Origin of the sequence: Iodobacter violaceini (assembly GCF_011601265.1) — a bacterium.
Taxonomy (GTDB): Bacteria; Pseudomonadota; Gammaproteobacteria; order Burkholderiales; family Chitinibacteraceae; genus Iodobacter; species Iodobacter violaceini.
The window spans coordinates 230686-346028 of the sequence record NZ_JAAOLX010000001.1 but is presented as its reverse complement, the minus strand read 5'-3'; the positions used below and the strand labels follow the sequence as shown (position 1 = coordinate 346028).

The following is a 115343-nucleotide window of genomic DNA, read 5'->3' as shown; positions in this document are numbered from 1 at the left end:
CATACCAGAACCATTGCCCGCACGATTTATTTCCGTGAAATCAGCAGCCAAAGAAAGAACGGCCCGCCGATCAGGCTGGTGACAATGCCAATCGGCAGCTCGGCTGGCTGGGCCACAAGGCGGGCTAGGCAGTCGGCGGCGACAAGGGCGATGGCACCAGCCAGCATCGATGCAGGTAATAAACGGCGGTGATCAGCGCCCAGTACCATTCTGACTAAATGCGGTACTACCAGCCCTACAAAGCCAATCCCGCCGGTTGCCGCCACCAGCGGGCCAATTAACAGCGCGGTGAGCAAGACTAATTTGCGGCGGATGGCCTTCATGGGAAAGCCTAAATGCTGCGCTTCGCGCTCACCCAAAAGCAAAGCATTCATGGCGCGCCAGTGGCGCAGAATCAGGGCCGAAATCACCAGCAGGGCAGGGCTAAGCACGCTAAGCAAAGACCATGTGCCCCCTGCCAGGCTGCCCATGCTCCAGAAGGTCAGGCTGCGCAGCTGATTATCATCTGCCATATAAGTCATTAGCCCGATCAGGCTGAAGCAGATGGCATTGATGGCAATCCCCGCCAGCAGCAGCCCGGCAATGCCCTGATAATTTTTGCCCAAGTGATAAGCCAGCGCTGTGGCAATCAGGCTGCCAAGAAAGGCCGCCGGAGCCAGCACCATCAGGCTGCCCCCGCCAAACAAAATGGCCGTAACTGCACCTAAGGATGCGCCTGAGGTAATGCCCAACAGGCCAGGCTCGGCCAGCGGGTTTCTGAATAAAGCCTGCATGGCTGCGCCAGTGAGCGCCAGCACCGCCCCGGCCAGTGCGCCAAATATAACGCGCGGCAGGCGCATATCCAGCAAAACGCTTTGCCAGAGCTGCTGCTCGCTGCCGGTTTCAAATCTTGGGCTGAAGATAAGCTGCGGTAACTCGCTAAGCGGAATGGCGACAGCGCCACTGCTGGCTGAAATCATCATCAGCAAAATAAGCAAGCCGCCTAAGGCCCACAGCAGCCAGTTAGAAAACTGCGGCAAGGTGGTGCGGGGCTGGCTTATTGCGGTCATGATAAATCCTGGTACAAGGGTTTAGGGGTGTTTTAAAAGCAGCGAACACAGGGTTTGTATCCGCTGATAATGGCTGTTTGCTCGAAATGCATTGCAGCTGCAGGGGGGGTGAAACCTGCATCTTTATCCAATATTGTTCGCGGGTTTCACGCCATGTGCGCTATCCAAAGTCAAAAGCTATTTTTTAGTGCCTCCGGCACGTTAATTTAGGTGCGGGCGTCCCGCTGGACCTTCCTTTCTTGTACGGCCAAGAAAGGAAGCGAAAGAAGGCCGCCCCAAACAGCACGAAGTCCCCTCACTGCCGACAATCGAGGTGGCGTCAATTCAACTCGCTTCGCTCAAACACGAATTGACGACTGCCCCACCCCGCTTGTTCCTCGCTTCGGCGTGCTTCAGGGGGGGCTTAAGTCCCATGCCGAGAGCGTGGATATGGTGTTTTTCGCTGTTTGCTAATGAAAAAAAATTTTGGTTAGCGCATGTGGGGTTTCACCCCCCCCATACAAAAGATGCAATATATATGGTCGGCTGATATCCATAGCGGGTACGAAAACGTGCCCGCTTTACCTGGACGCCTGCTTCAGCTGTTGCAACGCCTCTGGCAAACGGGGCCCAAAGCCCAGCAGCAGCAGGTCGTCCATCACCACAATTTTCTTGTTTTTGGCTGCAGGGGTCTGTGCCAGCCCTGGCATGGCGAGTACTTTTTCCATGCCCCCCAAGTTTTGTACCGACATACCGGACAGCACAATTACATCCGGCTGCAGCGCGGCGATGCTTTCCATGGATAGCGGTTTGTAGCCCTGTTGTTTGGCCAGTACATTGTTTAAACCGGCTAATTTCAAGATGGCGTCAGCAGTGGTGTCATTGCCAGCGCCTTCCGGGCTGCCGCTGCGGCTGATCAATAGCAGGGCGCGGGTCTTGCTGGCCGGGGCAGGAGTCACATCACGCTTCAGCTTTGCCACGATGCTCCTGCCTTTTTCTTCCTCATGCAAAGCACTGGCGATGCCGGTGATACGTTTTTCCAGTGCGGCCAAATCAGGCGCGCTTGGCAGCACAATCACAGGCACCCCGGTGCGTTGCAGCCTTGCCAGCGCTTCCGGCGGGCCTGCCTGATCAGAGGCCAGAATCAGATCAGGCTTTTGTGACAGCACGCCTTCCACCGAAAACGCTCGGTAGTAACCCACCTTGGGCAATTTATTCGCCGCAGGCGGGTAAACGCTGGACTGATCCACCGCGACCAGCCGCGCTTCAGCGTCCAGCGCGTAAACGATTTCGGTGAGCGGCCCGCCCAGGGTTACGATTTTCTTTGGGGCAGCGGCCAGTGCAGGTTGAAGCAGCGTCAGTAAAACAGACGTGATAAGCCATTTTTTCATGGGATCAGCCTGCCAGCGGGGTGCTGCAAAGATCGCACATCAGCTTGCGCCATTCTGGCAACTCAGGCACGCCTGGTTTTCTTACGCCAAAGAATTGCACAATCAGCTCGCCGCCATCGGTGTAAACCTCTAGCGAGGTCACCCAGCCGTCGCTGGTTGGCTTATTTACCACCCAGCATTCGCTGATGGCGGTGGTGTTGAGGTGCAGATTAAACATCGGGTCGAGAATATTGAACCATGGGCCGGTGCGTAATAGTTTTTCAACCGGGCCAGAGTGGATTTGCACCATGCCACGGTTGCTGACAAAACACATAATCGGCAGTTGTTCTGCTGCAGCACGGTGCAGCATGATTTCGGTGGCATCAATGGCCACGCGCTGTGCCAGATCATCCCCGGCGGCTTTTAAGGCGGCCAGGCGGGTAACTTTATGCTTGCCCAGCATAGGGAAAAAGCCATGGGTATCGGTCAGGCTAAGCCAGTGCTCACGCAAGGCGGCGTTATCCTGGCAATCACCACGGCTGGTGTCGGTGGGGTAAGCCTCGATATGCATTGCCGGGATTTCAGCTGCGGCAAGCTGCCTGACACAGGCATCGTAGCCAGCAGCATCGCTTTTTTCAGTTAAGTAAACTTTATGAACCGCTTCGCCAGCGCCATCAAAAAACTGCACGCTTCGGCGGCCGTTTTCATTCACGGCAAAAGCGTGTTTCCAGTAGCTAAAAAACATGCGCAGGTCGATATCTTTACCCAGCACCATGCCAACCGGGCCATTGGCGTGGATTTCCTCATAGCGGCCGTGGCGCTCATGCACACACCAGTCATTGCGGCTGAGCACCATCACTTCGCCAAAGTTTTGCAGCTGGATAAAAATCTCCTGCGGCGTGCCGGTGAGCGCTACCGCTTCTGCGCCGCATTGTGCCGCAATCAGCTCGGCTTCGGATACTTGCAGGCGGGCAGCGCGATCACGGGCGCGCAGTTTAGGCTCGGCAGCGGCCAGTGCTTCGTAGTTAGCTTTCAGCACAGCAGTGCGTTCCTGAGTAGAGAGTGCGTGCATGGTGTGTCCTTATTGATCGGTTGAGATTACCTGGGCGGGTGAAACCCGTGGTGTTGTGAGGCTGAATTGTTTAGTGCCTTCGGCACGTTGATTTAGGTGCGATAGCCACTGCTGTGGCATAAGTCTCTACATCCGTTTGATGTGTTCCCCCTTTGAAAAAGGGGGACGCCGCATCTCTTGAGTGCTGAGGGTTATGCAGAGAAAAAGTTAGATTTAACGTTTTTCTCCGTGTTCTCTGTGGCCTCCGTGTTTGAAGGATTGGGTTTTGTTACATCAAACTTTTAACCCTTAAAACCGCCAGTCTGCTGATACCCGTATATTGCGGCCGGGCTGGCTGTAGCGGTCCAGCGTGCTGCTGTTGGCGGCTAAGAAGCGCACATCGCTGTCTATCCAGTATTTTTGGTCTGCAATATTAAATACGCCGCCGGATAGTTTCAGATCCCTGACCGGGCTCCACCATAGGGCTAAATCGACGGTGCCGTAGCCGGGTGTTTTGAAGTAGCTCTCCTGGGATACGCGGGTTTTGGCGCTGGTGGCGGTGAGCAGCGCGTTGCCGCCCCATTGCTCCTTGCTGTATTCAAGGCCGAGCACGGCTTTTAATGGCGCAACGCTGTCGAGTGATTCGTCGGTGTCTTCATTGCGGCCAACTGTCCAGGCCATATTGCCCCATGTGCGCCAGTCTTTACTGATCTGCCAGTGGGCACGGCTTTCAGCGCCGTAGATACGTACACGGCTTTGGTTCTGGCTTTGGTAGGTGACATTGGTGCCGGGTACGCACAGTGGGTTGCCGGGGCAGGAAATGCTGACTTGTTCGATAAAGTCTTTGTAGCGGTTATCAAAGGCCGTGAAGCTGCCGCCCACTGTGCTGTTGCCTAAGCGTGCGCCCAGCTCTGCACCACGGCTGGTTTCTGGTTTTAAATCAGGATTAGCAATGGCGGCATAGCCCATGGGCGATACATAGCTGCTGTTCAGCTCCATTGCGCTTGGGGCGCGAAAACCTTCGCTGTATTGGCCAAACAGGGTGATTTGTTCGGCGATTTTCCAGCTGGCGGTCAGCTTAGGCGATACCTTGGCGTCATTCAGTGCAACCGCTTTTCCGCCCTGGCTGATAAATTCTGCGTCAAGCTCAGGGCGCAGCTTAAAGGCGTCATAGCGCAGTGCCGGGGTCAGCGTAAAACGGCCTTCATCCCAGCCCATCTCATTTTGGGCGTAAATACCCCACTGGGTGGTTTCGGTTTTAGGCACATCGCGTACGGGTTTGATGGTGCCGGTGCGAAGGGCGGCTAAATCATTCTGCAGCCACTCGCCGCCAAGGGTCCAGTGCTGGCTGATGGGGCCTGCGATGCGTTTTTCTATTAAGCCCGATATGCCCACCATATCCTGATCGTAAATAGATACGCGCTGCCAGCTGGCCACATTGCGCCGCTGTTGGGTGGAGGTTTGCTCATTATTCTGGGTTTGGTAATAAAGTTTGGCCTGCGCCGCATCAATCAGGCCTTGCGCCGGGGCTGTGTAGTTGTAATCCAGCGATACACGGCTGCGGGTCTGAATATCATTCGCCTGGCTGCCGGTAATTGACGGCGTCATGGGGGCGCCGATATCGGTGTAAACCGTGGTATCCACTTCGCTGCGATAGTTTTCTGCGGCCATGGCCAGCTTGTGGCCGTTTTCAAAGTAGTGCTCTGCTTTTGCCAGTACGCTGCGTTTATTGGTGTTTTGCGGATTGGCGGTGGTGCGGCGGTAATCCTTGCTGTCAACTGTGCCCTGGGTTTCAAACTCATGGCCCTTGCGCTGTGCCGCTTGCAGCAGCCAGAAAGTATCCTGATTAAATGCACCGGCCACGGCGGCTTGTACGCTCAGGCCCTGATCGCTGCTGTCGTAATCTGATTTAACCTGGCCCGCAAAATTGCCACGGCCACGCAGCATGTCGCTGGGGGACGTGGTACGCAGGCCAACCACGCCGCCCAAAGCATCTGAGCCATACAGCGTAGATGAAGGGCCGCGTGCCACTTCAATGGCGCTGAGCTGGCTGAAATCAACCTGATCGCGGCCACTGTTCAGATAGGCACCAAAAGAAAAAGCATCCGGCAGGCGAATGCCATCCACCAGCATCAGCACCCGGTTGCCCTCTAAGCCACGCACATTCACGCTGGATAAACCGTAGCGGCCATTGCGGCTGATATTAATGCCTGGCTCTTCGCTGGCTAAATCGCGGTAATTCTTGATAAAGCTGCGATCCAATTCGGAGCGATCGGTGCTGCTGACCGATGGCGGCAATTCATCAAGTTTTTTATCGGTACGCGTTGCAGTGACCACCACAGGCTCAAGCTGTGCGGCGGGGGCAGAAGCATTGCTGGCTGCGAATGCGCTTTGCAAGGTGGCGGCTAAGAGAGTGAGCGCGATGGCGTGAGTGCGGCGTTGCATACGGATTCCTGATAAATGCCAGCAATAGAGGTAATGGCTGGCGGCGTAGACCATGGGCGCGAAGTGCTGCTGAATGCTGCGGTTTGAAATTGCGATGGTGGCTGAAGTGCCCATGCAATGACCGAACACATCGTAACAATAGTCATTCTCATTATCAATGGATTTTTACCAAAAGAAGCCAGCATTAAGTGCGTTTGTTTTTTGTAATGCTTGGACTGGCGTTTTTTAAGCGGCAAGAAGGGTTTGCAGTATGGCCATGTAAGCAGGTGCAGTCTGGTCTCAGCCATGCTTTATTTGAGGTTAATTTAGTATCTGTCAAAGGCTTAGCATGCTTCTTGCCTTTGGATCAGCGTTTTTAAATGAATCCGGGCCGCAGCCAGGTGTTTTGTTTTTATGGCAGTCAGAATATTTAAATGGTCTTAACCTTGATGTAAATCATCAACTTTGTAAGTTGGGCTGGCCTTCCTTTTTTATGTTAACGATAATCATTATCGATAAAACACAAGGCAAACCCATTGCAAACCCTTATTTCAGAACCCAATAACTCTCAAGCTATTGCCACTGCCTTCAGCGAGCGCCGGGCCTTAATGCCTTTCTGGGGGCAGCAAGCACTGGGTGCCGAAGCCTGGCCTTCAGCCTGGCAAGAGATAAATCAAACCCCTTTGCCTGCGAATTCTTTGGCCTATGTGCATATTCCTTTTTGCGCTAATCGCTGCGTATTTTGTGGCTTTTATAAAAATGCATGGAAAGAAGAGCACGGCACGCCCTATGTAAACCGGGTGATTGCAGATTTGCAGCATGCCGCGGCCAGCCGGGTGGCTGGTGGCTCGATTGCCGCCGTGTATTTAGGCGGTGGCACACCCACGGCGCTATCCGGCCCGGATCTGGCGCGCTTGCTGCGTGCCTTGCAGCAGTATTTGCCGCTGACTGATGATTGCGAAATCACCGTAGAAGGGCGGATATCACATTTTGATCGCGCCAAAATCGACGCTTGCCTTGAGGCAGGGGCGAATCGTTTCTCGATAGGCGTGCAAACTTTTCATACGCCGCTGCGCCGCCGTTTAGGCCGCAAACATGGTGGAGAAGAGGCGGCCGCCTATCTGGCTGCACTGGCTGCCGGGCAAGAAGCCGTGGTGGTGGCCGATCTGATGTTTGGCCTGCCGGGGCAGGATGAAGCCATCTGGGCGAATGATCTGGATGTAGCGCTGGGCCTGGGTTTGGATGGCATCGATGTCTACGCCTTTAATCTGTTTCCCGGCCTGCCTATCCAGCGCATGCTGGAAAAAGGCGTGTTCCCGCCTGTGAGCGGCCTGCCTGCGCAGCTTGGTTTTTACCAAATGGCACTGGATCGCTTTGCCGCAGCAGGCTGGCAGCAGCTATCGAACAGCCACTTTGGCTCTGCCCAGGGCAGGGAGCGTAATCGCTATAACTTAGCGATTAAATCAGGCCATAGCTGCCTCGCTTTTGGCTCGGGTGCTGGTGGCAGCCATGCGGGCTATGCCTATTCAATTGAATCAGATTTAGCGCGCTATCTGGATGCACCATCACCTGCAATTGCCCGTGTCTCCCGTTCTGACCCAAGTCAGCACTGGGTTGCGGCGTTGCAAGGCAGTATCGAAACAGGCCGGATTGACGCATCAATCCTGCCTGCTGCATGTCTGCCTTTGCTGCAAAGCTGGCAGCAGCAGGGCTTGATTACTCTGCTGCAAAATTCGCTGTGGAGCATCGCCTCACTGGCCCGCTTCTGGGGGCCAAGCATGGCGCGTGCTTTGGTCGATTGCTCTGTTGTAAAACCCACCCCTGAATCATAGAGGGCACAGAGAACACGCAGGAAAGCATCTTTTTAGTGCTTTCGGCACGGTGGTTTTGATGCGGGAATCCCCCGCTGGGGACTCACTTTCTTGAACGGCCAAGAAAGTAAGCAAAGAAGGCCGCCCCGGCCAGCATGAACCCCTCACTGCGAACAGCGGCGGCTGCGGGATTCGCTTCGCTCAAACAGGATCAAAGAAACCCCGCCCCGCTTGTTTCTCGTTTCGGCGTGCTGCAAGGGGACTTTAAAAAGCCCCCTGCCAAGAGCAGGGATAGGTACCCAGATTATTGGAATTGAAACTACTCAAAAGCTTATTGGGAACACTTCATTTATGCGCTGTTTTTCTCCTTGAAACTCTGTGTTTCAAGGGTGGGTTTTTCGGCATAACAATTTGTTAACTATTTTGGAAAAAATTATGAACAACACTCAATCTTTACGTGAACGTCTTAGCAAAAACCCTGGCGTGGTGCTGGAAGGCTTAGCCACCGCCGCAGCAATACCAATGAATGAGGTGATTGAATGCCTGCCCGCTGCAATGTGGCAGCGCCTTGCTGGTGAAAAAATGGCTGAGTTATTGCTGGAAATGGCCAGCTGGGGCGATGTGACGGTGATTATGCACAGCAGCGATGTCATTATGGAATTCACAGGGCCGGTTCCTTTGGGAGAGTTCAGCCACGGTTTTTTTAATTTACCCGGGCCAACAGGCTTGCACGGGCATTTAAGAGTGGGTAATTGCGGTGCAATTTATGCGGTAGAGCGCCCCTTTATGGGCCGCGATACGGCCTCTGTGCTGTTTATCAATCACGAGGGCGGTGTGATGTTTAAGGTGTTTTTAGGCAGAGATAGCCGTGGTGAAATCTCCGCCAGCCAGCTTGAAGCACTGCACCGATTCTTTGCAAAGGGCGAAGATGTTGCTGGCTCAAAAGTAGGATGAGCATTATTTGGGCTACAAGGTATCGAGGGAATGCTGTAATGTTTAAATGATGATGATTGTTATTTACAATTTTAAAAGGCCATTCAAGTGATACACGATGTATTGATTTTTGGCGCCAGCAGAGGGTTGGGGCTTTGTCTTGCAAAGGCCTGCATTTTGCGTGGTAAGAAGGTGGCCGCCATGGTAAGGGCCGGGAGTGATACTGCGGCTTTAAACGTGCTTGGTGTTTCTTTGATCACGGGGGATGCTTTCAGCCTGGATGACTGCATTGCCGCCATTAAACAGGCTGGCGCAAAACGGGTGATCAGTGTTTTGGGCGGTAAAAATGCCGCAGGCCAGCGGATTGATGCCACAGGCAATTTGAATGTGATTAAGGCCTTAGAAGCTGCGGCCCCCCAAACAAGGTTTTTGCTTGGCACGTCTTTAGGCTGCGGTGATCAATGGGATTCTTTGGCAGAAGGGGCTAAGCGGATGTTGGGCGAGGCGATTAAAGCTAAAAACCAGGCCGAGCAGTGCTTAGAGCAAAGCGCTTTAGCATGGGTGATTGCAAGGCCGGCAGGCCTGAGCTATCAGCCTGCCACTGGCCAATATCGGGTGCTGGCAGGGCGTGATGATGCGGGCAATTATCTGCCCAGAGCAGACGTTGCCAGTGCCATGCTGGAAATTTTTGCTGAGGATGAGCGCCTTCATAAAGCCTGGACCATTCTGGGGCCGGCAGATCCTGTCTGATTCTACTTAACACTTGTTGGCTGGGCACAGCCCAGCTGCCGCTCATTTATAAGCATGGATCTTAGGGCGGGTGTAACCCGATGTGTGCAAATCAAAATAAAAAAGACCTTGTTAGTGCCTTCGGTACGTTGATTTTGGAGCGGTTGGCCACCGCGGGGGCCTTCCTTTTTTGAACGGCCAGGAAACGAAGCCAAGCGACAAACTCAAAAACACGAGGGCCCCTTCGCTGCGGACAGTCGGCGGCAGGCGGGATTGGCTCGCTGCCTCGCTCCCTGGCCGAAACCCCGCCCCGCTTGTTTCTTGCTACGGCGTGTTTCAAGGGGACTTTAAAGCACCGTGCCGAGAGCATAGTCATCATCTTTTTTCTTTGTTTGCTACTAAAAACCAAATTGGTTAGCGCACATGGGGTTTCACCCGCCCAGAGAGATTCACCGATTTGTCACCACCATTCATTTGCTAAGGCACACATGTATAAAAAAATCCTCCCCGCCCTCTGTGCGGCGCTTGTTTTAGGCGCATGTGCCAACAGCCCGGCCAGCACGCCATTTGCCGGGAAATCTTATGTGCTGATGGGCGAAGTGCACGATAACGCCCTGGGGCATCAGGCGCGTTTTCAGGCTTTAGAAAAAGCCGTGCAAGCAGGCTGGCGCCCGGCAATTGCCATGGAGCAGTTTGATGTGGAACGCCAGGCCGAATTAGATCAGGCGCGTTTGGAGCAGCCGGATAATCCTGATTATTTAATTCAAAAAATCGGTGGCAAGCGCTGGGATTGGCCGCTTTACCGGCCGGTGATCGCACTGGCCATGCGCTACGATTTGCCGGTTATTGCGGCTAATTTATCGCGCCAGGATGCATCTGAAGTGGTGAAGTCCGGCCTTTCTTCGCTGCCTGATGCCAAAGAGCTGGGGCTGACTCAGCTACCTGCGGGTTTATTGGCTGCTCAGCGTGAAGAAGTACGCGTGGGGCATTGCAATAAGCTACCGGAAAACTTACTGGATGGCATGGCGCTGGCACAAATCGCCCGCGATGCGATGATGGCTAAAGTCATGAAGCCTTACCAGTCGCGGGGTGTGGTACTGCTGGCGGGCAATGGCCATGTGCGCCGCGATATGGGCGTGCCGGTTTGGCTGCCTGGAACACTGTCTGTGGGCTTTGTTGAAGGCAGTAAGCAGGGGGCATTTGATCAGGAGCAGCTGATTGCTCCGGCAAACAGGGCGGATCCCTGCGCGGGTTTCTAAGCCTGCCATGCCGCGGCTTTGTTTGAAACCAGCACGGCCCTTCAATTTCTTCTTTTCAATTAAACATTGCAGCAGAGGATTTAAATGATAAATAGATTTTTTGGCTGATTGTATTAATCCCTAAGCAAATGTTAAAAAAAATCGTACTGAAGCCTTAACTTCATTACGATTTTTTTTATGCTTGTAACAATAAGAGTCTTGTTGTAGAAGCAAAATTTTAGATCTAGGATTTAGTATGGGATAAGAATGTCTCTTAATGTAATGGCTATGCATCAGTTGCCGATTTGAAGCGGCTGATAGCATATCGCTTGCTGTTTTTGCATAGGGTTTGTAGTCATATACATTAGAATTTAGTAATATACGGCGCTGAATCCGGTATTCTCCAATTTAAATCGGTTTATTGCACTGAACAAGCCGCAACAAATATCGGCTTAAATTGAAATAAACACTTGTTTTTTTTAAGCCATCTAAAACAAATTGAATGATCAGCTGCACCTTTGTGCATGATCTTTAGATGGCATAAAGGCCTCGTTCTTACTGGGCGCAGCGCATGGCAGATGATGTTTTGCTGCGCAGTGAAATTCTTAAAAAGTTGAGGCATGCTTTGGGACTAGAAAATTTGAAACTGCGCGGAAGGGTGTCACTCCAGTTTGCCGTTACTGCTACTTTTATCATTATGCTGGCATTAACGCTGGGTTCGATTATTAGTTTGCAAATGCGCAATCAATCCAAAATGCTTAAAGATTTAAGCAGCAAAGTGATTTCGGCTGAAGTAGCGGCTGTGCGCAGCGATTTAAATGTTTTTTTGCGTGCCCCGGCGCTGGCCAACCGAATGGTGGCCGTGCTGATGAGAGAGCAGTATTCGCCTTTAGATAAGGATTTATCACAATTTGAAGTGCCGTTTGCCCATATTTTGGGCGAGATTTTCCCCGATCAGAAACAACTGAGCCTGATTTCATTTGGCTCTGTGCATGGTGAATATATTGCAATCAGCCGGGAGATTTTAACCAATCAATTTTCTCTGCTGCTTAAAGACAGCAGAACGAATGGTTATTTAAATTTTTATAAAGGTTTGCAATCGTCTGATCCCATTTTAAATCAATTTGAACATTATGATCCAAGGCCAAGGCCATGGTATGCCCCGGTTGGAAAAAGTAAAAAACCATCCTGGACAGCGGCTTATCAGGATTACGATGCAGTACAGGGGATTACCGTTTCTTTCAGCAGCCCGCTATATGATGGGGCTGCTAATTTTATTGGCGTTGTGGCCAGCGATATTAAGCTGGATAATTTTGATGGCTATCTGCGGGCCAGCCCTAATCTGGGCCATGGTGCAATTTATATTGTTGGGGAAAATAACGAGCTTATTTCGCACTCTACCCATGAAGACCCTTTGCCCCGCATGCCCTTATTAAAATTGCCAAATCAGGAAAGTGCCAAGCTGCTTAAACCTAAAGACAGCTCAAATCTGATGGTAAAAACCAGTGCGCCGCTTTTATTAAAAAAAGATGTGAAAGATTTCGAATTTAATCTGAATGGTGAAAAAATATATGGCCGTGTTTCTCCGGTAGTGGATGGTAATGGTTTAAATTGGCGTATTGTTGTTTTAATCCCGGAGCGTGATTTATTAGGCACGCTTAAAAAAGATATGCTGATTACCTTTATTATTGTATTAAGCATTGGTTTGTTTGCTGCTCTGGTGGCATGGAAAACCATTGCCAGCATTACAAAGCCTATTTTGCTTGCAGCACAAACCGCCCGGCTTTTGGCAAAACAAGAGTGGCAGCCTACGATTGCTGGCGGGCTGCAGCTTAAAGAAACCAAATTACTGGCCAATGCATTTGATGAAATGTCGAATGCTTTGTCCTGCTCTTTTGATCAGCTTAATTACCGTATCCGCCATGATCATATTACCGGGCTGCTGAGCAGGGAAGGCTTGCTTGAGGAAATGCTGGAGCTGGTTAAAAAAACGCCAGATATGAAATGGGATGCTTTGTTTTTGATTGGTCTGGATAATTACCGCAGTATTCACGACAGTATTGGTTATGAACAGGGCGAAGAATTGCTCTGTGCTATTGTCAATAATCTGAAGCCGCATTTGCCGGAAAAAGCCTTGTTTGCCCGTGTGGCAGAAACAGAATTTGTGGTGTGCCTGCCTGTCGATTTTAATCAAACCAGCCTCGATCATTTAATTAACAGTTTTCAGGGCAGTTTTTCGCAGTCTTTTAATTTGCAATATGATGAGGTTTTGATTACAGCCAGTTTGGGTGTAGTCTGCGCCCCTTTTAACCATGACGATTTGATTGAAAATATGCGCAATGCCAGCATGGCACTGAGTAAGGCTAAAGAAAAAGGCCCGATTTCTTATGAAGTATTTCAGGGCAGCATGGCTGAGCAATCAGCTAAAAAAATACATTTAATTGCTGAATTAAATGCAGCCATAGAAAAAAATGAATTCAGAATCTATTTTCAGCCTGTTGTCAGTTTAAATGACAGCCAGGTGATTGGGGCAGAGGCTTTAGTGCGCTGGCAAAGCGGCCAGCGTGGCTTGGTTGCACCCGGTGTGTTTATTCCCTTAGCTGAAGAATCAGGTTTGATTTTACAAATTGGTAATTGGGTGTTGCGTGAATCATGCCGCCAGATTGCCGGGCGTTTAAAAAATGGCTGGGCCAGTGATTTTGATGTGCATGTCAATGTTTCTGTGCGGCAGCTGATTCAGTCTGATTTTTATCAGAATCTGGAAAACATCCTGCTTGAGTATCATTTGCCCCCCCATAATTTAACGCTGGAAATTACTGAATCTATTTTGATTGAAGACAGTAATGTGATTGCCACTTTGATTGGGCGGATCAGAAATCTGGGAGTATCTATTGCGATTGATGATTTTGGTACGGGCTATTCATCGATGTCTTATTTGCATCAGTTTGCCTTTGACTGCCTGAAAATTGATCAGTCTTTTGTCAGCCGCTTTTTGGATAATCATAAGAGCGAAGCCATTATTTCCGCGATTATCCGCCTTGCTGCAGGGTTTGATGTGCCTCTGGTGGCTGAAGGGGTAGAAACCGCCGAGCAAGCCCAAAGATTATACGAGCTGGGCTGCCAGCGCGCGCAGGGCTACCACTTTGGCCGCCCCGCGCCTTTGGAAGAATGGCCGCAAGCGTGGTGTGGCACGGGTAAAGCAGGGCCGCTTGCCTGAACGCTGAGGGCCATGGCGTTTTCATCTTTATCCGGGTTTAACATGCTTAATTGACCGGTTGATGCCTGCACAAAGCCCAGCCTGTCGAGCAGTTTTTTAGAGCGAAAATTGCGCTGTTTCAAAATAGCAAAATACTGCCTGATCCCATAATGCCGGGCTAATTCTTGCAGTACGATACTGACTGCCGCCCGCGCAATGCCTTTGCCCCAATATTGGCTCGATAATTCATAAGCAATAAGGGCGTGCTGGCCGGTAATCGTAGCCTGCACATAGCCCGCTGATTGCTGTGACGTATTAAGCCTGATCACCCAGTTCAGCCATTGTTCATTGCCATCGGGGGATCTTCTGGTTTCCTGCCTGCTAAAGCGGGCACGCAGCCAGTCTGCAGAAGGCGGCGGTGCATTTTCAAACTCGTAAATGGCCGGATCGCTCAGCACGGCAAACATTTCATCTGCATGGGCTGCAGCTTGCGGTTCTAAAATCAGATCGGTGGTGCTCAGCGCTCTCATGCTTACCAATCCCTTTTGAGCAGCGCGTATTGCAATAAATCATGGTGCTGCCCATGCCAGAATCCTGCTTCCCTGAAGCAGCCTTCCTGCACAAAACCAAGCGACTCCAGTGATTTAATCGAAGCCCTGTTTTGCGGGTGTACCTGTGCCTGGATTCGATTAAGCGCCATATTTTCAAAGCCCCAGGTAAGGATAGCCAGCAAAGCTTCGCGCATCAGGCCCTGGCCCCAGTGGCTTTGTGCCAGCTCGTAGCCAAGATGGCAGTGCTTTGCATTTTTATCCCACTTAAACATCCCGCAGCTGCCAACAATTTGCCCCTGATATTCAATGCCCCAGCGCGTGCCAGGATTGGGCATGGTGCGCCAGCTTGCAAAAACCTTAATCAACTGGCTTGCTGCAGCAAGATCCGCCATGGTATCGCAGCCAAACCAGCGCATGGCGTCTGCATCACTATGAATGGCAAAGATCGCTGGCGCGTCGTCCTCCACCAGCTCGCGCAGGTTTAAGCGCGGGGTTTGAATGACAGGGAAGAGGGGCTGAGTATGATCAGGCAACAAGTAAGCCCGCCGCATTTAATCTTTGTGCAATCGAATCCAGATCGCCCTCATATTCCCAATACATCACCCGGCCATGCGATGAGCTGACCAGCAGATATTTTTCGGTAACAGATTGAATTCGCTCAATCGCGATCAGTTTTTCTAAGAAAGGTTCATCATGGAATTCTTCGACGATTTCCTTGTTCTCGGCGGTATAGCCGTGAACCAGCATGGCGGTACGAACTCTTAGTGCGATGTATTTCATGGGGTGTCCTTGGGTATGGGTTTGTTGCCCATTTTCAGGGCAATTTGCGCGACGCGCATACCTAAATAATGCGCAGTCATTAAATCAATGGCATTCACTTGTCCATCATTGCTTTGTGCTGCGACCCCTAGCTGAGTGCCCAGCCGGTTACGGCCTTGTTCGTCATAACCTCCAGGAATATCCACGCCACACCAGAGCATGCCGTGCTGAGCCGCCAGCACGCTCAATGAGAGCAGGGTATTAAATTGATCCCCGTTTAAGTTGCTGCCAATGGTGAAACCTGCTGCGATTTTATTTGCCCAGGCGCGCTGGCTCCAGCGCTCCCCCGAGGCATCGGCAAACGCTTTAAATTGTGCCGAAGGCCCGCCCATATAAGTGGGGCTGCCAAAGATAATCGCGTCAGCCTGATCGAGTTGCGCCCAGATTTCTTCATTTTTAAAGCGCCCGGCAATGATTTCTGTACCGCTGATGCGGTAAACCGATGGCGTGGCCAGCTCCTGAGCACCGGCAAAAATGGCATCAGCCAATTGTGCCGTCGTGCCGCTTGCTGAGTGGTAAATAATGACGATGGATGGCATGGGGTTGAACCTGGTGATTTTTCAGAGTTTAGGTTTGATGAAGTGGCAGTGCATGTCGGGTAACGCATAGCTAAACGACCTGCAAATACGATGTCCTGCAGATCCGCAGGCCGGCTTAGCGGCTTTATCGCGTAACCCGACATGGGCTGCTGGCTGGATTCAGCTTTCTGCCGGGCTCGCTCCTGCCTTGCCCTTCCTGTGCTTGCTAAGCCACTGCACAAAATCATCCACAAAGGTAAATACCACTGGCACCACCAGGAGGCTGAGCAGGGTGGAGGTGATCAGGCCGCCGATTACGGCAATGGCCATGGGCGATCTGAAGCTGGGGTCGATGCCGATGCCCAGTGCAATCGGCAACATACCTGCGCCCATGGCAATGGTGGTCATGACGATGGGGCGGGCGCGTTTTAAGCCTGCGTCCATCAGCGCGTCAAAGCGGCTCATGCCGTCCCGGCGGGCGACGATGGCGTATTCGACCAGCAAAATGGAGTTTTTGGTGGCGATGCCCATGAGCATAATCAAGCCAATCAGCGTGGGCATTGAGAATGAGCTTTGCGCGATTAAGAGCGCCAAAAATGCGCCGCCAATCGATAAAGGCAAAGCCGCCAGAATGGTGACGGGCTGCATAAAATCTTTAAACAGCAGCACCAGCACCATATAAATGCAGAGCACGCCAGTGAGCATGGCAATGCCAAAGCTGGCGAAGAGTTTTTTCATTTCTTCTGCATCACCAAAGGCGGCACGCTCTACCCCCTTGGGCAGTTGCAGCAGGCTGGGCAGCTTATCGACTTCTGCGCTCACATCCCCTAGCGAGCGTCCGCTCAGCTCGATATCAAAAATCACGTCTCTTGCCCGGTCGTAGCGGTCAATCTGGCTGGGGCCGGAAGACAGCTCAACGCTGGCTACTTCGCTCAGCATCACATCGCCATTTTTGCCCGGCACTTTCAGCAGTTTGATTTGTTCTAAATCTTTGCGCGTGCTGTCGGGCAGGCGCACAACGATGGGGATTTGCCGCTCGGGCAGATTAAGCTTGGCGACCTGGGTATCAAAATCGCCGACCGTAGAGATACGAATGGTGTCCGAAATACTGCTGATGCTGACGCCTAAATCGGCCGCCCGGGCCAGATCCGGCCGGATGCTGACTTCGGGGCGCACCAGGCTGGCGCTTGAGGTCACCGCACCCACGCCTTGAATGGTGCGCATATCGCGTTCTACATTTTGTGCGGTGGCAACGAGGGTTGCCGGATCATCACCCAGCAAAATCAGCTGAAATTTTTCACCTGATCCGCCCAGACCCACACTCAGGCGTACGCCTGGAATATCTTTAAGTAAATCGCGTAAGCGGGATTCAATGATGATTTTTTTATCCCGCTCTGTGCGCCCGCTCAGTGTTAAGGTGAGATTCGCTTTGTTGACTTCGGTAATGCCCGCAGCAAAAGGATCGGCACCTGCGCCGCCGCCGCCAATGGCGGTATAGATGCGGATCACTGATTTTTCGCTAGCCAGCAGCAGGCGGGCGCGCTCGGCTACGCTGCTGGTTTCTTCCAGCGTGGCACCGGGCGGTAATTCAATTTTAACCAGCGTTTGCGACCGGTCATCGGGAGGAATAAAGCCGGTGGGCAGCAGCGGCACCAGCATCAGCGAGCCTATAAAAAACAGCAAAGAGAAGACCGTTGTCAGCTTGCGATGCCTTAAACACCAGTGCGCCAGCTTTAAATAACCCTGCATCATGCGGCCATCTTTATGCTCATGGGTGATGGGTTTGAGCAGGTATGCCGCCATCATTGGCGTAAGTAATCGCGCCACAATCAGGGATGCCATGACCGCCAGCGCGGCTGTCCAGCCAAATTGCTTAAAGAATTTTCCGGGTACGCCCGCCATAAAGGCGGTGGGCAAAAACACGGCAACAAGGGCAAATGTCGTGGCAATAACGGCAAGACCAATCTCATCCGCCGCTTCCATGGCGGCCTGATACGGTGATTTGCCCATGCGTAAATGGCGGACAATGTTTTCGATTTCTACAATTGCGTCATCTACCAGAATCCCGACAACCAGCGCCAAAGACAGCAGCGTGACCGTGTTCAGGCTGAATCCCAGGTAAGCCATGCCAATAAAGGCCGGCAAGATAGAGAGCGGTAAGGCGGCGGCAGAAACCAAGGTGGCGCGCCAGTCGCGTAAAAACCACCATACCACCAGCACTGCGAGCAGGGCGCCTTCCCATAGCAGCTTCATCGATCCGTCAAAGGATTCCTGCACCGGCTCGGCCATATTGTAGGCTTCGGTAATGGTGAGGCCCGCATTGGCGGCTTTGATCTTTGCCAGCGCCGCGTGAATGCCTGCGGCGACTTCAATTTCGCTTGCTCCGCGTGAGCGGCTGATTTCAAAACCCACCACAGGCTTGCCATCGAGAAGAGCAATCGAGCGGCGCTCGGCTGTGGTGTCGGTAATGGTGGCAACCTGATCGAGGCGGATGCTGCGGCCATCGTTCAGAGGGAGGGTCATCTGGCCTAATTCGCCCGCGCTTTGCACGGTAGACAGCGTGCGGATTGCCTGCTCGCTGCCGATCAGATCGCTGCGCCCGCCGGATGAATCCCGCTGGGTTTGTGCCAGGCTGCGGGAAACCTCGGCGGCACTGACATTCAGTGCCGCCAGCCTTGCAGGATCGATTTCTACGCGAATTTCCCGGTTGATCCCCCCGACGCGGGAGAACTTGCCCACACCGGAAACAGAGCGGATTTCCTTGCTGATTTTGTTATCCACCAGCCAGGAAAGGGCTTCTTCGCCTAAGGTGCCGGATGCAACGGTGAAAACCAGAAACGGCACGCTGGAGAATTCTACCTTGCCGATAATGGGGTCTTTCAGATCGCTGGGCAGATCCCCGCGTACCCCGCTGATGGCATTTCGTACGTCTTCTACGGCTTCATTGGTGGGTTTTTCAAGTACAAATTCCACCGTGAGCATGACGGTGCCGTCTTGAATTTTGCTGTAAACGTGCTTTACCCCTTGTAAGGCAGAAACGGAGTTTTCCAGTTTTCTGGCCACTTCGCTTTCCAGCTGAGCTGGCGCAGCCCCGGGCTGGATGGCCGTTACGGTGACCATTGGCAGCTCAATATCCGGGAAGTCCTGCACCTTCATGCTTTGAAAAGACAGCACACCGGCTAAAGACAGTAAGACAAATAACATAATGGCCGGGATGGGGTTTCTGATCGACCAGGCAGAAAAATTCATTACTTATCCTTAAGGGCGTGGCTTAGGGGGCGTATACCCGTGTACTGTTAGCAAATCAAAAATAACAATGCAGTGCCTTCGGCACATTGATTTTGCTGCGGCATCCCCGCAGGGATTCCCTTTCTTGAACGGCCAAGAAAGGAAGCAAAGCCGCAACACCAAAAGCACGAAGGACCCTCGTTGTGGACCATCAAGGTGGCGGCAGGCAAGACTCGCTCGTGCCTCGCTGTCTCTGGCCGAAACCCCGCCCTGCTTGTTCCTTGCTACGGCGTGTTTTAAGGGGAGATGTAAGCCCTGTGCAACAAGCTGCGATATAAATCCAAATTGCTGGGCTTTAAAATACTGAAACCCTTCAACGTAACTTAATTCAAGCCTTGTTTTTCTCCGTGAAGCGCCGTGTTTCCTGTAGCTTCCGTGTTTCAAAATTTGGGTTTTGTAGTTTGGGTTTCGTTATTTAGCAGCCACTACTTTCACCACATCGCCGTCGGCTAAGAACCCTGCGCCGCTGGCGATGATTCTGGCGTCTTTGCTGATGCCGCTGACGGCCACGCTTTGGCTGTCTTGCCGGCCTAATGTGACGCGCTGCATTTTGACTTTGCTGGCTGCGCCCAGCACAAATACATGGGCGAAGCCGTCGCGCATGACGATGCTGTTGCCGGGCAGGGTGAGCACATCGCCCTGGCCGGTTTGTAATGCGCCTTTGGCAAACATGCCGGGTTTGGCGGTATCAAGTGAGGTATTTTGCAGATCCACATACACCAGCAAATTGCGCGTGCGGGCATCCACGGTGGGGGCGGCTTTGCGGACTTTGCCGTTTACTGACTGGCCATTGGGCAGGGTAAGGCTGACTTGCTGGCCGTTTTTGATCCGCGCTGCATCAATTGCACTGACTTCGGCCCGCCATTCCAGGCGGCTTTGCCGGATTAATCTGAACAGCTCTTGCCCGGGCTGCACAACCGCGCCCACAGTGGCGCTGCGGGCAGAGATCACGCCATCATCCGGGGCGCTTACCTGGCTTTGTTTGATGCGTAATTGCTGCGCGGCAAGGCGCGCTTTGGCGGCTTGCAGGCGGGCTGCTGCGGCTTGTTCTTGTAAGACAGATTGCTGGATTTGCTGGCTGCTGAGTGCGCCATTGCTGTCGAGCTTGCGAATGCGCCCGGCGTTATCTGTGGCTTCATTCCATGCCGATTCTGCTTCTGCCAGGGCGGCTTGCTGCTGAGCCAGCTCGATTTTGAGCGTGTCGCTGGAAAACTGCGCCAATACCTGGCCCCGCTTCACCACATCGCCGATTTGCGCCTGCACTTCGGCCAGTGCATAGCCGCCAATTTCTGCACCAATGACGGACTCTTGCCATGCCTCGATATTGCCATTGGCATTCACGACCACCGGCCATGTTTGCTTCGCTGGTGAAACCACCGTTACGGTCATCGCGGGCCGTGTGGCTTCGGTGGCCTTGGCAATGCTTTTAGGCATGGCAATCAGTGCGATCACCCCGCAAAGCACAAGGCCGGCGCAGATCGCAGTCAGCTTGGGGTGTTGCTTGAGGATACGCATGGGGTGCAGCTCCAATTTATCGGGGGCATTTTGGTGTATTTGTTATCCGGCGTACGGTGCTTCGGGTACGGCCAGATGTTTAATGTTGCTGGTGTAACAAACCGGGTGCTGTGCAGCGGCTTGCATGCCTTGTGAAGCCGGTTCACCTGTTGTTTTGTGTGCTTTTTGTTATTACTGCGCTCTGTGCCTGCTGATCTTTTTGTTCAGCATTATTCGGCGCTTTTCCGCCCAGCGCTTTGTAAAGTGCAATCCAGTTGGCGCTTTGTTCTCTTTGCAGAGTGAGCAGGCGGCTTTGGGCGGCCAGCTCATAGCGCTCTGTTTCTGCTGTTTGCAGCTGGCTGGCGCTGCCGGCTTTATAAAGTGCCTGGCTGGCTTTGAGCTGTACGCGGGCAAGGCTGAGCTGCTGTTGCAGTACTTGGGTGCGGCGCTGGCTGTCATCCAGACGCAGCATGTTTTCTTCTATTTCCCGCACCGCCTGCCTGGCCAGCTGCTGGTAGCTGTGAATCGCTTGCTGATAGCGGGCCATGGCCGCATCTTGTTTTGCGCTCAGCTCACCTGCATTAAACACGGGGATATTCAAGCTGATGCCAAACGACCAGTTTCGGCTGTCTAAATTAATGCCTTCGCTGAGCTGGCAGCCCACGCAAATCATGCCGAGTAAAGAGGCCGATGGATAACGGGCCACTTCTTTGACGGCCACTTCTGCTGCGGCTGTTTCCAGTAATAAGGCGGCGCTTTTAATATCTGGCCGGTCTGCAAGCACTTCGGCCGGGATGCTTTTAACTGCCAGCGCGGGGCGGCCGGGCATCATGCCTGCCTCTGGCGCAAGCATGGTTTTAAGGGCGTCTTCCTGCAAGCCGGTTATGGCGACCAGGGCTTTGAGCGTTACGCCGCATTGAGTCGCGATATCGCTGGCCTGAAAGCGGGCTTCGGCCTGCTCGTGATCACTTTTGGCCGCATCCACAAGGCTGGCCAGGCCCACATCCAGCTTGCTGTGCATCAGTCTGGCGCTGAGGATATGGGATTCTAAAATCTGTGCCGATATGGCCTCTTGCCCTTTGCACGCCCGGTAAGCGGTCAGAGTGTTAGCCAGCTCCGCTGCCAGGCTGGCCGCAGCCTGCTCGTAGGCGTTTTCATTGCTGCTCAGGTTGGCATAAACGCCTTGCCGGGCTGCGGCAATGCCGCCCCAAAGATCAAGCTCCCAGCGTGCATCCAACCCTGCATTGGCTAAGTTTTTAGCTGATTCCGCATTGGGCAGCGAGTTCATCCCGCGGCTATATCCAGCCGTGGCGCTGATATTCGGCCAAAGGTGTGCGCCGATGGCGGCCGCCTCTGCGCGTGCTTCGTTAATTTTGGCCTTGGCCTGCGCGATATTGGGGTGGGAGGCGAGTGTGTGTGCGAGTAAAGTATTCAGGCTTGCATCTTGCCAGCTCGCCCAGCTATTTTGTACAGAAGCACTACTCTGAAGAGGGCTATTCCATTCGGTTGCGGCCGGGGCTAATTCCTGAGGAGTGGGTTTGGGGATATTAACGGCGCAGCCAGCTAGCAGGCTGAGGCTGGCTACCCAGTGCAGTTGCTTGATGGTCAGGCTGTGTAATGCAGGCAACATACAAAACCCCAGGCGACATACGGTTGGAATGATACTATTTTTTTGGCACGATTTATGCCCAGCAGTATGCTAATTGAGTCGCCAGTGTCAGGCAACTAAGGTTTGATTTTTGTTAAGTATATTTTTATTCTTACATGTGAAGAAATATTGTTGCGTGTGCAGTGCATGCTTATGTTTTAATAATCAGGGCTAATCATTTATCTTGCCCCGTGCTGTAAATTTAAATGTGGCAAGCGCTCGCCTGATTTGGCGTCTAATGCTAATCTTCGTGTAGTTTTATTACAGGATTTGTTCGATGGCAAAAGGTAATCTTTTTGTGGTGACTGCGCCTTCAGGTGCTGGAAAAACCACACTGGTCGCAGCGCTTCTTGCCGCAGACCAAAATGTACAGCTTTCAGTATCTTTCACTACCCGTGCCGCGCGCCCAGGAGAAGTAGACGGAAAGGATTATCATTTTGTAAGCCGTGAAGTGTTTGAGCAAATGATCCATAACGGTGATTTTCTGGAGCACGCCGAGGTGTATGGTAATTATTACGGCACTTCGCAAACATGGATTAATACGGCCATTGCGACTGGCCGCGATATTCTTTTAGAAATCGACTGGCAGGGTGCTGCGCAAGTTCGCCGCCTGTTCCCGGAAGCGATTGGTCTGTTTATTTTGCCACCTTCGGTGGAGATTCTTGAGCAGCGTTTGAAAAACCGTGGCAAAGACAGCGATGAAGTGATTGAGCGCCGGATGCGTGTGGCAAAAGAAGAAATCAGCCACGTTGAAGAGTTCGATTATGTGATTGTGAACGAGCATATTGATGAAGCAGTGCGCGATATCGTGAGCGCAGTAAGGGCAGAGCGTCTGAAGCTGCATCGTCAGAGCACGCGTCATCAAATCCTGATCAGCAGCTTAAAAGCGTAATGATTCAGCCTGCTGCGGCAGGCATTGGCCATGCCCGCAGTGCTTGCCTGATGGCGTGATAAGCTGTTTTTTGCGGGGGCCGGGGCTAATCGCTGACGGATTGCATGGTTTTCTGATAGAATAAAGGGTTAGTCGCACGGTTGTGCGCATCATCCATATTATTTCCAGGGACAACGCCATGGCTCGAGTTACCGTAGACGACTGCCTCAACCGCATCGAAAATCGTTTTGATTTGACCTTAGCAGCAGCTTATCGCGCTCGCCAAATTGCAAATGGTTCTACTCCACAGATCGAGCACAATGGCCGTGAAAAGCCAACTGTACTTGCACTGCGTGAAGTGGCCGCAGGTTTGGTTAGCCGCGATATTCTGATTAAGCGCTCTTAAGCTTCTTCCGGCCCGGCTGTATGCCGGGCCTGTTTTATTTTGGGCCCGATTATGGAAATGCTGCTGGCAGATATTGATTTACCCGAGTTGGCGAGTACCGCCCCGGAAGTGTTCGCCGATGCAAATCGCTTTCTTTCCCTGAATACCTCCTATTTAAAGCTGGAAGACCGGCAGTTTCTGGCTGCGGCTTTTTGCTTTGCTGATGCCTCGCACCGGGGCCAGGTTCGCCGCTCTGGTGAGCCTTATATTTCTCATCCGCTTGCTGTCGCCACCATTCTTACCCAATGGAAGCTCGACGCTCAGGCGCTGGCTGGCGCTTTACTGCACGATGTGATGGAAGACAGCGGTGTTACCAAACTTGAACTGACTGAAAAGTTTGGTAAAACAGTTGCCGAGCTGGTCGATGGCATGAGCAAAATCGACAAGCTGGAGTTTCAAAGTAAAGAAGAAGCACAGGCCGAGAATTTCCGCAAAATGCTGCTGGCGATGGCGCGTGATTTGCGCGTGATGCTGATTAAGCTGGCTGACCGCTTGCATAATATGCGCACCATGGATGCTATGCGTCCGGATAAGCAAAAGCGGATTGCCCGTGAAACAATGGAAATCTACGCGCCCATTGCCAATCGTATTGGCCTGAATAGCGCGTATCAGGAATTAGACGATCTTGCTTTTAAATATCTGCACCCTAATCGCTATGGTGTTTTATCCAAGGCATTAAAAGCCGCCCGTGGTAATCGCCGCGAAGTGGTGGGCAAGATATTAGATTCAATTAAAGACAAACTGGCCGCAGCTAAAATTGAAGCCAGCGTAACGGGCCGCGAAAAAAACCTCTATAGCATTTATCGCAAAATGCAGGAAAAACAACTTAGTTTTTCTGAAGTGCTGGATATTTATGCGTTTAGAGTCATTGTCAAAGACGTGCCCACCAGCTATCTCACGCTGGGCGCATTGCATGCTTTGTTTAAGCCAATTCCAGGCAAATTTAAAGATTATATTGCGATTCCCAAAGCCAATGGCTATCAAAGCCTGCATACCACGCTCTTTGGTCCTTATGGCACGCCGATTGAAATTCAGATTCGCTCGGGCGATATGCACCGTATTGCCGATGCGGGCGTGGCCAGCCATTGGATGTATAAAAGCGGCGACGAAGGTTTTTCTGATGTACAGAAAAAAACCCATCAATGGCTGCAATCTTTATTAGAAATGCAAACCGAATCAGGAGATGCGGTTGAATTTTTAGAGCATATTAAAGTCGATTTATTTCCCGATCAGGTGTATGTATTTACGCCTAAGGGCAAGATTTTTAATATGCCAGCAGGGTCCTGTTGTGTTGATTTTGCCTATGCCGTGCATTCTGATATTGGCGACAGCTGTATTGCCGCAAAAATTAATCATGAATTAGTACCATTACGCACCCGCTTAAAAAATGGCGATCAGGTAGAAATCGTTTCTGCTGTGCATGCACGTCCAAATCCATCGTGGCTCACCTTTGTGACTACGGGCAAGGCACGCTCGCATATTCGTCATTTCCTGAAAAGCCTGCGCTTTGAAGAATCTGTATTACTGGGCGATCGTTTACTGGCTCAGGGTTTTGCCAGCCTGAATCAGCCTTTGCAGCAGGTGAGTGATGATGTGTGGGAGCGCTATTTAAAAGAAAATGGCGAGAAATCCCGTGAAGTTGTAAAGGCTGAACTAGGCCTTGGTAAACGGCTGGCGATGGTTGTGGCCAAGCGTTTATTGCAATTGGCCGGTAATTGGCAGGAAGAATTAGCTGGCGGGCGCAAAGTAGCTGCCGTGGCTGTGCGCGGCAGTGAAGGCATGGCGATTCAGTGTGCGCGATGTTGTAACCCGATTCCGGGCGATCCAATTTTAGGTTTTGTTAAAAAAGATCAGGGCCTCGTGATTCATACCCATGATTGCCCGCAAATTGCCCATGGCCGCATTGATAGCGAAAAGCTGATCGATGTGGAATGGGATGCCGATGTAAATCGCCTGTTTGATGTGCCTGTACGTATTCTGGCGCAAAACGACAGGGGTACCCTGGCGGCGATTGCTACGGCTATTGCAGAGGCCGATGCCAATATCACAGCAGTGGCTACGCAAGAGCCTGAGGGCTTTTCTGAGCGCTATATGCAGATTCAGTTTACCTTGCAGGTCAGCAATCGCACGCATCTGGCCAAGGTAATGAAAAACCTGCGCCAGTTGCCTTCGGCCTATCGCATTCAAAGAATGCGTTCATAAGAGCGCAGGGGCATATTTCTTTTTACTTTCTGAACTAAATCATGAAAATCTCAATTAATGGCGAAGCCCGCGAATTTGTGGCCCCTCTTTCCCTGCTTGATCTGATTGATTTGCTTGAACTCAAGGGCAAACGAATTGCGATCGAGCAAAATGGCGAAATCGTTCCTAAAAGCCAGCATGGCACTACTTTTCTAAGTGAAGGTGATGTTTTAGAAATGGTCGTGGCCGTAGGCGGGGGCTGATTATTACTTCGCAGCCCGGGTTAGCGTTGGCGCAGCCCGGTATTGTCTTCATTTATAAGAGGCGTCTATGTCGGATCAATTTCAAATTGCGGGTAAGGCTTACCAATCCAGATTGATTGTTGGCACCGGTAAATATAAAGATTTTCAAGAAACGCGTGCCGCGGTGGATGCTTCTGGTGCAGAAATTATTACGGTGGCTATTCGCCGCGTAAATATTGGCCAGGATGCCAGCCAGCCGTCTTTACTTGAGTATTTGCCGCCGTCGCAATTTACCTATTTGCCCAATACCGCAGGCTGTTATAACGCCACCGATGCTGTCCGCACCCTGCGCCTTGCGCGGGAATTGCTCGACGGGCATAAGCTGGTCAAGCTTGAAGTACTTGGGGACGCCAGCACGCTTTACCCCAATGTGCGCGAAACACTGATTGCTGCTGAAACGCTGGTCAAGGAAGGTTTCGATGTGATGGTTTATACATCGGATGACCCGATTGTGGCTAAAGAGCTGGAAGACATCGGCTGCTGCGCCATCATGCCTCTGGCGTCTTTGATTGGCTCGGGCATGGGCATCTTAAACCCGTGGAATCTGCGCCTGATTATTGAATCGGCCAAAGTGCCGGTGCTGGTTGATGCGGGCGTGGGCACGGCGTCCGACGCTGCCATTGCAATGGAATTAGGCTGCGACGGTATCTTGATGAATACCGCGATTGCCGGTGCAAAAGACCCCGTACTGATGGCCCGGGCGATGAAGCTGGCTGTGATGGCAGGCCGTGATGCATTCTTAGCAGGCCGTATCCCAAGAAAGCTCTACACTGCAGACCCAAGCTCACCGGTATCGGGCTTGATTGCAGCAAAGTAAATTAATAAACCCAAACCTTAAACCACGGGGTTAAGGAGAACACGGAGTCTCACGGAGGAAAACAGTTTTGAATTGAGTTCTTTGCTGGTAAAGCACCGTTGATTTTCTCCGTGTAACTCCGTGCCCTCGGGGGCGAAGTGGTTCAAGATTTGGGTTTTGTTATAAAATAGGTTTAACTGGAAAATACGCCGCGCGATGCGGCGTTTTTGTTTGCAAGGAACAGAGAAATGGAAAACCCAAATTACATGCGCCGTATTCGCAGCTTTGTGCTGCGCCAGGGGCATTTATCATCAGGCCAGGAGCGGGCAATCGCTGAGTTTGGCGAACAATTTTGCATTAAATATCAGCCAGAGCTGATTGATCTGAACGCTGCATTTGGCCGCACTGGCCCTAAAATTCTGGAAATTGGTTTCGGTATGGGCGGCCCGACGGCTGAGATTGCCACGAATAAGCCAGAAACCGATTACCTTGGCGTAGAAGTGCATACCCCGGGTGTGGGCAGCCTGCTTAAATTACTGGGCGAGCAGGGCCTGCAAAATGTACGTATCGTGCAGCATGATGCGGTTGAAGTGCTGGAGAAAATGCTTGTAGCAGATTCCCTTGATGGCGCGCATATTTTCTTCCCTGATCCCTGGCATAAAAAACGCCACAATAAACGCCGCCTGATCCAGCCTGATCTGGTGAAGCTGCTGTGCTCCCGTATTAAAAGCGGCGGTTATGTGCATCTGGCCACTGATTGGGAAGACTACGCCATCCAGATGCTGGAAGTCTTATCCAATGAACCAAGCTTAAAAAACACCGCTGAAACCTACGCCGAGCGCCCGGATTATCGCCCGCTCACCAAGTTTGAAAACCGCGGTATCAAACTGGGCCACGGCGTTTGGGACTTGGTGTTCCGTAAGATTTAATTATTTGCAGGACGGGTGAAGCCCAATCTTATCAACTTAAGCAGAATTCGTAGGTTGGGTTAGCGGGCTTTATCGCGTAACCCAACCTACAAAAGCCTCGCATAACGCTCTGGCTTTGCTTAAGTTGATAGGATTAGGGTGAAGTCCCATATGAGCTAACCAAATTGTTTTTTCATTAGCAAGCAGCGAAGAAGCATAGTAACCACGCTCTTTGCATAGGGCTTTTAAAGTTCCCTTGAAACACGCCGGAGCGAGGAACAAACGGGGCGGGGTTTCGGCCAGGGAAGGAGGATCCAGCTAATCCCGCCTGCCGCCGACTCGATTGTCCGCAGCGCATGGGTTTTCGTGGTTTTGAGTTTGTCGCTTGGCTTCGTTTCTTGGCGAAGCAAGAAAGGAAGGCCCCGCGGTGGCTAACCGCTCCAAAATCAACGTGCCGAAGGCACTAAAAATCCTTGTGTTTGATTTTGGTTAGCGCACTTGGTGTTACTCCCACCTCACATTTCCACTTTTCCTACGCTTAATGGTTTATTTCGCAGAAAACGGCTTTATTTTTCCTGATTCTTGCCGATAACGCAGTGATGGGCCTGCTCTTTAGTCAGATAATGCAGGGCGGCCGTTATGCTAAAGTTAATTCAGCTCTAAAGATAAGGCGGTATAAAAATGCGGATCAAACATATTCTGGTGTCGCTTGCGACTTTACTGGCGGTGAGCACTTCTTTTGCAGAAGAAGGGCTGGTAAGCGCTGCTGGTTATGGTGCCCCGCCTCAGATCGAGGGCTTGTCCGGCGCGCAGCGCCGCCTGATGTCGATGCGTGCCTCAAAGCTGGATGCTTATCGTGCCCTGGCCGAAACAGTGCAGGGGTTCAGATTGGCAGGTAACAGCACAGTGGCGGCTTTGTCGGTGCAAAATGATAGCTTCCGTATTTATGTTGATGCCTATCTGCGCGGTGCGCGGGTCGTTTCGATGAATGCCTTGCCAGAAGGCGCTTACGAGACCGTATTAGAGTTAGATATGTCTAAGCTGGTGACTGAATCTACCAACCAAAATTATTTTGCGATGCGGGGCCGCTAATTGCTTAAAGCCTGTGTGCTCTTGCTTCTGGCCTTTCATGCCTGTGCTGCAGAAATTGAAGGTTTATCTGCGATCGGCGTGGGAGGGATTCCTATGGCGAGGCAAGAGGCGATTCAGGATGCCCTGATGCAGGCTTCATTGTGGAATGGGGCTAAAGTTGAGGCAAGCAGCCACGTTGAAAATGGCCGGGTCAGCGAGCTGCAGCGCGTCTACCCCGTGCAGACGCTGGACCGGTATAAATTATTAAGGGAATGGCGTGAAGGCAGTTTTTATCATGTGATGATAGAAACGGATCCTAAGACAGAGCCTGTTCCTGCAGAAAAAACAGCGGCCTCTGCACCGGCCTCAGCTGCAAATGTAATAGCAGGCAGCGCACCGCAGGGAGCGTTGGCCAGGCAGCCTGCGCGTGAATGCGCAAAATCTGATTTTTCCTATCGGAAAAAACTGCTGCTCGCGCACTTTCAGCTGCAAAACCCCGTTGATGCCAACGATATATCTCATTTTCAGGATGGTTTGCAGCAAGAGCTGAGCCGTATGTTATCGGCTTCGGATCATTATTTGCCACAGCGCACGGTGAATGAGGCCGCTTTTAATTTGCAGCCCGGTTTTTATGATCCGGTTTTGCAGCCGGAGCGGGTCAGAGAACTGGCGCGCCGCTATGGCACTCAATTTGTAGTGGGTGGGGTGATTCGCGATCTGGGGGCTTATGGTGAGCAGATCGGGCTTGCATGGGGAAATGACGTTCGCACTGGCGAGCGTAAAATTAGCCCGAATATTCCTATGCTTAAATTTAATGGCTGGGTGCCGTCACTGGCCGAGCTGGGCGTAAAAATCAGCCCTTCTTCACGCCGTTTTGAGGCCGATGTCTATGTGTTTGATGGTGCCAGCGGGGCGTTATTAAAGCAGCAGCGCTTTGCTGATTCGGCGAGCGGGGATGTGATTCAAAGCAGGGATAATGTGTTTGGCTCACGCCGCTTTTACGAAACTGATTTTGGCAAAATGGTTGAGAAGCAGCTGGAGCAAATTGTGGCAGGTGTGGATGATGTTCTGGCCTGCCAGGCTTTTGCAGCAAGGATCAGCCGGGTAGAAAAAGACCGTATTTATATCGATGCCGGAAGCACAGCAAGAGTAAATAAAGGCGATAAATTGCAATTATTCAGGGTAAGCGGCCCTAATCAGTTAGTGGCCGCTGTGAATGGGGACAGCAGTATGTCTTTAGGCACGCCAGAGTCGCTGCTGAGCGCGGTAACTGTTACCCAGGTTCAGCCTTTATTTGCGATCGCAATTTTAGAAAATGGCAGTATCCGCCCGGAAGTGGGTGATTACGTGCGTTTTAGTATGAAGGAATCAAGATGAATGCCCTGCGAGTTGCAGTTGCGCTTAGTTTATTACTGATCATGAGCTGCGTTGAAGCGTCGTCTTCTTATAACTCGAGCCGCCACATAAGAAAACCCGGGCATTCACGGGCAAAAGCAAGCCATGCACCTGCAGCAGCGCATAGTGCCCCCAGAAACAATGGCCCCGTTGTGATGGCGAGGCCAGAGCCCCATGTACAAACCTTACCCGCCACAATGCTGACTCGTGCTGCTGTGATGCCAGGGGCTGCGCCCGCTGCTGCTGAGCCAAAATTAAGCACCAGCCAGGAAAACGAGCTTCGCTGGCGTTTATACAGCTACCCATAGCATGCTTGTGCCCGATAACTCCTTGCTCATCCTCTCAGAATAAGCGCATGACTCAGGAGCATTTGCTCTGCTGCAGCTGTGCTCCTTTTAGCTGATTGTTCAGTTTTTCCAGCTTTTGCTGCTGATCTGCAGAAACCTTACGTAAAGCAAAGGTGACATGGGTGGGGCTGTCGTCCCGCTCTCTGACGACGGCAGATTTTACGCCCTGCTCCTTAAGCTCATTTAAACGACGGTCTGCACCTTCACGACTGCTGAACACCCCAAGCGAGATGGCATTTTGCCAGCGGCCACCATTATTGATGACGTAATAATCCTGCACGCCCTGATCGTTAAGCTGCTGTGCTTTTTTCTTTGCAAGCTCAATATCTGTTTGTGGCGGGATATAAACCCATACTTTGCCGCTGACGACCGTTTCTGTGCTGCTGATGCCCAGTGCTTTTAATCGGGCCCGCATGGTATCGGTTTGCTCCTGGCCAATTCCGTTCCAGCGCATGCAGGCCGTTACGATCTCTGCTTTGGGTGCAGGCGTGGGCGTGGGCGTTGGGGCAGGCGTGGGTTTTGCAATGGCAGCACTGGCGGTTGCAATTTCGTGAGCCTCAACCGGTGAGGCTGGCCGGCTGACAACTTGTACAGGCAGGCTGGCAATCAGCTTTACTTTATCTGCATTGATCTCAGCGTTTAAGCGCGGTGCGGCAACGGGCCGTGAAGGATAGCCCCAAAGCATTAGATTGGCAGCCAGTAACAGAGCAAAAAACCATTTCATGAAGCGTTATTCCGGGCTAGGGCGGCAAGGCCGTGCAGCACCAGCTGCTCGGCAATGATGGGTTGATAAGCGCTTAAAAGCGGAGCAATTGCGGCGGCATCTCCGCCAGATAAAATGCAAAGCGGTGTGTCGCCCCGTAATGACAGGCGGGCATGCATGGCCATAATACTGCCAGCCAGGGCGCTTAAACAGCCGGTGTGAATCGCATCGGTTGTGCAGCGCGGAAAATCATGAAAAGCACCGTCACTAACCGTTAAACGCTCTGTTTGCTGTGCTAAAGCAGATTTCATCAGGCGCAAACCGGGCAGGATCATGCCGCCTAAAAATTCATTATCTTCGGTAAGCGCATCCACCGTAAGTGCCGTACCCGCGCTGGCGATCAGCAGGGCTTTATCAGGAAACAGGCTGCGTGCGCCTAAAACCGCGGCCCAGCGATCCGGCCCCTGCTGCTCTAAATAGCGATAGCCATTTTGGATGCCCAGTGCTTCACGGCTGACTTGCAACCATTCAATGCTGCGCTGCCACTTTGCCCCGCAAAACTCATCCAGCCCGGCAGCAAGTGCAGGAGAGCCTACCGTACAGCCATGAATAATATCGGGCTGGGGCAGGGCGCTTAATTGCTGCAGCAGCTGATTAAAATCGGTATTAAGAATGAAACCTTCTGTGGAAAGAATGTCGCCTTCACGATAGGCCCACTTAATACGCGAATTTCCCAAATCAATTAAGAGCATTTTCATGATGCGTTTTCTCTGCGTAAGCTTACATCGCCTGCATAGGCTATTTTTAAGCCATCTTCTCCTGCCATTCTTAATGCGCCATCTTCTGCCACACCAATAATACGGCCACGGTTTTCTTTGCCATCAGGAGAAATTAATCTTGCCAGCTCGCCTTGCCACAGATGGCGCGCCTCCCATTCGGCCCGAAGCGGTGCAAAACCATCCTGATCAAAGCGGGGCAGAATATCGGCCAGCTCGTTTAATATGGCAGCAAGCAGGGCATTTCTATCTGGTGCAGGGCCAGGGCAATCGCTGAGGTCGGCGGCATGATCGGCATTCAGGCGCTCTTCATCGGACAGGCGCAAATTTAAGCCAATCCCAATAACTGCATCGGCAGGGCCCAGGGCATCTCCTGACAGCTCAATTAATATCCCCGCCAGTTTGCCTTTTGCACAGAGTACATCGTTGGGCCATTTCAGCCCAATGCCCGCGTAGCCTTTTTTCTCAAGCGCTCTTGTGAGTGCAATGCCAACGGCAAGGCTTAAACCGGCCAGCCGGGTCATGCCGCCACTAAAGCGCCAGACAAGGGAAAATAAAAGGCTGCCGCCTAAGCTGCCAACCCATTGCCGGCCCAGACGTCCCCGCCCGGCGTTTTGCCATTCGGCTGCCAGCACGGTGCCCGGAGCGGCATTGTCCTGGCGCAGCGCCCGGTTGGTCGAATCAATTTCATCGGTTAATTGCAGCTTAAAAGGGCTGTGGGGATTGAGCTGGCGGCTGATTTGATCATGATCCAGCCACTCAAGGGCTTGAGTGAGTTTATAGCCCACGCCATGGCGGCGCTCCAGCTCAACGCCGTAATCGCCGCTGCGTGTCAGTGCGCCGGAAACCGCGGATCTGGAGATATTCAGCTGCCTGGCAATGGCTTCACCAGAGGTAAATTCATGGGCTTTAAGCTGACGAAGAAGTGTAAGTGTATGCAACATGGCGACATTCTAGCGGCAAGCAGAGCTAAGCTCCACCTGCTTGGCTGCATAAGGCGTAAAGGAGGCTTAAATGAGTCGGAAAAGGAGCGATAAATTGATCCGCTGCGGGGCATCAGATCGTTTCAGCGCCGCTTATGGCTGCTGATCACGCAGGATTTTTTCCAGCAGGCCACGTACAATCGAGGGCTCGAAGGGCTTGTCACAGATTCCGGAAACGCCTGCCTGGGTCACTGCGGCAAGCCGGCCTCCGTCGCTTTCAGATGAGACCATTAAAATGGGAATATTGCTTTGCCAGCTGTTTTTACGCACAAACTCGATCAGCTCTTTACCATCCATTTCGGGCATATTGTAATCGGTGATGAGTAAATCAAATACCGATTCTTCCAGCATTTGTACGCCTTCGTGCCCGTTGGCCGCTTCTTTGATATTACGAACGCCCAGGTTTTCCAATACTTTTTTCATATAATTACGGGCGGCTTTTGAATCATCCACCAGTAAAACTCTCAGCATATCTAAATCCAGATCATCCTGATCCAGTGTTAAATCTTCAGAAAGATAATCAAGGGAAACACAAAGCGCGTGATCAAGATTTTCAGAGGTAAAGGGTTTGGGAATAATTGCACAGGCCCCCAGCTGGCGCAGAGGCTCCAGCACTTTGGGCTGGGTTTCGCTCGAAATCAGTACAAAAGCAATATCCTGGGTATCCGGGTTATTACGCAGCTGGGTCAGTAAATCAATGCCCGTCATATCTTTTAAATAGAGGGCGCTCAGGATTAAATTGGGGCTGTTATCTATTTTGAGTGAAGCAAGGGCCTGTGAGGCCAGCTCAAAAGAAATGATATCGCCAATCCCGAGTAATTTAAGCTTGGCAGTAATCAGTTTATTCTGTGCTGGAGATGGTTCCAGCAAAATAACCCGTAACTCGCTGATAGAAAAGTGTTTAGCCATGATTTCTCATCCAAAAATTACTTTTCTTTATAGCTGGCTGTCGCCGTTTTGTTAGATAAAATAAATATGGATCAATTTTTACAAATGGCGTGGCGATAATTAGCAGGCCATCTTGCAAAATAAAAAATGCCCGCATAATGATTTACGCGGGCATTGCATGGCGGGAGCTTTGATTCGCGGCTGGCTGCCATTGCAGGCCCGCACAAAGCCAGTGAGTTACATCGTTTCAATCGTATGGTTTTGATTGGTATAGATGCAAATATCACCGGCGATTTCCAGTGCTTTTTTAACGACCACTTCAGGTGCAAGATCCGTGTTTTCCAGCAGGGCACGGGCGGCAGACTGGGCAAAAGCACCGCCGGAGCCAATGGCCGCAATACCGTGCTCGGGCTCTAAAACATCGCCATTGCCTGTAATGATCAGTGTGGCGGTTTTATCTGCAACGATCAGCATGGCTTCAAGACGGCGCAACATACGATCGGTACGCCAGTCTTTAGCCAGCTCTACTGCCGCGCGGGTTAAATGGCCCTGATGCTTTTCCAGCTTTGCCTCAAAGCGTTCAAACAAGGTAAATGCATCGGCGGTGCCACCGGCAAAGCCAACAATCACTTTGTCGTTGTAAAGCTTACGCACTTTACGCGCAGTGCCCTTGATGACCACATTGCCCAGTGTAACCTGGCCGTCGCCACCAACTGCAACCAGATCGCCCCGGCGAACCGAGACGATCGTTGTGCCATCAAATTGTTCCATATTCTTAATCCGCAAAAATCGTATAAGCCAGATGTGGCGGCAGGGGGGCTAAATTACAAGTGCTTCAGGATAAGGACAGTACGGCAAGCTCGGTAATCCCCATGATGCGGAACAAGGCCAGCACCAGGGCGTTGACATTGCAAAAGGTAATTTGCTGCGGATTATCCATGCAAAGGCCAAGAAGTTGCCCGGCGGAATCAAAATCAAGGCGGCGCACGGCGCTGAAATCAAGCACCGGAAATTCATGCAAACGCACAAAATCACGAATAACAGCCATTTTTTCTGGCTTGGTATTGAGTAAATCTCCCGGAATCAGCAGGCGGTCTGCTGGCTGGGCGGGTAAATTAGTTTCAGCTGGCAAAGGAAGATCGGGCAAGCGATCTGTAGCAATCCATGAAGGAGGGGACACTTCAAAGGTAATTGCATAATCAACAGCCAGATTTTCAAATTCGTCCTGCAGGCCCTGAATTTGCTGTAATTCGATCAGAAGCAGCCAAAGTGGCGCTTCTGCCGGAATAGCCCGGCCGGTTTGAATGCGCTTACGCAGCAGCAGCTCTATTTCTGTCCGGCCTGATAGTTGCAGGCGAATATTGTTTTTGGCGCAACGCTGCCACAGCGCGAGTAATTCTGCCGCAGCAATGGTATCAATCTGGGTGACCCTTGCTAAATCCATTCGCAAGTGATGGCAATTTTTGCAAGCGGCTTCAAATGAAGCGATTTCCTGATCAATTTGCAGGCTGCTTAAAACTGCCGGAAACAGATAGTAATTGGATTGTTCGCTGTCATGATGCGCATTGACTTCACGCCATGCGGGCGGCGTTTTTTCAAATTCCAAAACAAATTGCAAAGCAATTTCATCAAAGAGTGATTTATTGTTATGTTGTTGTAATAATTCAAATAGCATTAACCATGTTTCAGTCTGGCGCAATCCCGCTATTTTTTTTATTTCTGTCTGTAATAATTGTAAGGCTAATTCGCTTTGCCCGCCGCTATGCAGCATGGCCGCTTCTTCCTGAATCGGTGTGAGCTGAGATTCATTATCGATCACTTCAATGCTGAGCTGTGCAAGATTAAAATCCGGCTCTGCAGTTGGCGTGCGGGTGTTTTCATTAACTTCAACTGCGGATAAATGCGCGGGTACATTTGGGGTAAATTTCTTACGGATAAATGAAAATGCCACTTTGATAATCCAGTATGAATAGGCGTGCCGCCGGTTTAATTGCGCTTTAATTCTAAGCTTTTTAGCGTGTTTTTTGCGGATTATTTTTGTTTAAAGCAAAGTGAAGGCCTGCAGCAGAGAGGGGAAAGTGCTTATTTGCACTCTTGCTTTCATTGCTTGTCATGTTTGTTTTGAGTCCTGCTCCAGTTTTTTTTATAACGTGTAAGTTTTTGGCTTGTTGCGCTGTACTTCCGCACTTAAAGTGCCTGCTGCCGCTAGCTATTCAGGGGTTCTGTTTAATGTGTGAACAGGCAATGTTTTAGCATGGGTCTAAAATAGTAGTTAAGAGCACAGAGCATTCACTTACGGAGCGCAAAATCGCATGAAATTCCAACGCTGGATGTTGCTTTGGGGCGGTTTACTTACCGTGCTCGTTTTGATTTCGGGTTTGATCCTTCCTGAATGGGCAAGGCCCAGGATCGAAACTTTTGCATCTGCTGCTTTGCATCGTCATGTGCAGATTGAAAAAATAGACTTTAATCCCTTCACGCTCACTGCAACCTTGCAAAGGGTCAGTATCAAAGAAAATAATGAGCCATTTGTTGCTTTTAATTTTTTAGCGCTTGATTTTGAATGGGCGTCTTTATGGAAAAGAGCCCCTGTTATCAGAGAAATGACACTTCATTCACCTGTTATAAGAATAATCAGGACAAAAGAGCATGAGTATAATTTATCTGATTTAATTGATGATTTTACAAAAGATAAAAATACCAAGAGTGAACTGGCGAAATTTGCAATTAACAATATTAAAATTGAAAATGGATCCCTTGATTTTGATGATCAGTTTTTACATGCAAAGCAAAAAATAAGACACTTAGAGGTGGCACTGCCTTTTATATCTACGCTGGCCCACCGTGTAAATGAATATATTTTACCCCGTGTTTCTGGAGAACTGAATGGCACCCGGTTTCAGCTGGATGCAAAAAGCAAACCTTTTACCAGCAGTAAAGATACAGAGTTTACTTTTGATTTTAAAAACTTAAATTTGCAGCAATATGCTCAGTACGTCAGGCTTCCCAATGATATAAAATTATTGTCTGCCTCTTTATCCGGGCAGATCAGTCTGCATTTTGATATAGAAAAAGAAAAAACAAAACTGAGTATCAGTGGCCCTTTGCGGCTTGATCACTTCAGCGCTTCTCTGCAGGATCAGCCTTTAATTAATATAGACAGCTTATCTGTTGATTTAAAAAGTATAGAGCCATTGTCTGGCCGGTATCATATCGCTGATATCCGCCTGGATGGGCTGGATACGGCGATTGAAAAAAATAAACAAGGTCAGTTTAACTGGCAACAGGCATTAAAAAGTAAGGAAAGTACTGATCAGAGAAAGGCTGATTTAGAAATAGAAAAAATATCTCTGTTAAACAGCAAAATTCGCTATCAGAATTATCAGTTCAATGCCATCAAACTTAATTTAGCAGCATTTTCAAGTAAACCAGGAAAAACCAGCCCTGTGCAGTTTTCGGCTCAAACTGATGATGGCGAGCAATTTTCCGCAGATTTAAAAATATCAGCACAACCTTTAATAATTGATGGCAGGCTGAATATTCAGGCTGCTGCACTTGCAAAATGCAGCGCTTTGCTGGCACCCTATTTTAAAGGCGAAATCAGTGATGGCCGGCTTGATGTACACAGCTCCATGCATTTTTCTCAAGCGCCATTGGCCTGGTCTGTAAAAGAAACAGACATCAGGCTGAATCAGTTTGCTCTGCATTTGCCAGAGCAAAAAAAATCATTATTAAAAGTGAATCATTTTTCAGTGCAGGGGCTTAATTCAGATTCGGCAGAAAAGTCGGTAAAAGCGCTGGCAGTTGAAAGTGAAGGAGGATTCTTAGGCGCAGAATGGTTAGCCAATGGTCAGTTTAATTTTAATGCGCTGTTACCGGCTGAGCATGCTGCAGCCAAGCCTGCTGCTCCATGGCGTGTGCAAATCAGTCAAATTGCAATGAAAGATTGGGGGCTTGATTTTTCTGATCAGCGGATAGTAAAAGCCCCCCCTGTTCCTGTCCGGGATATTTCACTGGTATTTGATCATTTTGATACTGAGCCGGGCAGTAAAGGGCAATTAAAGCTCAGTGGCCATTGGGGTAATCGTGGTTTGATTGATCTGGATGCCGGGATTATTCCATTACCCTTTTCTGCACAAATTGCGCTTGATTTACGCAATGCAGATGCTGCATTTTTACAGCCCTATTTTACTCAATACCTCAATATTGCATTAGCCAGAGGCTTATTAAATGCTAAGGGTAATTTGCAATTAGCAACTAAGCCACAGTTCAATGGGGGCTATCGCGGCGCATTCAGTATTAATCATTTTTATGCTCTGGATAAAAAGACGTCTGCTGCATTTTTAAAATGGGATCGTTTGGACATTAAAGGAATTGACGCGTCGCTTGTGCCCCTGAAAGTTGATATTGCTGAAATTGCTTTGGATAAATATTTCTCACGGCTTATTTTATCTTCTTCCGGAAGATTAAATTTACAAGATATTGTGGTGCATGATGGTAAAGAAGTGTCTGTTGCTCAGGCAAATACGGCCAGCGTTGTTGTATCTGCACCAGTCTCAGAGCGGCTGGCTCCCGTTAATATAAAAAAAATAGTGTTCAGTAACGGAGATATCCGTTACAGCGATTTCTTTATCAAGCCTAACTTTACGGCTAATTTAAATAAGATGGGCGGAGTAATTTATAGCTTATCCAGTGCAGAAAGTGCCCGTGCTCAGCTGGATTTGCATGGCTTTGTAGATAAAACAGCGCCTGTGCAAGTAAGTGGCACGCTTAACCCCTTATCTGAGAAAATATTTTTAGATTTAAAAGGAGGGGTAAAAAACTACGATCTGACTTCCGCTTCTACTTACTCGGCCAAGTACGCAGGCTATGGCGTAGAGAAAGGGAAAATGTCGATGGATATTGCTTATAAAATTGAAGGCAGTAAATTATTAGCCTCAAATAAAATATTTTTAGATCAGCTTACTTTAAGCGAAGAAAAAATAGAGAGTGCTGATGCCACTCAATTGCCTGTTAAATTGGCTCTGTCTTTATTAACTGACCGGCGTGGACAGATTAATTTAAATTTGCCGATTGAGGGATCATTAGATGATCCACAATTCAGCGTATCAGGCATACTCTGGCAGGTGGTGGGTAATGTATTAGAAAAAATAGTTACGTCTCCTTTTGATGCGCTTGCAAATGCAATGGGGCATGAGGGAGCAACGCTTTCGCATATTGAATTTGCTGCAGGCAGCGAAAAAATTGATGATAAGGCGGATATCAGTATCAAACAACTTGCCGGTGTGCTGGCAGAGCGCCCCGGATTAAAATTAGATATTCAAAGTGTGCTGAATCCGGTGCTGGATAAAGAAGGGTTAAAGGCTAAAGATTTACAAAGAAAAATACGGCAGATTAAACTGGCTGGTCTTGGTAATAAGCTGAGTGAAGACGACAATGAATTCATCATTGGCAAGGATGAATATCCGGATTTACTGGAGAAAGTTTATAAGCGTGAAAAATTTGATAAGCCAGCTAATTTTATTGGTATGGATAAATCACTGTCAGTAGCTGAAATGGAAAAACTGATTTTTGAACATACAGATATTAAAAACGATGATTTAAATGCCCTGGGCCAGAGGCGTGCGCTGCAGGTTAAAGCTGGTTTGCTGGCTGCAGGCGTAGATGAAGCCCGTTTATTTATGGTGAAAGCGCTGATTGGACAGGGCTCAGAGCTAAAGCCACAAGTAAAGTTTGATTTAAAATAGATTTAAATCGCTGAGTCAGTTAATCGGCTGTGCGGCTATTTTAGCTTACAGCCGCTATTGGCAGATTTTTTGGATTAGTGTTTGGCATAAATAGAGCCTGCATTTAACGTTCAATAGATTTTTGCTTGTAATGTAACTTAAAAGCACCTTTACTGATGGGGTATTCTCCTTATTTTTGGGCTTGATACGGGTGTTTCTTTCCCTGAATTTGACGCGCATTGGGGCTTTTATGTTGTTGTATGGTGAATTGCCTTCACAAATCAGAATACTCTTGCTGCTGGGGCAGGATGCAGACAGTGCGCCTTTGATCCGGGGGATGCAGGATAGCGATCTGCCCTGCACAATTCATGAATGCCGGGATTTAATGCAGCTTGATCAGGTGCTCAGCTCGAAAGATTTTTCTATCGATGTGCTGGTGATTGATCTGGCTGAAAGCCATCTTAAATACGCCCGGCAGTTAATCCAGATCAGCCATAATTTGCCCATTGTGATGCTGGCGCCTGCAGGGCGTGAGGCATGGATTAAGCAGGCAGTGCAATTAAAAAATGAGCACTTTCTGATTAAAGATGCTGAGGGCGGTTTTTTGGCGCTGCTGCCAATTGTGTTATTGCGGGTCATTAATCAAAGCCGGGAGCAGCATGCGCGGACCAGTGCAGAGCTGAATATGATCGAGCACAGGCTGAGCTTAAGCCAGATTGTAGAAGGCAGCCCGGTGGCTTCATTTGTCATTGATTGCAATCATCAGGTCACGCACTGGAATCAGGCTTGTGAAGTGTTTACAGGTAAAAAAGCATTTGAAATGATTGGTACTTCTAATCAGTGGCAGGCTTTTTATTCTGAGCCACGGCCTGTGCTGGCCGATTTAATGCTTGAAGATGCTTTAGAGCAGAAGGTGAAGGCTTTTTATCCTGGCAAGGTCGCTGTCTCTTCCAATAATCAAGGCGTGTTTGAGGCTGAAGATTTTTTTGCGCATATGGGTGAAAACGGCAGGTGGATTTATTTCACGGCTACGCCGATCAGGGATGATTGCGGCAAGGTGGTTGGCGCCATGGAAACCTTGCAGGATGTTACCCGCAGGCATGCGGTTGAAGCGGCGCTTCAGGCGAGTGAAGCTTTTTTAGCGCAGATTGTAGATGGCAGCTCGGTGGCTACTTTTGTGATTGATCGTGATCACACCGTCACGCACTGGAACCGGGCATGCGAAGCCCTCACTGGGCTTGCTGCAAGTGATGTGATTGGTACGCATGAGCAGTGGCGGGCTTTTTACCCGAGCGAGCGCCCCGTGATGGCCGATTTAATTATGAATGGCGCAATGGCCGACGATGTTGAACAGTTTTATCACGGTAAATTTCGCCCTTCACGCCTGATAGAAGGTGTTTTTGAGGCAGAGGATTTTTTCGCCCATTTTGGCACCGAAGGCAAATGGGTTTTTTTTACGGCCGCACCTTTGCGTGATCTGGATGGCAAGGTGGTGGGGGCCATAGAAACATTACAAGATATGAACGAGCGCCGCCTCGCTGAAGAAGCTTTAAAAGCCAGTGAGGCCCGCTACCGGGATCTGAGTATTACTGATGGAATGACCGGCTTATTTAACAGCCGGCACTTTTATGAAAGCATTGAAAAAGAAATCGAAAGGGCAAGACGTTATGGCAGGCCGCTTACTTTGCTTTTAATGGATATTGATAATTTTAAAAAAGTGAATGATCAGTATGGGCATTTAGAAGGCGATAAAGTGTTGCAGTCTCTGGCCATGGTAATCAGGGGCTGCTTGCGGGAAATGGACAGCGCTTACCGCTATGGCGGTGAAGAATTTATTGTGGTGTTGCCGGAAACGCGCAGTGATGATGCGATTAATGTGGCAGAGCGTCTGAGGCAGCGTTTTGAAGATCAGATTCAAAGGCCAGCCCCGGGTTTGGTTTTACATTGTACGGTAAGCATTGGTGTGAGCCAGTTTGTGACAGGCGATGATGCTAAAAGCCTGGTAAAAAGGGCGGATGATGGCACTTATCAGGCCAAGCATCAGGGCAAGAATTGTGTTGTTTTGCTGGATACCCTTAAGGGCTGAATGGGGTTTGCTGATAGAGTCTGCAAGTATTCTGGCGGTTTATTTAAGTATCATCGCTTTTAAATAACTAAAAAGTCTTAGTGTTAAAAATATAATAACAATTAAACTCTATGCCTGTTTACTGGTAAAAGAGAGAAAACCCCATGTTGAAGATCCTCAGTGCGCTGTTGTGTGTCATCTCGATGATGGCATGGGCAGAGCCTGATACCGAATTTTTAGAGCCTGAGCAGGCCCTTAAAATGAGTGCCAGCGCACGCGATCACCAAACGGTGGAAGTGCGTTTTGCGATTGCTCAGGGCTATTATCTTTACAAAAATAAGCTGAAAATTTCTGCAGATCAGGGCGTGCAGCTGGGAGATATCGATTTTCCTGCCTCATTGCCACACGATGATCCCAATTTTGGCAAGGTAGAAACCTATCGCGGGCAATTAGTCCTGCCTGTACAGATTAAAAACCCGTCAGCTCAGCAATTTAAGTTAACCGTGATTGCACAGGGCTGTGCAGATGCGGGCCTCTGTTATCCGCCTATTACCCAGATTGCCGATATAAAGCTGGCTGCTCTGGCGCGCAGCAAAGCCCCGGCCGCAGCGGTGCTGGCTTCAGCCATTAAGCCCGCCGTCTCTGCTGAAACCCCTGTGACTAAAGAGCTTGCTAAAGAGACACTTGCCAGCGCCAGTGTGGCGTCAGCAGTGCTGGTCAGTGCGGTTGCCCCGGCCGTAGCAGCCCCTTTGGCGCAGGCAAGTGATGCCGGGCAAATCAATTCATTGCTGGGCAGTGGCAATCTCACGCTGATTTTGTTCAGCTTTTTTGGCTTTGGTCTTTTACTGGCTTTAACGCCCTGTGTGTTTCCAATGATGCCGATTTTATCGGGGATTATTATTGGCCATGGCGATCAGATCAGCAAAAAACGCGCCTTTGTTTTATCGCTTTTTTATGTGCTGGGCATGGCGGTCAGTTATGCCGCGGCAGGCGTGGCTGCGGGCTTATCTGGCTCTATGCTTTCTGCCGCTTTGCAAAATATCTGGGTATTAGGCGCGTTTGCACTGGTGTTTGTGCTGCTGTCATTATCGATGTTTGGGTTTTATGAGCTGCAATTGCCCGCTTCATTGCAAAGCAAAATCTCTGGCAGCGCCAATCGCCAGCAGGGTGGATCTTTGCTGGGCGTGCTGATTATGGGCGCCTTATCGGCACTGATTGTCGGGCCTTGTGTGGCTGCACCTTTGGCAGGCGCATTGCTCTATATAGCGCAAACGCATAACGCGGTGCTGGGTGGGGCGGCGCTGTTTGTGATGGCGCTGGGTATGGGTGTGCCGCTGATTATGGTGGCCTGCGCCGCATCGGCTCTGCCGCGTGCCGGGGCATGGATGGAAAACATTAAAAAAGTATTCGGCGTTTTATTACTGGCTGTAGCGATCTGGCTGGTTTCCCCTGTATTGCCCGCCGTATTTGCCATGCTGGCATGGGCTGCGCTCTTGATTATATCTGCCATCTTTTTGCGGGCGATTGATCCGCTTCCGGCAGACAGCAAAGGCTGGCCGCGCTTTTGCAAAGGCCTGGGGGTGATTGCACTTCTGGCAGGATCTGCTCTTTTGATTGGCGCACTCAGTGGCGGGCGTGATCCGCTGCAGCCTTTGCAAGGCCTGCAGGCACAGGCTAAAGCAGAGCCTTATCCAGAATTCAGCAAGGTTTCCACCCTCGCCCAATTAGAGCGTGAGCTGGCGCAAACCAATCAGCCGGTTATGCTCGATTTTTATGCTGATTGGTGTGTTTCTTGTAAAGAAATGGAAAAACTGACTTTTTCAAATTCGGAAGTCGCTGCCAGAATGGGGCAAATGAAACGATTACAGGTGGATGTCACCGCCAATACCGATGATGATAAAGCATTATTAAAGCGCTTTAAGTTATTTGGCCCGCCTGGAATTATTTTCTTTAATAAAGAAGGTAAAGAGCTGCAAAGCAGTATTGGCTTTAAATCTGCCGAACCATTTAAGCAATTGCTGGATCAGGTGCTGGCTAAATAACTAAAATATTCTATCTATAGTGTATTTTCTTTTATATAAAACCCCGCCATCGCAATTGCGAATTGGGCGGGGTTTTTATTTTTTACCGAATATTTTGCATTAAATAAACCATTGTTGCAGTAATGCAAATTTATAATAATTTTTTTTGTATATAAATCAAAGTGTTATTGCAAAGACCAGGGTTTTTGATTATTTGCTTGTCATTGTTCGTCACCTTTATGATAAATTTTGGTTATTGATATATAAATCATATTTTTCATAACTAATTGGAATAAAAAGCGAGCGCTTTTTATCAGTCAAAGGGGACGACATGCATTTCAAACCAAAACTACTGGCGATTGTGATTGCTCAGATCACGGCTTCTGCTCTGGCTTACGCTGCAGATCTTCCAACGAATAAGGTTGAACGCGTTGAGGTAGTGGGCTCCAATATCAAGCGGATTAATAAGGAAGGCCCGTCGCCGGTCACCATTATCAAGCGTGATGAAATTGAAAAATCCGGTGCCACCACCGTGGTAGAAGCGCTGGATAACCTGTTGCCTAAAGCTTCCTTAGAATTTGCCACCGATGGCGGCCGGTTTGCACCGGGCTCCAGTACCGTGGGTCTGCGTGGCATGGGGGCCAAAAATACGCTGATTTTATTGAATGGCCGTCGCTTAGCGCCCAATGGCTTTGCTGATGTGGATACCAGCCCGGTCAGCCTGAACAATATCCCGCTCTCTGCCATTGAGCAAATTGAAGTGCTTTATGATGGTGCAGCGGCTATTTATGGCTCTGATGCGGTAGCTGGGGTGATTAACTTTAAAACCAAGCGCAATTTTCAAGGCGTTTCAGTCACGGGTAAATACGGGCAAAACTTTGCGGGCGATGGCCAGGATTTAGTATTGGGTATTGCAGCCGGCTTTGGTAATTTAAATGAAGATAATCAGAATTTATTAGTGACGCTGGATGTAACGGATAAAAAACCGACTCTTGATAATAAGCATGATGCAACCAGAAATCTGGATAAACGTGGATTAGGCGGGGCAGATAATCGCTTTACCGGTTTGCATGGTGGCGCTTATAAAATTAAAGGGGGAACAACGACTCTGTTGCCTGGCTGCGAAGGCAATGGTGAAATTGTGACCGATCAATTTGGCAACCAGAAATGCTTTTCTAATGAAAATCTTTACCGCAGTGCACATATAAAGCGCTTAAATGCCAATGCGCTTTATAACTATCAGATCAGTGATGATGCCTTATTATTTGCCGAGCTGGGCATTGGGCAGGACAGACAAGCATTTGAAAGCTGGCCACTTTCTATTCCCGCGGCACAAGCAGTTATTAAAGCGGGTGATGCGGCGTATAAAGATGTGATTAACGGTGTAAAAACAAATGACAAGGATATCACGGTTACCCGGCGTATTTATGAAGCAGGATTAGCGCAAAATAATGTAGACAGCGATACGCTGCGCGCTGTTTTAGGGGCTAAAGCCTCGCTGGGGGGCTGGGATGGTGAAACTGCTTTAACCTACAGCAGCAATAAGAGCAGTCAGGCAAGAGATCGCGCTGACGCGGCAAAAATTACTGCTGCCTTTAAAAAGGGCGGATATGATCCGTTTGTGGCCAATAATCCGGTTGAATTAGCCAACGCCTTAATTACATCCCGTTATCGTGAAGGCACTGCATCTTTATTAATTGGTGATGCGCGTGTATCTCATTCTTCACTGTTTCAATTAGCGGGTGGTGATGTTGGTTTTGCTGCCGGTGTGAATATTTTAAAAGAAAAAGCGGTTGAAGACAGCACCGTAGAGAACAGCCGCTGGGTTAAATCAATCTATGGTGAATTAAATATCCCGGTATTAAAAAACCTGGAAATACAAGCTGCATTGCGTTATGACCATTACGACGATGTGGGCGGGGCAACATCGCCTAAAGTAGCTGTTGCTTATCGCCCTGTGGAATCTCTGTTATTACGCGGATCGGCCACAAGCACATTCCGAGCGCCCAGCTTGCAGCAATTAGGCATGTCGCCTACTCCAAGCTATTACTTTTATAATGACTGGGCCCGCTGCAAGCCAATGGGTGTTCCAAATGGCGAATGCATTGGCAGGGTTGATTTAAACAGCCGCAGCAATCCGGAATTAAAACCTGAAACATCCAATAACTTAACACTGGGTTTTGTATTCCAGCCACTAAAAGACCTGTCACTGAGCATTGATTGGTACAGTATTAAGCAAAATGATGCAATTGCACGCCTGGATCCGCAGTTTGTGATTGATCACGAAGACAGCAATCCTGCTATGGGCAAATTAATTAAACGCCTGGCGCTGGATCCGGATGAATTAAAGAATTATCCAGGTTTAACCAGGGGTAAAATCGAAGTCATTGATTTACCTTTGGCCAATATTGGGCAAATTGATACATCAGGTATCGATGTGGATTTCAATTTTGCTTATAAAACCAATGGCTGGGGCAAGTTTACATTCCGGGATCAATTCAGCTACCTGTTAAGTTATAAGAGCTCTGATCTGGAAGGAACAGATCCTGTAGAGCGTACGGGTGGATATAATAATCCTGACTGGTCTAACCGGATTTCGCTGGGCTATCAGTATGCAGAATACGATGCCACTTTAACCGCCAAAACGTATGCCCGTGTGCATGATGCAGCTGATTTACCGGAAAACAGCAGTAATCCGGATGGCTATTTGCCTTCATATACTGTGTTTAATTTATCTGCGGGTTATCAGCTCAACAAAAATACCTCTTTTGTATTGGGCGTGAATAATCTGTTTGATAAAGTTGCACCATACTCTGTTGATGGTGGCGGATATAACGGTACCACATCAGGCCGCTACGGATTTATTGGTTTTGATTACAAGCTTTAATGAGTCATTAAAATAAACAAGCAGGCCTTTGGGCCTGCTTGCGGGTCATCATTGAATCTGATTACGCTGCCAGCGCCACCCAAATCTCGGTACGTAAATCTTTAGGCGGGGTATTGTGCGGTAAATTCAGATATTGCTCGATAACGGGCACATTGGCGGGCTGCTCGCCGCTTTGTGGCAGCCATACCCCAAACAGCCAGTGATAAGCCTGTTGCAGCTCGCTATAGGGGCCCCGGTGCTCAATCACCCCGTAACGCCCGGCTGGGATTTGTGTGCGTGCCAGCTCATCAGGCAAATCGCCACCGGCTTTGATTTCTACGCAGGCATCAGAGCGTAAATCTGTCTCGGCCACACTCTGCGGATCATCATGGTATTGGGCAAACCAGCGTACTTGTTGTGGATCAACAGGCAGTGCAGTCTTTGATAATTGCAACCGTGCAAAGGCCTCACCAATCTTCAGATAAGAGCCATGATGGCGGCTGGCTGCCAAGTGAATCGGCGTATCAAGTTTACGAAATTCAACGTTATACATACCAAGCTCCTGATTAATTTGAGAATGGATTTGGCTGAGTCTTTGCCTGCGGTAAGCCCCGGGTGGCATGCCGTGCGCGGCAGCAAAAGAGCGCACAAATGCCGCACTGCTTTGATATCCCGCACGCTGGGCAATGCGGATTAAGGGAATATCGTTCGCTTGGGCTAATTGCCGCGATGCATACAGCAAACGCATACGCAGCTGAGTGGCGTTGACTGTTTCGCCCATCATTTCACGATAAATACGGTGAAAATGAAACGGCGAAAAATGCGCAATGTCCGCTAATTGCTCAATTGAATACGACGCTGTGGGATCTTGCCAGATGGTATTGACCACCCGCATCAGCCGCCGCCCATAATCCTCTACCGTTGGTTTTCTCATCCCTCTCTCCATGCCTTGCAGATTAAGCAGATACGATTGATATAGGTTGCGAAGTTTTGAGGAGATTTTGCCTGATACGCTTTGGCAAGTGATACAGATAAATTGCAGGCTTGCGTTTATGCGCGTGATCAGCTGGCGATGTGCCAGGTCATGCAGAGTAATAAATGCAGATTATCTGAATGAGGGAAAAAGCTTGGGGGGATGGAAGGAGCGCTGCTGCAGTTAACAGATCAGAAGCTTATTGCCGCTTGGATAGCAGAAGTTTTGTCTGGAACCGGTGTTTTTTTGGGGGGAAGGCGTTGCTGCCTGTGGAAAACGCATCAGCAAAAAGCGGGCAGTGCCCGCTTTTTGTCGCTATGGATTAAGCCTTAGGCTTGAGTAAGTCCTGGCAAATACCACGCTGCGGATCGCTGGCTGGCAGCTTGCTGCAGATACCATCAAGCTGAGTCAGCACACGGCCAACTGCTGCATCGTGCTGTTTGTCTTTATTCCAAGTGGCGAGCTTATTGACGATTTTTTCAATAGAGCGGCGGCTGCGTTCGTAAAAGGCATTGGGTGTAACGGCGACTTCTTTCAAAATGCCTTGCGCTGTTTGCTCGATGCGCTCTTCATTTTGCGGTGCCAGATCAACCAGTGCGCTTACATAGCTGCTGCCCCATTGCACGCGGGTGGCAGGGCCTTCGGATTTTTTATACGCTTCTTCGTACCAGCCTAAGGCACCCGTCTTATCGCCACGTTTTTTGGCATTAGAGCCTAAGGAAAGCATAAAGTAGTAAGGTGCGTGCGAGCGTTTTAGTTCGGCTTTAAGTAAGACATCCGATTCATCCAGCAAGCCTGCTTCGCTGAGTGTGTAAGCCGCAGTGCTGATCACCGATTGGCGCTCGTAGCCATTAGTGGTGGTTTTGTCTGCTTCTGCCACGCGTTCAAGCACTTCTTTAATCATAGGCGCAGCCAGTTTGCTGTCTTTGGCCGCATCCAGCCTGGCCAGCGCGACCTGGCTGGTCAGTGCGCTTAAGCGATCATTGGCCGATAGGGTTTTATCCAGCGCCAGTTGTTGCAGGGCTTTATTCCAAGCTTCGCTTAACTTGCTGCGCTCGCTGGTTTGCGCCTTACTTAAATAGCCAACAATTTCGGTGGCGCTATTGACGAGCACATCAAAGTTATCGCGCGCTTGCTGCTTATCAGCCAGCACTTTATGCACCAGCGCCAGCTCTTCTGCCGGGCCTGTTGTTTTCTCATCACCCGCTGCTTGCGCAATGGCTTTCAGCTGCAAATGCGTTGAAGCGTAGCTTTCAGTGGCCGGTACAGATTTGGCCAGGGTTTTAAGCGTTGCAGCCAGCTGATCTTCGGGCACCAGCTGAGCCTGATCAGAATCCCATGAGTAATCGGCCAGTAAGCGCCAGTCATCCGGGCTGAGCTTGCCACCGGCCAGCGCGCTGCTCAGCGTTTCTTTAACCGGGCGTGCATTAGAGAGGCCCAGCTCCAGCGTGCTCAGGTAGCGATCGGCATCCACTTCACCCGGCAGGCGGGTGATTTCGGAGCCATCAGGCTTAAACAAAATCATGCTTGGGTAGCCGCGTACTTTAAATTGGCTGGCCAGCTTTTGTGCGCCTGCACTATCACCATCGATATACACCGGAATAAATTGTTTGGTGCGATCAATAAAGCGCTGCTGATTAAACACTGTGGCTTTAATCTGATTGCAAGGCGGGCACCATGTGGCCCCCCAGTATAAAAACAGCGGCTTTTTCTCTGCTTTGGCCTTGGCAAAAGCCGCAGCCACATCACCTTGCTCCCATGCGATACCGGCAGGAGCAGAGGAAGAAGCGGCAAAAGTGCTGCCACTGATCAAGAGCAAAGCAAGTGAGTTGACGAGTTTCACGATGAGCATTCTTTATACGTATTTTGATGTATGTATCTTATCCGATATATTTATTGGGAATAAAAGATTGTGAGTATTTCAGGATGTTTGTTGCGATATGACGACAGCTTACTATTGCAAAAGGCACTAAATCGAAGCCCTTACGCACTTTTATAGCTTTCCATATTCTTTCGACAAGCAAAATAAATTAAGCAGCTGGCAGGGCAAAGTGCTTTGATCTGCATGGCTGAGCGTATCTGATAGCTGCGAAAGTAACTGTGCAGTCTGAAGCAAGCCTTGTGCAGTAAGCTGCATTTGTTGGCGCTTGAGTTGCTGAATGGCGGATTGCCTCTGATGTCTCAGCCCCTGACGCAGCCATCTTCCAAGCAGCTCATTAAGTTGATCGAGCTGCTGCTGAAGCGGGCTGGTTTGCCCTCCGGTTTTCCAGTGAGTAAGGGAGCATGGAGCCGCAGGCTCACCATGCAGAGAGGTAACGCAGGTCGAATTGGCGGCGCTGATGGGGTTTAATTGCAATATCCCATCGTGGCGGGAAAACTCGCCACAGATGGCGGTCAGGGGATTCTCTGAATCTGCAAGCAAAGCCGCGAGGGTATCCACCGCATGTGGCGCGCTGCGCTGGTGTTTTAATTGCAGGTGCACAAGGTCTGTTTTGTCTGGCCCGCATTGCAGATGGGCATGCACTGTTTGCTGTGCGCCATCCCAGCCCCAATCAAGCACCGAGCTGACCGGAAGCAGGTATAAGTGCTCGAGCAAGTGGCGGGGCCGGGCGAAATCCGGATCTGCAGCCTGCAGCCACTTATTCAGGCTTGTGGCATCGGGGTGGCGTAAAGGATAGGCGAGCTGCTGCCAGGCTTGCGGGGTAAGTGGCAGCACATTGCTGTGGCGGCGTGTATTTGCAATTTCAAGCGCACCATTGGCAAAGCGCCGGGCCGCTTGAGTGACAATCTGGCTTTGAGCCAGGCGTGCCAGTGATTGTCCCAGATAGCGTCGTTGCCACAGAGGGGTATTGTTCTCCGCTTCTTTAGCCCATTGACGTTCAATCACTAAGACGGCGAGCGTGTCCGGGTCGGCAAATATCAGGCGGGCCTGCTCTTGTTGCTCGTCATCACTGTATTGGGCTCCCAGTGCAATCAGCCGCAAATGATCTAAAGACACCTCGCCTTTCACTCCCGCGCCTAAGAGCTCGCTCGGGGGGCGAACGGCATTGTCCTGCTGATCGAGATATGACGCCGCTTGCCATCGGGCCATCAGCTCACAAAGGAGCTGCAATTCACGCTGAGGGCTGGCACGGCTGGAGCGGTTGGCCTGCTCGATCAGTGATTGTTTCAGCTCGGCCAGCGCTTCAATGATCCAGCGCCAGCCCAGGTTTTCAGCAAGCTGGCTGGTATGGGAAAAAAGTCCCTCTAAATGAGAGAGGGGTTGGCTGCTGCCATCCTGCCATAGCTGTAAAGCCAGTTTATCTAATTCCTGATCCAGTGCCTGAGCCGCCTGCTGATCCAGCAGCCTTGTCTTGCCTTCAGTTTTTTTGACGGCCAGATTCAGCTGTGTCCAGTCATTGTCCGGTGCCTGGGCAAAGGCCATTACCGCCAGCGCAATATGCTCGCACATCTGGCTTTCTATGCAATCGCAGCGGGCATGGCTGAGGTTATGGCGGGAGAAAAAACGTACGGTACACATGGGGAGTTGTGCGCTGGGATTAGGGTTTGTGGCCTGCCAGCTGTTGAGCCGCAGCACGGTGCCTGCATCCGCCAGCTTGCGGGCTTTTTGTAATGTGGCAGGCGGCAGTTCGGAAAGCGCCGGACTGAATTGAGCAGGGCTCCATGGCATTTCAGCTGCTGCATCTGCATTGCCCCGGGGGGACGCTGCAGCCCACTGCTGATAGGCCAGAACCAGAGTGACCCGGTGGCGGCACAAGCCGCTGGCAGGGCAGCTGCACTGGGCATCACGCAGGCTTTTTCCGGCAGGAAGTGTGGCGATGTGCTGATCGCTGTATCTGGCAATCAGCGCCCCGTCTTCACTGATTTCCAGCTTAGGGGCTTTGCCTTCGGCCAGCTCTTTATGGGCTTTTTTAACAAAGCCCGCGTTGGCCAGCGCAATCAGCGCATCGTCGTTCAGTTCAAGTAAATCCGGGCGAAGAATCTTCATTGTTGTACCTGTCCGGCCAGCCATGCGGCCAGCTCGCCAGGCGTCATTGCACCAATCTGAGCCCCTGCATTAACCAGCTTTTGCGCCAGCCCCCTGTCGTAATTCGGCTTGGCCGCAGAATCCAGCGCCGCCAGCCCCAGCACCTTTACCCCCGCTTCACACAGCTGACGCGTGCGGCGGATCAGCTCGTACTCGCTGCCACCTTCATAAAAATCGCTGATCAGAACCACCATGCTGTGGCGGGGATTGTGGATCAGGTTTTGTGCATAGCCGACTGCGCGGGCAATGTCTGTACCGCCGCCAAGCTGAACTTTCATCAGCAGCTCTGCAGGGTCACTGACATCATGACTGAGATCGACCACGCTGGTATCAAATGCCACCAGGTGAGTTTTCATGCCAGGCAGTTGCCACAGGCAGGCGGCCATCACGGCGGCGTGAATCACGGAATCGACCATCGAGCCACTCTGATCCACCAGCAATACAATATCCCAGCGTTCGGTATGCCTTTTACTGCGGCTGATAAACAGAGGGGTTTCAATAAATAGTTTTTGTTGCTGCGGATGCCAGCGGTGCAAATTGGTGCGTACGGTGCGTTTAAAGTCGAAATTGCTGGCGATACGCATCCTTGATGGCCGGCGCCGGTCGCGCGTGCCTGCAAAGCTTTGACGCACTTCTCTGGCTAGTTTTTCCATAATGCGCCGCACGACTTCGGCAACCAGCTTGCGGGCCGCGGCAAGAACCTGCGGATTCATCAGATGCTTAGTGTGCAGCACCGCCCGCAGTAAGCTTTCGGATGGCTCAATCCGTTCCAGTACTTCAATATTGGTGACGACTTCATCAATGCCAAAGCGCTCTACCGCATCGCGCTCCAAACGTTCAATGACTTCCTGCGGAAACAACTGGTGGATACTGTTGACCCAATCCGGCGTACTGAGCTGGCTGGCCTCCTGGCCACCCCGGCGTTCCGCTCTTTGGGCCAGCTCCGGATCACGTCCATAAAGCCACTCCAGCGCGGCGTCGGCTGATTGAGCATGTCCGCTCAGCCCGCCAAGGCTTTCCTGTGCGGCTTCGCCCAGCAATAAGCGCCAGCGTTGTATCGGTGAAGGTAAGTTAAGGCTGGTTTTAGTCATTGAGTGATCGCTGCCCATCAATCGGGTGCATGGAGATGCAGCCCCATTGTTGTAATTTGGATATGGCTTGTTTTTCTTTTTGCTGATTGGCAGCAAAAAGCTCAGGCGCAATATTGCAAGGTACTGCAGTCAGGCTGCTCTGGCTGAGCGGGCTGTGATGCAGCTGTAAAATTTGCCGGGCCAGATGCCCGCGCTCAAGGCTGGGCAGCCAGGCGAAGGCGGCCCGTAATGCGGGCAGTGCCTGCACAAAATCTTCATCATCAAACTGGCAGATCAGCTGATTAAGTGTGCTGATAAAGCCTTCTGCATCAATCAGCTCATGGCGTGCCAGTGCCAGCAAGCCCTGCAGCGCATCGCCCAGTGCATTGGCGGGCAAGCCGGCCAGCAGGGTGATGGCGGCGTGTATTTCGGAGGCGTTTTGCTCATGGCCAACGCTGAGCAGGCAGCCCAGCGCCGCACCACGGCTGACGGCAGCCGCCTGAGGATGACGGGCTTTACGCTCGCACACTGCCAGCGTGCGGGTGACGGGCAGCTCTCCCAGTGGCTGGCCAATACTGGCTTTGGCATCGCGCAGCAACAGCCGCAGCGCCTGCCAGGCGGCAAGATGCGCATTGAAATCCTGTGCCGTGACGCTGCCATGCGCCTCGGCCAGCCACAATAGCCGGTCGAGTGTGATGTGCAGCAGATCAAGCAGAGCAGGGGCATCGGCCATGTCCAGCTCGCTGCCATGACGATAAAGCCCGTGGCAAATGGCCAGTGGCTGGCCCAGAGCCTCGAAACGGCTTTCTGCACAGATCGCCGTTTGGAGCTGCCTGAGTAATCCCTGGCTGAAGTGAGCCAGCCCGGCCTGGGCTGCACGGTTGAGCAGCCGGGCTAAATCCTGTGTGCCCGTGCTGGTGGCTAGTTGTTCTTCCATGCGGCCAATAGCCGCATCCTGCAGGGTGGCCCCATAAATGGCGGCTTCGATTAAGGCCGCCTGTTGCTCAAGCGGAGCGCTGAGCTGCCATTGTTCGGTCCGCTCGCCTGACATTGCCCAGTTGGGGCCGCTGATGCGTTTAAAACCCGGAATCTGCAAAATGGCCAGGCGGTGCAAAACACGGCTTTTCTGGCGGTCAGGCGGATCAAGCAGGGCGAGGGTGATGACTGCGCTTGTTTGCAGCTGCATCTGATTCAGCTCGTTTTGCACTGCATGGTATAAGGCGGGTAAAGGTGTGTTTTTGGCCAACTGGCCCGTTTGATCTCCGGCCAGTACATCCATCATTTCAACCAGAACGGGATCGGTGCCTTTTCGCAGAGGCCCGCGGTAAGTCCATGGCAGAGGGGCATCCAGCGCATCGCGAACCAAAGAGCCTGCCAGGGCATCCAGATAGTCATGCCGCAGCGGGGTTTCATGCCCGCGCAGTCTGGCTAAAGCCTGTGTACGCAGATGCACTGCTTGCAGATCAGCCGTTGAAGCGGGCAGTTTTTTATGTCGCAAGCGTTGCATAATCGTTTGCAGCAGCGTATTTCCGGCCTGCAGCAGGCCCTGATCCCACACTGCTTGCTGAAATGCGGGCGAGGGCATACCGGAAGCATAGCCATGAAAAGCATCCAGGCGCTTGCTGGTATAGGGCAGCAGATACGAGCCAGTGGTGATGTCCTGCTCTGGCCGTTCTTCAATACATTCGGCCAGAGAGGGGATGCCGGGTGGCGGGCTTGCCGGGCTAAAACCCGTCAGCAGGGGCCAGCGTTTGGCCAGCGCGGGTGCATGGTAGCCACCACACACCACCAGCACGCTGCCATGTTGTGCCGCCCAGGCAATCCAGCGCGCCATCATTTCTTCGCGCGCCTGATTGCTGCCTGAACCCGGATCATCGCCACGTAAATGAATAAAATACTGGCTGAGGTGTGTGGCCAGATCCTCGCTCTCTGCAGCCTCAAATAAATGGTCCCACAGCGCATCGCGGCCTTCGATGCCCAATTGCTGGCTGAGTTTGGCTTCATAGGAGCAAGCCAGTTGTTCCTGCTCACTATCACTGATATCGGCGTAGCGGTTGCTGATGCCGGCAAATGCATCATGCCATGCCGGCAAGTCGATAAAGGCCAGCCGGGCACCACATGCCCGCCCTGTGTGTAATGCCTGCCACTCAGGCGAGTATTCTGCAAAGGGCGACCATGAGGCCCGGTGCAGCTGGCTGCTGGCAGAGCAAAAGCTATAAATGGCCAGGGGAAGGGTATGCGCTAAAAAAAGCTCGTCCAGCCTTGAATTAAAATCGGCCGGGCCCTCAATTAATACCCAGGCGGGGCGGCTGTCCTGAATGCGCCTGGCCACCAGCCTGGCGCATGCCGGGCTGTGATGGCGAACGCCAATAATTTCTACAGAATGGCTCATGGCAGGCGATGGCGGGCTGCGTAGTAATCCTGCCAGTGCCGGCCTTCACGGCGGGCTACTTTTTGCTCGAAGTAACGCTGTAGTTTATTGCGGTCGTCTTCATTATCTTTAACGATGGTTCCGGCGATACACTCAACCAGATCGGCCGGATTGCCGCTGCGCTGCTCCAGAAACCAAGCCCTTACGCCTACAGCATGGGCGACATTGACCGCCTCGGCGGTAGACATCACGGCATTGAGTTTGTCCATCTCGTTGCCACCCTGCTGCAAGCTGGCGCGCAGATCACGGAAGGTGGTAACTAACAATTCAAGCACGGGCTCCGGTACGTGCTGGCTAATGCCGCTTAATTCCAGCAGCGCCGCCGAGCGCTGGGCAACCAGCTCCAGCTCCTGGGCAAAATCCATAATTGGGAACACGGTTTCAAAATCGAAACGGCGCTTTAATGCAGTGCTCATTTCGTTAACGCCGCGATCACGGGTGTTGGCGGTGGCAATAATATTAAAACCTGCCCGGGCGTACAGCATGGCGTGTTCTGCGCTTAGCTCTGGTACGGCCATGACGCGGTCAGACAGCATACCCAGCAAGCAATCCTGTACTTCAAGCGGAGCACGGGTCATTTCTTCAAAACGCACCAGCTTGCCCTGTTGCATACCCTGATAAAGCGGTGCCGGCACCAGCGCGCGCGGGCTGGGGCCTTCGTTGATCAGCAGGGCGTAGTTCCATGAGTATTTAATCTGATCTTCGGTAATCGACGCCCCGCCCTGGATAGTGAGTTTTGAATCACCACTCACGGCGGCGGCCAGCAGCTCAGACAGCATGGATTTGGCCGTGCCCGGTTCGCCAACCAGCATCAGCCCGCGGCCGGTGGCTAAAGTCACCAGCATCCGCTCAATTGCCGCAACGGGAGCCACCATTTTGCGGCTGATTCCCATGCTGGCGTCACCCAGAATAAAGCGGCGGATTGCATTTAAGCTGAGCAACCAGCCAGGCGGGCGCGGATCACGATCCTGCTCTTGTAAGCGTGCCAGCTCACCGGCATAGGTGATTTCGGCTGGCGGGCGTTGCAATGGGTGATTAGACATAGTTCACTCGAAAAAAATCTGGCTTATTTGTGTGTGGAATAAAGCGGTTTTGGGCTGCTGGCACGGCATCTTCTTCACCGCTATCGGCTTGAGCTAAGGGCTGACAGCGGCAAAAAAGATGGGCGTGCTGGCTAGCTCACCAGAGCTTCCATATCCCGGATCAGCTCACTGGCGGTAATCGGGTCAAGAGTGGCGAAGTTTTCCCGATTGTCTCTTTGCCAGTGACCTCCTTCTTTGCAGATAGTGAGTTCTTGCAGTTTTTGCTCGGGATATTCATCCAGCATGCCAACGATCATGCCGGGGTCGAAAGTCAGCTCCAGCAGCCGCCCCTGGCCGATATCCTTGGTGTAATACCAGATGCCTCCGGCGTCCTGTGCATCTCCACGCCGCCAGCCACGGCTGGTGAGGCCAAGGATTTTCCCCGTTGCCACTACGCGGTCTTTCCAGCGTAAAAGCTTGCATTGCTCTGCTTCATTTGCAGAAAAGCGGTGACTTTCCCGACCTAATTGCGGGAAGGGCTGAAGCAGCTCGTAATCGGCAAAAAGCTGGCTGAAGAGGGCCGATTCGGCGGCTGGCATTTCCAGTGCATGGGGTAAGCCGATACGAATTTCACCTTCGGGCAGGACAAATTCATCATCATCGCCTGTGCTATAGCTGCCATCTTCGGCTACGCGGAAGTTGCCAAGCAGCGTGCCGCCAAAGCGGCCATCGCCTTCTGTGCTGTAAACACCCCACACCAATCTTTGCACCAGATGGCGAACCAGCGGGTGTGTTGCCAAAAACTGCACAAAAACACTGACAGGCCAGCGTCTGCGCTGACACATGGCAATTTCCAGCCTTTGTACCTGCTGGCTGGCAATGGTTTTAACGTCTTTTTTGAGTTGCTTAAAGGTATTGACCGCGTCTTTGGCCAGCTGCTCATCATCGGTTTTTTTAGGCTTGGGCAGATCGGGAAGCCGTGCTCCATCCATATCCCGCACATAGGGCTTGAGGGTTTCATCAAAGCCGACACGAAATTGCCGCGGGCCAAAATCAAGTAAGAGTGTACCGTGCTCATCCAGCCCTAAATCGGGCGCTAAACGGTCTTCCAGCTCTTCGGTGCTCAGCTCTCTGGCTTCTGCAATGGCCGCAATTTTTTCTCTGGCTTTATCTTGCAGGCCTTTGAACTTCACTTTTTGGGCGATGCCATTTAAAAGCATTAAGGCCACATCGCTGCCTATGGTGGCTAAGACATCCAGCCCGGCTACGGCGCGGGCGTGCTGAGATTCACCCGGCCACGCCCTGATCAGTGGGGTGAGTTTGCGGGCGGTGTCGTCGGTGCCCAAAAGACCCAGCGCAGAAAATGCCCAGTTTTCTTTGGAAGGTGCCGCTGCAAACAGCCACTGGTTAAAGCCATCCCATGCAAAATCAGCCAGTGATTGTGGCTGGCAGGCCGCTTTTACCTGACTGATACCGGGGTAAATGCCTTCCGTGCTTGGGAAACGCAGCATGGTGCTGAGGTGCTCTAAGGCACTATTGGGCAGTGCTTTGCCATTACTGACAAGAACTGGCCGGTGCAAACTTTGTGCTTGCCAGAAGGCTGGTGCTTTAGCAATTTTGGCAGGGAAGCGATCAAGCGGATCTTCATCCAGCATGGCTTGCACCGCGCTAAGGACTTCGGCCTGCTGGTAGCGATTGGCAACCTCATGAATCAGCTCCGTATGCCCTTGCGCGGCGAGCAGGCGTAAAGCAACGCTGGCGCAATCACGCGCTTCACCACTTTTGCCAAGGGCTGCGGGCAGTAAACCAGTAATGGCGTGCTCCGGGTATTTAAGCAGCCATTCACGCGCAAGATTACGGGCTGTTTTGAGCTTGAGATAAGCCCGGGCAATAATGGGAGCTAAGGCTGCCCAGCCAAAATTAAGCGCAAGGCCAATCTCTGTTGCAGGCCTTTGCTGCACACAGACCAGCAGCCCGTCCAGACCTTTCAGCCCAAAACTGGCCATTGTAAATTGGGCGCTGTAGCCATCATCTGCGGCAAATACCGGCCAGACTTGCAGCGCCATTGCCTCGGGCAACAAGGTTAAATACCGTGAGTCTGTACGGCACCACCAGCTGATCCTGGAGGCTTTATAGTTTTTCCAGGCTTGGATGAGTGCTTGCGCATCATTTTGGGTGAGGGCGCTAACGGCCTGTTGCTTGATCCCAGCAAATATTTGTTGCTCATTGCTGCCCCGGCCGGGGCGGCTAAAGCCCAGTTCTTCCGCCAGTGTTTCTGTGTTTTTGCGCGCATTATTAAAACGCTCCACATACCACTTGGGTTGCTCAAGTATTTTCTCTTTTTCACCCGCAGCCCATTGCTCCACTGGGGCCAGAGGCAGTACATCTAATTCAAGTGCAGCCACGCTGGCTTTTTTCTTTTGCAGCCACGGTGGATTAACCAGCACACCTGGCAGCTCTTCTTCACTTGCGGTTTCGCTGGGCTGGGCAAAACGGGCTAATTGTTCATTCACAACGGCCAGTGCCGGAGAGCTGAGCCAGCTCCATACCCGCTCAAGCGCCGCCGGATTGCTTTGGATCAGCATGGATAAAGTGGCTGCCAGCAGTCCGTTTTCTTTGCTGCTTGAGGCCAGAAGATCAGTCAGGGTGGCAATGGCAGCCAGGGGCCAGCGTTTGCAGGCATCAATAAAGCGGACCTGATTGCTTTTACTTTGACTGGCAACCCGGGCAAGAGCAGAGAGTGCTTCGGGGGTGCCGATGCGGGCAATCATGTCTGCGGTTGCTTCGTGCATGATAAAACGTTCGAGCAGCTCAGCAGCTGCGATGCCGTGCTGCCGGATAACGGTGCTGGGAAACACTGCATAGCAGGCCAGCCAATCGCTTTTTGTGCCTTTGATCACGGCTTTGCGTGCTTCGGGTGAAGTAACAACGGTGGCCAGCATGGCCAAATCGACATCGGTTTGAGCCAGCTCCAGGGCTAATGCGTTGGCAAAGTCCGGGCGTTCAGGTAAGAGCAGGGCAACCAGCATGCGGCGGGCAGGGGATAAATCAGGCGCCATGGCTTGCAGATAATCTGCTGCGGCTTGCCAGCTTGATTCGTCTGCCTGGGCAAGGGCGGTGCGAAAGAGCAGCTCGGCGTCGCAGAAGCTGGAGTAGCTATTACTCAGACAGCCTTCAACTTCGTGGCTCAGTGTGTAAGTGTTGATGCGGCTTTGGTAATCCCAATCACTGTGAACATTTATTTTTTCTGCTTCGACCAGGACTTTAATGGCATAGGCCAGCCCGTGCCCGCTGAGCAAATAATGCGTAAATGCAATTGAATCCCCTGCTGTGCCGTAATAGCCACCTGTTGAGCAGGCTAGCGCGAAGATGACGGCATCAGATTCAAAGCTGCCTGTGCGTTTGCCCGTGTTTAACCGCATCAGCGCTTCATTGCAAGCGGCAGCAAAAGGGGTGCCCGTTTCGGATATTTGATAGATGTTTTTGCTGCGGGGGGTGTCTTTTTCTTTCAGGCTGTCTGCAAATTGCTGCCAGCTGGCATCCGCATTGAGGCTATGCGGTTCACCGGGGTGCTGGCGGTTGGGATAGGCCTGCTTGCTCATTTCTGACGTAAGCGCAATCAGCTCGCCTTCCAGCCAGGGCGGTACTGCACCTTGCTCCTGCTGAAGCGGGGCGCTGGTAATAATTACGTCTTCGATGGCTTTTGCTGCTGGCTGGTTTTTGATTGGGCTGCTGGTTTCTGAGGATGAGACCTCTGAATAGCCCTTGCTGATTTTTTCTTGAATCAGTTTTGTTTGTGCAGCGCTGGCTTTATCTGCGCTGGCAAATTCTTTGGTCTGGGTTTGCCCTTTACTGCCTATTCGTCCCCAGCAGATGTTCAGATTGAGGCCATCTTGTTCCACTTCCCAAAATTTACTGGATTGCCCTTCAGTGTATTCAAATCGCTTCATCACCATTCCTCAGCTGTATATGTTGCAATAATGTCATGTGATGATTGGTTTGTGTCAGAAAAAACACGGGGTTTCTTTGTTTTTAATCAGCTAAATTATTCTATGTATTTACAGCTGATATTTTTTGAAAGGCCAGCGGGCTACGTGTTTGCATACCCGGCAAAATGAAAAACGGCCCATTCTGATGTTTACTGGCAGTTTCTTATTGCGGCGAGCCGCTGCAAATGCGGGGCATTTTGCTATGCCAAAATCATTGCGTGAACAAAATGGAGCAAACGGGGCTGAGCGGTTTCAGAGCAGTGTCACCCCTGGCAGGCTGATGCGGCTGACTTCGCGGGTGGTGGTGACAAAGTCTTTTACAAAGGCGGTATCGGTCTGGGCCTGGGTGACGGCGGCGTAGAGGTCGGATGTCAGGCCTTGCTCTGTGATGGGTTTGGCCACCACATAGCCGCGCTCCAGATAATGCTGCACGCTCCAGCTGGGCAGGGCGGCGATGCCCCGGCGGCTGGCGACCAGTTGTAAGATGGCGGCGGTCAGCTCGGTGGTGCGGCGCTTGGGGTTGATGCCTGCGGGCTTTAATACTTTGCGGATTAAATCCAGCATATCGTCCGGCACGGGGTAGCTGATCAGCGTTTCATTAGCAAAATCTTCGGCGCTTAAAAAGGGCTTCGTTGCCAGCGGGTGATCTTTGGCAATCAGCGCGATCATTTCATAGCTGAACAGCGGCTGATAGCTGATGCCTGGCTCATCAGCGGCCTCGGACACAATCGCCAGATCGGCGCGGTCTTCAAATAAAAGCTGCACCGGGTCGGCATGAAAGCCAGACACGATATCCAGCTCGACCTCCGGCCAGTGGCCGCGAAAGTCATCCATGGCGGGCATCAGCCAGTCAAAACAGGTGTGGCATTCCACTGCAATACGCAGCTGGCCTGCTTCGCCTTCTCGTAATTTAGTGATATCCCGTTCGGCCTGATCGATGCGTGGCAAAAACTCGGCCGCAAGCTGGGCCAGTTTTTCCCCTGCTGCGGTGAGTTTCAGCGGGCTGGATTTACCCGGGCTGGATTTACGCAGCAACAGCGGCAGGGCGTAGTGGTCTTCTAAAAGGCGAATCTGATGCGACAGCGCCGATTGCGTCAGGTGCAAACGCTCCGCCGCACGGGTCAGATTGCCCGATTCTCGAATCGCGAGCAGGGTTTTAAGGTGGCGAAGTTCGAGTAAGGATTGCATGATGAATGACCTGTTTAATCTTTTTAAAATCTGAAGTCTGCAGATACAGAGTACGGGGAGAAAACCTAAAAGCTAGTCAGGATGTGGCTCACATTAACTTCCCGAAATACCGCACTTCGCAGGCTGGGTTAGCAGGCTTTCTCGCGCAACCCAACGTTCTTTTTCCAGAGATTTTTGAATTTCTTTCATCGTAATTATGAAAATAATGAATTTGAATCATAGCAATTCCACAGGCATGATACAAATCATATTCATGACAAACAGAGATTGCGATGACTATTACTCATACTACAAAGGCCCATATTCTTGGTTTTCCGCGCATTGGTGCACAGCGCGAGCTTAAATTTGCGCTTGAGCAATTCTGGAAAGGCGAGATTGATGAAAGTGCTTTGGCGCAAACGGGTAATGCTTTGCGCCGCCAGCACTGGCAATGGCAAAAAGACGCTGATCTGGATTTTGTTACCGTGGGCGATTTTGCCTGGTACGACCAGATGCTGAATGCTTCCGCGCTATTGGGTGCTTTGCCAGCGCGTTTTGGTTTTGATGCTAAAAATTTAAGCCTGAAACAATACTTTGAACTGGCCCGTGGCAATGCCGCGCAGCCTGCACAAGAAATGACCAAATGGTTTGATACCAATTACCACTATCTGGTGCCAGAGCTGGATGAGAACACTGATTTTGCCGGTGGTGTGGATTGGTTCTTTTATGAAATTGAAGAGGCACGCTCCCTTGGGCATGCGGTGAAGGCGGTCTTGCCCGGCCCGATCACTTTCCTTTATTTGGCTAAAGCCAAAACAGCAGGCTTTGATAAGCTCAGCCTTTTGCCCAAAGTGGTGGCGGCCTATGCGCTCATCCTTGAGCGCTTGGCAAAATTAGGTGTGGAATGGTTGCAACTCGATGAGCCGATTCTGGGCTTAGATTTAGAAGCAGAATGGCTGGCCGCATTTGAGCCGGTGTATCGCAGCTTTGCCTATACCGGCCCTAAAATTTTACTTGCTGCTTATTTTGAATCAGTTGCGGCTCATGCTGCCCTGTTGCGTGATTTGCCGGTAGCCGGTGTGCATCTTGATCTGGTGCGCGCACCGCAGCAATTAGACGTGTTTGCCAACAACTGGCCTGCCAGCAAGGTGCTGTCGCTGGGTGTGGTGGATGGTCGCAATATCTGGGTGAGTGATTTATCCGCGCTTCTGGCGCAGGTAAATGCACTGCAAGGCCGCAATATCTGGCTGAGCGCTTCATGCTCGCTCTTACATGTGCCGGTGGATTTGGCCCAAGAAAGCAAGCTGGATGATGAGTTAAAAGGCTGGCTGGCGTTTGCTAAGCAAAAACTACAAGAAATCAGCGTATTAAAACGCGCCCTGAACGGGGCTGATGTCAGCGCGGAGCTCAGCGCTAACGCCGCCAAAGTGGCCTCACGCGCGGCATCGCCACGGATTCATAACCCGGCGGTGAGTGCACGTGTTCAAGGCTTGCAAGAAGCAGATGCCCGCCGCCATGCGGTGTTTGCTACCCGCCAGGCTGAGCAAAAATTGCGTTTTAATTTGCCGCCATTGCCTACCACCACCATCGGCTCTTTCCCGCAAACCAAGGAAATCCGCGCGGCGCGTGCAGCATTCAAAAAAGGCACGCTGGCACAAAACGATTATGTGGAGCAGATGCAAGCCGAGATTCGCCTTGCGGTAGAAAAGCAAGAAGCCTTAGGTATTGATGTGCTGGTCCACGGCGAAGCCGAGCGCAATGATATGGTGGAATACTTTGGTGAGCAGCTATCTGGTTTTGCCTTTACCCAGTTTGGCTGGGTGCAAAGCTACGGCAGCCGCTGCGTTAAACCGCCAGTGTTATTCGGCGATGTAAGCCGCCCAACGCCGATGACGGTGGAGTGGACAAGGTACGCGCAAAGCCTGACGCAAAAGCCCATGAAAGGCATGCTGACTGGCCCGGTCACCATCTTGCAATGGTCGTTTGTGCGCGATGATCAGCCGCGCTCGGTGACTACACAGCAAATTGCCCTGGCGATTCGGGATGAAGTGGTGGATTTGGAAGCTGCAGGCATTGGCATTATCCAGATTGATGAGCCTGCATTCCGTGAAGGCCTGCCGCTTAAAAAGCGTGATTGGGCCGCATACCTGAACTGGGCGGCGGAAGCATTCCGTATCTCTGCATCTGGGGTTACCAATGCAACGCAAATTCACACCCATATGTGCTATTCGGAATTCAACGATATTCTGCCCGCCATTGCCGCGATGGATGCCGATGTGATCACCATTGAAACCAGCCGCTCGGATATGGAATTGCTCACCGGCTTTGGTACCTTCAAGTATCCAAATGAAGTGGGCCCGGGTGTGTACGATATTCACAGCCCGCGCATTCCACCCGTGGAAGACATGTTGCGCCTGATCGCCAAAGCCGCTGAAGTGGTGCCGGTTGAGCTGTTGTGGGTGAACCCGGATTGCGGCCTGAAAACTCGCAACTGGCCGGAAACCGAAGCAGCCCTGGCTAATATGCTGGAAGCCACCCGCCAAGCGCGTCAGCATTTAGCCGAGCACGGCCAGCTGCCAAGCTTTGCCAGCATCCCGGCTAAGCCGCATGTGAATGGGGCGTGTGCCTGCCACTAAGCTCTCTTTGCAGCCCCTCTGCTCAAAGGGCGGGGGGATTCCTAAATTGGCTGAAGATTAAATCTTCTCAGGGGGATAGTCCGCAGGTGCGAAGCAAAGTCAAAAAGACCTTTTAGTGCCTTCGGCACGTTGATTTAGGAGCGGGAGCCCCCGTGGGGGCCTTCCTTTCTTGAACGGCCAAGAAATGAAGCGAAACCGCAACCTCAAAAGCACGAAGACCCCTTCACTGTGGACAGGCGGCGGCGGGCGGGACTCGCTCGTGCCTCGCTGCCCCTGGCCGAAACGCCCCGCTTGTTCCTCGTTCCGGAGTGTTTCAAGGGGACAATAAAAGCCCTGTGCAAAAAGTGCGGTTAAAATGCTTTTCGCTGTTTGCTAATGAAAAAATAATTTGCTTAGCTCGTATGGGGTGAAACCCGCGTCTTAATTCAAGATTGCTCGCGGGCTTCACCCACCTCGCTAAAAATGCATCGTACTTATCAGGTTTAATTTGATGTGTGGGTACAGCTTGGTACCTGCCCTATGAAAGCACCCACTTTTCCCGACCTGGTGTCACCTTAAGCCTGACCAGTTGCCAGCTTTCAAGAGTACAATGGCATCTGTTATATGCCAGACAGGATACGTTATGCAGGTGCCTGCATTCCCTCCCGATGAGGCCTTGCGCGTAGAAACACTGCGCGAGCTGCTGATTCTGGATACGCCGCCTGAAGCGCGTTTTGATAACCTCACTCGCGCCGCAGCTGCATTTTTTCGTGTGCAAGTTGCTGTTGTCAGCCTGATAGATGCAAAGCGGCAATGGTTTAAATCGGCCTGCGGGCTGGACGCTAAAGAAACAGCCCGTGATATCTCCTTTTGCGGCCACGCTATTTTGCAGGATGAAGTGTTTGTGATTGAAGACGCACGATCAGACGAGCGCTTCTTTGATAACCCGCTTGTGCTGGGCGATCCCCAAATCCGCTTCTATGCCGGAGCGCCCTTAAAAGTCCGCAACGGCATGAACCTCGGCACGCTCTGCCTGATCGACCCAGCCCCCCGAAAACTGCAGGATTTTGAAATAGAAATGCTGGCCGATATGGCCGGGCTGGTGGTGCAGGAGCTGGAGCTGGAGCTGGAGCGGGTGAAGGTTGAGGTGGTGGTTGCTTAGGAGACGCTTCGTAACTATGAACCTTAAGTCGTTTCGTTCTTTCGGCGTTTAAAGCGCATCACCCTACAATTTAAATATAAAGAATTAATTATTTATCCCTGCTTGTTATCGTTTAATTGGACGAAATGCTTCGCTGCTCGAATCTCCTATCTTTTTTTGTTGTGGGTATTGTGTTTTTTATTCATTCTAAATAGTGATTTTTTTTGTTGTTTTGGGTTAGTACATCTTATTAACTAGGGGGCAGAGACATACAATGCGCTATCAGGGGAGAATCAGTGAGTGGAAAGATGAACGTGGTTTTGGGTTTATTACACCGAATGGAGGTGGTCCAAAAGTCTTCTTACATATTTCTTCTTTCTCTCGTCGTGCACGGAGGCCAGTTGTCGGTGTCTTTGTTACCTATGAGCTATACACCGATGAAATAGGGCGGCCAAAGGCAAATGCTGCTCAATTCGTTGGCGAATTAAAGTATAAGTCACAGGAAAGCAACCCAATCATCTTCATTATTTTTACTATTTTGCTAGTCATGTTTGTTGCTTATATTGCCTTTGTTCGCATCTCTCATCCAGGTAGCACCGTAACTGCCAGCGTGTACAAGATATTCTCTGCACGCGAAGCCCTTCGGTCTAATCCCCAGTTTCAATGCGAGCCTGAAAAGTCCTCATGTTCGCGAATGTCTTCTTGTGCAGAAGCCCTCTTTCATCAAGAACGGTGTGACGTTTCCAATATGGATGGAGATCGGGATGGCATACCTTGTGAACAGCAGTGGTGCAAGTGAGACATGTAGGGGGGGGTATCAACCCGAGCTGATTGCTCATTTTTATATTGGGGACGGGCTGCGCTTTACGCTAAGCCGCCCTGTCTCGTACCTGTTTTGGAGACCATTTTGGCATTTGATGATCTTTATCGGCTGAGTGCTCATGCAGTCATTACCAATGATGCAGGGGAGGTTTTGCTGCTTAAGGCGACTTATGGATCATTGGCCTGGGGCTTGCCTGGTGGCGCATTGGAGCCGGGGGAAACAATCCATGAATGTGTGCAGCGCGAATGCCAGGAGGAGCTGGGGCGTGATATCCATATTTTGCATCTGACGGGTGTTTATTATCACAAGGCTTATAATTCTCAGGCTTTTATCTTCAGATGCGATCTGCCGTCTCTGGATGAAATTATCTTAAGCCCTGAGCATTCAGAGTATCGGTTTACGCCTCTTTCTGAAATGAGCGCTGTGCAGCGCCACAGAGTGGAAGATTGCCTCAGATATAGTGGTGTTGTTGCGAGTGCGAAGTTTTAATTCATGTGATGGTCTGTATGTGCGGCAGCTTAGTGTTATCAGCCCGCGCTGTTTACCTGCTCTTATGTTGAAGTCAGATTGACGGCTTAAGCCTTTGCCCAAGCCGCCTTCCCTCGCTTCGTTCTGCTTTTAATCCTGCAGCCTATTGCCGCATCGCAATCGCAACCCTGTTCAGGGCATTCATATTGGCAATGGCAAATGTCAGGTCTGATATTTCTTGTTCGTTAAAATGTTTCTTTAATAGCTCGAAATCAGCATCGGGGGCGTGGGTGGTGGCGATTTGGCTGAGTGATTCGGCCCATTGAAATGCCGCGCGTTCTTGCTCGCTAAAGAGCGGGCTGCTGTGCCAGCCAGCCAGGCTGTCTAAACGCTCGTTATTTTCCCCTGCGGCTCTTAAGGCTTTGCTATGCATTTTCAGGCAAAACGAGCAGCCGTTGATTTGCGAAACACGCAAATACACCCATTCCAGCAGTGTTTTATTTAATGCGCTGTTTTCTAAATAACTTTTAACACTGCGTAATCCCGTCAGTGCTTCGGCGGATAAATCAAAGTAGGGGAGGCGTAGCTGGCTCATTTTAAGCTCCTGGTTGATTGGCTGCTAAATGGCGGTTCATCACGATGCGCTGGCTAAGCCGCTGTACGCTTGGTGCACAGAGCATGACGATGGTAAAGGCTGCGGGCCAGGCGGTGATAAAGGCGCGGCCCCAGCTGGCAAAAAAGTGACCATTCAGGCCGGCCACAATCCAGGTGACCCAGCCGCTCATCACGCCGGACATCAGCAGTGACATCAGAAAAGAGAAAACCCAGCGGAATTTTTGTGCATCAGACATTTTGCTTAGCTCTTGTGTGTGTTGAATGAAGATGAGCATAGCAAAAGCGATTAAATGAAAATACAATCATAAAATCAAAGTTAAATTCCAAAAATGAAATCATGCTCGATGATCTGGCGCTGTTTGTTTGTATTGTGGAAGCAGGCAGCTTAAGTGCTGCGGCAAAGAAAATGGATTTACCGCCGGCCACGCTGACCCGGCGTTTGCAAAAGCTGGAGCTGCAGCTGGGCTGCCGCTTACTGAACCGCAGTGCGCGGCGTATGCAGGTAAGCAGTGAAGGTCAGCAGTATTACGAGCAATGCCGCCCGCTGCTGCAAGCTTTGCAACAGGCCACGCAGGCATTAGATGCCACGCAGCACAGCGTAAGCGGGCTGGTGCGCGTATTGGCGCCGATTAATCTGGCCAATGGTATTTTTCGCTCCTGCTGGGCCAGCTTTATGCAAAAGTATCCTGAGGTAAGGCTGGAATTAAAACTGAGTAATTTGCAGGAAGACTTGATTGCCAGTGGTGCTGATCTGGCGCTCAGGGCGGGTGAGCAACAGGATTCGAGCTTTAATCAGCGCCGCCTGGGCGAGGTGCATTGGGTAACGGTGGCCTCTGCCGCTTATTTGCAGCGCAGCGGCGCGCCACTTACACCGGATGATTTACACCAGCATCAGCTGATTCTGGCCGAGCCGATGACGCGCTGGGTGTTTGTACATAAGGCGAGTGGGGAAGAATGCATCGTGCAGGGCCAGGCGCGATTCAGGGTAAACGAGATGGCTTTGGCGGTGCATATGGCTAAAGAAGGCGTGGGTATTTTATCCTGCCCGGTTACCGTGTGCTGCGAAGAGCTGGCGGGCGGCGCTTTGCAGGAAGTGTTGCCACAATGGCAGGCCGATTCCCGTGCTGTGTATGCCGTGTGGCCACAACAACGTTATCTGCCTGCCAGGGTGCGTGCATTACTTGAACATCTTTTGGCTTTTGCAGCGCAGGAGCCATTGCTGAATGGGGCCGCAGGGCTTAATCAATAAACTGAATATTGTGCCTGCCGCACCAGGCTTTGATTTCTTTTTCGCTGCATTCTTTTTCAAAGCGATACCAGGCGGCCAGCAATTGATGCCGGTCTGCCCAATCTTTAAACCGGCCCAAAGCACCCTGATGTCTGAACATGGCCCGTACTTCATTATATAAATCAGGTGCATATTCTTCGGCAAAACAAACAGGCAATTGGCTGCCTAAGCCCAAATCATTTTTTGTGGGTAAAGGCAGGTAAAGATCTGCATCATCCAGATTGCCGGGTAATTCTTCCAGATCAATCGCATCTAAGTATTCAGACCGCAAATAAATTTTGCCACTTTCAATATGAATAAATCCTTCGCAGCTTTGGAAAGGATCACCACTCATAAAATCAATGGCTTCAATGATATCGCTTAATTTAACTTTCACAGCTATTGCTCCGCTATCTGTATTTTTTTAAGAGATAGTTTGTGATCAGTATTTAAACAGCTTAATTAAATGCTGATAAAGTAAGAGGGTATTAATATACCCGTCATTTTACCCATGGTGCAATAAATATTTCAGCTTAACTTATGAGTCATTGTATAAAAATTACATATGCACTGCCTGGATGCGGGGGGCTTAAAGCAGATAGCACTGAGCCATGAAAGGAAAATCCTCTGATCATGCTCTGCAAGATGAATGATTTGCTTTTGTGTTCGTGCCAGCAAAGCTGGTTTAATTTAATACCATGATTATTGGTTATTTAAGCCATGTTTTTCTTTGAAATCCCGTTCTATTTTTTTGTATGTGCCGTTTGCTTTTATTTCCTGCATGCCTTTTTCAAAAATATCCGCCATGCGCTGCCCGTCTTTATGTGATTTAGAAAAATTAAGATAAAAAACACTTGTTTCAACCAGACCCACTATTTTTATTTTTCCCTTGTAATTACGATTGGCATTAATCATTAAAGTGCCGGGTATGGTATTGATGACACCATATTGCACTCTTTTAAGCAGGATTTTTTTGAGCTGGGTATCATCAAACGGTGATTCATCCCTGATGATTTTTTTATTATCCATTAATACGTTGGGATAGGAATAGCCATGGGTAATGCTGACTGTTTTTCCTTCTAAATCTTTGACGGTTAAATTTTTATCTTTTGAATCGCTCAGAGCAAAAATAGAGAGGCCTTCTTCAAATAAGGGGGTTTTATGCCAGATGTATTTGTTTTTGTTTTCTTCGGTAATGGATGTATCAAAGCAGGCCACCGCCTTACCGCGTTCAACCTCATAAAGGCAGCGGGCAAAGGGCACGGGGTTAAATTTAACCTCTATGCCCTGGGTATGAAAAGCTGCGCTGACCAGTGAGGGGGAAAGCCCTTCAATCCCCTGTTTATTTCGGGTCATGGAAGAGAAGGGCGCCCAATCGTCCTCAGCATTGATGACCACTGTTTCGGCATAAAGCGAAGCAGATAATAAAATGCTGGCAAAACAAAGGCCGGTTAAACGCATATCTCTGCCTGATTATTAATTACATGATTGACCTCTGATTTATAGCACGCTTATCTGTGTAATATTTTTATAGATTTTGTGGCTTTAAATAAGCACAGCTTCCGTTTCTCTAATGCCTGTTTGTAAGCGCCACAGTGCCGCATAGCTGCCATTGGCTTCGAGCAGTATCTCGTGCGTGCCCGCTTCAACAACTTCACCCTGCTCCATCACATAAATGCAGTGGGCATTACGCACGGTAGACAGGCGGTGTGCCACGACGAGTGTGGTACGGCCTTTGGCTATTTTATCCAGTGATCTTTGAATAGCCGCCTCGGTTTCGTTATCGACCGCGCTGGTGGCTTCGTCCAGTACCATAATTTTTGGGTCTTTGAAGATCGCTCTTGCCAGTGCTAAGCGCTGGCGCTGCCCGCCCGATAGTTTTTGCCCGCGCTCGCCAATTTGGGTGTCGTAGCCTTGTGGCAGGCGCTCGATAAATTCATGCGCCTCGGCGGCCCGCGCTGCTGCGATCACGGCGCTCATATCCACATCGCTTTGGCCGTAAGCGATATTTTGCGCAATGCTGGCATCGCTTAAAAACACATCCTGCCCTACATAGCCAATGGCGCGGCGCAGATCGGGCAGGGCAATATCTTTGCTTTCCATGCCGTCGATTTTAATACTTCCGCTGTTGGCGTCGTAAAAACGCAGCAGCAGTTTAAGCAGCGTACTTTTGCCTGATCCGGTTGCGCCCACAAAAGCCACGGTTTGCCCTGCGCTGATATGCAGGGAAATATCTTTAAGCACAGCTTGCTCGCCGTAGGCAAAGTGAATGTGCTCAAAGCTAAGCGCACCTTTAACCTGGCCCAGCGGCTTGCCTTCGTAATGGATATGCACAGGGCTATCAAGCAGATCGAGCACCCGCTCAATCGCCGTCATCGAGCGCTGATAAAGATCGGCAATATCGGCAAGGCCGGTCAGCGGCCAGAGCAGGCGCTGGGTCAGAAACACCAGTACCGAATAACTGCCTACGCCAATCTGGCCATGCAGTGCCAGATAGCCGCCGTAAACCAGCGTCACCACAAAGCCGGACAAAATAGCCATGCGGATGATGGGAATAATGGCCGACGAGAGCTGGATCGCTGCGGCATTGGTTTGGCGGTAATGGTTGCTGGCGTCAAAAATATGCGCCGCTTCAAAATTTTCGGCGGTAAAGGCTTTGATGGTGGCAATGCCCAGCAGATTATTATTTAAGCGCCCGCTAATTACACCGGCCGCTTCCCGCACGGCTGCATAGCGGGGGGCAATGCGGCGCTGAAACCAGAATGCGCCAAATAAAATCAGCGGCACAGGCGCAAGCGCAATCAGGGCCAGCTGCGGTGCAATATAGAAAAACACTGAGCTGCACATCAGGGTGGAGCAGAGCACCTGAATAATGCTATTGGCCCCGCCATTTAAAAAGCGCTCCAGCTGATTAATATCGTCATTCAAAATCGACATTAACTTGCCGGTGCTCTTGTTTTCAAAGTAAGAAAGCGGCAGTTTTTGCACATGGCAGTAAGCGTCCAAGCGCAGATCATGCTGCAAGTTTTGCGCAAGATTTCGCCAGCGGATTTGGTAGAAATATTGAAATAAAGACTCGCCACCCCAAATAAAAACTGTAATTACACCTAAGTAAAGCAGCTGGTGAAAGCTGTCTGTCACCCCCAGTGTGGCGATAAAAGAAGTCTCGCGATTCACCACCACATCGACCGCAATCCCAATCAAAATCTCAGGCAGGATATCGAAAAATACATTCATCACTGAGCAAAAACTGGCCCGGAAAGCATCCCTGCGATATTGCCTGGCGTATTGAAACAAGCGGCGAAGTGAAGGCATGACATCAGCCTGGAGAAATAAAAAACCAATGCTAAATGAATATCAATTGAATGTGGAGAAAGTTTTGGGCGGGGAGGGGGAAATTGTGAGGAAAGGCCGCCGGCTTACGCTGTGCTCACCACGGCCTGCGAGGGCACTTTCACACTTACCTCGCCCCAAATACCATCCGCTTTGCAAAGCCTTTTCTCAGCCAGCCCATTTGGTCCATGGCGATCAGGCCTAAGCTGCGGCCGTGTTTGAGCAGGGGGCCTGGGTGATCAAAGTAGGTGATCAGGCCATCGGTAAAGTGGGTCACAATACCGGCGTCTTTTTTTCTGAGGCGGGCGTAGCGGGCAAGTTGCTCCGGCTCGCCGATTTCATCCTGGCGGCTTGCGATAATCAGCCCGGCCAGCGTGGTGGCATCGCGCAGACCAAGATTCAGGCCCTGGCCTGCTACAGGGTGCAGTGTTTGTGCCGCATTGCCGATCAAAGCCACGCGGCGGCCGACTACGGAATTGAGTGTTTTTAAAGCCAGCGGCCAGCTGGCACGCGAAGCTACGCTGCTAAATCCTGCGATGCGGCCTGAAAAACGCTTGCTGACTTCCTGCAGAAAATCACCATCACTCATGGCGAGCCGCTCGCTGGCCAGCTCGGGGGATTGTGGCCAGACAAGGGTGAAATCCTTGCCATTGGGCAGGAGAGCCAGCGTGGCGTCATCCGCAAAACGCTCATAAGCCATGCCGCCATGCGGCTCGGCGGGGGTGAGCCTGGCGAGGATGGCGTGCTGCTGGTAAGGCTTAACGGTCTGGATAATATCGTCCAGCTGGCTAATCAGCTGGCCGCCGTCAGCAAGTACCACAAGGCGGGCAGTGAGCCGCTCCTCTCCATTGGGGCCGTCGATTTTGACCTGGGCAAAGCGGGCCAGTCGTGTGATTTTACTAACGCGATAACCCAGTGCTGCTTTGGCTGTGCTTTCGCTGAGTGTACTGAAAGCGCGGCGGGCCAGTTTGTCATAGTCCACCACAAAGCCCAAAGCAGGCAGGCCCAGCTCGCTGGCCAGCAGCTCGGTGCGGCCGATTGTGCCCTGCTGCGAGATATGTACCCGGGTGATGGCTGTAGCAGCCAGCCCGGTTCCCCATAAACCCACTTGATCTAAAGCTTCAAAGCTTGCCCAGGATAAGGCCAGCGCACGCGGGTCGGCTTCAATTTTGGGTTTGGCATCAAGCAGCAGGGCATCAACACCTGCTGCTGCCAGCCTTTGCACAACCAAAGCGCCAATCGGGCCACCGCCAACAATCAGCACATCTACATGGAGGGGGAGTTTTTCTACGAGCATATTGACCTGAGGAAAAATTTGAGGCAAGGGATGAGTTTAAGGCCATCGGCAGGGTGGGTGAAACCCGCCTTTTGTAACATGACATATCAAGCTAATCAACGTCAAAAAGATCTTTTTAGTGCCTTTGGCACGTTGATTTAGGAGCGGTAGCCCGCGCGCAAAAGGATCTGCATCAGTCTGGTGGGGACTTCAGGGCAGCAGCTTCCCCCTTTGTAAAAGGGGGAAATACATCAAACTTACGCAGATCGTTTTGCTTTGTGCACGGTGGCTTTCATCCGTCATACAAAAAACACATACCTTACCTTGCCATGATCGCTTCAATTTCTGCCACGGTTTTCGGGCAGCTGGCGTCCAGGTTTTCCATGCCATCCTTAGTGATCAGCACATCATCTTCGATACGCACGCCGATGTTTTCAAAGTGCTTGGGCACATTGGCGGCGGGGCGGATGTAAAAGCCTGGCTCTACCGTCATCACCATGCCTGCTTCCAGATTGCGCCATTCGCCTTTGATTTTATAAGCGCCTGCATCGTGCACATCGAGACCCATCCAGTGGCCGGTGTTGTGCATATAAAACTGCTTATAGCTCAGCGATTCAAGCACACCGTCGAGCGAGCCTTGCAATAAGCCTAAATCGATCATGCCCTGAGCAAGTACACGTACAGCGGCCTCGTGGGGGGCGTTCCAGCTTTTGCCCGCGCGGCAAACATCGAGCGCGGCGTATTGGGCGGCAAGGGTGATTTCGTAAACGTCTTTTTGCGGGCCGCTGAATTTGCCGTTGACCGGGAAGGTGCGGGTGATATCAGAGGCATAGCCGCCGATCTCGCAACCGGCGTCGATCAGCAGTAAATCGCCATCGTTCATGCGGGCATTATTTTCACCGTAATGCAGCACGCAGGCATTGGCGCCTGCTGCCACAATGCTGGAGTAAGCAGGAAAGCGGCTGCCCTGACGGTAGTAATCGTGCAGAATTTCTGCTTCTACTTCGTATTCCATTTGCCCCGGGCGCGCAAAGCGCATGGCGCGCACGTGGGCCGCCGAGTTGATTTGCCCGGCCTGACGCAAGAGTGCGATTTCAAACTCATCTTTAAATAAACGCATTTCGGCAATGGTGCCGCGCACATCGGCGATTTCATTCGGGGCGGTGATACCGCTGCGCACTTTTGCGCGCACGCCATTCACCCAGCCTGAAACCCGGCTGTCCCATGCTGCATTGTGGCCATAAACGGTATGCAGGCGTGGCTGGTTTTGTAAGAGCTCGACCATTTTATTGTCGAGCTCTTCAATGGAATAAGCAGCATCAAAGCCAAACTGCTCACGGGCCGCATCAGGGCCGTGGCGGTGGCCATCCCAGATTTCGCGCTCTAAATCTTTAGGGCGGCAGAACAGAATATTTTGTGTGCTGTCTTCGCTGATGACTTGTACAAAAACGGCATCGGGTTCATTAAAACCAGTGAGGTAATAAAAGCTGGAATCGTAACGAAACGGATAGGTTGAATCGGCATTACGAATGATTTCAGTGGTATTGGGCACAATAACCACACCTGCAGGTAAGCGTGTGGACAAGGTTGCACGGCGGGTTACGTAAGGCTGCATGGATGGATTTCCCAAGTAAGGTAGGCAGATTATACGGCGAGGCGCAGCGCAGCACGTGTTTTAACTTACTTGTGGATTTTACTTATTGTGTGATGTTACGCAGGCAACCTCAAATCATGAAATACGGAGCCACAGAGAGCACAGAGTTTTACCGAGAAAAACAAGACTTGAGTTCAGTTATCTTGTAGTTTTTGAGTATTTTACAACCCCGTAATGAGTATTCCTATCGCAGCGCAGGGGCCTTCGTGCTTTGAGGTTGCGGTTTTGCTTCCTTTCCTGGCCGTTCAAGAAAGGGGGTCCCTGCGGTGGATACCGCGCCAAAATCAACGTGCCGAAGGCACTAAAAAGATGTTCACTGTGTAACAATCAGTGATTGTGTTGGGAAGGGGGGATTGATTGGGCATGTCGGCTTAGGTGGTGAGGCTATTGTCGGGTTACGCGGTAAAGCTCGCTAACCCGACCTACTCGGTGACCTTTATTTTTTTGCCGTACCCAACGATGCTTTAATGGTTTGAAAGCGTTTGGTGCTTTCTGCGCCTCCTGCGTAGTTTTCGAGTTTGTCCCCAATCACCTCTTCAATGGTATTGAGCCTGTCGCTTGGGCTGGGGTGGGTGCTGAACATCAGAGCTACTGTGCCCTCTGTTGGGTTGATGCTGCCCAGCGTTTGTAATACCGAGACTAAGCCGTAGGGGTTGTAGCCCGCTCTGGCGGCTAAAACCATGCCGCCAATGTCTGCTTCATATTCATCGCCCTTATCGAGCCCCCTTACAAACAGCTCCAGCGCATTTTTACTGCCAAGTGAAACAAGCTGCGAGGCGGTGCTGTTTTTAACGTTATCTGCTCCGGCCTTGGCGATATTGCTGCCTACTTTTTGCCATTTCCCGGATTCAATGGCCTGCATATGGTGGCGTTTCAGCGTGTGGGTAATTTCGTGGGCTAATACGCCAGCTAATTCTGCCTCATTGCGAAAGGTATCAAACAGCCCTCTTGTGAGCAGGATATAGCCGCCGGGGGTGGTAAAGGCGTTGATATTGGGGCTGTCTATCACGCCAAAATGGAACACTCTGTCGGGCTGTTCAGATTGTTTGACAATCCACATGCCGACCTGGTTTACATAGTGCTGCAAAGCGGGGTTGGCCACTAAAGGCGCTGCTCCCAGTAAAAGTGAGGCAGCGCTTGCACCTATAGCCTCTTCTTCTGCAGGCGTTGCCTTGTGCATGGCATCGGCCGTGTTTTTTACCCCTTCAATTAAATTACTGATATCCAGTTTGCCAAAATCAAAGGCAAAAGCGGCAGCAGGCAATAAGCAGGCCAGTATGGTCAGGCGGATACGCATGATTAGTTTCTCCTGTTTTTTGGGCTGTCATCAGAGGCAGGGGTTTTTTCCATGGCGATATATGCCACTTCCTGCGCGATCAGTTTTTCTTTGGCAGCGCTTTTTTGTGCCTCTGCCTCACTTGCCGTGAAGTTTTTCAGCCTAGCCAGCTCTTCCGGATTGGGCTGGGCATTTTGCAGCTGCTCGGCGGACAGCCCTTTTACCCCGGTGGTGACGGTGCTGCCGGAAGAGCCTGTTTTAAATGGATTTAGTGAAGCCAGAGTGCTGCCTTCGCTGCCTTTGCCTGTTCTGACATTCAGTAATTTGATCCAGCCGGTAAGCTTGCTCTCGTTTTTGACCTGCATCCACGCGCCCTGGCGCATCTGGATATCCACCACATTGTCTTTTTTAAGCTGGCCAATCACGGCAGCATCCAGAAAAGGTTTATCGCGTAAATCAGAATCGCGGATCACACTGGCCGTTTCGGCCCAAGCGGTGCTGCCTAAGGCGAGCAGCAGCCATAGTCCATTTTTCATGATGTCTTCCTTACGTCTTCAGAATTTAAACGGGGTTCAAACAGCTCTACTTCTTGCTCGCGGCCTTTCACATGAAAGCTGCCGTGCGGTACAAATTGAAAATGTTCATTGCAGGCCAGCCGGGTGGCGTCGGATATCAGCACGCGGGAGATGCCCTTGGTCAGGCCTTCGATCCGTGAGGCGAGGTTGACCGAATCGCCAATAATTGTGTAATCCAGCCGCGCATCCGAGCCAATAAAGCCCACCACGGCGGGGCCGGTATGCAGGCCAATGCCGATATCAAAATCAGCGCCCAGATCGGTCAGCTCGGTTTTAAATTTGACCAGTGCTGCCGACATTTCAATGGCGGCAGCTACGGCGTGTCTGGCGTGCTCGCTGTCATTCATTGGTGCGCCCCAAAACGCCATAATGGCGTCGCCAATAAACTTATCCAGCGTGCCGCCGTGGCGGAAAATAATCTCAACCTGCTGGGAGAAATAACGGTTGAGCAGGCCGACGATATATTCAGGTGTGCGCGTTTCAGACAGCGTGGTAAAACCGCGAATATCAGAAAACAAGATGGTGAGCTCACGTGATTCGGCCTGCTGGCTGCTGTGAATTTCGCCTTGCGCCACCAGCTGCCGGACCACGCGCTGATCCAGAAATCGCCCGAACAAATTGATGGCCTGTTCGCGCTGGGCTTTTTCTGCCAGATAGGCAAACAGCGCCGCCAGCCAGTAATAGACCCAGGCCCAGGCTATGGCGGCGGCAATAGGCCAGTACTGCATGTGGCCAAGGCCCAGCCAGAAAATACCTAAGCCCAGCAGCGTAGCCAGCAGCAGTGCGCCGCCTGAATACAGGGTGTTCACCTTGCGCTGAAAACTCAGAAATAAAAGCAGGATTAGCAACAGCCCCAGTGGCGCAAAATAGACGCGGGCAGGGGTTTGCAGCCAGTCGCCGTGCTGCAGATTATCGATGGATGTAGCCAAAATCTCGACGCCAGGGAAGTTGGCTGAAAGCGGCGTAGGGCGCAAATCCTGCAAGCCCGGTGCGGCGGTGCCGATAATGACGATCTTGCCGCTTAATTCATTGGCAGGGCGCTGCGGTTTTTCGCGGTTGAAATCAAAATAGAGATCGCTGTAGCTGATGTGCTGATGTGCTTGCGACCAATTGATGCGGATATCGCTGCCTTGGGGCATGGGCCAGTTAAAGTCTGCCGCGATGCGGGCGGGCAGGGAGGGCAGGCGCCAGCCCTGGGTTTCGGCGTAAATCCAGTAATGGCGGCCTGTACCGTCGGCGTCTTTTTTAAAATTAATCAGGCCACCACGCCAGGTTTCAGGCGGCAGCACCAGCGGTAAGAGCAAAGGGGCACGGGCATCGGGCTTAGCGTCCTGCGTTTTTTTCAGGCCGTAAACAGCAGGTAAATCGGCGAGCCGTGCGCCAATACCATCTACCAGCAGGGTGCTGGGCAGGTAAATATTGTGCAGCTGTAAAACGGTGTCTCTGAACAGCTGATCGCTGTCGGCGCGAAAGGTATCGGGCTCGTTAAATAACACATCAAATACAATGGCTTTGGGCTGATGCGCGGCAATTGCACTGAGCAGCTCGGCATGAATGGCGCGTGGCCATGGCCAGCTGCCCGCTACTTCATTCATGGTTTCCAGGCTTTTCTGATCGATATCGATAATCACAATATCGGCAGAGGCCGCACGGCGGCTGGCGTTTTTCTCCAGCAGCCAGTCGCCGCTTCTGTCATCAATCACGGCGCTAAAATTCAGCCAACCGTAATCTAATATCAGCAAGCTGCTCAGCAGAATAAAGATTGAAAGATAGGAAAAGCGTTGCAGCATGACTGCGCCCGTAAAGATGCTTCCTGATCTTTATAGTGCTCAAAAAAAAAGCCCGCATTTCTGCGGGCCGTTTTTCTTGATATGCGGGTGTCAGCCAGATTACTCTTCATCCATTACTGCGGTGGTGTACACCGCCTGAGCGTCGTCAAGGTTTTCCAGCATGTCGAGCAGCTTTTGCATTTTGGCCACATCGTCACCGAGGATCTCGGTTTCGGCCTGTGGCTTCATGGTCACTTCGCCCATTTCTGCTTTAAAGCCTGCTTTTTCCAGCGCTTCTTTTACGGTGATAAATTCGTAGGGCGGGGTAATCACTTCGATAGAGCCATCATCATTGGTGATGATATCTTCTGCACCCGCTTCCAGCGCGACTTCCATCAGTGCGTCTTCAGGTGTGCCAGGTGCAAAAATCAGCGTACCACAGTGTTTAAACTGGAAAGACACGCAGCCGTCTGCACCCATATTGCCGCCGCACTTGGCAAAGGCATGGCGCACTTCGGCCACAGTACGCACTTTATTATCGGTCAGGCAGTCGATCATGACCGCTGCACCGCCAATGCCATAACCTTCGTAGCGGCATTCTACGTAATCTACGCCTTCCAGATTGCCCGAACCACGCTCAACGGCCCGCTGTACATTGTCTTTAGGCATATTTGCGTCGTAGGCTTTATCAATCGCCAGACGTAAACGCGGATTGGTTTCAATTTCCGCGCCGCCCATCTTGGCTGCAACGGTAATTTCTTTAATCAGACGGGTAAAGAGCTGGCCGCGTTTGGCGTCCTGGCGACCTTTACGATGCTGAATATTTGCCCACTTTGAGTGACCTGCCATGCTCGAATGTCCTGTTAAAGCCGAAGTTTAATGGCGGATTTTAGCAGAGAGAGGGCAGAAGGAGGAGAGGGGGAGGGGCTGGCTATTGCTGATTGGGTAAAAAAGTGCGGCTATTTGCTTGATCTGGGGCAAAGATGTTGGTCTTCCTGGTGGCTTACCGCGCATCCTTTCAAGTAAGTGCAGACAGCACAGGAGCGGTATTTGCCCTGATTTTTTTTAATAACAGAGTTTCTGCTCTGGAAGAAGGCTTCTTATGAAACGTACTGTTTGCTTTAACTGATTAAATTAAGCCGGGCCTGAATTACAGCTTTGCAGCATTCAGTATTTTTTTATAGCTGCCATCGGCTTTCATGCTGTTGAGGCCACGGTTAAATGCTTTGAGCAGTGTTGCTTTTTCTTTATGGATTTTGGCAAAAGCCAGATAAGTTTCTTTGATTTCCAGGCCGGGGGTTTGCCATTCTATATTTTGCAGGTTTAGATCTGTCCTGATCATATACAGGCCTGCTGCTTTATTGCCATAAGCGATATCTACACGCTCTCTGGCAAGCTTTAGCAGATTGGTGCGCAAGCTGGATGCCAGATCAAAGTGTAGTTGCGGGTTGTTTAAAACCGGGGGCAAATAACTGCTGCGCTCTGCGCCAATTGAAAGGGATTCCAGTACTTTTTTGTTGCCAAGCTGATACTGGCTGCCCCGCCGGGCAAAAAAACCAAGCTCTTGCTTCACAATGGGCTGGGAGTATTCAAAAATTAAATCACGCTCTGCATTTCGCCAGATGCCTAAAATGCCACATTGCCCGTGTTCACCTTCTTTTAAGATCCGCGCCCAGGGCATAAATTTAAATTGCATCTGGTAGCCAGAGCGCCGGAATGCCTCGGAGGCAATCTCGATAACCGGGCCGTTTTTGGGAAGGCTGCGGCTGTTATAGGGCGGGAAATCACCGATGCATATTTGGATGGTATTGCTGGCGCGGGCGTTGCCGGAGAGGCAGAACAGGGCCGGCAGAAATAAAATTAGCGCGCTCAGGCGCTCAGCATTTAAAGCGGCTGCCTGGGTGACTGCATGGCTGATTTGAAATGCTGAATAGTGGCCCATGATGGTTCCAGAATTTTATTTAATTAATTCAACATTTAATTAAAGTATCCTGATCACGCGCAGCCGTGACAAGTAATCCATATTATGTATAAAGTCTGAATAAGAAAAAAGCCGCAAGAGCGGTTTTGGGGCTGGGGCTTTGGAAATGCGTATTCAAATATACGCAGATCTGCGGGCAGGCAAACCAATTTGATTTCCCTGCCCCATTAATCAGTGCGATGCCTTTATAAAACAGCCAGCGTCACTTCAATATTGCCACGGGTGGCGTTGGAGTAAGGGCAAACTTCGTGCGCTTTATGCACAAGTGCTTCAGCTGCGCTGCGCTCCATGCCTGGAATGGTCACATTCAGTGCAACTTGTAAGCCAAAACCACCTTTGCCGTTCGGGCCGATGCCTGCCAGACCATTCACCGATGTTGTTGCGGGCAGCGCAATTTTTTCTGCAGCAGCCACAAATTTCATCGCGCCAATAAAGCAGGCTGAATAACCGGCGGCAAACATTTGCTCAGGGTTTGTCCCTTCGCCTCCTGCACCGCCCAGCTCTTTGGGCGTGCTTAATTGCACATTCAGTTTTTGATCATCAGAAGTGGCGCGGCCATCTCGGCCACCTGTTGCGGTTACATTGGCTGTGTAAAGAATTTGCATGTGATGCTCCCTGGTTGGAAATACTTTTGATGTGATAACTATAGTACTCAATTAAATTGAGCACAACTTAATTGTGTAAAATAATATTATTGCCTGGAATAGACGGGGGAGATCTGGCTTACTGCCAGCTGGAGTTTTACGCGGAGGAGCTTAAATCATCACGAATCTGTGTCAGCTGGCTGCGAAGCTGCATCAGTGTGTCTGCACTTTGCCCGCTGGCGCATAAAAGCTGCACGGGGATTTCTTTCGCTGCTTCTTTAAGCGCCTTGCCATTGGCTGTCAGCGTAATCCGCACCTGGCGCTCGTCTTCTGTATCCCGCTGGCGGCTGATAAACGCCGCACTTTCCATGCGCTTTAACAGGGGAGTAAGTGTGCCGGAATCCAGAAACAGCGCCTCGCCGATGTCTTTTACCAAAACATTGTCTTGCTGCCACAGCACCAGCATAACCAGATACTGAGGGTAGGTAAGGCCAATTTTGGCGAGCAGTGGCTTATAAGCCTTGGTCATCGCAAGAGAAGCTGAATAAAGAGAAAAGCAAAATTGCTTATCAAGGCGAAGCAGGTCTGAATCTGATGGCATAAATTTTTTAGTCAGAAAATAGGGCCATGCCAGTTTAGCAAGCATGCTGCAAAGGGATACAGGCAAATTGAAGAGGATGCTTTCTGATCCGGCCCAGTGATGGCGTAAACCAGGCTATCTGCAGGCACAAAAGCTGTGCTAAGTGCCTGCTGTTAATTAGCAAATGGCTTTTTAGTACTCATGGGGTGACGCCAGTCTTATCCGCTTAAATAAAACCAGAAGACAGAATGTTTTTCGCAGGAGTTGTAATCGCTGTGAAATTGCTCCTGCCTTACTGGGCCAGCCCTGCATGGTTGATCAGCGTTTATGCCAGCAAGTTTAATTCCGCCACATCGATATTCGCCAGTGGAGCAATGCTTTCAACCAGCTTTTTAAAATGCTCGGTCTGCATATGGGCATTTAATGCGGCTTTATTCTGCCATTGTTCCTGGATTACAAAGCGATGATCATTGCTATTGTCCAGCAGTAAATCATAGCGGTGGCAGCCTTCTTCCTGCCGGGATGGGGGCAGTGCCAATTGAATGGCATCAGATACTTTTTGGGCATGATCAGGTTTGGCAATTATGGTGGCTAAAACAAAAAGCGGGCTGCTCATGGTAAATCCTTTGTGGATGGTTAAAGAAATTAAGCGAAGCGTACAGGCTTTTATTGTTTTGTTTTAACCAGCCATTCTCTGCCTTTTAATAAGCCATGCCAATACACAATCGCAAGAATGTAGCGCTTTATAAACCAGTTAAATCTTCTGGGGATATTCGGGGTAAGGCATTTAAATGTAGGATCCAGCTCGCCCTGATAGGCAAATTCTGCCAGTACAATTTTGCCGTTTTCTACAGTTAAAGGGCAGCCGCCATAGCCATTATATTGGGCTGTTAAATTTAACCCTGCCAAATAACGAATGATATTGATGGCAACAACCGGCGCTTGTTTGCGAATAGCTGCAGCCGTTTTTGCATTAGGGCTGGAGGCGGCATCGCCCAGTGAAAAAATATTGGGGTAGCGGATATGCTGCAGGGTTGAGGCGTTTACATCCACCCAGCCTGCCGCATTGGCCAGCGGGCTGCAGGCAATAAAAGGATGAGCAGATTGTGGCGGCACAATATGCAGCATATCAAAGGCAATTTCTGTTGAAATAATATCGCCATTCAGATCTGTATGGCTGAATGTAGCTATTTTGTTTGCGCCATCTACTTTTGTTAATGTGCTGGAAAAATTTAAATCAACCCGGTAGCGGTCCATATATTGCTTAAGAATTGGCACAAAATATTCAACCCCAAACAGCGTGGTGCCTGCATGATGAAACTGCACTTTTATATTTTTTAATACCTGATGTTTTTCCCAATGAAAGCAGGATAAATAAACGGCTTTTTGCGGTGCACCTGCACATTTAACCGGCATGGCAGGCTGGGTAAAAAGGGCTGTGCCATTTTTTAATTGCTGCACCATCTGCCATGTGTAGGGGGCTAAATCACTGCGGTAATTGGATGTAACCCCGTTTTTGCCCAATGCTTCTTCCAGCCCCTCAATGGCAGACCAATTTAAGCAAAGGCCGGGGCAAACAATCAGTGCGCGGTAGTGCAAAACGTCTTTGTTTTCTAAAGTGATACAATTATTATCCGGATCAAACACCATTGCGGCAGATTTAATCCATTTTACAAAGTGTGGCATCACTTTATCCATGGGCTTAACGTTTTGGCTGATATCGGTTTCGCCAGCACCTGCCAGCGTCCAGGCCGGCTGATAAAAATGCTGAGAAGCGGGCTCTGCAATTGCAATTTTTAAGTTTTTTTGCCGCTTATAAATAGATTGCGCCACGCCTAATCCAGCTGCTCCGCCCCCAATAATGACAATGTCAAACATATATTCTCCCTTTGCGTGATGAGTAGTCTGTTTTATTGCAGGCTGCCGCTTAGTCGGTCATTCTGTAGAAATCAGTTATAGTTGAATGCAATTTTGTTTTTTGATTTGCCTGCTTAGGGTCTGTTGACGTTTCATTCACAATTGCGCTGAGCCGGAAAACGATCAGGCACAAGGCATGTGACGAAGGCAATAACGGGTTATTGCCGGGGTGCATAACGCCGTGAATGGCCGTTTTCCGGCCCAGCCCCATCGCTGGGCGAGGAAAAGCCAACGCAGCCGGGAATGAAACGTCAACAGACCCTGATATTTACGCAGTTTTTATAAACCCATTCTTAAAACTGCCCATGAATCCAGACATTATTCTTCCGCCTTATCCCGGTATTTCCCTTGATCATGTGCATTTAGTGCAATCCATGGCAGATGCAGAACGCGCTTTAGCCGCGCTGCAAGTGGCGGATATGCTGGGCTTTGATACCGAGTCCCAGCCCATTTTCTTTAAAGGCCAGCAATCCACCGGGCCGCATTTAATCCAGCTTGCTACGGATCATGAGGTGTTTTTATTCCCTGTAGTGACTGCAGGCCACAGCACGGCGGCAATCAAAGCGGTGCTTGAGTCGCCCACTATTTTGAAAGTAGGTTTTGGTTTAAGCGATGATCATAAACGCCTGCAAGCCAAACTGGGTGTTACGCCCCGGCATGTGCTCGATTTATCCAGGGTGCTGCGTGAAAAAGGGCAGGGCGATCTGGGGGCCAGGTCGGCAGTAGCGAAGTATTTTGGCCTGCGGCTGCAGAAATCTAAAAAAGTCTCTACCTCCAACTGGGCGGCGTCGCCTTTAAACGAGCGGCAAATCAAATACGCGGCAGATGATGCGCATGTGGCGCTTCTGGTGTATCGCAGGTGGCTGGCATTGCAATAGATACATGCTGCTCGTCGGATTTGCTCATTCATCTTGTTGACTTATAATATATTTTTAAATATATTGTAAGTATGTAAAGTAAATGCACTTCGCAGCTACTTACTCATCCGATTTATCAGTCTGGAGCAAGATCATGAACGTAGGCGGCATTGATCGTATTTTACGGATTGCAGTGGGCTTGATTTTGATCGTACTGGCGCTGCTGGGGCACATTGGCGCATGGGGTTTTATCGGCATTGTGCCTTTGGCAACGGGGCTGTTCAGATTTTGCCCCGCCTACAAACTTATCGGTTTCAGCTCCTGCCCTTTAAGGAAAAGCAGCGAGTAAGGCAGGCAATAGCCCTTACAGCCGGCTGATGCTGGCGCGACAAGGCCGTTAACTTCTGTAAGGGCTATCTTTACCACACTTTATGCTTACTGGATATTCACCTGTTGTTATTCTTGTTATGCTTGCCCTTAAACTGACAATAAATCAGCTACATACTTACGTTTAATTTAAAACAGGGGCGGGGTGATGGACGCAGAAGCAGCAGGGGCGCTGGTTACAGCTGGGTTGATTGCGCATGAAGCAGACGGAGTAACCAGGCTTGCAGGCGATCATGGCCACGGTTGTGCCAATTGTCATACTGTACTTAATGGTGCTTTTTGCCATGGCTGCGGGCAATCGGCACATATTCATCATTCACTTTTACATTTAATCGAAGAAGTCTTGCACGGTATTTGGCATTTTGATGCCAAGGGCTGGCGCACTATTCCTGTTTTAGTATTTAAGCCCGGCCAATTAACCCGCCGCTATATCGACGGCCAGCGCATGCGCTATGTTTCACCATTGGCGCTATTTTTATTCATGATTTTTTTTATGTTTTTTGTGTTTTCGTGGACAAATAATGATGAAGTCATGCAAGTCTCGCAAGAAGCAGATTTGACAGCTATAGACCGGGTTGAATTAGTGAAAGAGCTGGAGCAAAAAAAAGCTAAATATTCCTCAATTGAGGCTGCTCTGAACAAAAAGGATGGCAAGGCGGATAAGGGGGATTTAATCGAAGCGAAGATTGAATTAAAAACAGTTGAAAAAGCATTAGCTATATTTGATGCGGGTACTTGGGAGAAAAATAAGGCTGCTTCGCCAGGTACAAGTATAAAAAACAGTGATAAACAAATAAATATGGCTGGCAAGTCGCTTGATCTTGTTATTGGCCACGCAATAAAAAATCCAGAGTTAGCTATTTACAAAATTAAAAATACCGCCTATAAGTTTTCATTTATGTTGCTGCCGATTTCCTTGCCATTTTTATGGCTGATGTTTGCATGGCGACGGGGCGTTGCGATGTACGACCATGCTATTTTCTCACTTTATTCAATGTCGTTTATGTCGTTGCTATTTTCCCTGCTTGCGGTATTGGCCCGATTAAATCTTAGTGAGTTGGCCTTTGCACTTTTTTTATGCGTGCCACCCGCGCATATGTTTAATCAATTGCGTGGTACTTATCAATTAAGTAATGGCTCTGCAGCATGGCGTACTATGGCATTGCTTGGGGTAACAAGCACGGCCTTTGTTTTGTTTATATTATTTGTATTATTGATGGGCTTGAAATGACATACTGGTTTAATCATTTTTGATTTAAGATATGCAGGTATGGAAGAATTTTTATTCTTTAAAATATCCAAAAATACCACTAAAGGATTTGTTTTGTTGTTCAGATATTTAACGATTTTATTATTATTAAACTCATTAATTGCCTGCTCTGAAAAAGTGCCTTCCAGTGAAAAACTCGACCGCGCTTCCTTGATGAAATTGGTTTTTCCTTCATGGAAAAATCAGAAGGAAGCGCAAATTCAAGCCCTGGCTCTGGATGAGAAAAAGGGCGAAATCCCCGATTCATTAGTCGCAACGGCAGAAGGGAAAGAGCCATCAGGCTATCTTTTTGAAATCTCTGCAGAGCAGCTTATTCGCTTGAATGAGCATCGTGCGGTGTTAATTACCTCTGACTCGCCGGTAGATCAGGAGGGGGTGTCTGTCTCCGGGCATTTGTCTCCGGGTTTGATGAGTGCTTTTTGGTTTAAGCAGGCTAACGGGCGCTGGTATGCAGACGGGCAGCAAACCCAGGTTGATTGGGTAGGCGCTTTTGGTTCAATTGGTAAAACAAAGGTAGTAAAGCTGAGCCAGAATCAATTTGCTCTGGGGGTGGAGTCGGGGGATTGTTTTCAGGGCGCGTGTTTTACAAATTTAATGCTGTATGAATTGGGGTATGACAAAGTTAAAAGCATCCTGAAGCACTCGATTAGTATTGCTGGTGATACCTTAGGGGCCAGAGGCGATTGCGAGCAGATTTTTAAACAAGCCCCAAATAAAGTGATTCGTCACCATTATGCAGAAAGTGAGCAATCATCATTTGATTGTGCTGCTGTAAAAGGAGACTGGCAGATTAAAGCGGGCGGTAAAAATCCGGGTGATTTGCTGATTCGTTTTTCTGGTTTTATTGAAAAGCAAAACACAATTGAAGAAATCGCAGCAGAGAGCGATGGGGACGAAGCCACTATTGTTGTGGATTCAACATTATTACCCGTGAAACAGCAGCAGCTGTTTCGCTATCAGCAGGGAGAATATCGCTTAATCAGCGGTAAAAACCCAACGCCTGAGTTTTAGTATTTTTTATGCCGGGCCGGGGTAAGAAAGAGGCCACCAAAGCCCTGCTGAGTTTTTAAGAAGCTCAGCAGGGCTTTGGCAGATGTTGCGGCTTGATCAGCGCCTGATTACGTCTTAAGACTAGTGCTTAATAGCGCGGCGGTTGTGCATAAGTGCTGTCTGCAGGAAACGGATTAGCCTGCATTACTTTGGATTTGTCTTTCAGGGCAACCCGGAAAACAGCGACGCCAATCACGCCAAGATTTCGGGTGTCGCCCGCCGGAGTATTGGCTGCATAAGCCAGATCAGGCGTTGCAAAGCGAAAAGCGGCAACTTCATCCTGGCTTTTGCGAAAGCCTTTAATGGTGAGTGAGCGGTGTGCGTTAAGCAAATAGCCGGTATTGTTCAGGCTGCCTGCCTGGCCATTAAGTACATCCAGCCCGTCCACGGTGCTCACAATTTCATAATCACGGTTGCTCAGGTTTTGAAATTTGAGTGTGTAGCGCGCACCATTTGTGCCACCCAGCATGAGCTGGCCCTGCGCGGTGCGTAAGAGCGGAATAGGGCGGTCATTTTCATCCAGCACAGACCATTCAATGGCTCCTTGCAGCAGCGGCAGATTGAGCTGGCGTGCGGCATTGGGCAGTGCCTGATTCAGCGCTTTAGCATCACGGTAAGTGAGAGAGGCCACCTGCTCTGCCTGCTGCGGGCTGATACGGCTGGCTTCAACATTTTGCACGCTGGATTCCAGCCCTTCACCCCATTGAGTGCCAAGCTGTGCGCTTGAGGTTTCTGCTTGCTGTTGCGCGGGGATGCCAGAGCAGGCCGCAAGCAGGCTGAGTAAGCAAAGGCCACCAAGTAATTTAGCCCATGGTTTTTTAGTTTTAATATTTAAAAGATGATGCATTGGGTATTTCTCATTATTGAAATTAGTTTTAAAAATAGAGTGTTTACTGCAGGTTTGATCATTACTTTGAGCATTCATCATGCACTATGTTTTATTTACAGGTAAATCTATTTTTAAATATTTTTCTTACGATAAATATTTCTATTTATGGTTATGCTTTTTTATTGCATGTTAACCAGGGTTTTTATTTATATACTGATGTTTTATTGGGTGATTTTATAGGGTTTTTTGCTTATTGCTTTTCTTCCTGAATTTTTTATTTAATTAAAAAGAAAATTTCCTTAAACAATCAGAAAACGATTGAAGCTAAAATCATCCAATATAAAGATCAGGCTTACCCTCACCTGGGAATAAGAGCGCTGAATCAATCAGTACATATTTTATGGGCAGCAAAGGCTATTTACCGGGGAGAGGATTGGCTTAAGCCGCAATTTTGTAAGGAGCAGCCTGTGCAGATCCGTACAATATTTTTGTGAGCCTTTAAATTCAGCCCGCTGAGTTACCCTGTTTGCTGGCCTGGCTTGGCAAGTTTTTTTCAAATTTGGACCAAACGCGGCGGAAATCTCTGACTGAGCTGAAGCCTGCTAACTCGGCCACTTTTTCAATGCTGTGCCTTGGATTTTTGAGCAGGTTTTTGGCGTGGGCGATGCGCAGGCTTTGCTGGTATTCCACCATGCCCACGCCGGTATGCTGGCGAAACAGGCGGCTCAGGTTACGCTCGCTCATCAGGGCAATCGCGGCCAGATCGGCTACGCGCCAGTGTTTTTCGGGGGCGCGGCTGATGGCATCCTGCACACGGTGAATATTAGGGTGCAGGTGGCTGCGGTGCGCCAGCCACGGTGAGAGCTGGGCATCCTGGCCATTGCGGCGCAGATAAATCACCATATGCCGCGCTACTTCCTGCGCCATTGGGGCACCTGCCAGTTTTTCGATCAAAAACAGCGCCAGATCAATACCCGCTGTAATGCCTGCACTGCTGAAAACCGGGCCATCCTCGATAAAAATCCGGTCGTCCTCCACACGGGCCAGGGGGGCTTGCTGGCGTAAACGATCAATTAAGGAGTGGTGAGTGGTGCAGCGCCGGCCATTCAGTATCCCGGCGCGGGCGGCCAGCAGGGTGGCCGAGCAGATGCAGGCAACGCGCAGACCGGGGCTGGAGATCGCTTTGAGCCAATCCACCACGGTTTGTGCTTCGGCCAGCTGATAGTGCTCGGCTGATTTAACAACCCCACATAAAAACACCAGGGCATTTACCGGCATGCTCTCTGGCAGGGGGGCTAAGTTGCTGATATCCAGCCCCAGCGAGCTGGTGAGCGTGGGGGCCGGGGATATCGTATGCAAATCAAAAGGCGCACCAAGCCCAGCCGCAATTCTGAATGCCTCGGCAGGACCCGCATAATCAAGTAATAAAAATTGCGGGGTAAGGACAAAGTAAATGGGGCAGCGGTTCATGGGGGGATTTACTTGCTCGGTTTATGCAGGACGGGTTTATCTCATACGTGCTTAGGCTCGTTTCAGCTTCAGTAAAATAATCCCTTTTATCCGCCCGCCAAACAGATTAATCAGCAGCCCCGACATTAGCAGCAAAGAGCCTGCCCATTGCAGCGGGCTCAGCGTTTCACCAAATACAAGGTAGGCGGTGATCAGGCCAACCACGGGCACCAGTAAGCTAAATGGCGCGACTTTATTGGCCGGATAGTGGCTGAGCAGGTGGCTCCATAAGCCATAGCCCAGCAGTGTGGCGATCCAGCTGAGGTAAGCCACGGCGGCGAGTGAGCCCCAGCTCAAGTGGGATATTGCGGCATGGATGGCGGCTGGCCCTTCGATGGCAAAAGACAGCGCCAAAAAAGGCAGGGGCGGCACAAGGCTGGCCCACACCACAAAACCAAACATATTCACCGGCCCTGTTGCGGCGACTTTACGGGTAATGATATTGCCCAGCGCCCACATGGAGGCGGCGCTGAGCGTGAGTAAAAAGCCTGTCAGTGGCATGGATAAACCATGGGCCGAGCCAATACAGGCCAGGCCTGTGCTGGCCAGAATAAGCCCCGCTAATTGCGCCTTATGCCAGCGCTCATTCAGCAGCAGCGCCGATAAAATCAGCGTAAAGAAAGCCTGAGCCTGTAAAACCACCGAGGCAAGGCCCGCAGGCATGCCCAGATGAATTGCGCAAAATAAAAAGGCAAATTGCCCGACTGAAATCGTTAATCCATAAGCCAGATAAAGCTTTAGCGGCACTTTGGGGCGGGGAATAAACAGCACAGGCAGTGAGGCCAGCACAAAGCGCATTGCCCCAAGTAAAAGAGGAGGAATTCCATTCAGCCCCAGCTTGATCACCGCAAAATTAAGCCCCCAGATCAGCACAATAAACAGGGCAAGTAAGAGGTCTGCTGGCTTCATTTGAGGGCCTGATGGGGGAGGCGTTTAGGATATTTTGCAGTGTAAAACAGATACAGGGCCCATTCCTTAAGCAGGGTGAGCTGGCCAGAAGGGCCGTTTACATAGAGACGTGGCCTCAGCTTACCCTTGCCTTGTTGTTTAATAAAGGGGGCTGATGTTTTTTGCAAGGGCGCTTAAGCAGTGAACTTCTTATCAGGCGAAAGTTATTCGCTGCTCAGGCCGCAAGATGGAAGTGATGTTTTCTGCTGATAAAGATCACACCGCTGATAAAGCCTTGATCGCCCCGGCCGTGCTCACAAGATTGGCAAAGCGCCCGGAAAGTACGACTTCCGTTCTTTCTTTGATATCGCTGGCACTCAGAATGCGGCCGGTTTTAGGGTGAGTCATGGCAAAGGTCAGGGTGGCATCGGTAATGAAATCAATTTCATAACCCATATCACTGCCCACCCTTGCCGTGGTTTCGCAGCATTGCTCGGTACGGATGCCGGTAATCAGCAGCTTGCTGATGTTGTGTGTACGCAACCAGTAATCCAGGCCGGTATCGCTGAAGGCGTTGTGTACATGCTTATGAAACACCACATCATGCTGCGGTGGCATCCAGTCTAAAGGCTTTACAAAGCCGGATTCCAGTGCAAACGGCCCGCTGGAGATATGAAAAATCCGCACAACAGGGACATTTTTTGCCACACAAGCTTCGATAAGCTGGCTGATGTTTGCCTGAAACTCCGGCACATCGTCCTCACACCAAAAAGGGCGATGCAAAAAGGATTGCTGTACATCGATCACGATCAGGGCAGTGTTTGACATGGCTATTCTCTGCTTTGTTGCGTTAGACAGCTTAGAGAATAGCCTGAATTAAACAAAATATTCATGGCGGGGTATGCCAGTATAGGGACGGATTGCGCCAGGTTTGGCCGGAGAATCCCGGATAGCAGAGTGCCCCTGAATTTAGCCGGTGTTATGGCCATTTGGGTGACTGAAATGTCAGCGTTTTACCATCGGGCAGGATGGCTAATACGCTGAGTGCCGCAATACTGTGCGCCCCTTCTTTATACGGGCTGCTGCCAAAATTGGCGATCAGGCGGGTGCTGTCGCTGAACTGGGTTTCCTGCACGCTGCCATCGCTGTTTTTCCAGCTGAAATTTGTCAAAGTCTGATAGGCCAGACGCTGATGCAGCGGGCGGAAAAAGGCATCCAGTTGCTTCAGATAAGGCAGGCGTTTGGCATTGGTTTCCAGGCTAAGGTTCAGCAGCGGCGGCACATTGTAAAGTTGCTCCAGCAACTCGTTGATGCTGCGGGTTTGCTTAAATTTAAGCGGATCGAGTGTCCAGTGATGCGTGGTAACGATGCTGTCGTGAAATGCGGCCTGAAACAGCGGCACACGGGTGGCCGGGTTAAAAAACAGCGCCTGGTATTCGGGCTTGATCGATACGGTTTTAAAGAAGGTTTCGGGCTGATTATTAGGCCACCAGCGGCCCAGATAATAAGGCGATGCGGCGTTTTTGCGCATATCCGCGTCACCCCAGCCAAAGCCGCGTGTTTGCAAGCCATGTGCAAAGGACACCTGGCTGTTGGCTACCGCGTGACCGTCTTCTGAGCCAATAATCACGCCCAGCTTTTTGCCTGTCCATGCCATGCCGTCTTCGCGGTTTAGCGCGTCCTGTGCTTCTGATGTAGGCTTGGCGGGGTCATAATCGTCAAAAATCATGCCGGTGGCGGCTACGTCTAAAAACCAGCTGTTATAAGGGCTGGCGGCCTGCAGGGCGGGCACGCGTTTTTCGAGTAAGGGCCGCACGCAGTCTTGATTCACATACACGCCTTCGCCCTGAAAGCCGGTTTTGCGCTTGCCGTTTTTAAGCATAATGCCGCAGCGCAAAAAGGCATCCTGCCCAAGCTGGGCCGAGCTCCAGCCGGGGTTGTTATTGCCATCGGGCAGGGCGGTATCGTAAGAATCATAGGGGCCAATCAGATAACCCGCTTTACGGGCGGCGGCAATGGCTTCGGGGTTGGCAAATCCTGCCTCCCATTGTGGCAAGCCTATCCAAAGCTTAGGCAAGCCTGCTTTTTCTAAGGCGGCTACCATCTTGCCGGATGCGCCTTCGCCCCATGTTTGCGGATCGGTCAGCGCCTTGCCAAGGTGTTGAATAAGCCATGTTTTACGCGCCTTATATGCGGCGGCGTCCCGGCCTTTAATATGGTTTTTAAGCGCCTCATCCAAGCTGTTGAGTAAGACGCCCTGCTCATAACGATTGGTTTTAATGTCTTTAGCCAGGAGCATTTTTTTACCCGTGGCATCAAGCTTGATTTCAGTTGCCGCCAGAATAGCCGCGTTTAAACCCGCCCAGTCATTGACGTCGCCTGGGCTAAGCAGGTTTTGGCCCCAGACATAAACATGGCTGGCGCCGATGAGTTTTTCGCCATCGGGTGCCGCAGCCAGTTTTTCTTTAAGTGGCACAAATTTGCCATTGTCTTTGGCCCACTGCCGGTAGCGCCTGGCGGGGGAAAGCCAGTCGCTGCCATTGAGGGCGATTTGTACTTCATAGGGGCGCTGAAAATCCAGCTGAGTAAAATCATGGCTGGTTTTAATTGCGATACCCTTAGTATCTGGCAAAAAATTCAGCTCATTATTAAAAGGATTGCTAAATAAAACCGAGACCACCTGCTTGCCATAATCAAGCCCCAGCACCGGCAGGCTAAGGCCTTCGGTGGTATTGATGCCGGCGTATTCCTTGCTTAAAGCTTTACGCCATGCCGCATCCTGGCTGGGAATATAGCTGCCTTCAAACAGCGGCAGCAGCAGGCCTTTAGCGCCCGATGGGATTAAAGGCCAGCTAATCTGACCGGTGCTGCTGCGGCTGAATTTGAGCGTCAGCACAGATTCTTTTAAGGCGGCATCCACCTTTGTCCCTTCACCCCATTGCCAGCTGGCCTGTGAGGCGCCTTGTTTCAGCTGGCTGACTGCGGCGGCTTGGTCTGGCAATGAAAGCGGCAGCAGCGCCCCGTTGGCAAGTCTGGCTGTGGCGGCGAGGGTGGCCGGGTCCAGATCGATTTGCCAGTCGCTGCTGACTAAGGTGAGCGCCTGGGCGAGCGGGCTAAATGCAAGCAGGGCAAGGATGGGTGTACGCATGGGGCTATTCAGCTTGGTTAACCGGAGCCTTATTGTAGAAATATAAACCCGGCTGGCAATGTGTTAATTTACAATCTGATTTAATTTATAAATAGTTGGAGTAACAGAAAATTGGTTTTATCCAGATTAGTTACAATATGCGCTTTTTTGATTTTTTTTCTAAGTAATTCAACTTATGCTGTTGAGCCTGTTCCCGCCAATAGTGCATCTGTATATATTATTAATAATGGCTGGCATACCGGTCTGGTATTACCTGCTGTGGTGTTAAAGCAGTTTCCCGAATTGAAGCGGCGTTTTGGTGATGTGCCTTATCTGGAAATGGGCTGGGGCGATAAAGGCTTTTATCAGGAAAGAAATGTCACTGCAGGGATTGCAGTGCGGGCAATGCTTGGGATGTCCGGGTCGATTATTCATCTGGTGGCCGTGCCTTATGACCCGCGCCAGTATTTTAAAAACAGTCAGATAAAAGAAATCTGTCTTTCTGGTGTGCAATTAGAACGTTTAAGCCAGAATCTGGCAAAAAGCTTTGATTTAAGCAGCGGATCTGTCAGTGCTTTGGGCAAAGGCCTGTATGGGGACAGCGAGTTTTATGCCGCATTAGGCGCATATCATGTGTTTAATACCTGCAATAGCTGGACTGCCCGGCAATTAGCTCAGTTGGATTTACCAATCTGGCCCTATTTTAAATTAACCGCCAGCAGTGTAATGAATGCAATTGCCGATATTCCTGAGCAATGCCAGTAATCTTTATGTGTATTCAGCTTATTTAATCAGGGTAGTGGGATTGCACTTAATGCATCACGAAAAAATACCCGCTCGCCAGGGCGTAATTCCAGCAGCTGGGCACGTAATCGCTCCACGATTTGATAGGCTGCGAGGCTTGCCCCCTGCTCAAAGACACAAAACCATGCTGCCTCTAATAAAAGATTAGCCAGTTGCAAAGGCGGAAAGCGCAGCCGGCCACTATCGTATTCTTCCAGGGTAAATTGCGCCCATGCAAACCAATGGTTAAAGCCAAGCGCAAAAGGGGCGGATAAAGGCTGAAGGGCCAGCGCTGCTTCGCTTAAAGACATGGGCTGCTGCGTGCGAAATGCGGCCAGCGAGCTTGCCCCATGGCAATTGCCGCGTGCAATGCGCAGGATAAAAATGGTGTTCCACGCCGAGGCGCTGCCCACGCCAAAACGATCGCAGATCCACTCAGATAAACCCAGCCAGCGCATGGCCTGGGCCTGTACCGCGGGCAGGGGCTGATCCAGCAAGTCAAGCTGGCGAAACAGCCATAAGCACCAGCCGATATTGGCAGCTGCATGCTGCACGGCATCAATAGAATCGGCCTCGCAGGCGGCCTCCAGTGCATAGCTGAGCGCCTGCAAGGCGGCATCGGCTGATTCCTGCCGCAGCGCACCGCCTTCGGCCATGGCGTCAAACTTATACAGCAGGGCGCTTAAATTTAGAAATTCAAACCGCACCCGCGGGTTGTAGCGCACCACGGGGCCCAGCGTGGCGGATGACTCCAGCTGTATCAGCAGCACCCTTGCGGCTTCGGTATCACCCAGCGTGTAGCGGTCCCATGCGTGCACAATTTGCGCCATCGCTGCAAAAGTGGGCCGGGCGCTGGCCAGTTGCCCTAAAGCAATAATGTGCTCAAAGCGGCTTAAAGCCTGCTTACTTTCAGCAAGTAAATCACTGCGACGCCATGCCAGGCTGGCTTTCATTAAAGCCAGGGCCTGCTGAAAATCATCCTGGGCACATTGCTGTGCAAGTAAAAAAGGATCACTTTGGCGCAATGCAGCAGGGCGCACAAAGCCGTCGTGGCCTTCGCGCATACCTTGGGTGAGATGCTGCCAGAAGCGCATATCCTGCATCACATAATCCACACCGCTGCGCTCGCCTGCCATACCCATTTGGGGCAGGGCAGATGCGTGTAAACCTAAAAAAGGCCCCAGCTCATCTGCTGAAATACGCTCACCCTGGCGGATAAACACAAAACGCTCCAGGGTATCTGCCTGTAGCCAAAAAGGCCCGCGGCTGCGCTGCGAAAGCTTGAGCAGCGCCAGATCAATTTGCTGATCATGGCCCCAGCCCACGGCAATACCAAGGCGGGAAAATTCTGCAAATGCGCGCGAAATAATCATGCGGATGGATTGAGCCTGCGGGAAAAAAGCCCGGATTGTGGCGGCGGAGAGCGGGCGTTTTTCAATCTGCCGGGCGTAAATGATACGCAGCAATAACCAGAGCGACTGATAGCGCACCGGCCCGCCTTGTACGGCATAGGGCGGGGACAATTCAATCACGATGGGGGGCTGTGGGCCTGGCTCTGAGCTATGCATAGTGTGGATGTGAAATGCAAAATGAATAAGGGTTTTAAAGCCGTTATAGAGTAGCACTTAAAAAGAAGTAATCAGCATTTTTTTCAGTTTATTGAGTTATTTTTATGAATGTTACGCATGTTACAAAATAGCATGTTTACCCGCTTATGCAGCATTCTTTACTATGCATCACATCATTATTTGATCAGGTGCGGGAAATAGAATATGTCTGTAAAAAATAGATTATTAGTAATTGCTGTAATGTTGTCAGCAATGGGATCGGCTCAGGCGTTTGATGCAGATTATCCAACGCTATTTAAAGGCTATGATGGCTGTTTTATGCTTTATGATAATAGCAGCAAAAAAATGGTGGCTGAATATAACCCTGATCAGCGCTGTGCCGAGCGTATTCCCCCTAATTCTACATTTAAGTTCCCTTTGGCTTTAATGGCTTTTGATGACGGGATAATGAAAAAGGATAGTATTTATAAATGGGATGGCAAGCCCTATGATTTACCCGGCTGGAGCCAGGATCAAACCCCGGCCAGCTGGGAAAAATATTCTGTTGTGTGGGTATCTCAGCAAATTGCACCCGGGCTCGGGCTGGCTAAAATAAAAAAATATCTGGCCCAGTTTAATTACGGCAATCAGGATTTCTCCGGCGACCCGGGTAAAAATAATGGCATAACTAACGCGTGGCTAAGCAGTAGTTTAAAAATATCTGCAAAAGAGCAAATGAGTTTATTACAAAGATTTGCAAACAGGTCTTTACCTCTCAGCCAGGAGGCCATGCTAGAAACAAAGAAAATTATTTATGCAGGCAAATTAGATCAGGGTGCAGATTACTACGGCAAAACAGGCAGCGGCTGGAAAAACAGAAATGATCATGGCCAGAATAGCGGAAAAATGCGCGATGGCTGGTATATCGGCATGGTAGAAAACGCAGGTAAAAAATATTTGTTTGTGAGTAATATCACGGATAAAACACCGCCTGAGGTAAGCAATAAGCAAATGGGCGGCCCCATTGCCAAAGAAATATCGCTTAAATTATTGAATGGGTATTTTTCAGATAAATAATCTTTTTTCAATAAAAAAGACAATTTTTGTAAGGTGCCCTTGGTTAAATTGTTATTCGCTAATTTCTTCATCGGGAATCCGGTAAAAAATACTGGATTCCCGTATGCGCGCCGGAATGGCGGAGTTGAATAAATCAAACCGGAGTTTATTTTAGTCAGCTCAATCATCAGAGCAAGCAATCATGAGTGCGCGCTCTGATGGTTGTTTTGACCCGCGTCACTCAATCAAACTCAGCTGCCCATTATTCAAACACACCCTTTTTCCCAGCCATTCCGAAGGAACTTCCGGCAGGATGGCGGAGGGGATTTTTAGCTCACGCAGCAGGGTGGAGCCGTGCGATAAGATGCCGCCGGAGCGGGCGATAATGGCGCTGGCTTGCCGGTAATGGGCGTGCTGGCCTGGGTCCAGCGTATCCGCCAGCAAAATATCGCTGCCCAGTATGCCGCTGACTTTTCCGGGGTAAATCAGCAGCGCTGTACTTTGGCCCTGCCCGGCAGAGCCGGTTTGCCAGAAGCTGCCGCGCCGGTTTCTGGGGCTGGCCACGGGACTAAACCAACAGGCTGCTTGCTCTGCTGGCATTGCGTGGTGCATTTGAAAAAACAGGCGCATCAGCTGATCACGAAAATGCTCGCGCACCTGGCTGTAGTAGCCGCGCATGCCGGGCAGGCCTAGTCTGTGCGCGATGCGAATGGCAGCGGGCCAGCGGGCTAAAGTTTGCAAAGCCGGGGCTTGGCCTTCTTGGCGCGGTGTGGCGGGGTCTGTTTCCCATGGCAGGCGGTGAGTGCTGGTGCTCAGGGCCTGGTAAACCGTGGCGGGGCGGCCTGAGAAATCGCCGCCACTGCTGGCCAGTGCCGCTGCAATGCAGAGATTTTGCTGCACCAGCCAGCAATAAAAACGCAGCCACCAGCGGGCCAGCTGCCCGGTTCTGTCGTTTTGATCAGGGTTTTGGCAAATCGTTTGCAGCTCGGCCTGCCACTGTGCCAGGCCCTTATCAAGCTGATTGATGGCTTGCCTGCTGGCAAACAGCATGCGGATAAATACAGGAATGGACCTTAGCCAGCGCAGGGGGCGTTTGGGCATGGCGGGCGTGCTGCCGCCCACTTCCCGTGCATATTGCGCACCATCCATTCCCCAATCAAACATGCGGGCCAGAAATAAATCGCTATTGATATAGCTAGCATCCTGATAGAGCGCGCTAAATTTCTCGTTATCGTCAAGCACCCGCGTATCCCAGCGGGCATAGACATGAGGAATGCTGCTGGCCGCGCCACGCTGGGCCATTTCCATCCAGCGGCTGGGGTATTCGGGCAAAATTTCGTCGATATTGGCGGATGTAAGCCAGCGCTGCCATGGGTAGACTGTTACCGGCCGTGCTTGCAGCATCCAGAACTGCTCGCCATCCCAAGCCCATTCGATATCCAGATGGGCCTGATGAAACGCCGCGACAATGGCTTGCAGAAAATCCCATAGCCGGGTTTGGCTGGGGCTGCGGGCATCCGGGCTAAGCTTAACCGGCTTGGGCTTTGCGCCCCAGCCGCCGCCCATGCGGGAGAGCAGCAGCTGTGATGGGCTGGCCGTGCCATCAACCAGCCCTTCTAAATGGCCTTCTACCCATTCGATCTGCGCCGATAGCGGGCGCACAAAGGCAACGCCGGATAAGGTGGGGTGAATCATGCGCTGCACCGCAACACATCGCACACCGCTGGCAAAAATCTCCACGCTGCGCCGGGCCACATCGCCGGAGGCGACGCGTAAAAAGGTTTGGTGGCGGCCTGCATTGGCGATATCAATACCATCTTCATCATCGCCGGATGAACGCACTGCCCAGCCGTGCGGCGCGGCTTGCTGCAAAAAGGGCGCGAGGGTTGGGTCATCAGGGCTTTCGATGCTGATCAGTGCGGGCACGGGCAAAGCGGCGTGGCTGGCCAGCAGCAAACGCCCTGCTTTGGTATGCGCTGCAAAGCCAGCGGGCCCGGCTTCCAGCCAGCGGGTAAATGCGGCCGGATGCTGCCAAAATGGATAATGCCCCCAGCCTGCCAGGATAGTGACGGATAGCTCTGCCCGGCAGAGCACCGCTTCCCATGCGGCGGCGTGGGCGGGGCTGACGATTTTGTCTTCCGCACCCCAGATCAGCTCGATGCGATCGCTGATTTGATCAAAGAGGGTGAGGGCAGAATCGGGCTGCACCCAGCGAAAATAAGGCTTGAAAGCGCGGCAGCGGCGATAGCCATTGGCGATTCTTGCGTAGTCTGGCCTAAAGCCTGCGGCAGCAAATTGCCCTGAAAACAGCCTGGGGGCATGGGAGAGTAAGGTTTGCACCAGCGTTAACAAGCCGGGCAAGGTCATCAGCCTTGGCAAGCGGCGCTTCCATAGCAGAACCCCCACTGGGGAGAGTAAAACCACGCGTGAAAAAAAGCCGGGACGCCGTACCAGTAAATGTAAAACCGGCAGGGCACTGATCCCCGTCGCCAAAATGGCGTGCCCTGGTTCCAGCTGTTGCTCCAGCGCCAGCGAAAGGCCATGCAGGGAATCGGGAAGCGGATCGCGATTATCGCCAAAGCCCGGCAGCTCAATGGGGCTGGGCTGATATTGCGTGAAATGCGGCAAGACATCGTCCCACCAGTCGCTTGCACTGCCATTTCCGGCCAGCAGGTATAGTTTTTTCATGGGGTTCTTTGCGTTTTGCTAAGGGTATCTAAGATCAGCGCTGCTTATTTCATAGGCATAATGATGCTGAGGGGGCAAGGCTGCCAGCTTGATGCGTATAGTGGGCATCAAAACTTGTACACCCTATTTAAAATCAAACATTCCTTTGATTTAAACTTCAGCAACCGGCCTTAGCGCTCCGCTGTAATGCAAAATCATGCTGCCTTTTTTAAAGCCAATTTCAACGTCAAAATGCATGACGTTGCTGATGGCCCATTCTCTGGCGGTGACTTGCAAGGGCAGTGGCAGGCCGAAGCAGCGGGCGGTTTGGCTGCTTTGTAAAAGCTGGCCCTGGCTGACTTTGCTATGTAATTGCAGCGCCAGCGGGCCCATTTGCTCCCAAAGCGCTCCATTGCGCCAGCGCTGGCGGGATTGCATGGGGCTCTGTGCAAAGCGGCGTTGCCAGACCTCCCCTTTTGCATCCTGCCGGATTTTAACCTGGCAGGGCAGATTTTGCCCTGCTGCTGGCAAAAGACGTAAGCGCATTGCGAGATAAAGCAGGCCACGGATGAGCCTTGGCTTGCCCCACTTTACATCGGCTTGCCCTTGCCATAGCTGTTGTTCAGCCCCGTGCAGGGTTTGCAGCAGGGGGCTAAGCTGGGCAAAGTCCTGGCTCAGCGCCTGCTGATAAAGGCTTGGCATCAGTGCCCTCCCTTAATCTGTGCTTGCAATGCACTTTGCAGATCAGGGTATTTAAAACGATAGCCCGCATCGAGTAAGCGTTTGGGGATTACCCGCTGGCCTTTGGTAAAGAGCGCGCCCATTTCGCCAAGCAAGCCGTTAATCAGCCAGGCCGGGGTGGTAAAAAAGCGGGGGCGGCGCAAAAGGCTGGCCGCGGTTTGGGCAAATTGCGCCTGGCTTACCGCTTCGGGCGCGCTGAGGTTGTAAGCGCCGCTCAGTTGTGGATTGCTGATGGCCTGTGCAATCACGGCCAGTACATCGTCTCTGTGTATCCAGCTTACAACTTGCAGCCCATCGCCCATACGCCCGCCCAAGCCCAGATAAAAGGGCAAGAGCAGCTTGGGCAGCGCGCCGCCGGGGCCAAAAACAAGGCCAAGGCGTAAGCGGACAACCCGCAGGCCAAAGGCTTCTGCCTTGCATGCTGCCGCTTCCCATTCGCTGCAAAGTTGCGACATAAATTCGTTTTGCGTGCCTGCGCTTTCATCCAGCGCCTCATCGCCACGGCAGCCGTAATAGCCAATGGCTGAGCCATTAATTAATACCTTGGGTTTGTGACTGGCCTTTGCCAGCCAGCCCAGCAATCCTTCTGTTGTGCCTGTCCGGCTGGCCAGTAATGCTTTTTTGCGCGCATCGCTCCAGCGCGGGCCAACGACGGGGCTGCCAGCTAAATTAATGATTGCATCAAATTCTTCCCTGGAAGAAAGGTCTTCCCAGCTGGAAAAAGCGCGTACTTTGCTTTTAAACTGGATGTTGGTGGCCTGTGGATTGCGGCTAAGCAGGCAGAGGCTGTGCCCGGCGGCGAGGAGTTGCTCGCACAGTGCTGCACCAATAAAGCCAGTGCCACCAGTGATTAAAATACGTTGCTGCGGCAGGCTGATAAAGGGATTGCTGTTCATGATTTTGGCCTCTTTATAAAGTTTTAAGCTGGCGAACCCATCCCGAATGCCTGATAAGCCCACACCAAGTGCAAACAGATTTAACAGCCAGCTGATCAGGCCGTAATCGACAAATTGTAAGCTGGTGCTCTGGCTGGCCCAGCCGGGGGCCACGCTGATGGCCCAATGCCCAAAGAGCGCGCCGCCGTTCATGGCTAAAATGGTGTGGGTAACGCGCTCGGTGGCGGGCAGCAGCCGGCTTTTGTCTTCTTCAACAAAATCGCAGAGCGTGAGTACTATTTCGATCAGAATCAGCGCAGATAATCCCCAAAGCCAAAGGCCGCGCCATTCAAACCAGGCCAGCCCGGCAAATACCAGCGCATACAGGCTGGAGCGGATGGCGTGCAGGCGCAGCTCGTGCTGAGCTGATTTTTTGCCTGGCAGGGCAACGCTTAGCTCATGATGGTAAATCGTGTCAAAAGCGCCAATCAGCCCTTGTAGTACTAATAAATACAGAATGATTTGCATGATTTAACCCTCAGGCGGCGATCAGAAAGGTTTATTTACCATCAGCCAATACACCACGATCAGGCTGATAAAAGCGGGGAAACCAAGTGCTGTCCAGGTCCGTTCATAGCGCCAGTATTTGGCAGGTAATTCGCTATTTTCCAGGGCGGCGGTTTGCGCCATATCGCGCATTTTGAGTTGTATCCACACTACGGGCAGCCAGCATGCGCCGGTGAGGGCGTAAAGCGCCATCGAAATCCACAGCCAGTTTGCGCTCAGCGGATAGCCCAGCCAGTGCGCCATCAGTAATCCCGAGATGGGCTGGAAAATCACGGCAGGCGTGGTAAATAACCCATCTGCCCGAACTACCCAGCCCGATACCACGGCAATGGCCTGCACATTGCCGCTGCGATTTGTGACAAACATATAAAACGCCGTGCCAAGGCCGGTGCCAAACATCAGCGTGGCGGACAAGATATGCAGCAGCTTGAAAGTCAGGTAGTAGTCCATTTTGCTTGTCCTGTTTTTGTAAGATTTGGCTATAAAAATTTGCAGAAATGATTAGGGCTGATATGGTTCAGGGGCGGGTGTTTCTGGGGAGCGCCCTTGGTTTTCTTCGTGCAACTCTGTGTCCTCAGTGCCCTGGTTCAAGAATTGGGTTTTGTCTTGCTTGGTGAAAGCAAATCCAGCATCAGCAGCAGTGCCATGATCGGTAAGTTTTTAAGCAGCGGGCCAAATGGGTGCCATAAAAACTGTGGCAGCCTGATGGCAATGATGATGCTGTAAGCCAATACCAGCAGCCATTGCAGCCGCCAGCTTCGAGCTTGCACGCCTTGTAAATCCAGCAGGCACAGCAATCCAAACACGCTGTCCATCGCTACCGATCCGTAAAAAAGCAGCGGCTGCCATGCGCCGGGGATACCAACGTCTGCCAGTAGCTGGTAGCTGTCTGCCCTTGGCCATGCCCATAAGCACACCGCCGCTGTGCCCAGCCAAACCAGCGCCATGGATAATTTAAGCAGCGGTAGCAGCCAGCCGAGTAAGGCATCTCTGGCGCTGCCGTTTACCGGCGCAGCGGCTTGCGGGGCACGGCCTAAGATCGCGGCAAAAGGTGCGGCATCACTGCAATTACCGGATCGGAGCATGATCAGGCTATCGGGCTGAAACAGCGGCAGCATGGCGGATTTAGCCGCAATGTTTTGTAAGCACGCAGCAATCGGCAGGGTGATAGCACGCGCCATACCCATGCCTTGCCTGAGTTGCTGCCACCAGGTGGTGAGCGGCATAGCCTGTGGCCCAACGGCATTGATGATTTGCTGCTGCGCTACGGGCCGCTCAACCACCCTGATCAGCAGTGCCAGCACATCGTGCAGATGCACAGGCTGCACTTTACCCACGCCTTGTAAATCGGGCAGCAGGGGCAGGCTGGCTATGCTGCAAAAAGCACGGCTGCTGGCCCCATCTGGCGCGTAAATCAGCGAGGGGCGAACAATGGTCCAGTTCAGCGTTGATTGCATCAAGGCCGCATCTCCCAGCCCCTTGCTGCGCAAGCAGGCGGTTGGCGCATTGGCACCGGCACCGAGTGCAGAAAGATGAATCACTTTTTGAACTTTGCCGGTCTCACAGGCAGCAAACAGCGCTTGTGGTGCTGCATGATGCAAGGCGGTAAATGATTGCCCCGCTGATTCAGCAAAAATCCCCACTGTGTTAATCACGGTATCAATGCCATCCAGTAGCGGCAGCCAGTCTGCCGAGCTTTGCAGCGCCGCAAAATCGCCCTGTACCACTTTGTATTCAGGATTGGCCAGAGCACGGCGGCTGAGTAAGCGCACTTGATGCCCCCGCATGAGCAGTGCATCTCTCAGATGGCTGCCAATGAGGCCATTGCCGAGTAAGAGGATATTCATGATTAAAGCTCCGGCACGGCTTGCTGTGGAATTAGTAATCTGCCGGACTTAAGGCTGTCCTGCTGCGGAAACGCCGGATTTGGCTATATTTCGATGGTTTTTTCGTTAAATAGCCAGCTATTCGCCTCAAAAACCATCAAAATCTGTCTCAAACCGGACTTTTCCTCGCTACGGACGCTTAAGGCCGTCAGGCTACCAACCGTTTCCAGACCATTCTGGCAATCGCCAGGATGGCCAGTAAATGCCCAAGCAGCAGCCACACAATCGCCATCCGCAATTCATTCACCAGATTGCCACTCTGTTGGCTGGCAAAGCACAGCACTAATAACATGGGGATGAGCAATTGCAGTGCGGCCAGCGTGTGACGCCAGTAATGTGCGCCACTGCCAGGGCAGCTTTCTTCCAGCAGCGGGCCAAGGGCGCGTTGTTGCCAGCTGATTAAAAGTGCGCTGCTGAGCAGGCTGAGGGTAAGAATGGCAATAAAGTAGCTAATGGCAGACATTTTAATTCCTTTATTTCTGTAATTAGAGAAATTGATAGGTAAATGTTTAAATCTGGCAGGTTTTGCTATCGCACTTCGCAGTAAAACCCAGGCAAACGCTGATACGGTAACGATGGCGGGCGACGTGTGAGTAAATCCAGGCAGAAATCCCGCGTGTTGCCTGCCATTTTAAAGGCCCTGTCCACCAATCGCGGCCTATTGCTTGGCAGAGCGCGGCAATGGCATCAATGCCGGTGAAAATCTGCCCGTCATCCCGGCGGATATGCAATAAAGTTTGCATCTCCGGCAAGCTGGCCGCCGCACTGCTGGCGTCAAAATTGGCTGAGCTGATATCAACCAGGGTAAAGCGCTGATGGATATCACGTTGTTTAAGCCTGAGCATTTCAAAACGGCACATCGGGCAAGCGTGATCATAAAATAATTCGTAGCGTGGCATGGTGCTGCTCCTGATTTATCGATGATATGCGGCCAGGGTGGGCAAGTTTTTATGCTCCGGGTGCTTTGCCCACCCTGAATACTTAAACAGATGGCGTCTTATTGATCTGTAAGCCAGTCACTTCTCTTCATCTTTGCCAAACATCGCGGCCAGCTGGCCTATTTTTCCACCCATTTTTAACAGCTTGAGCAATACGCTGGGGGGCAGATTTTTAAAATCGTCGTAGCCATGCAGCAGTACTTCTAAAAACTCCAGCACCTGATCCATTTTGACGCGGGTGGCGGCTTCAATCTGGGTATCGGTTTCGGCTTCAATGGCGCATTGGCGCAGTACGGTGAGGGTAGGGTCCAGCTCGCGTTTTTTGCGCTCTTCGGTGATTACACGGAAGATTTCCCATACATCCTGCAGGGCAATATAGTAATCACGCCGGTCACCCAGCAGCAGCTGCACTTTTTTGATGAGGCCCCAGCTTTGCAGTTCTTTCAGGCTGTTGCTGACATTGGATCGTACTAAATTGAGCGTGTCGCTGATTTCTTCGGCGGTTAAGGGCTGATTCACCAGAAACAACAGCGCGTGAATTTGCGCCACGCTGCGGTTCACCCCCCATTTCGTCCCCATCTCGCCCCAGTGAACGATGTATTTCTCCATAGTCGGGCTGAGTTGCATGTTATTTCCTTTGTTTCTGTCTTGAGAGAAATTAAACGCCAAATGCAGATGCAATGCAAGTAAAAAGATTAAGTATGTGGATCAGCGGGCTACAACCAGTGTGCCAGCCTTGCCAGGGCGTAGATGCACAGGCTGGCCAGCGCAAGCAGGGCCGGGGTTTGCCGTTGCCGGTTGATCAGGCAGGAGAGAGCGATCTGCAGCAGGCAGCAAACCAGCCAGCCCCATGCGTTTGGCAGCATGCCCAGCAGCCATGCCGTGGGAAGGAGCGGCAGCAGCCAGCTGCAGGCTTTAAAGGCCTTTGCATGCCTGCTTCCGGTAGGGGGCGCCAGCTCGGGCAGATGGCTGAGTAAAGGCACAAGGTGGGTGTTTATATCCTGGCGCAAGCCTTTAATCAGGCTCTGTGCCAGGGCGGGCTCCAGCTCTTTGGCGATTAAAATACCGTAAAGGCCAAGGCTGGCTTCCGCGCCGGGCAGGGTGTTTTCTGCTTCTGCAGGTTGCGTGATGCGGGTACGCCATATTTGCCATGCTGCGCCTGTAATGGCCAGCAGCCACAGGGAAAACTGCATGGAGGCGGTAAGCCGGTTAAAGCCTGCAAGCAGGGTGATCAGGCTTAAGCCCAGCAACAGTGCATCATTCAGGCTTTGCCTGATCAGGTTGAATCGATGCCGGGCAGCGGGCAGATAAAGCGCTGCGCCACTGACGCCACGCCTGATCATGCAGGGGGCAAGCAGTGCAGGGCCCAGCCATTTAAGTAAAAAAAGCCAGTAAAGCGCGCGCCGGGTACGTGGCGCTTTGTCCTCCAGTGCGGCCAGCTCCAGAAAAAACCATTGCCGGGCCGAGCCTGATTCCAGATCAGAGAGCGCGCTGAGCAGGGCGTATTTTTCGGATGAGTTAAATGGCTGCATACAGGAGGCGGGGTGGCGATGATTTTGAGGTAAAAAACGGGGTCAGATATGGATTACGCCATAATGGCCGGTGCTGCGAACCATCCTGAGGTTCGCAGCTAAGGGCGCTTGTTGCCGTGCAGCAGGGCAAGGTTGTTTGCCCCGGTAACGCTTACTCTTCGGTATCGCACATCAGGGCCGCCTGCACAACTTTGCGGTTGAGGTGCGGAGCAAACAGCTCGATAAAGTCATAGGCATAGCCGCGTAAATAGGCGTCTTTACGTATCCCGATGCGGGTAGTGGAATCATCAAAGAGGTGGGATGCATCAATTGCAACCAGCTGCTGGTCTCTGTCTGCTTCAAAGGCCATCGTGGCCAGAATGCCGATCCCTAATTCCAGACCCACATAGGTTTTAATCACGTCAGAATCAATGGCGGTAAGCACCACATTAGGGGTGATGTCGCGGGCTTCAAAGGCCTGATTGATTTTATTACGGCCGGCAAAGGCAAAGTCGTAAGTAATCAAAGGCCACGCTGCAACGTCTTCCAGTGTGATTTTGTGATCGAGCCGGGTCAGCGGGTGGCCAACTGGCACAACAATGCTGCGGTTCCAGTTATAGCATTCAAGCATGGCCAGCTCGGAATAATGATCAATCCCTTCGGTGGCAATCGCGATATCGGCTGCGCCTTCTACAACCATTTCACTGATCTGTGTAGGGCTGCCTTGCTTAATCGACAGGCGTACCTTAGGGTAGCGCAGCATAAAATTATGGATGGTGGCGGGCAGGGCGTAGCGGGCCTGAGTGTGCGTGGTGGCAATGGTGAGGCTGCCGCCCTCTACATTAATAAAGTCTTCACCGATGCGTTTTAAGTTTTGCGCCTGCATCAGCATACGCTCAGAAATACGCAGAATTTCTTTACCGGGGGCGGTCACGTCTACGACGCGTTTACCATTGCGAATAAAAATTTGTACGCCCAGCTCGTCTTCTAAAAGGCGAATCTGCTTGGAGATGCCAGGTTGAGAGGTGTGGAGTTTCTCGGCTGCTTCCGAAACATTTAAGCCTTGTTTGGCCACTTCCACCAGATAGCGTAGCTGTTGCAACTTCATGGCAAATCCTTTCACAAAAATAACATCGCCCGAGCATAATGGTGCTTTGTGCTGCGCAGATGGCGTATACAAAAAGCAAAATCATGCCTACATAACCCATTCGTATAAAATCTTAACATATTCGTCTATAGAATTATAAAACGAGTTGCTATGCTTGCGAACTATTTAGTTTTCAGGCGACACCATGGAATACGGATATATTGTCGCGGGCTTGCTGGTGGGGTTTATTGTCGGCATGACGGGGGTAGGCGGCGGCTCGCTGATGACGCCAATTTTGCTTTGGTTTGGAATCAGCCCCGCTACTGCAGTAGGTACAGATTTACTTTACGCGGCCATCACCAAAGGCAGCGGTATTTTTGTGCATCATAAAAAGAAAAATATCGACTGGAAGATTACCGGCTGGCTTGCCGCAGGCAGCGTGCCAGCCGCAGTGGCTACTTTGCTGTTGCTGAAATTTTTGCACACAGATATGAAAGCCATCAACGCTTTGATTAAGCAAGCGCTGGGTGTTGCGCTCTTACTCACTGCGATTGCCATTATTTTTAAGCCGCTTTTGCTGCAATGGGGGCAAAAGCATGCTAAATCCTGGTTTCATTTACCCCCGGCCAAGCTTAATGGAATGACCTTGCTGGTGGGCGTGGTGCTGGGCGCAATCGTGACTTTATCGTCTATCGGTGCTGGTGCGCTGGGAACTGTCGCTTTATTTTTGCTCTATCCGCTGATTCCTACTTCGCGCCTTGTGGGTACTGAAATTGCGCATGCCGTGCCGCTTACACTGGTGGCTGGCCTTGGGCATGCGGGTTTGGGCCATATTGACTGGCATTTATTATCATTTCTGCTGATGGGCTCTTTGCCGGGTATTTATTTTGGCAGCCATCTGACTGGCAGGGTGCCTGAAGCGGTGCTTCGCCCTTGCCTTGCGGTGATGCTGGCCGTGATTGGCAGTAAACTGGTTTTTTAAGTGCCGTAAAATGGAGGTTTGAAAATGAGTTTCGAAGAAAAACTGGCCGATACGATTGCACTTCTGCACAAAATTGCTGCTGAATACAGCCCTGCCGTGTTTGCCAATTCGTTTGGTGCAGAAGATATGGTGATTACCGATTTAATCGCCAAAGCCGGGGCTGATATTGAGGTCTTTAGTCTTGATACGGGGCGTCTTCCGGCGCAAACCTATGCCTTGATGCAAAAAACGGCAGCGCAGTATGCCAGCCACCCTATCAGAGTGTTTTTTCCGCAAACCGCAGCAACTGAAAATTTTGTGAATCAGTACGGCATCAATGCTTTTTATGACTCTGTTGAGCTGCGTAAAACCTGTTGCCAGATTCGTAAGCTGGAGCCATTAAAGCGGGCATTGGCCGGTAAAAAAGCATGGGTTACGGGCCTGCGCCGTGAGCAATCCCCAACACGTACTGATCTGGGCAATCAGGAATTTGACAGCGGTAATGGCTTAGAGAAATTTAACCCGCTGATCGAGTGGACAGAAAAAGAAGTATGGGCCTATATCAAGGCAAATAATGTGCCTTACAACGCTTTGCATGACCAGCATTACCCATCCATTGGCTGCGAGCCCTGTACACGGGCAATTTCTATGGGAGAAGATGTCAGGGCAGGCCGCTGGTGGTGGGAAGATCCGGCCAATAAAGAATGTGGTTTACATGTAAAAAAATAAAACGAATGCCCGCATTAAGCGGGCATTTTTTTGGCCGTCGCATGGCCGGTGCGCTTCTTTACGCCGCATGCACTTGATATGACAGCGCAAAGGCTTCAATAGAGTAAAGCGCGTTAAACCGGTGGTATTTTTTATAACTTACTGCAGAATGTCTGAGCCATCCCATTGACATGGTTTATCTGTCTGGCTAGATTGGTACGGTACATCTGCTGTTTCTATGCTCTTTTTCGCAAAAAATAAGCGATTTTCACGGTTTGTACGGTGTTGAATTGGTATTACCTATTGTTTTAATTGGTATTAAAATAAAACCACAACAAGATGAAGAGACCCAAAATGAGCAAGATTCAATATTTAATCGGCGTGGATGGCGGCGGCACGGGCACACGTATTTGTATCGCAGGCCCGGATGGTATCGAAAAAGTACGCAGCGATGGCGGTGCATCGGCATTGGGGCAGGGCATTGATAAAGCCTGGCTCAATATTAGTCAAGCCATTAAGGCGGGCTTTGCTGCGCTGGGAATTGATAAGCCGGATTTTGCACAATGTGCTGTAGGCTTAGGGATGTCGGGCGTGCACAATCCGGCATGGGCGGAAGAATTTAAACAAAAGAACCCCGGCTTTGCCAAAATTGTAGTTGAGACTGATGGCTTCTCTACGCTGCTTGGTGCCACCAATGGCCAGCATGGTGGGATTATTGCCGTTGGTACGGGCTCGATTGGTGAGGCATGGTTGCCGGATGGTCAGCGGCTTGAAGTGGGCGGCTGGGGTTTTCCAACTTCAGACGAAGGCAGCGGCGCGTTTTTAGGTTTAAAAGCGATAAATCATGTGCAGCGCATCATTGACGGGCGTCGTCCTGTTACTGATTTTGGCCGTAAATTACTCTCAATTACCGGCCAGACGAAAGCTGAGATTTTTAACTGGATGGGCCAGATGAAGCAGGGTGAATGTGCTTCACTCTCACCTGTTGTGATGGAGTTTGGCGCCAGTGATGAGTATGCTCGCGCTTTCTTGCTGGAAGCAGGCCGGGAAATTGAGCAGATTGGTCTGGCTTTGCGCGCACATCATGCCGGTTTGCCATTGGCTATTTGTGGTGGCGGCTTATCCGAAGCGCTGCGGCCTTATATTCCGGCAGATTTTCTTGCCAGCACGCTGCGCCCGCAGAAAGATTCCTGTGCAGGTGCTTTAATTCTGATTTACCAGGCTTTAGCTTAATTTTACTTAAAGAGGCGATCATGCTGCCGCAACAAAAACTTTTGGTTCTCCGGCCTGATGCAGATAGTGCAACGCCTCTTTATTTACAACTGGGCCACAAGCTGGCGGCGGCGATTCATGCGGGCTTCTGGCTTGCCGACGAGCCTTTGCCATCAGAGCGCAATTTATGTGAGATCCTGGGCGTTTCCCGCGTAACGGCCAGAAAAGCGCTGGATATTTTACTGGCTGATGGGCTGATTATCCGGCGGCATGGTGCAGGCACCTATATCACCCCCAAATTAGAGCAGCCATTAAATAAGCTGACCAATTTATCCGAGATGCTGATTCAGCGCGGCTTTACGCCTGGCTCGCGCTGGATAAAGCGCGAAGTTGCGCTGGCCAATGCAGAAGAGCAACTCAAGCTTAATCTTTCATCCAGCAGCCGTGTAAGCCGTTTGCAGCGGGTGCGAATGGCCAATGATGTGGTGATGGCATTAGAAGAAACCACGCTGCCTTTTACTTTTGTGCCTGACCCCAATTTAGTGGGCGATTCCTTATATGCTTATATGCGCGGAGCACGTTTGTCTGTTGTACGTGCGATACAAAACATCGCAGCAATCAATGCAACTCAGGCTATTTCAGAATTAGTTGATGTAGCACCGGGTGACGCTATGCTGCATTTAACGCGTATCGGTTATCTGGAGAACGGGACGGCAATTGAGTTAACTCACTCTTATTTTCGCAATGATTACTACGATTTTGTAGTAGAGCTGAATAAGTAAGTGGTTGTTATATAGACTTATATTTATTTTTCTAAGTGTTTAATTTGTAGTTTCCAGTAAATTGTATTCGTTGTTGCCTACATTTTGTTTTTGTGGGCCAATTACCTGCATCCCCGCTTATCTGCTCCATATGCCACTTCTCCTTTCTACTGGCTATTCACCATCTCGTTAATTTGTTGTAATCTGAGTCCGCGTAAGTAAAAACACTAAGTCCAGTTTTGAGTGTTTTTTTAATGGTTAATCGATGAAAAGTCTTATTTCAAGCCACTTTTAATCAGTTTACTATTCGCCAGCTTGATACCACTTTGGCCTAAGGCGTTAAACCGACAGCAGGCAGGATCAGCTGGGGAAACGCCTGATGACAAAATGGATCAAGCGAGCTCAGAGCCACTTTTTTCGGTTTTTTAAATTGATTGACGCATAACGTAAATTTTTATTATGGTTGCCGCGCCAGTCTTGCCAGTACAAACGTTTTACTTTGGAGATGCAGTAATGAAATTGAAATTCATTTTAGCCGTATCCGCAGCGGTTTTTTCAGCAAGCACCATGAGTGCCTTAGCAGCAGAAAAAGTAAAAGTCGAGTATTGGTCTAACAGCCTTTCGCCAAAATACGACGCAACCATGAAAGAGCTCACCACTAAGTTCAATGCATCGCAAAACGATGTAGAGGCAGTGTGGGTTGATGTGGGTTGGGATGCTTTCCAGCAAAAAGTCATTACTGCTGTGGCCAGCGGTAATGTACCTGGTCTTGTTAATTTGCCTAAGCCATGGATGGATCAGTTTGCTCAGTCCAAAATGATTCAGCCTATTACTAAGCAAGTTGCAGGCTTTAAAAATGTTTACACCTCTGGCGCGCTTCAGGATGCAACCTATGTGGGTGATAAGCAAATTTACGGTATGCCTTGGTATCAGGTAACAGGCGTGCTGTTTTATAACAAAGATCTGTTTGCAAAAGCAGGTATTAAAGAAGAGCCAAAAACATTTGGCGATTTATTGAAAGTAGCAACTCAGATCAAATTAAAAACCGGTGTAAGTGGTTTTGCACCAAAACTTGATGAAGATACTTCCGGCTGGTTCTTGTATGAAGGTCTTGATGTTGTAAAAAATAATAAAGCGGTATTTAACAGCCCGGCTCATGTGAAATATATTGAGCAATTTAAAACAGCATATGCTGCGGGTGCTTTCCCGAAAGATGTTTTCAAGATGCAGTTTGAAGACCGTATTGCAGCATATGGCGCGCAAAAACTGGCCATGTTTACCGATGGCGCACATGCGATCAAACGGACTAAAACGGATTCCCCTAAAGTTTATGACGCTACCGGCGTAGCGGGCTTCCCGATTGCGGGTGGTAAAACTCCTCTGGGCGGTTTCTTGTTTATGTGGTCGGTACCAACAGGTGCTAAAAACGCGGATGCCGCAGTGAAGCTGGGTAAATACCTGACCAGCGATGATGCACAGCTGGTATTTGCTAAAGCGTCTTCTACATTCCCATCTACCAATAAATCGCTGGATGATGCTTATTTCCAGGCAGGTGCTAAATCTGCTGATCCGGTAGAAAAAGGCACTGCAGTTGCTGCAACACATATTAAAGCTTCACGCACGCTGACCGTAACAGGCCTGCCTGATGATGTGTCAATGAATAAGAAATTAAATGAAGCAATTCAGGAAGCAATTACTGGCCGTAAACCAGTTAAAGCCGCATTGGATGAAGCGGCTGCATTCTGGAATGAAAAGTTTGCAACTGTAAAAAAATAATGATCTGATTTGATTCTGTTTTGAATCAAATTCTTCCGGGTAATTTGTTGCTAAAATTACCCGGAAGAATAAAAAAACCGCAAGATTAATTGGAATAGCAATTAATCAAATGCGGTAATATAAAAGTGTGGATTTAATCCATATAATATTTGTCGAAAAACCCAAGAGGAAAGACAAGATGAAGCTCAAAAAAATGCTGATCGTTGGCGCTGCTTTATTTGCTGGCGTTAATGCACAAGCTGCAGATACAGAATTAGAATTCTGGACAATGAATCTTGCTCCAAAGTTTAATTCTTATTTCGAACAAACGACTGTGAAGTTCAATGAAGCTAACCCTGGCCTGAAAGCTAAATGGGTAGACATGAACTGGGATCAGATTCAGCCTAAGCTGACTGCTTCGATTGCTGCCGGCAATCCTCCTGCACTGGTTAACTTCAATGTGCCTTGGGTACACGAGTTTGCAACGCAAGGCCTCATCTTGCCTGTTGATCAATATCTGGGTGCAGCTAAAGCGGCTTACTCCACCAATGCAGTGAAAGATGTACAAGTGAAAGGCCAGATGTTTGCTTTCCCTTGGTACAACTCCACACAAATCATTGCTTACAACAAAGATATTTTTGCTAAAGCCGGTATCAAAGCTGCGCCTAAGTCTTTTGCTGAATTTGTTGCCATGGGCAAACAAATTAAAGCGAAAACCGGCCAGGCTGCTTTCGCTCCTAAAATGAGCGATATGATTGGCTTCTTCTACTACGCTGGCTTGCCAGTTATAGCAGATGGCAAGGCAGTATTTAACTCGCCTAAGCACATTGCTTTTGTTCAAACCTTTGCTGATTTGTACAAAGCCGGTGTAATGCCTAAAGATGTATTCAAAATGGCATTTGAGCAAGAAATTGCTGCCTATAACAGCGGCAAGATTGCCATGATGACCACTGCGGCTCAAGGCCTGAAGCGTACTGAAACAGACGCTAAAGCGATCTACGACAAAACTGAAGTTGCGCCATTCCCACTGGATGCCGGTAAGCTGAACCTGGGCTCATGGATGATGGACTTTGTTATTCCTAAGGGTACAAAAGATCCGGCAGCTTCGGCTAAGCTGGGTATGTTCCTGACTAACGACGAACAGCAACTGGCTTTCTCTAAAGCCACTGAATCCACCATGCCTTCTACTAAGAAAGCTAACCTGGATCCATACTTCCAAGCGGGTGCCAAGAGCGCAGACGTAGTGGATCGTGCACGTGCCGTTGCTGCTAAATCAATGGATAACGCACGTACACTGACACTGGCTCCTGGAACATTGCCGGATGAAGTTGTGATGACTAAAAAACTGCAGGAAGAAATTCAAGCTGCAGTTGAAGGCCGTAAATCTGTAAAAGATGCACTGAATACAGCGGCAGCTGCATGGAACGAAAAGCTAAAGAAGTAAAAAATAATTAGCCGTTCTGTGTGTTAATGAACGGAATTACCCCCTTGGGTAATTCCGTTTTCTCCCCGAATTATTATAATTACAGTCGAGTAGCGCCGTGAAAAACTCCAGCAGCTATACAGGCATTGCCTATTTATTTTTGGCGCCGGCCCTTATTCTGATGGGTATATTTACCTTTTGGCCAGTAGGGTATAACGCATATTTAGCGTTTAACGATTACAGCATCGCAGACGGTGCCGCCACTTGGAATAATTTCGAGCACTTTAAATATATTTATAAAGAAGAGTTATTTCACAATGCGCTGAAAAACTCCTTAATTTTTCTGCTGATTGTGCCGGTTATTCAGATTTGCGCTTTATTGCTGGCCAAATTAGTGAATAATAAATTGCCCGGAATGACATTCTTCCGTGCGGCATTTTATATTCCTGTAATTACTGCGATTTCAATTGCCGGTGTGGTTTGGGTTAACGTATATAAATACGACGGTATTCTCACCTGGTTTTTGCAAACCCTGCATCTGATCCCACAAGGCTCTGAAGGGCAGGTTGATTGGCTGGGTAACCCTGCAATTGCCTTATTTGGCGTGATGTTGTTTACCTTCTGGCGCGGTATCGGCTGGTTTATGGTGCTCTACCTTGCCGGCTTGCAAGCCATCCCTAAGGAAGTAGAAGAAGCCGCAATCCTGGATGGTGCCAACGCATTCCAGCGCTTCTGGAAAATCACTGTGCCGATGGTGAAGCCAACCATCCTGCTGTGCAGCCTGATGTCTACCATTGCAGCGATGAAGATTCTCCAGGAAGTGGTGGTGCTGACTAAAGGTCAGGCAGATACCTACACGGCCCTGTTCTATGTATACGATCAGGCGTTCCGCAATTACAACTTTGGCCGTGCCGCTGCGGCGGGGCTGGTTGTCACCTTCTTCTGCATGATTCTTGCGGCCATTCAATTTCGCTTTTTCGGCGAAAAGAAATAATTCGAGGAATAAGAAATCATGGCAATGGGTAAACAACTGCGAACCGCGCTGGCAATGACTGGCCAGTACGCTGGCCTGATCGGGTTTGGTATCTTCACTACATTCCCTTTTATCTGGGCTTTGTCTGTGGCGCTGTCGGCTGATCCTTCTAATACCTGGCTTTTCCCTCGCTCATTCTGGCCTACCGATGTCAGCCTGATGTGGTTTAAGCGTGTATTTGATGAAATGCCGTTTATGACTTACATGAAAAACTCCACCTGGATGACCTTGCAAACGATTGTAGGCGTGGTGGTGTTATCGATCCTGGCGGGTTATCCGCTGGCCCGTTTGCGCTTTCCTGGGCGTAACTTCATTTTTGTGTCGATTCTGGCCACGATGATGATGCCGACCGAAGTCGCGATTATTCCTAACTTTATTACCCTGAAGCACATGGGGCTCTTGGATACCCAGCTGGGCGCGATTATTCCTAATCTGTCTACCGCCTTTGGTATCTTTTTGATGAAGCAGGCTTTTGAAGCCGTGCCTCAGGATCTGGTTGATGCAGCACGGGTAGATGGCGCTACAGAGATGCAAATCTTATGGCGTGTGATGGTGCCGGTTTCTGGCCCATCTATTGCATCACTGGCGATTTTCTCACTGGTGAATGCCTGGAATGATTACCTCTGGCCTTCGATTGTGATCTCATCCAAAGACAAATTACCGCTGGCAGTGGGTGTGTTTAATGATCTGACCGGCCCGTTTGCTACTTCATACAGCATGGTGATGGCAGCGATCGTGATGACGGTTATCCCTGTATTGATTTTCTTTGCCTTTACCCAGCGTTACTTTATTGGTGGCCTGGATGGCGCGGTGAAGTAAACAAGCGATGCTTGTTGCCCCGGCGGGGCAACATAACCCTGCACCTGCAGGCCCCCATTTAGAAATAGAGTTCGCAAGGAATCGAGATATGGCTTCGGTTA

At 50.7% G+C, this 115343-nt stretch carries 97 protein-coding genes (1 of these 97 running past the window's edge); 39 read left to right on the top strand and 58 right to left on the bottom strand.

Annotated elements, in window-relative coordinates:
- Window positions 1–26: 26 nt before the first annotated feature.
- From HA050_RS01480 to HA050_RS01460, 5 genes are all read right to left on the bottom strand, one after another.
- The gene (locus HA050_RS01480; RefSeq protein ID WP_166821165.1) at window positions 27–1049 is read right to left on the bottom strand and encodes a FecCD family ABC transporter permease; all 1023 of its coding nucleotides are present in this window, start codon (window positions 1047–1049) and stop codon (window positions 27–29) included.
- A 560-nt stretch (window positions 1050–1609) separates the two neighbouring features.
- Window positions 1610–2419: a heme/hemin ABC transporter substrate-binding protein gene (locus tag HA050_RS01475; RefSeq protein WP_166821162.1), complete on the bottom strand. Its 810-nt coding sequence runs from the start codon at window positions 2417–2419 to the stop codon at window positions 1610–1612.
- 4 nt (window positions 2420–2423) lie between these two features.
- The gene (locus tag HA050_RS01470) at window positions 2424–3470 is read right to left on the bottom strand and encodes a hemin-degrading factor (RefSeq protein ID WP_166821159.1); all 1047 of its coding nucleotides are present in this window, start codon (window positions 3468–3470) and stop codon (window positions 2424–2426) included.
- 288 nt (window positions 3471–3758) lie between these two features.
- Window positions 3759–5894: a TonB-dependent hemoglobin/transferrin/lactoferrin family receptor gene (locus HA050_RS01465; protein WP_166821157.1), complete on the bottom strand. Its 2136-nt coding sequence runs from the start codon at window positions 5892–5894 to the stop codon at window positions 3759–3761.
- Entirely contained in the window at window positions 5855–6040 is a 186-nt protein-coding gene (locus HA050_RS01460; protein ID WP_166821154.1) for a hypothetical protein, read from the bottom strand. The genes HA050_RS01465 and HA050_RS01460 overlap by 40 nt, the downstream gene beginning before the upstream one ends.
- A 182-nt stretch (window positions 6041–6222) precedes the next feature.
- Between HA050_RS01460 and HA050_RS01455 the strand changes: the two genes are divergently transcribed.
- The 6 genes from HA050_RS01455 (at window position 6223) to HA050_RS01430 (ending at window position 13801) form a co-directional block, all read left to right on the top strand.
- A complete protein-coding gene (locus HA050_RS01455; RefSeq protein ID WP_166821151.1) occupies window positions 6223–6438 on the top strand; it encodes a hypothetical protein in 216 nt (71 codons plus the stop codon).
- Window positions 6410–7705 carry a heme anaerobic degradation radical SAM methyltransferase ChuW/HutW gene (hutW, locus tag HA050_RS01450; protein ID WP_166821149.1) on the top strand — a complete coding sequence of 432 codons (1296 nt, stop codon included), beginning with the start codon at window positions 6410–6412 and terminating at the stop codon, window positions 7703–7705. The genes HA050_RS01455 and hutW overlap by 29 nt, the downstream gene beginning before the upstream one ends.
- Before the next feature lie 414 nt (window positions 7706–8119).
- The gene (gene hutX, locus HA050_RS01445) at window positions 8120–8638 is read left to right on the top strand and encodes a heme utilization cystosolic carrier protein HutX (RefSeq protein WP_166821146.1); all 519 of its coding nucleotides are present in this window, start codon (window positions 8120–8122) and stop codon (window positions 8636–8638) included.
- Window positions 8639–8725: 87 nt separating this feature from the next.
- Window positions 8726–9367 carry an NAD(P)-dependent oxidoreductase gene (locus HA050_RS01440; protein ID WP_166821143.1) on the top strand — a complete coding sequence of 214 codons (642 nt, stop codon included), beginning with the start codon at window positions 8726–8728 and terminating at the stop codon, window positions 9365–9367.
- 467 nt (window positions 9368–9834) lie between these two features.
- Window positions 9835–10605 carry a ChaN family lipoprotein gene (locus HA050_RS01435; RefSeq protein ID WP_166821140.1) on the top strand — a complete coding sequence of 257 codons (771 nt, stop codon included), beginning with the start codon at window positions 9835–9837 and terminating at the stop codon, window positions 10603–10605.
- Window positions 10606–11242: 637 nt separating this feature from the next.
- Window positions 11243–13801, top strand: a complete 2559-nt coding sequence (locus HA050_RS01430; RefSeq protein WP_166821137.1) for an EAL domain-containing protein — start codon at window positions 11243–11245, stop codon at window positions 13799–13801.
- Here the strand turns inward: HA050_RS01430 and HA050_RS01425 are convergent.
- From HA050_RS01425 to HA050_RS01395, 7 genes are all read right to left on the bottom strand, one after another.
- Window positions 13720–14310, bottom strand: coding sequence for a GNAT family N-acetyltransferase (locus HA050_RS01425; RefSeq protein ID WP_166821134.1), 591 nt, complete (start codon window positions 14308–14310; stop codon window positions 13720–13722). The two genes, HA050_RS01430 and HA050_RS01425, sit on opposite strands and share 82 nt — an antisense overlap.
- A 2-nt stretch (window positions 14311–14312) precedes the next feature.
- Window positions 14313–14864 carry a GNAT family N-acetyltransferase gene (locus HA050_RS01420; protein ID WP_240928941.1) on the bottom strand — a complete coding sequence of 184 codons (552 nt, stop codon included), beginning with the start codon at window positions 14862–14864 and terminating at the stop codon, window positions 14313–14315.
- Window positions 14857–15111: a hypothetical protein gene (locus HA050_RS01415; protein ID WP_166821128.1), complete on the bottom strand. Its 255-nt coding sequence runs from the start codon at window positions 15109–15111 to the stop codon at window positions 14857–14859. Before HA050_RS01415 ends, HA050_RS01420 begins: the two co-directional genes overlap by 8 nt.
- Window positions 15108–15689, bottom strand: a complete 582-nt coding sequence (locus tag HA050_RS01410) for a flavodoxin family protein (RefSeq protein ID WP_166821125.1) — start codon at window positions 15687–15689, stop codon at window positions 15108–15110. Before HA050_RS01410 ends, HA050_RS01415 begins: the two co-directional genes overlap by 4 nt.
- 159 nt (window positions 15690–15848) lie before the next feature.
- A complete protein-coding gene (locus HA050_RS01405; protein WP_166821122.1) occupies window positions 15849–18917 on the bottom strand; it encodes an efflux RND transporter permease subunit in 3069 nt (1022 codons plus the stop codon).
- A gap of 450 nt (window positions 18918–19367) precedes the next feature.
- Complete coding sequence (locus tag HA050_RS01400) at window positions 19368–20471, bottom strand: efflux RND transporter periplasmic adaptor subunit (RefSeq protein ID WP_205836246.1); 1104 nt, start codon at window positions 20469–20471, stop codon at window positions 19368–19370.
- Window positions 20472–20613: 142 nt separating this feature from the next.
- The gene (locus HA050_RS01395) at window positions 20614–22080 is read right to left on the bottom strand and encodes an efflux transporter outer membrane subunit (RefSeq protein ID WP_166821119.1); all 1467 of its coding nucleotides are present in this window, start codon (window positions 22078–22080) and stop codon (window positions 20614–20616) included.
- A 286-nt stretch (window positions 22081–22366) separates the two neighbouring features.
- Here HA050_RS01395 and gmk point away from each other — a divergent pair, with 286 nt between their 5' ends.
- From gmk to HA050_RS01350, 9 genes are all read left to right on the top strand, one after another.
- Window positions 22367–22990 carry a guanylate kinase gene (gmk, locus tag HA050_RS01390; protein WP_439898213.1) on the top strand — a complete coding sequence of 208 codons (624 nt, stop codon included), beginning with the start codon at window positions 22367–22369 and terminating at the stop codon, window positions 22988–22990.
- 178 nt (window positions 22991–23168) lie between these two features.
- Window positions 23169–23375: a DNA-directed RNA polymerase subunit omega gene (gene rpoZ / locus HA050_RS01385; protein WP_046351075.1), complete on the top strand. Its 207-nt coding sequence runs from the start codon at window positions 23169–23171 to the stop codon at window positions 23373–23375.
- Window positions 23376–23426: 51 nt separating this feature from the next.
- A complete protein-coding gene (locus HA050_RS01380; protein WP_099397959.1) occupies window positions 23427–25616 on the top strand; it encodes a RelA/SpoT family protein in 2190 nt (729 codons plus the stop codon).
- A 41-nt stretch (window positions 25617–25657) separates the two neighbouring features.
- A complete protein-coding gene (gene thiS / locus HA050_RS01375; protein WP_099397958.1) occupies window positions 25658–25858 on the top strand; it encodes a sulfur carrier protein ThiS in 201 nt (66 codons plus the stop codon).
- 67 nt (window positions 25859–25925) lie between these two features.
- The gene (locus HA050_RS01370) at window positions 25926–26714 is read left to right on the top strand and encodes a thiazole synthase (RefSeq protein WP_166821113.1); all 789 of its coding nucleotides are present in this window, start codon (window positions 25926–25928) and stop codon (window positions 26712–26714) included.
- Window positions 26715–26941: 227 nt separating this feature from the next.
- Window positions 26942–27622 (top strand): tRNA (guanosine(46)-N7)-methyltransferase TrmB, encoded by a 681-nt coding sequence (gene trmB, locus HA050_RS01365; protein ID WP_166821110.1) that lies wholly within the window; start codon window positions 26942–26944, stop codon window positions 27620–27622.
- A 660-nt stretch (window positions 27623–28282) separates the two neighbouring features.
- Window positions 28283–28693, top strand: a complete 411-nt coding sequence (locus HA050_RS01360; protein WP_166821107.1) for an LPP20 family lipoprotein — start codon at window positions 28283–28285, stop codon at window positions 28691–28693.
- Window positions 28694–30049: a flagellar assembly protein T N-terminal domain-containing protein gene (locus HA050_RS01355; protein ID WP_166821104.1), complete on the top strand. Its 1356-nt coding sequence runs from the start codon at window positions 28694–28696 to the stop codon at window positions 30047–30049. It abuts the gene before it with no gap.
- Window positions 30046–30375: a hypothetical protein gene (locus HA050_RS01350; protein ID WP_166821102.1), complete on the top strand. Its 330-nt coding sequence runs from the start codon at window positions 30046–30048 to the stop codon at window positions 30373–30375. The genes HA050_RS01355 and HA050_RS01350 overlap by 4 nt, the downstream gene beginning before the upstream one ends.
- Before the next feature lie 52 nt (window positions 30376–30427).
- On the opposite strand, the gene HA050_RS01345 is transcribed toward HA050_RS01350, so the two are convergent.
- The 6 genes from HA050_RS01345 to HA050_RS01320 form a co-directional block, all read right to left on the bottom strand.
- Window positions 30428–31138: an SPOR domain-containing protein gene (locus tag HA050_RS01345; RefSeq protein ID WP_166821099.1), complete on the bottom strand. Its 711-nt coding sequence runs from the start codon at window positions 31136–31138 to the stop codon at window positions 30428–30430.
- Window positions 31135–31875, bottom strand: coding sequence for a type III pantothenate kinase (locus HA050_RS01340; protein WP_166821096.1), 741 nt, complete (start codon window positions 31873–31875; stop codon window positions 31135–31137). Before HA050_RS01340 ends, HA050_RS01345 begins: the two co-directional genes overlap by 4 nt.
- Complete coding sequence (locus HA050_RS01335) at window positions 31872–32837, bottom strand: biotin--[acetyl-CoA-carboxylase] ligase (RefSeq protein ID WP_166821093.1); 966 nt, start codon at window positions 32835–32837, stop codon at window positions 31872–31874. Before HA050_RS01335 ends, HA050_RS01340 begins: the two co-directional genes overlap by 4 nt.
- A 132-nt stretch (window positions 32838–32969) precedes the next feature.
- Entirely contained in the window at window positions 32970–33785 is an 816-nt protein-coding gene (locus HA050_RS01330; RefSeq protein ID WP_166821090.1) for a response regulator, read from the bottom strand.
- Between the two features lie 216 nt (window positions 33786–34001).
- Entirely contained in the window at window positions 34002–34535 is a 534-nt protein-coding gene (gene hslV, locus HA050_RS01325; protein ID WP_115225872.1) for an ATP-dependent protease subunit HslV, read from the bottom strand.
- A gap of 64 nt (window positions 34536–34599) precedes the next feature.
- A complete protein-coding gene (locus HA050_RS01320; protein WP_166821087.1) occupies window positions 34600–35715 on the bottom strand; it encodes a hypothetical protein in 1116 nt (371 codons plus the stop codon).
- 361 nt (window positions 35716–36076) lie between these two features.
- On the opposite strand from HA050_RS01320, the gene HA050_RS01315 reads away from it, so the two are divergent.
- From HA050_RS01315 to HA050_RS01300, 4 genes are all read left to right on the top strand, one after another.
- Window positions 36077–39511: a DUF748 domain-containing protein gene (locus tag HA050_RS01315; protein ID WP_166821084.1), complete on the top strand. Its 3435-nt coding sequence runs from the start codon at window positions 36077–36079 to the stop codon at window positions 39509–39511.
- A 229-nt stretch (window positions 39512–39740) separates the two neighbouring features.
- A complete protein-coding gene (locus tag HA050_RS01310; RefSeq protein ID WP_205836245.1) occupies window positions 39741–41576 on the top strand; it encodes a sensor domain-containing diguanylate cyclase in 1836 nt (611 codons plus the stop codon).
- A 143-nt stretch (window positions 41577–41719) separates the two neighbouring features.
- Complete coding sequence (gene dsbD / locus HA050_RS01305; RefSeq protein WP_166821081.1) at window positions 41720–43597, top strand: protein-disulfide reductase DsbD; 1878 nt, start codon at window positions 41720–41722, stop codon at window positions 43595–43597.
- Window positions 43598–43907: 310 nt separating this feature from the next.
- A complete protein-coding gene (locus HA050_RS01300; RefSeq protein ID WP_166821077.1) occupies window positions 43908–46463 on the top strand; it encodes a TonB-dependent receptor in 2556 nt (851 codons plus the stop codon).
- Window positions 46464–46524: 61 nt separating this feature from the next.
- Here the strand turns inward: HA050_RS01300 and HA050_RS01295 are convergent, their stop codons facing one another.
- The 8 genes from HA050_RS01295 to HA050_RS01260 form a co-directional block, all read right to left on the bottom strand.
- Complete coding sequence (locus tag HA050_RS01295) at window positions 46525–47376, bottom strand: AraC family transcriptional regulator (protein ID WP_166821074.1); 852 nt, start codon at window positions 47374–47376, stop codon at window positions 46525–46527.
- A gap of 361 nt (window positions 47377–47737) precedes the next feature.
- On the bottom strand, window positions 47738–49267 hold the full coding sequence (locus HA050_RS01290; RefSeq protein WP_166821071.1) for a thioredoxin family protein: 1530 nt from the start codon (window positions 49265–49267) through the stop codon (window positions 47738–47740).
- Window positions 49268–49408: 141 nt separating this feature from the next.
- Window positions 49409–51403: a YehQ family protein gene (locus HA050_RS01285; RefSeq protein ID WP_166821068.1), complete on the bottom strand. Its 1995-nt coding sequence runs from the start codon at window positions 51401–51403 to the stop codon at window positions 49409–49411.
- On the bottom strand, window positions 51400–52533 hold the full coding sequence (locus tag HA050_RS01280) for a VWA domain-containing protein (protein ID WP_166821066.1): 1134 nt from the start codon (window positions 52531–52533) through the stop codon (window positions 51400–51402). The genes HA050_RS01285 and HA050_RS01280 overlap by 4 nt, the downstream gene beginning before the upstream one ends.
- Window positions 52526–54904: a DUF5682 family protein gene (locus HA050_RS01275; protein WP_166821063.1), complete on the bottom strand. Its 2379-nt coding sequence runs from the start codon at window positions 54902–54904 to the stop codon at window positions 52526–52528. Before HA050_RS01275 ends, HA050_RS01280 begins: the two co-directional genes overlap by 8 nt.
- The gene (locus HA050_RS01270; protein WP_166821060.1) at window positions 54901–55986 is read right to left on the bottom strand and encodes an ATP-binding protein; all 1086 of its coding nucleotides are present in this window, start codon (window positions 55984–55986) and stop codon (window positions 54901–54903) included. Before HA050_RS01270 ends, HA050_RS01275 begins: the two co-directional genes overlap by 4 nt.
- Before the next feature lie 131 nt (window positions 55987–56117).
- Window positions 56118–59915 carry a WGR and DUF4132 domain-containing protein gene (locus HA050_RS01265; RefSeq protein WP_166821058.1) on the bottom strand — a complete coding sequence of 1266 codons (3798 nt, stop codon included), beginning with the start codon at window positions 59913–59915 and terminating at the stop codon, window positions 56118–56120.
- Between the two features lie 291 nt (window positions 59916–60206).
- Window positions 60207–61142: a LysR family transcriptional regulator gene (locus HA050_RS01260; protein ID WP_166821056.1), complete on the bottom strand. Its 936-nt coding sequence runs from the start codon at window positions 61140–61142 to the stop codon at window positions 60207–60209.
- A gap of 272 nt (window positions 61143–61414) precedes the next feature.
- Between HA050_RS01260 and metE the strand changes: the two genes are divergently transcribed.
- The 4 genes from metE (at window position 61415) to HA050_RS01240 (ending at window position 66189) form a co-directional block, all read left to right on the top strand.
- A complete protein-coding gene (gene metE, locus HA050_RS01255; protein WP_166821054.1) occupies window positions 61415–63757 on the top strand; it encodes a 5-methyltetrahydropteroyltriglutamate--homocysteine S-methyltransferase in 2343 nt (780 codons plus the stop codon).
- 622 nt (window positions 63758–64379) lie between these two features.
- The gene (locus tag HA050_RS01250) at window positions 64380–64898 is read left to right on the top strand and encodes a GAF domain-containing protein (protein ID WP_166821052.1); all 519 of its coding nucleotides are present in this window, start codon (window positions 64380–64382) and stop codon (window positions 64896–64898) included.
- A gap of 253 nt (window positions 64899–65151) precedes the next feature.
- Window positions 65152–65676 carry a cold shock domain-containing protein gene (locus HA050_RS01245; protein WP_166822067.1) on the top strand — a complete coding sequence of 175 codons (525 nt, stop codon included), beginning with the start codon at window positions 65152–65154 and terminating at the stop codon, window positions 65674–65676.
- A 108-nt stretch (window positions 65677–65784) separates the two neighbouring features.
- Window positions 65785–66189, top strand: coding sequence for an NUDIX hydrolase (locus HA050_RS01240; protein WP_166821050.1), 405 nt, complete (start codon window positions 65785–65787; stop codon window positions 66187–66189).
- 142 nt (window positions 66190–66331) lie between these two features.
- On the opposite strand, the gene HA050_RS01235 is transcribed toward HA050_RS01240, so the two are convergent.
- Together HA050_RS01235 and HA050_RS01230 are read right to left on the bottom strand one after the other, a co-directional pair.
- Window positions 66332–66763, bottom strand: coding sequence for a carboxymuconolactone decarboxylase family protein (locus tag HA050_RS01235; protein WP_166821048.1), 432 nt, complete (start codon window positions 66761–66763; stop codon window positions 66332–66334).
- Window position 66764: 1 nt separating this feature from the next.
- Complete coding sequence (locus HA050_RS01230; protein WP_166821046.1) at window positions 66765–67019, bottom strand: DUF2798 domain-containing protein; 255 nt, start codon at window positions 67017–67019, stop codon at window positions 66765–66767.
- A 101-nt stretch (window positions 67020–67120) separates the two neighbouring features.
- On the opposite strand from HA050_RS01230, the gene HA050_RS01225 reads away from it, so the two are divergent.
- Complete coding sequence (locus HA050_RS01225) at window positions 67121–68032, top strand: LysR family transcriptional regulator (protein WP_166821044.1); 912 nt, start codon at window positions 67121–67123, stop codon at window positions 68030–68032.
- Here the strand turns inward: HA050_RS01225 and HA050_RS01220 are convergent.
- The 14 genes from HA050_RS01220 to HA050_RS01155 form a co-directional block, all read right to left on the bottom strand.
- Complete coding sequence (locus HA050_RS01220) at window positions 68022–68447, bottom strand: hypothetical protein (RefSeq protein ID WP_166821042.1); 426 nt, start codon at window positions 68445–68447, stop codon at window positions 68022–68024. The genes HA050_RS01225 and HA050_RS01220 overlap by 11 nt on opposite strands.
- Window positions 68448–68752: 305 nt before the next feature.
- On the bottom strand, window positions 68753–69511 hold the full coding sequence (locus tag HA050_RS01215; RefSeq protein ID WP_166821040.1) for a substrate-binding periplasmic protein: 759 nt from the start codon (window positions 69509–69511) through the stop codon (window positions 68753–68755).
- 84 nt (window positions 69512–69595) lie between these two features.
- Window positions 69596–71365, bottom strand: coding sequence for an ABC transporter ATP-binding protein (locus HA050_RS01210; RefSeq protein ID WP_166821038.1), 1770 nt, complete (start codon window positions 71363–71365; stop codon window positions 69596–69598).
- 145 nt (window positions 71366–71510) lie between these two features.
- On the bottom strand, window positions 71511–72680 hold the full coding sequence (locus HA050_RS01205) for an FAD-dependent monooxygenase (protein WP_166821036.1): 1170 nt from the start codon (window positions 72678–72680) through the stop codon (window positions 71511–71513).
- A 298-nt stretch (window positions 72681–72978) separates the two neighbouring features.
- Complete coding sequence (gene pepP / locus HA050_RS01200) at window positions 72979–74274, bottom strand: Xaa-Pro aminopeptidase (protein WP_166821034.1); 1296 nt, start codon at window positions 74272–74274, stop codon at window positions 72979–72981.
- Window positions 74275–74749: 475 nt separating this feature from the next.
- The gene (locus HA050_RS01195; protein WP_166821032.1) at window positions 74750–75610 is read right to left on the bottom strand and encodes a M48 family metalloprotease; all 861 of its coding nucleotides are present in this window, start codon (window positions 75608–75610) and stop codon (window positions 74750–74752) included.
- A gap of 2 nt (window positions 75611–75612) precedes the next feature.
- A complete protein-coding gene (locus tag HA050_RS01190; protein WP_166821030.1) occupies window positions 75613–76125 on the bottom strand; it encodes an SH3 domain-containing protein in 513 nt (170 codons plus the stop codon).
- Window positions 76122–77954 carry an adenylate/guanylate cyclase domain-containing protein gene (locus tag HA050_RS01185; RefSeq protein WP_166821028.1) on the bottom strand — a complete coding sequence of 611 codons (1833 nt, stop codon included), beginning with the start codon at window positions 77952–77954 and terminating at the stop codon, window positions 76122–76124. The genes HA050_RS01190 and HA050_RS01185 overlap by 4 nt, the downstream gene beginning before the upstream one ends.
- Before the next feature lie 99 nt (window positions 77955–78053).
- The gene (locus tag HA050_RS01180) at window positions 78054–78782 is read right to left on the bottom strand and encodes a YebC/PmpR family DNA-binding transcriptional regulator (RefSeq protein ID WP_166821026.1); all 729 of its coding nucleotides are present in this window, start codon (window positions 78780–78782) and stop codon (window positions 78054–78056) included.
- A gap of 301 nt (window positions 78783–79083) precedes the next feature.
- A complete protein-coding gene (locus HA050_RS01175; RefSeq protein WP_166821024.1) occupies window positions 79084–79875 on the bottom strand; it encodes a transporter substrate-binding domain-containing protein in 792 nt (263 codons plus the stop codon).
- Window positions 79876–80099: 224 nt separating this feature from the next.
- Window positions 80100–80519 (bottom strand): organic hydroperoxide resistance protein, encoded by a 420-nt coding sequence (locus tag HA050_RS01170; RefSeq protein ID WP_166821022.1) that lies wholly within the window; start codon window positions 80517–80519, stop codon window positions 80100–80102.
- 136 nt (window positions 80520–80655) lie between these two features.
- Window positions 80656–81144 (bottom strand): MarR family winged helix-turn-helix transcriptional regulator, encoded by a 489-nt coding sequence (locus HA050_RS01165; protein WP_277344346.1) that lies wholly within the window; start codon window positions 81142–81144, stop codon window positions 80656–80658.
- A gap of 259 nt (window positions 81145–81403) precedes the next feature.
- Window positions 81404–81694, bottom strand: coding sequence for a putative quinol monooxygenase (locus HA050_RS01160; RefSeq protein ID WP_166821020.1), 291 nt, complete (start codon window positions 81692–81694; stop codon window positions 81404–81406).
- Between the two features lie 50 nt (window positions 81695–81744).
- The gene (locus tag HA050_RS01155) at window positions 81745–82956 is read right to left on the bottom strand and encodes an NAD(P)/FAD-dependent oxidoreductase (RefSeq protein ID WP_166821018.1); all 1212 of its coding nucleotides are present in this window, start codon (window positions 82954–82956) and stop codon (window positions 81745–81747) included.
- Between the two features lie 344 nt (window positions 82957–83300).
- On the opposite strand from HA050_RS01155, the gene HA050_RS01150 reads away from it, so the two are divergent.
- The 4 genes from HA050_RS01150 (at window position 83301) to HA050_RS01135 (ending at window position 86520) form a co-directional block, all read left to right on the top strand.
- The gene (locus HA050_RS01150; RefSeq protein WP_166821015.1) at window positions 83301–83873 is read left to right on the top strand and encodes a 3'-5' exonuclease; all 573 of its coding nucleotides are present in this window, start codon (window positions 83301–83303) and stop codon (window positions 83871–83873) included.
- 133 nt (window positions 83874–84006) lie between these two features.
- Window positions 84007–84201 carry a YgaP family membrane protein gene (locus HA050_RS01145; RefSeq protein WP_166821012.1) on the top strand — a complete coding sequence of 65 codons (195 nt, stop codon included), beginning with the start codon at window positions 84007–84009 and terminating at the stop codon, window positions 84199–84201.
- 186 nt (window positions 84202–84387) lie between these two features.
- On the top strand, window positions 84388–85470 hold the full coding sequence (locus tag HA050_RS01140; RefSeq protein ID WP_166821010.1) for a DUF3667 domain-containing protein: 1083 nt from the start codon (window positions 84388–84390) through the stop codon (window positions 85468–85470).
- Between the two features lie 39 nt (window positions 85471–85509).
- Window positions 85510–86520: a hypothetical protein gene (locus tag HA050_RS01135; protein WP_166821008.1), complete on the top strand. Its 1011-nt coding sequence runs from the start codon at window positions 85510–85512 to the stop codon at window positions 86518–86520.
- 127 nt (window positions 86521–86647) lie between these two features.
- On the opposite strand, the gene HA050_RS01130 is transcribed toward HA050_RS01135, so the two are convergent.
- The 5 genes from HA050_RS01130 to HA050_RS01110 all read right to left on the bottom strand — a co-directional run bounded on the left by HA050_RS01130 (window position 86648) and on the right by HA050_RS01110 (window position 92933).
- Window positions 86648–87406 (bottom strand): hypothetical protein, encoded by a 759-nt coding sequence (locus tag HA050_RS01130; protein ID WP_166821007.1) that lies wholly within the window; start codon window positions 87404–87406, stop codon window positions 86648–86650.
- 486 nt (window positions 87407–87892) lie between these two features.
- On the bottom strand, window positions 87893–88858 hold the full coding sequence (locus tag HA050_RS01125) for a GlxA family transcriptional regulator (RefSeq protein ID WP_166821005.1): 966 nt from the start codon (window positions 88856–88858) through the stop codon (window positions 87893–87895).
- 51 nt (window positions 88859–88909) lie between these two features.
- Entirely contained in the window at window positions 88910–89806 is an 897-nt protein-coding gene (locus HA050_RS01120; RefSeq protein WP_166821003.1) for an EamA family transporter, read from the bottom strand.
- A 255-nt stretch (window positions 89807–90061) separates the two neighbouring features.
- Window positions 90062–90613, bottom strand: a complete 552-nt coding sequence (locus HA050_RS01115) for a cysteine hydrolase family protein (protein WP_166821001.1) — start codon at window positions 90611–90613, stop codon at window positions 90062–90064.
- Between the two features lie 151 nt (window positions 90614–90764).
- Window positions 90765–92933, bottom strand: coding sequence for a glycoside hydrolase (locus HA050_RS01110; protein ID WP_166820999.1), 2169 nt, complete (start codon window positions 92931–92933; stop codon window positions 90765–90767).
- Between the two features lie 147 nt (window positions 92934–93080).
- Between HA050_RS01110 and HA050_RS01105 the strand changes: the two genes are divergently transcribed.
- Window positions 93081–93677 carry a DUF2459 domain-containing protein gene (locus tag HA050_RS01105; protein WP_166820997.1) on the top strand — a complete coding sequence of 199 codons (597 nt, stop codon included), beginning with the start codon at window positions 93081–93083 and terminating at the stop codon, window positions 93675–93677.
- 26 nt (window positions 93678–93703) lie between these two features.
- On the opposite strand, the gene HA050_RS01100 is transcribed toward HA050_RS01105, so the two are convergent.
- Window positions 93704–95227 (bottom strand): hypothetical protein, encoded by a 1524-nt coding sequence (locus HA050_RS01100; RefSeq protein ID WP_205836243.1) that lies wholly within the window; start codon window positions 95225–95227, stop codon window positions 93704–93706.
- A 240-nt stretch (window positions 95228–95467) separates the two neighbouring features.
- Between HA050_RS01100 and HA050_RS01095 the strand changes: the two genes are divergently transcribed.
- Window positions 95468–96319: a penicillin-binding transpeptidase domain-containing protein gene (locus HA050_RS01095; RefSeq protein ID WP_166820992.1), complete on the top strand. Its 852-nt coding sequence runs from the start codon at window positions 95468–95470 to the stop codon at window positions 96317–96319.
- A gap of 216 nt (window positions 96320–96535) precedes the next feature.
- Here the strand turns inward: HA050_RS01095 and HA050_RS01090 are convergent, their stop codons facing one another.
- The 10 genes from HA050_RS01090 to cysB all read right to left on the bottom strand — a co-directional run bounded on the left by HA050_RS01090 (window position 96536) and on the right by cysB (window position 106591).
- Window positions 96536–98986, bottom strand: coding sequence for a PEP-utilizing enzyme (locus HA050_RS01090; RefSeq protein WP_166820989.1), 2451 nt, complete (start codon window positions 98984–98986; stop codon window positions 96536–96538).
- Between the two features lie 150 nt (window positions 98987–99136).
- Entirely contained in the window at window positions 99137–99667 is a 531-nt protein-coding gene (locus tag HA050_RS01085) for a DUF4166 domain-containing protein (protein ID WP_166820986.1), read from the bottom strand.
- On the bottom strand, window positions 99667–101109 hold the full coding sequence (locus tag HA050_RS01080) for a TIGR01777 family oxidoreductase (protein ID WP_166820984.1): 1443 nt from the start codon (window positions 101107–101109) through the stop codon (window positions 99667–99669). The genes HA050_RS01085 and HA050_RS01080 overlap by 1 nt, the downstream gene beginning before the upstream one ends.
- A gap of 21 nt (window positions 101110–101130) precedes the next feature.
- Entirely contained in the window at window positions 101131–101598 is a 468-nt protein-coding gene (locus tag HA050_RS01075; RefSeq protein ID WP_166820981.1) for a DUF2269 family protein, read from the bottom strand.
- A 137-nt stretch (window positions 101599–101735) separates the two neighbouring features.
- Window positions 101736–102995, bottom strand: a complete 1260-nt coding sequence (locus HA050_RS01070) for an SDR family oxidoreductase (protein WP_166820978.1) — start codon at window positions 102993–102995, stop codon at window positions 101736–101738.
- A gap of 187 nt (window positions 102996–103182) precedes the next feature.
- Entirely contained in the window at window positions 103183–103497 is a 315-nt protein-coding gene (locus HA050_RS01065) for a hypothetical protein (protein ID WP_166820975.1), read from the bottom strand.
- Window positions 103498–103543: 46 nt separating this feature from the next.
- A complete protein-coding gene (locus HA050_RS01060; protein ID WP_166820972.1) occupies window positions 103544–103933 on the bottom strand; it encodes a thiol-disulfide oxidoreductase DCC family protein in 390 nt (129 codons plus the stop codon).
- Window positions 103934–104050: 117 nt separating this feature from the next.
- A complete protein-coding gene (locus HA050_RS01055; protein WP_099397669.1) occupies window positions 104051–104599 on the bottom strand; it encodes a GbsR/MarR family transcriptional regulator in 549 nt (182 codons plus the stop codon).
- Between the two features lie 89 nt (window positions 104600–104688).
- Window positions 104689–105504 carry a hypothetical protein gene (locus HA050_RS01050; RefSeq protein WP_166820969.1) on the bottom strand — a complete coding sequence of 272 codons (816 nt, stop codon included), beginning with the start codon at window positions 105502–105504 and terminating at the stop codon, window positions 104689–104691.
- Window positions 105505–105655: 151 nt separating this feature from the next.
- Window positions 105656–106591: an HTH-type transcriptional regulator CysB gene (gene cysB, locus HA050_RS01045; RefSeq protein WP_166820966.1), complete on the bottom strand. Its 936-nt coding sequence runs from the start codon at window positions 106589–106591 to the stop codon at window positions 105656–105658.
- A gap of 184 nt (window positions 106592–106775) precedes the next feature.
- Here cysB and HA050_RS01040 point away from each other — a divergent pair, with 184 nt between their 5' ends.
- The 9 genes from HA050_RS01040 to HA050_RS01000 form a co-directional block, all read left to right on the top strand.
- A complete protein-coding gene (locus HA050_RS01040; RefSeq protein ID WP_166820963.1) occupies window positions 106776–107552 on the top strand; it encodes a sulfite exporter TauE/SafE family protein in 777 nt (258 codons plus the stop codon).
- Window positions 107553–107576: 24 nt separating this feature from the next.
- A complete protein-coding gene (locus HA050_RS01035) occupies window positions 107577–108260 on the top strand; it encodes a phosphoadenylyl-sulfate reductase (protein WP_166820960.1) in 684 nt (227 codons plus the stop codon).
- A gap of 333 nt (window positions 108261–108593) precedes the next feature.
- Window positions 108594–109472, top strand: coding sequence for a glucosamine kinase nucleotide-binding domain-containing protein (locus tag HA050_RS01030; RefSeq protein ID WP_166820957.1), 879 nt, complete (start codon window positions 108594–108596; stop codon window positions 109470–109472).
- Window positions 109473–109492: 20 nt separating this feature from the next.
- A complete protein-coding gene (locus HA050_RS01025; RefSeq protein WP_115225925.1) occupies window positions 109493–110233 on the top strand; it encodes a GntR family transcriptional regulator in 741 nt (246 codons plus the stop codon).
- Between the two features lie 492 nt (window positions 110234–110725).
- A complete protein-coding gene (locus HA050_RS01020; protein WP_166820955.1) occupies window positions 110726–111988 on the top strand; it encodes an ABC transporter substrate-binding protein in 1263 nt (420 codons plus the stop codon).
- Window positions 111989–112166: 178 nt separating this feature from the next.
- Window positions 112167–113411 carry an ABC transporter substrate-binding protein gene (locus HA050_RS01015; protein WP_166820952.1) on the top strand — a complete coding sequence of 415 codons (1245 nt, stop codon included), beginning with the start codon at window positions 112167–112169 and terminating at the stop codon, window positions 113409–113411.
- Between the two features lie 97 nt (window positions 113412–113508).
- Window positions 113509–114384, top strand: coding sequence for a carbohydrate ABC transporter permease (locus HA050_RS01010; protein ID WP_257212529.1), 876 nt, complete (start codon window positions 113509–113511; stop codon window positions 114382–114384).
- A gap of 18 nt (window positions 114385–114402) precedes the next feature.
- Complete coding sequence (locus HA050_RS01005; RefSeq protein WP_240928939.1) at window positions 114403–115242, top strand: carbohydrate ABC transporter permease; 840 nt, start codon at window positions 114403–114405, stop codon at window positions 115240–115242.
- 88 nt (window positions 115243–115330) lie between these two features.
- Window positions 115331–115343: the beginning of an ABC transporter ATP-binding protein gene (locus HA050_RS01000; protein ID WP_166820951.1), read on the top strand. Its footprint extends 1088 nt past the window's final position; the window shows 13 of its 1101 coding nt (coding positions 1–13); the start codon lies at window positions 115331–115333; the stop codon falls past the right edge of the window.

Coding starts and splice junctions, on each gene's coding strand:
- HA050_RS01065 (WP_166820975.1), bottom strand. CDS start 103,497: ATGTCTGCCATTAGCTACTTTATTGCCATTCTTACCCTCAGCCTGCTC.
- dsbD (WP_166821081.1), top strand. CDS start 41,720: ATGTTGAAGATCCTCAGTGCGCTGTTGTGTGTCATCTCGATGATGGCA.
- HA050_RS01310 (WP_205836245.1), top strand. CDS start 39,741: ATGTTGTTGTATGGTGAATTGCCTTCACAAATCAGAATACTCTTGCTG.
- HA050_RS01250 (WP_166821052.1), top strand. CDS start 64,380: ATGCAGGTGCCTGCATTCCCTCCCGATGAGGCCTTGCGCGTAGAAACA.
- HA050_RS01175 (WP_166821024.1), bottom strand. CDS start 79,875: ATGGGCCACTATTCAGCATTTCAAATCAGCCATGCAGTCACCCAGGCA.
- HA050_RS01115 (WP_166821001.1), bottom strand. CDS start 90,613: ATGTCAAACACTGCCCTGATCGTGATCGATGTACAGCAATCCTTTTTG.
- HA050_RS01455 (WP_166821151.1), top strand. CDS start 6,223: ATGCTTCTTGCCTTTGGATCAGCGTTTTTAAATGAATCCGGGCCGCAG.
- HA050_RS01360 (WP_166821107.1), top strand. CDS start 28,283: ATGCGGATCAAACATATTCTGGTGTCGCTTGCGACTTTACTGGCGGTG.
- HA050_RS01155 (WP_166821018.1), bottom strand. CDS start 82,956: ATGTTTGACATTGTCATTATTGGGGGCGGAGCAGCTGGATTAGGCGTG.
- thiS (WP_099397958.1), top strand. CDS start 25,658: ATGAAAATCTCAATTAATGGCGAAGCCCGCGAATTTGTGGCCCCTCTT.
- HA050_RS01225 (WP_166821044.1), top strand. CDS start 67,121: ATGCTCGATGATCTGGCGCTGTTTGTTTGTATTGTGGAAGCAGGCAGC.
- HA050_RS01215 (WP_166821040.1), bottom strand. CDS start 69,511: ATGCGTTTAACCGGCCTTTGTTTTGCCAGCATTTTATTATCTGCTTCG.
- HA050_RS01195 (WP_166821032.1), bottom strand. CDS start 75,610: ATGCGTATCCGCCTGACCATACTGGCCTGCTTATTGCCTGCTGCCGCT.
- HA050_RS01170 (WP_166821022.1), bottom strand. CDS start 80,519: ATGCAAATTCTTTACACAGCCAATGTAACCGCAACAGGTGGCCGAGAT.
- HA050_RS01435 (WP_166821140.1), top strand. CDS start 9,835: ATGTATAAAAAAATCCTCCCCGCCCTCTGTGCGGCGCTTGTTTTAGGC.
- HA050_RS01120 (WP_166821003.1), bottom strand. CDS start 89,806: ATGAAGCCAGCAGACCTCTTACTTGCCCTGTTTATTGTGCTGATCTGG.
- HA050_RS01370 (WP_166821113.1), top strand. CDS start 25,926: ATGTCGGATCAATTTCAAATTGCGGGTAAGGCTTACCAATCCAGATTG.
- HA050_RS01145 (WP_166821012.1), top strand. CDS start 84,007: ATGAACGTAGGCGGCATTGATCGTATTTTACGGATTGCAGTGGGCTTG.
- HA050_RS01425 (WP_166821134.1), bottom strand. CDS start 14,310: ATGAGAGCGCTGAGCACCACCGATCTGATTTTAGAACCGCAAGCTGCA.
- HA050_RS01340 (WP_166821096.1), bottom strand. CDS start 31,875: ATGAAAATGCTCTTAATTGATTTGGGAAATTCGCGTATTAAGTGGGCC.
- HA050_RS01075 (WP_166820981.1), bottom strand. CDS start 101,598: ATGGACTACTACCTGACTTTCAAGCTGCTGCATATCTTGTCCGCCACG.
- HA050_RS01095 (WP_166820992.1), top strand. CDS start 95,468: ATGTCTGTAAAAAATAGATTATTAGTAATTGCTGTAATGTTGTCAGCA.
- HA050_RS01180 (WP_166821026.1), bottom strand. CDS start 78,782: ATGGCAGGTCACTCAAAGTGGGCAAATATTCAGCATCGTAAAGGTCGC.
- cysB (WP_166820966.1), bottom strand. CDS start 106,591: ATGAAGTTGCAACAGCTACGCTATCTGGTGGAAGTGGCCAAACAAGGC.
- HA050_RS01300 (WP_166821077.1), top strand. CDS start 43,908: ATGCATTTCAAACCAAAACTACTGGCGATTGTGATTGCTCAGATCACG.
- HA050_RS01270 (WP_166821060.1), bottom strand. CDS start 55,986: ATGTCTAATCACCCATTGCAACGCCCGCCAGCCGAAATCACCTATGCC.
- HA050_RS01275 (WP_166821063.1), bottom strand. CDS start 54,904: ATGAGCCATTCTGTAGAAATTATTGGCGTTCGCCATCACAGCCCGGCA.
- HA050_RS01160 (WP_166821020.1), bottom strand. CDS start 81,694: ATGAGCAGCCCGCTTTTTGTTTTAGCCACCATAATTGCCAAACCTGAT.
- HA050_RS01190 (WP_166821030.1), bottom strand. CDS start 76,125: ATGAAAAATGGACTATGGCTGCTGCTCGCCTTAGGCAGCACCGCTTGG.
- hslV (WP_115225872.1), bottom strand. CDS start 34,535: ATGGAACAATTTGATGGCACAACGATCGTCTCGGTTCGCCGGGGCGAT.
- HA050_RS01025 (WP_115225925.1), top strand. CDS start 109,493: ATGCTGCCGCAACAAAAACTTTTGGTTCTCCGGCCTGATGCAGATAGT.
- HA050_RS01005 (WP_240928939.1), top strand. CDS start 114,403: ATGGCAATGGGTAAACAACTGCGAACCGCGCTGGCAATGACTGGCCAG.
- HA050_RS01285 (WP_166821068.1), bottom strand. CDS start 51,403: ATGAAGATTCTTCGCCCGGATTTACTTGAACTGAACGACGATGCGCTG.
- HA050_RS01140 (WP_166821010.1), top strand. CDS start 84,388: ATGGACGCAGAAGCAGCAGGGGCGCTGGTTACAGCTGGGTTGATTGCG.
- HA050_RS01290 (WP_166821071.1), bottom strand. CDS start 49,267: ATGCTCATCGTGAAACTCGTCAACTCACTTGCTTTGCTCTTGATCAGT.
- HA050_RS01125 (WP_166821005.1), bottom strand. CDS start 88,858: ATGAACCGCTGCCCCATTTACTTTGTCCTTACCCCGCAATTTTTATTA.
- rpoZ (WP_046351075.1), top strand. CDS start 23,169: ATGGCTCGAGTTACCGTAGACGACTGCCTCAACCGCATCGAAAATCGT.
- HA050_RS01475 (WP_166821162.1), bottom strand. CDS start 2,419: ATGAAAAAATGGCTTATCACGTCTGTTTTACTGACGCTGCTTCAACCT.
- HA050_RS01165 (WP_277344346.1), bottom strand. CDS start 81,144: ATGCTTGCTAAACTGGCATGGCCCTATTTTCTGACTAAAAAATTTATG.
- HA050_RS01135 (WP_166821008.1), top strand. CDS start 85,510: ATGGAAGAATTTTTATTCTTTAAAATATCCAAAAATACCACTAAAGGA.
- HA050_RS01130 (WP_166821007.1), bottom strand. CDS start 87,406: ATGCATCATCTTTTAAATATTAAAACTAAAAAACCATGGGCTAAATTA.
- HA050_RS01070 (WP_166820978.1), bottom strand. CDS start 102,995: ATGAATATCCTCTTACTCGGCAATGGCCTCATTGGCAGCCATCTGAGA.
- HA050_RS01030 (WP_166820957.1), top strand. CDS start 108,594: ATGAGCAAGATTCAATATTTAATCGGCGTGGATGGCGGCGGCACGGGC.
- HA050_RS01185 (WP_166821028.1), bottom strand. CDS start 77,954: ATGCTGCAACGCTTTTCCTATCTTTCAATCTTTATTCTGCTGAGCAGC.
- hutX (WP_166821146.1), top strand. CDS start 8,120: ATGAACAACACTCAATCTTTACGTGAACGTCTTAGCAAAAACCCTGGC.
- HA050_RS01230 (WP_166821046.1), bottom strand. CDS start 67,019: ATGTCTGATGCACAAAAATTCCGCTGGGTTTTCTCTTTTCTGATGTCA.
- HA050_RS01295 (WP_166821074.1), bottom strand. CDS start 47,376: ATGAGAAAACCAACGGTAGAGGATTATGGGCGGCGGCTGATGCGGGTG.
- HA050_RS01480 (WP_166821165.1), bottom strand. CDS start 1,049: ATGACCGCAATAAGCCAGCCCCGCACCACCTTGCCGCAGTTTTCTAAC.
- HA050_RS01060 (WP_166820972.1), bottom strand. CDS start 103,933: ATGCCACGCTACGAATTATTTTATGATCACGCTTGCCCGATGTGCCGT.
- HA050_RS01110 (WP_166820999.1), bottom strand. CDS start 92,933: ATGCGTACACCCATCCTTGCCCTGCTTGCATTTAGCCCGCTCGCCCAG.
- HA050_RS01055 (WP_099397669.1), bottom strand. CDS start 104,599: ATGCAACTCAGCCCGACTATGGAGAAATACATCGTTCACTGGGGCGAG.
- metE (WP_166821054.1), top strand. CDS start 61,415: ATGACTATTACTCATACTACAAAGGCCCATATTCTTGGTTTTCCGCGC.
- HA050_RS01210 (WP_166821038.1), bottom strand. CDS start 71,365: ATGCCTTCACTTCGCCGCTTGTTTCAATACGCCAGGCAATATCGCAGG.
- trmB (WP_166821110.1), top strand. CDS start 26,942: ATGGAAAACCCAAATTACATGCGCCGTATTCGCAGCTTTGTGCTGCGC.
- HA050_RS01350 (WP_166821102.1), top strand. CDS start 30,046: ATGAATGCCCTGCGAGTTGCAGTTGCGCTTAGTTTATTACTGATCATG.
- HA050_RS01015 (WP_166820952.1), top strand. CDS start 112,167: ATGAAGCTCAAAAAAATGCTGATCGTTGGCGCTGCTTTATTTGCTGGC.
- HA050_RS01410 (WP_166821125.1), bottom strand. CDS start 15,689: ATGCCATCCATCGTCATTATTTACCACTCAGCAAGCGGCACGACGGCA.
- HA050_RS01280 (WP_166821066.1), bottom strand. CDS start 52,533: ATGACTAAAACCAGCCTTAACTTACCTTCACCGATACAACGCTGGCGC.
- HA050_RS01245 (WP_166822067.1), top strand. CDS start 65,152: ATGCGCTATCAGGGGAGAATCAGTGAGTGGAAAGATGAACGTGGTTTT.
- HA050_RS01080 (WP_166820984.1), bottom strand. CDS start 101,109: ATGCAAATCATTCTGTATTTATTAGTACTACAAGGGCTGATTGGCGCT.
- HA050_RS01315 (WP_166821084.1), top strand. CDS start 36,077: ATGAAATTCCAACGCTGGATGTTGCTTTGGGGCGGTTTACTTACCGTG.
- HA050_RS01265 (WP_166821058.1), bottom strand. CDS start 59,915: ATGAAGCGATTTGAATACACTGAAGGGCAATCCAGTAAATTTTGGGAA.
- HA050_RS01040 (WP_166820963.1), top strand. CDS start 106,776: ATGGAATACGGATATATTGTCGCGGGCTTGCTGGTGGGGTTTATTGTC.
- HA050_RS01150 (WP_166821015.1), top strand. CDS start 83,301: ATGAATCCAGACATTATTCTTCCGCCTTATCCCGGTATTTCCCTTGAT.
- HA050_RS01330 (WP_166821090.1), bottom strand. CDS start 33,785: ATGGCTAAACACTTTTCTATCAGCGAGTTACGGGTTATTTTGCTGGAA.
- HA050_RS01415 (WP_166821128.1), bottom strand. CDS start 15,111: ATGAAATACATCGCACTAAGAGTTCGTACCGCCATGCTGGTTCACGGC.
- HA050_RS01335 (WP_166821093.1), bottom strand. CDS start 32,837: ATGTTGCATACACTTACACTTCTTCGTCAGCTTAAAGCCCATGAATTT.
- HA050_RS01020 (WP_166820955.1), top strand. CDS start 110,726: ATGAAATTGAAATTCATTTTAGCCGTATCCGCAGCGGTTTTTTCAGCA.
- HA050_RS01205 (WP_166821036.1), bottom strand. CDS start 72,680: ATGCTCGTAGAAAAACTCCCCCTCCATGTAGATGTGCTGATTGTTGGC.
- HA050_RS01345 (WP_166821099.1), bottom strand. CDS start 31,138: ATGAAATGGTTTTTTGCTCTGTTACTGGCTGCCAATCTAATGCTTTGG.
- pepP (WP_166821034.1), bottom strand. CDS start 74,274: ATGCAGCCTTACGTAACCCGCCGTGCAACCTTGTCCACACGCTTACCT.
- HA050_RS01380 (WP_099397959.1), top strand. CDS start 23,427: ATGGAAATGCTGCTGGCAGATATTGATTTACCCGAGTTGGCGAGTACC.
- HA050_RS01235 (WP_166821048.1), bottom strand. CDS start 66,763: ATGAGCCAGCTACGCCTCCCCTACTTTGATTTATCCGCCGAAGCACTG.
- HA050_RS01395 (WP_166821119.1), bottom strand. CDS start 22,080: ATGTTGCCTGCATTACACAGCCTGACCATCAAGCAACTGCACTGGGTA.
- HA050_RS01050 (WP_166820969.1), bottom strand. CDS start 105,504: ATGCAGCCATTTAACTCATCCGAAAAATACGCCCTGCTCAGCGCGCTC.
- HA050_RS01090 (WP_166820989.1), bottom strand. CDS start 98,986: ATGAAAAAACTATACCTGCTGGCCGGAAATGGCAGTGCAAGCGACTGG.
- HA050_RS01035 (WP_166820960.1), top strand. CDS start 107,577: ATGAGTTTCGAAGAAAAACTGGCCGATACGATTGCACTTCTGCACAAA.
- HA050_RS01405 (WP_166821122.1), bottom strand. CDS start 18,917: ATGAATTTTTCTGCCTGGTCGATCAGAAACCCCATCCCGGCCATTATG.
- HA050_RS01470 (WP_166821159.1), bottom strand. CDS start 3,470: ATGCACGCACTCTCTACTCAGGAACGCACTGCTGTGCTGAAAGCTAAC.
- HA050_RS01260 (WP_166821056.1), bottom strand. CDS start 61,142: ATGCAATCCTTACTCGAACTTCGCCACCTTAAAACCCTGCTCGCGATT.
- HA050_RS01400 (WP_205836246.1), bottom strand. CDS start 20,471: ATGCGTATCCTCAAGCAACACCCCAAGCTGACTGCGATCTGCGCCGGC.
- HA050_RS01460 (WP_166821154.1), bottom strand. CDS start 6,040: ATGACTATTGTTACGATGTGTTCGGTCATTGCATGGGCACTTCAGCCA.
- HA050_RS01085 (WP_166820986.1), bottom strand. CDS start 99,667: ATGCCAAGCCTTTATCAGCAGGCGCTGAGCCAGGACTTTGCCCAGCTT.
- HA050_RS01465 (WP_166821157.1), bottom strand. CDS start 5,894: ATGCAACGCCGCACTCACGCCATCGCGCTCACTCTCTTAGCCGCCACC.